Raw genomic sequence first — 112269 nt, 5'->3', positions numbered from 1 at the left:
AGAACCCCGAGGTGGACGCTCAGCTGGTGGCCCAGGCCGTCGCCGAGCAGCTGTCCTCCCGTGTCTCCTTCCGTCGCGCCATGCGTAAGAGCATGCAGTCGACGATGAAGGCCGGCGCCAAGGGCATCAAGATCCAGTGCGGTGGCCGTCTCGGCGGCGCCGAGATGTCCCGTTCGGAGTTCTACCGCGAGGGCCGTGTGCCCCTGCACACGCTCCGCGCGAACGTGGACTACGGCTTCTTCGAGGCCAAGACGACCTTCGGCCGTATCGGCGTGAAGGTCTGGATCTACAAGGGCAATGTCAAGAACATCGCCGAGGTCCGCGCCGAGAACGCTGCGGCCCGTGCCGGCAACCGTCCGGCCCGTGGCGGCGGCAACGACCGTCCGGCCGGCGGCCGCGGTGGTCGTGGTGGCGAGCGTGGCGGCCGCGGCCGCAAGCCGCAGCAGTCCGCACCGGCAGCCGAGGCCCCCAAGGCCGACGCTCCCGCAGCGGCTGCTCCGGCTGAGAGCACCGGAACGGAGGCCTGACCGACATGCTGATCCCTCGTAGGGTCAAGCACCGCAAGCAGCACCACCCCAAGCGCAGCGGTATGGCGAAGGGTGGCACTGAGGTCGCATTCGGTGAGTACGGCATCCAGGCTCTGACGCCGGCGTACGTGACGAACCGTCAGATCGAAGCTGCTCGTATCGCGATGACCCGCCACATCAAGCGTGGCGGCAAGGTCTGGATCAACATCTACCCGGACCGTCCGCTCACCAAGAAGCCTGCTGAGACCCGCATGGGTTCCGGTAAGGGTTCCCCCGAGTGGTGGATCGCGAACGTCAAGCCCGGTCGGGTGATGTTCGAGCTGTCCTACCCGAACGAGAAGGTCGCTAAGGAGGCGCTCACCCGCGCCGCCCACAAGCTTCCGATGAAGTGCCGCATTGTGCGGCGCGAGGCAGGTGAGTCGTGATGGCGGCCGGTACCAAGGCGACCGAGCTGCGTGAGCTGAACGACGAGGATCTCGTCGCGAAGCTCCGTGAGGCCAAGGAAGAGCTGTTCAACCTCCGCTTCCAGGCGGCGACCGGGCAGCTCGAGAATCACGGTCGGCTCAAGTCCGTCCGTAAGGACATCGCCCGGATCTACACCCTGATGCGTGAGCGCGAGCTGGGCATCGAGACGGTGGAGAGCGCCTGATGAGCGAGAAGAATGTGACTGAGACGACTGAGCAGCGCGGTTTCCGCAAGACCCGTGAGGGTCTCGTCGTCAGCGACAAGATGGACAAGACCGTCGTCGTCGCTGTCGAGGACCGCGTCAAGCACGCCCTGTACGGCAAGGTCATCCGCCGTACGAACAAGCTCAAGGCGCATGACGAGGCCAACGCCGCAGGCGTGGGCGACCGTGTTGTCATCATGGAGACGCGGCCGCTTTCCGCGACGAAGCGCTGGCGCATCGTCGAGATCCTCGAGAAGGCCAAGTAATAACCCCTGAGCTCATCGCTCAGGTCAGTTCCGCCAGGCTCGGTGGGGGCTCCGCTGGTAACAGCGGAGCCCCGGCCGGGAACCGGCAGACGATCAGGAGATAGACGTGATCCAGCAGGAGTCGCGACTTCGCGTCGCCGACAACACGGGTGCGAAGGAAATTCTCACCATTCGTGTTCTCGGTGGCTCGGGTCGCCGCTACGCGGGTATCGGTGATGTCATCGTCGCCACCGTCAAGGACGCGATCCCCGGCGGCAACGTGAAGAAGGGTGACGTCGTCAAGGCGGTCATCGTTCGCACCGTCAAGGAGCGTCGTCGTCAGGACGGCTCGTACATCCGCTTCGACGAGAACGCCGCCGTCATTCTGAAGAACGACGGCGACCCCCGCGGCACCCGTATCTTCGGCCCGGTGGGCCGTGAGCTGCGCGAGAAGAAGTTCATGAAGATCATCTCGCTCGCGCCGGAGGTGCTGTAAGCATGAAGATCAAGAAGGGCGACCTGGTTCAGGTCATCACCGGTAAGGACCGCGGCAAGCAGGGCAAGGTCATCGTTGCCTACCCCACGCAGAACCGTGTCCTCGTCGAGGGTGTCAACCGGGTCAAGAAGCACACCAAGGCCGGTCAGACCGCTCGCGGTTCGCAGACCGGTGGCATCGTGACGACCGAAGCCCCTGTCCACGTCAGCAACGTTCAGCTGGTTGTGGAGAAGGACGGCAAGAAGGTCGTCACCCGCGTCGGTTACCGCTTCGATGACGAGGGCAACAAGATCCGCGTTGCCAAGCGGACTGGTGAGGACATCTGATGACTGCCACCACTGCGCCGCGTCTCAAGACGCGCTACCGCGAGGAAATCGCCGGCAAGCTGCGTGAGGAGTTCTCCTACGAGAACGTCATGCAGATTCCCGGTCTCGTAAAGATCGTGGTCAACATGGGTGTGGGCGACGCCGCCCGCGACTCCAAGCTGATCGACGGTGCCATCAAGGACCTCACCACGATCACCGGCCAGAAGCCGGCCGTGACCAAGGCCCGCAAGTCGATCGCGCAGTTCAAGCTGCGCGAGGGGCAGCCGATCGGCTGCCACGTCACCCTCCGCGGTGACCGCATGTGGGAGTTCCTGGACCGTACGCTGTCGCTCGCGCTTCCGCGTATCCGTGACTTCCGTGGCCTGTCGCCGAAGCAGTTCGACGGCCGTGGCAACTACACCTTCGGTCTCACGGAGCAGGTCATGTTCCACGAGATCGACCAGGACAAGATCGACCGGGTCCGGGGCATGGACATCACCGTGGTCACCACGGCGACCAATGACGACGAGGGTCGTGCCCTCCTTCGTCACCTCGGCTTCCCGTTCAAGGAGAACTGACCGTGGCGAAGAAGTCTCTGATCGCTAAGGCCGCCCGTAAGCCGAAGTTCGGCGTCCGCGGGTACACCCGTTGCCAGCGCTGCGGCCGGCCCCACTCCGTCTACCGCAAGTTCGGCCTGTGCCGCGTGTGCCTTCGTGAGATGGCTCACCGTGGCGAGCTGCCGGGCGTGACCAAGAGCTCCTGGTAATTCCCTTCACCCGCAGGCCGTTGAGGCCCGCGGACCTGATCGGAACCAGCCAGGACTCTCGGTAAGTATCTGGTCGGCAGAGGCCCACCCCCGCATGCCGTAGGCTTGCAGGGTTGGGCGTCTGCCGCCCGAGACCGACTTACTACGCCGTAGGTCCCCGCACCGCACCCGTCCCGCCACTGAGTGGGGAGAGGGATGGCGCATACAGGAAACCCCGGCGAGAGAGGCCGAAGGCCAATTCATGACCATGACTGATCCCATCGCAGACATGCTCACGCGTCTGCGCAACGCAAACTCGGCGTACCACGACTCCGTCGTGATGCCGCACAGCAAGATCAAGTCGCACATCGCGGAGATCCTCCAGCAGGAGGGCTTCATCACCGGCTGGAAGACCGAGGACGCCGAGGTCGGCAAGAACCTCGTTCTCGAGCTGAAGTTCGGCCCGAACCGCGAGCGCTCGATCGCCGGCATCAAGCGGATCTCGAAGCCGGGTCTGCGTGTGTACGCGAAGTCCACCAGCCTGCCGAAGGTTCTCGGCGGCCTGGGCGTGGCGATCATCTCCACGTCCCACGGTCTCCTGACCGGCCAGCAGGCAAGCAAGAAGGGCGTAGGTGGGGAAGTCCTCGCCTACGTCTGGTAGTCGGGAACGGAGGAAAAGCTAATGTCGCGAATCGGCAAGCTCCCCATCCAGGTTCCCGCCGGTGTGGACGTCACCATCGACGGCCGCACGGTTGCGGTGAAGGGCCCCAAGGGTTCCCTCACGCACACCGTTGCCGCGCCGATCGAGGTCACCAAGGGCGAGGACGGCGTTCTGAACGTCGTGCGTCCGAACGACGAGCGTCAGAACAAGGCCCTTCACGGCCTGTCCCGCACGCTGGTGGCGAACATGATCACCGGCGTGACCACGGGTTACGTCAAGGCGCTCGAGATCAGCGGAGTCGGTTACCGCGTCCAGGCGAAGGGCTCCAACCTGGAGTTCGCCCTGGGCTACAGCCACCCGATCATCGTTGAGGCCCCCGAGGGCATCACCTTCAAGGTCGAGTCGCCCACGAAGCTCAGCGTCGAGGGCATCGACAAGCAGAAGGTCGGCGAGGTCGCCGCTAACATCCGCAAGCTGCGGAAGCCCGACCCGTACAAGGCCAAGGGCGTCAAGTACGCCGGCGAGGTTATCCGCCGCAAGGTCGGAAAGGCGGGTAAGTAAGCCATGGCATACGGTGTGAAGATCGCCAAGGGCGACGCGTACAAGCGCGCTGCCATCAAGCGCCGCCACGTCCGCGTCCGCAAGCACGTCTCCGGTACGCCGGAGCGTCCGCGCCTGGTCGTGACGCGTTCCAACCGCAACATCGTTGCGCAGGTCATCGACGACATCGCGGGCCACACGCTCGCTTCGGCGTCGACCCTGGACACCTCGATCCGTGGTGGCGAGGGCGACAAGAGCGCCCAGGCACAGCAGGTCGGCGCGCTCGTCGCAGAGCGCGCGAAGGCCGCGGGTGTCGAGGCTGTCGTGTTCGACCGTGGTGGCAACAGGTACGCCGGGCGCATTGCCGCTCTGGCTGACGCCGCCCGCGAAGCCGGGCTGAAGTTCTAGGCCCCGGTTCCGGGACTAACGGACGTAACAGAGAGAGGTAAATCCAATGGCTGGACCCCAGCGCCGCGGAAGCGGTGCCGGTGGCGGCGAGCGGCGGGACCGGAAGGGTCGCGACGGTGGCGCTGCCGCCGAGAAGACCGCTTACGTTGAGCGCGTAGTCGCGATCAACCGCGTTGCCAAGGTTGTCAAGGGTGGTCGTCGTTTCAGCTTCACCGCGCTGGTCGTGGTGGGCGACGGTGACGGCACCGTAGGTGTCGGATACGGCAAGGCCAAGGAAGTTCCCGCGGCCATCGCCAAGGGCGTTGAAGAGGCCAAGAAGAGCTTCTTCAAGGTTCCGCGTATCCAGGGCACGATTCCTCACCCGATCACGGGCGAGAAGGCTGCGGGCGTTGTCCTGCTCAAGCCTGCTTCCCCCGGTACCGGCGTTATCGCCGGTGGTCCGGTGCGTGCCGTGCTCGAGTGCGCCGGCGTCCACGACATTCTGTCGAAGTCGCTCGGCTCGTCGAACGCGATCAACATCGTGCACGCGACCGTGGCAGCCCTGCAGGGTCTGCAGCGCCCCGAGGAGATCGCGGCTCGCCGTGGTCTGCCCCTCGAGGACGTTGCTCCCGCGGCTCTGCTCCGTGCGCGTGCCGGGGCTGGTGCGTAATGGCACAGCTCAAGATCACGCAGACGAAGTCGTACATCGGTAGCAAGCAGAACCACCGCGACACCCTGCGTTCGCTCGGGCTCAAGCGCCTGCACGACGTGGTTGTCAAGGAGGACCGCCCCGAGTTCCGCGGAATGGTTCACACCGTCCGCCACCTCGTGACGGTTGAGGAGGTCGACTGACATGGCGGAGAACAACCCGCTGAAGGTCCACAACCTCCGGCCCGCCCCGGGCGCCAAGACCGCCAAGACCCGTGTGGGTCGTGGTGAGGCGTCCAAGGGTAAGACCGCAGGTCGTGGTACCAAGGGCACCAAGGCCCGTTACCAGGTTCCGCAGCGCTTCGAGGGTGGCCAGATGCCCCTCCACATGCGCCTGCCGAAGCTCAAGGGCTTCAAGAACCCGTTCCGCACCGAGTTCCAGGTCGTGAACCTGGACAAGCTCGCCGACCTCTACCCGCAGGGTGGAGAGGTCACGGTGGCCGATCTGGTCGCCAAGGGTGCGGTTCGCAAGAACAGCCTCGTCAAGGTCCTGGGCCAGGGCGAGATCTCGGTGGCGCTGACGGTTTCGGTTGACGCCGTCTCCGGCTCCGCCAAGGAGAAGATTGCCGCTGCCGGCGGCACCGTCACCGAGCTCGTCTGAGACGACTCGATGGCCTGAACACCCAACCGGGGATGTCCTTTTGAAAGGGCATCCCCGGTTGGTCGTTCCTAGGGGGGCAGGGTCGCCGGTATGGTGGCGTCCACTGTCTGTATCCGTGCGGCACAGCCGCACGGCTTTTGACTGATACGAATTCATCGATCCTCAAGACCGTCACCCTTGACGCAGACGCGCCGGGGTCGCAGGAGGCACCGTGCTCACCGCGTTCGCCCGAGCGTTCAAGACGCCCGACCTGCGCAAGAAGCTGCTGTTCACACTCGCCATCATCGTGATCTACCGGCTCGGGACGCATGTCCCGATCCCGGGCGTGGACTACACGAACGTCCAGACGTGTATGGACCAGACGAAGACCAACCAGGGTCTGTTCGGGCTGGTCAACATGTTCAGTGGTGGCGCACTGTTGCAGATCACCATCTTCGCGCTCGGCATCATGCCGTACATCACGGCGAGCATCATCCTGCAGCTGCTGACCGTGGTGATCCCACGGCTGGAAGCCCTGAAGAAGGAGGGGCAGTCGGGTACGGCGAAGGTGACGCAGTACACGCGTTACCTGACCGTGGCGCTCGCCATCCTTCAGGGCACCGGCCTGGTGGCGACCGCCCGTACCGGCGCGCTGTTCGGCAACTGCCCCGTAGCCAACCAGATCGTGCCGGACCAGTCGATCTTCATCACGGTCACCATGGTCATCTGCATGACCGCGGGCACCTGTGTGGTCATGTGGCTCGGTGAGCTCGTGACCGACCGCGGCATCGGCAACGGCATGTCGATCCTGATGTTCGTCTCGATCGCGGCCGGCTTCCCCGGCGCGCTGTGGGCCGTCAAGCAGCAGGGCAAGCTCGCCGGCGGCTGGATCGAGTTCGGCGCCGTGATCATCGTGGGTCTGGCCATGGTCGGCCTCGTCGTCTTCGTCGAGCAGGCCCAGCGCAGGATCCCCGTCCAGTACGCGAAGCGCATGATCGGCCGCCGGGCCTACGGGGGTACGTCCACGTACATCCCGCTCAAGGTCAACCAGGCGGGTGTGATCCCGGTCATCTTCGCGTCGTCGCTGCTCTACATCCCCGGTCTGATCGTCCAGTTCAGCGGTTCCACCGCCGGCTGGGCGACCTGGGTGAAGGACAATCTGGTCAAGGGTGACCACCCTGCTTACATCGTCACGTACTTCCTGTTGATCGTCTTCTTCGCCTTCTTCTATGTGGCGATCTCGTTCAACCCCGAGGAAGTCGCCGACAACATGAAGAAGTATGGTGGCTTCATCCCGGGCATCCGGGCTGGCCGACCGACCGCTGAGTACCTGAGCTACGTGCTCAATCGGATCACCTGGCCGGGGTCGCTGTATCTGGGTGTTATCGCTCTTGTCCCAACGATGGCGTTGGTGGGCTTCGGCGCGAACCAGAACTTCCCGTTCGGCGGGACGAGCATCCTGATCATCGTGGGTGTGGGTCTGGAGACCGTGAAGCAGATCGAGAGCCAGCTCCAGCAGCGTAATTACGAAGGGTTCCTCCGCTGATGCGTATCGTCCTCGTCGGACCGCCCGGGGCGGGCAAGGGCACGCAGGCTGCGTACCTTGCCAAGAACCTGGCGATCCCGCACATCTCCACGGGCGACCTCTTCCGTGCCAACATCAGTCAGGGCACGGAGCTGGGCAAGCAGGCCAAGGCGTTCATGGACGCCGGCAACCTGGTGCCCGACGAGGTCACCATCGGGATGGCGCAGGACCGCATGTCCCAGCCCGACGCCGAGGGGGGTTTCCTCCTCGACGGCTTTCCGCGGAACGTCCCGCAGGCCCAGGCGCTCGACGAGGCGCTGAAGGCCGACGGACAGAAGCTGGACGCGGTGCTGGACCTCGAGGTCCCCGAGGACGAGGTCGTGAAGCGGATCGCCGGCCGGCGGATCTGCCGCAACGACTCGAGCCACGTCTTCCACGTGGAGTACAGCGCGCCGAAGCAGCAGGGCGTCTGCGACACCTGTGGGGGCGAGCTCTACCAGCGCGGTGACGACACCGAGGAGACGGTCCGCCGCCGCCTGGAGGTCTACCACGCCGAGACCGAGCCGATCATCGACCACTACAAGGCCCAGGGCCTGGTGGTCACGATCTCCGCGCTCGGCAAGGTCACCGAGGTGACCGAGCGGGCCATGGAGGCCCTCAGGGCCGGACAGGCCTGACGCACAGTACGTATGCATACGGCCGCGGTGTCCCCAGGACGCCGCGGCCGTACTGTTGAGCACACAGAACCGGTTCGATGCGGAAGGCAATTTCGATGGTGGAGATCAAGACTCCCGAGCAGATCGCGAAGATGCGTGAGGCGGGACTGGTCGTCGCCGCGATCCACGCAGCGACCCGTGAGGCCGCTGTGCCCGGCGCCACCACGCACGATCTGGACCAGGTGGCACGCAAGGTGCTCGCCGACCACGGCGCCCAGCCGAACTTCCTCGGGTACGGCGGTTTCCCCGCCACCATCTGCACCTCGGTGAACGAGGTCGTGGTCCACGGCATCCCCGACGAGAAGACCGTCCTCAAGGACGGCGACATCATCTCGATCGACTGCGGAGCGATCATCGACGGCTGGCACGGCGACGCCGCCTACACCGCCTTCGTCGGCACCGGGCACGCACCGGAGCTGGTCGAGCTCTCCCGGGTGACCGAGGAGTCGATGTGGGCGGGTATCGCCGCGATGAAGAAGGGCGGCCGGCTCACCGAGGTCTCCAGGGCGATCGAGGGCTACATCCGGCGCCAGCCCCGCCCGGCCTCCGGCAAGTACGGGATCATCGAGGACTACGGCGGCCACGGCATCGGCTCCGAGATGCACATGGACCCGCATCTGCTGAACTACGTCGACAAGCGCCGCCTCGTCGGCCGGCACAATCCGAAGCTGGTGCCCGGCTTCTGCCTGGCCATCGAGCCGATGGTCTCGCTCGGCACGCCCCGCACCGAGGTGCTCGACGACGACTGGACCGTCATCACCACGGACGGGACCTGGTCCTCGCACTGGGAGCACTCGATCGCACTCACCGATGAGGGGCTGATCGTGCTCACCGCCCCGGACGGCGGCAAGGCGAAGCTGGCCGAGCTGGGAGTCACCACGGCCCCGGATCCCCTCGACACCCGTGCATAAAGATCTCCGCAGCCGGGCATTCTCCCTCGATTCGTCTTTCCGGATGCCCTGACGTAGACTGACTCGTCGGCTCCGGTGTACCCGCATGTCTGCATGCGTGCTGCACGGAGCTGATCAAGGTAGCCGATTCGAAGGGCGAAGCGTGGCCAAGAAGCAAGGTGCCATCGAAATCGAGGGCACCGTGATCGAGTCCCTCCCGAACGCCATGTTCAAGGTGGAACTTCAGAACGGTCACAAGGTCCTAGCGCACATCAGCGGCAAGATGCGTATGCACTACATCCGCATCCTCCCGGATGACCGGGTCGTCGTGGAGCTGTCTCCTTACGACCTGACGCGTGGTCGGATCGTCTACCGCTACAAGTAGATCTTGCCCGCATTCCGCTTCACGGCGGCGTGATGGCACCGACCCGGAGAACCTGACATCCCATGAAGGTCAAGCCGAGCGTCAAGAAGATCTGCGACAAGTGCAAGGTGATCCGCCGTCACGGTCGGGTCATGGTCATCTGCGACAACCTGCGCCACAAGCAGCGCCAGGGCTGAAGCACGACCTGCACCTCGCAGTTCTTCGCGCGACGCACGTAAATACGTACATACGCAGAGCCCGTCCAGCTGACACAGCGGGCGACACCTCCGGCGGGGGCCGGGGACCTGGAATCGTGCCTACGCACCTGTAGGCACTTTCGTCTGGGAAAGGCTTTGTGGAAGACCCCCGATATCAACAGGAGCCATTGAATGGCACGCGTTTCAGGTGTTGACATCCCGCGCGAAAAGCGCGTGGAGGTTGCCCTCACCTACGTCTTCGGCATCGGGCGCACCCGGTCCAAGGAGGCCCTGGCCGCCACCGGTGTTGACCCCAACACCCGCGTTCGTGACCTGGCCGAAGAGGACCTGGTCAAGATCCGCGAGTACGTGGACGCCAACCTCCGCACCGAGGGTGACCTCCGCCGCGAGATCCAGGCCGACATCCGCCGCAAGGTCGAGATCGGCTGCTACCAGGGTCTGCGTCACCGTCGTGGGCTCCCGGTCCACGGTCAGCGCACCAGCACGAACGCTCGTACCCGCAAGGGCCCGCGTCGCGCGATCGCCGGTAAGAAGAAGCCGGGCAAGAAGTAGTCCTCAGCTAGGGACGCTGTTCAGCGGTCTTCGCTGTGGGACCGATCACCTCCACTCCAACGGGAGTAAGACATGCCTCCTAAGGGCCGTCAGGGTGCCACCAAGAAGGTGCGCCGCAAGGAAAAGAAGAACGTCGCTCACGGGCACGCCCACATCAAGAGCACGTTCAACAACACCATCGTCTCGATCACGGACCCCTCGGGCAACGTGATCTCCTGGGCCTCCGCCGGCCACGTCGGCTTCAAGGGCTCGCGCAAGTCCACCCCCTTCGCCGCACAGATGGCCGCCGAGTCGGCCGCCCGTCGCGCGCAGGAGCACGGCATGCGCAAGGTCGACGTCTTCGTCAAGGGTCCCGGCTCCGGCCGCGAGACCGCGATCCGCTCCCTCCAGGCCACCGGCCTCGAGGTCGGCTCGATCCAGGACGTCACCCCCACCCCGCACAACGGCTGCCGCCCTCCGAAGCGCCGCCGCGTCTGACCCCTCGGGGCCGACATTGCTGGACTCCCGGGCGGTACGGTGCTTCGGCGCCGTACCGCCCGTACCCTTGTAGTACTTGGGGGCGTCAAATAGTGGGCGCCCACGACACTGAAGGATCACCATGCTTATCGCTCAGCGCCCTTCGCTGACCGAAGAGGTCGTCGATGAGTACCGCTCCCGGTTCGTCATCGAGCCGCTGGAGCCGGGCTTCGGCTACACCCTCGGCAACTCTCTTCGCCGCACGCTGCTCTCCTCCATCCCCGGTGCCGCTGTCACCAGCATCCGCATCGACGGTGTCCTGCACGAGTTCACCACCGTGCCGGGCGTCAAGGAGGACGTGACCGACCTCATCCTCAACATCAAGCAGCTGGTCGTCTCCTCGGAGCACGACGAGCCGGTCGTGATGTACCTGCGCAAGCAGGGTCCCGGCCTGGTGACCGCCGCCGACATCGCCCCGCCGGCCGGTGTCGAGGTGCACAACCCCGACCTGGTGCTCGCCACGCTGAACGGCAAGGGCAAGCTGGAGATGGAGCTGACCGTCGAGCGCGGTCGCGGCTACGTCTCCGCCGTGCAGAACAAGCAGCTGGGCCAGGAGATCGGCCGCATCCCGGTCGACTCGATCTACAGCCCGGTCCTCAAGGTCACCTACAAGGTCGAGGCGACCCGAGTCGAGCAGCGCACCGACTTCGACAAGCTGATCGTCGACGTCGAGACCAAGCAGGCCATGCGTCCCCGTGACGCCATGGCGTCGGCCGGAAAGACCCTGGTCGAGCTGTTCGGTCTGGCCCGCGAGCTCAACATCGACGCCGAGGGCATCGACATGGGCCCGTCCCCGACGGACGCCGCGCTCGCCGCCGATCTCGCCCTGCCGATCGAGGAGCTCGAGCTCACCGTTCGGTCGTACAACTGCCTCAAGCGTGAGGGCATCCACTCCGTGGGTGAGCTCGTGGCGCGTTCCGAGGCGGACCTGCTCGACATCCGCAACTTCGGTGCGAAGTCGATCGACGAGGTCAAGGCGAAGCTGGCCGGCATGGGCCTGGCCCTCAAGGACAGCCCGCCCGGATTCGACCCGACCGCCGCCGCCGACGCCTTCGGCGCCGACGACGACGCGGACGCCGGTTTCGTCGAGACCGAGCAGTACTGACACGCCTCCGGTCGGGGCGCCCGGGGATACCGGGGCGCCCCGACCGGGGTGAGGCTCCGGCCTCGACCGCGGGCCGGGAGCGATCCGGGCTGCTGCCTGATCGCGCGGCTCCGCGGCACATGACTTCCGATGGGCACTAACCCGTCGGTAACTGACACCGGTACCTGATACGGCCGGTGCAGATCACAAGGAGAAACACATGCCGAAGCCTGCCAAGGGTGCCCGTCTGGGCGGCAGCGCCGCGCACGAGCGTCTGCTTCTCGCGAACCTCGCGAAGTCGCTGTTCGAGCACGGCCGCATCACCACGACCGAGGCCAAGGCTCGCCGCCTGCGTCCGGTCGCGGAGCGTTACATCACCAAGGCGAAGAAGGGCGACATCCACAACCGTCGCCTCGTGCTGAAGTCGATCACGGACAAGGGCGTCGTCCACACGCTCTTCACCGAGATCGCCCCCCGGTACGAGAACCGCCCCGGTGGCTACACCCGTATCACCAAGATCGGCAACCGTCGTGGCGACAACGCCCCGATGGCTGTGATCGAGCTGGTCGAGGCGCTGACCGTGGCGCAGCAGGCCACCGGTGAGGCCGAGGCCGCCACCAAGCGTTCCGCCAAGGACGCGGCTGCCAAGACCGATGCTCCGGTCGAGGACGCCAAGACGGTCGAGGCCGGCGAAGAGTCCAAGGACGCCTGAACCCGGTTCTGAAGTCAGCTGGACGGGCTCGTATCTCCCCTCGGGGTGGTGCGGGCCCGTTCTGCTGTGTGGTGTGTGGCTGGCGCGGTGGAGAGGATGCTCGGGTGAGTGACGAGGTGGAGCCCGGTTTCGTCCGGGTGCGGCTGGACCTGTCGTACGACGGGAAGGACTTCTCGGGCTGGGCGAAGCAGACCGAGCGGCGCACCGTCCAGGGTGAGCTGGAGTCGGCGATCCGTACGGTGACCCGCTCGTCCCTGACGTACGACCTGACCGTCGCCGGGCGGACCGACGCCGGGGTGCACGCGCGGGGCCAGGTCGCCACGGTCGACCTGCCCCGTGAGGTGTGGGAGGAGCACCGGGAGAAGCTGCTGCGGCGGCTGGCGGGGCGGCTTCCCCGGGATGTGCGGGTGTGGCGGGCGGCCGAGGCACCCGCGGGGTTCAACGCCCGGTTCGCGGCGGTCTGGCGGCGGTACGCCTACCGGGTGACCGACACCCCGGGCGGAGCCGACCCGCTGCTGCGCGGTCATGTGCTGTGGCACGAACGGGAGTTGGACGCCGGGGCGATGAACGAGGCGGCACGGTCGCTGCTCGGCGAACACGACTTCGCCGCGTACTGCAAGAAGCGCGAGGGCGCGACCACCATTCGCACGCTCCAGCAGCTCAGCTGGGAGCGGGGTGCGGACGGCATCATCACCGGGACGGTCCGGGCCGACGCCTTCTGCCACAACATGGTGCGCTCGCTGGTCGGCGCGCTGCTGTTCGTCGGGGACGGGCGCAGGCCGGTGGAGTGGCCGGCTGAGGTGCTTGCCGCAGGCGTCCGCGATCCCGGGGTACATGTGGTGCGCCCGCACGGCCTGACACTGGAGGAAGTCGGCTATCCCGCCGACGAGTTGCTCGCCGAGCGGAGCCGGCAGGCGCGCCGGATCCGGACATTGCCGGGGGCGGGCTGCTGCTGAGAGGGGTGCCGGGGCCCGTCCCGGCCCCTCGCTCGCGCAGGACCCGGGCGCCGGGCCGGTGCCGCTGGGACTGCCCCTGCGGCACCGGGGCAGCTGCGGCGCCGGTGATGCGGAGTGTCAGCCGGCCGGCGCGGTGGCAGCGGCCGAAGCCTGCGCCTGGCCGCGTGCGACGATCTGCCGGAAAGTGAACTCGGCCACATCGTCGCCGGCCGTGAAGACGTTGGCGTCGGTCTTGGTGACGTTCTTCCCGCTGCTGAAGCCGCCGACGGTGAAGTAGGCGTAGCGGCCATAGGCGTTGGCGGTCCTGCGGCAGACCGAGGGCGCCCGGCAGAAGGTGGGGACGCCTCCGCCGTTGAGCGAGGTGATTCCGCCCGACGACTGCTTCATGGCCTTCTGCGCCTGCGCCTCGGTGCTGAACACCGCGACACCGACGGTGACGGCGACGCCGCTCCTGCTGTATGTGGCCCGGATGACCTGCGTGCAGCCGTTGTTCACCAGGACGGAGCCGAGGGCCCCCTGGGTGACGCCGGCGCAGGCCGTGGTGCGGGCAGTGGCGCCCTTCGCGTACGAACGGTTGGCCGCCGTCATCTTGGCGCCGGGGAACAGGGTGCCCGCGTTGAGCGGCGCCCTGTCCTTGTCGGCGCTGGATATGAAGTCCTTGGGGTTGGGCGGGGGCGCCGGGGCTTTCGTGCTGAAGGACGGAGCGGGCTCGGCGGACTTGCTGGGCAGCGCCTGCGGAGACGGCAGCTGCCCGGCGTTCTTGTCCGCGGAATCGGACCCCTGACCCGCCGACACGACGGCGGTCGCCACGATCGCGCCGACCGCGGCGGTCGCCAGCACACCGCCACCGATGAACATCAACTTCCTGCGCCGGCTGCGCGCGGCGCCCGCCTCGGCGAGCGCCGCCCAGTCCGGAGTGTGTGAATCGCCCGGCCCCCAGGAGGGCCCCCCTTGCCCAAAGCTCATGGCGCGCATCCTAATCGGGCCGCAGGTGGCCGGTGCCCGGGGGGAGCCGGAATTCGGTTGTCCCCGCACGGCGGGTGTGGGCGACAATCCGTCCCATGGGACATCTTGAGGCAGGACATCTTGAGTACTACTTGCCGGACGGGCGGGTGCTGCTCGGTGACGCCTCGTTCCGGGTGGGTGAGGGCGCCGTGGTGGCGCTGGTGGGCGCGAACGGCGCGGGCAAGACGACACTGCTGCGGCTGATCGCGGGGGAGCTTCAGCCGCACGGCGGGACCGTGTCGGTGAGCGGCGGGCTCGGCGTGATGCGGCAGTTCGTCGGCTCCGTGCGTGACGAACGAACGGTCAGGGACCTGCTGGTGTCGGTCGCCCAGCCGCGCATCCGGGAGGCGGCGGAGGCGGTGGACGCCGCCGAGAACCTGATCATGACAGTCGATGACGAGGCCGCGCAGATGCGGTACGCCCAGGCGCTCAGCGACTGGGCGGAGGCCCGTGGATACGAGGCCGAGACCGTCTGGGACATGTGCACCATGGCGGCGCTCGGGATCCCTTACGAGAAGGCCCAGTTCCGCGAGGTGCGGACGCTGTCGGGCGGCGAGCAGAAGCGCCTGGTCCTGGAGGCGCTGCTGCGCGGCCCCGACGAGGTGCTGCTGCTGGACGAGCCGGACAACTACCTCGATGTGCCGGGCAAGCGGTGGCTCGAGGACCGGCTGAGGGAGACGCGTAAGACCGTCCTCTTCGTCTCGCACGACCGCGAGCTGCTGTCCCGGGCGGCCGAGAAGATCGTCAGTGTGGAACCGAGCCCGGCCGGCTCGGACGTCTGGGTGCACGGCGGGGGCTTCGGCACCTATCACGCGGCCCGCAAGGAGCGCTTCGCCCGCTTCGAGGAGCTGAAGCGGCGCTGGGACGAGGAGCACGCCCGGCTGAAGGCGCTGGTGCTGCGGCTGCGGAACCAGGCGGCGAGCAGCCCCGACATGGCGTCCCGCTACCGGGCGATGCAGACCCGCTTCCAGAAGTTCGAGGACGCCGGACCGCCGCCCGAGCCGCCCCGTGAGCAGGAGATCACCATGCGGCTGCGCGGCGGACGCACCGGGGTGCGCGCGGTGACCTGCGAGAACCTTGAGCTGACCGGTCTGATGAAGCCGTTCTCGCTGGAGATCTTCTACGGCGAGCGGGTGGCGGTGCTGGGCTCCAACGGATCCGGCAAGTCTCACTTCCTGCGCCTGCTCGCCGACGGCCCGGTCTCGCACACCGGTCTGTGGAAGCTGGGTGCCCGGGTGGTCCCCGGGCACTTCGCCCAGACCCATGCGCACCCGGAGCTGCTGGGCCGGACCCTGGTGGACATCCTGTGGACCGAGCACGCCAAGGACCGGGGCGCCGCCATGTCCGTACTGCGCCGCTACGAGCTGGAGCGCCAGGGCGACCAGAACTTCGAGAAGCTCTCCGGTGGGCAGCAGGCCCGTTTCCAGATCCTTCTCCTGGAGCTGGCGGGCACCACGGCGCTGCTCCTGGACGAGCCGACGGACAACCTCGACCTGGAGTCCGCCGAGGCCCTCCAGGAGGGCCTGGAGGCCTATGAGGGCACGGTGATCGCGGTGACCCACGACCGCTGGTTCGCGAAGTCCTTCGACCGCTATCTGGTGTTCGGCTCGGACGGGGTCGTACGGGAGACGGCGGAGCCGGTGTGGGACGAGCGGAGGGTGGAGCGGGAGCGGTAGGCGGGGCGGATGGTGCGGTGGGTGTGACGGGTGCGGCGGCCGGGGCAGCAGGCCCGGTGCTGTGCCCTCGTCGGGCCCGGACGAGCTGTTTTGACCCATCCGGGGAGGGGCGGGTAGTCTTTGGTTTTGTTATACGTATTGGCTTCGTCGTTCTCACGCGAAGGGCCCTTACGTAGGTTCCCTGGAGCAGTTACCAGTGGCTCGCATACGGGCAGCGTCCCCGGCACTGTGAGCCCCAGCTGCATGATCGCTTCAGCGGTGCCATGTGTCTGGACCCCATCCACTGAAGAAGCGAAGGCTACGACGTGCGTACGTACAGCCCCAAGCCCGGCGATGTCACTCGCCAGTGGCACATCATCGACGCGCAGGACATCGTCCTGGGCCGTCTGGCGACGACTGCCGCCATCCTCCTGCGGGGCAAGCACAAGGCGACTTACGCCCCGCACATGGACATGGGCGACTTCGTCATCATCATCAACGCCGAGAAGGTTCACCTCTCCGGCAACAAGAAGACCCAGAAGATGGCGTACCGCCACTCCGGTTACCCGGGTGGTCTGCGTTCCGTCCGCTATGACGAGCTGCTCGCGAAGAACCCCGAGAAGGCCGTCGAGAAGGCCATCAAGGGCATGATCCCCAAGAACACGCTGGGTCGCCAGGTGCTCTCGAAGCTGAAGATCTACGCGGGAGACCAGCACCCGCACGCTGCTCAGCAGCCTGTCCCGTTCGAGATCACCCAGGTCGCGCAGTAGTTCCGGCCACCCCCTAAGACGTACAGAAAGATCTGAGGAGAATCGTGGCCGAGACCACTGCAGAGACGCCCACCGACGTGGCGGACACCGAGAGCGAAGAGACCTTCGCCGAGGTGACCACCTTCGAGTCCGAGGTCCCCGTCGAGGGCGAGTACACGAGCGAGTCGCTCGCGGGCCGCTTCGGCGACCCGCAGCCGGCGGCCGGCCTGGGCCGTCGCAAGAACGCCATCGCCCGCGTCCGGATCGTTCCGGGCACCGGCAAGTGGAAGATCAACGGTCGCACCCTTGAGGACTACTTCCCCAACAAGGTGCACCAGCAGGAAGTCAACGAGCCCTTCAAGGTGCTCGAGCTCGACAACCGCTACGACGTCATCGCCCGTATCTCGGGTGGCGGCGTCTCCGGCCAGGCCGGCGCCCTGCGCCTCGGTGTGGCCCGCTCGCTCAACGAGGCGGACGTGGACAACAACCGCGCCACGCTGAAGAAGGCCGGCTTCCTCTCCCGCGACGACCGTGCGGTCGAGCGCAAGAAGGCCGGTCTCAAGAAGGCCCGTAAGGCCCCGCAGTACAGCAAGCGCTAAACACGGCTTGCGGGTCTGCTTGCACGACCTGTTCGTACACGTTCGCCCCGGCGGCACCTTCAGTGCTGTCGGGGCGTTCGTTTATCAGGACCTGACGCGTATAACGGGATAAGACGATCACAGCGCTCAGAGGCCTGCATTTTCGGAGCTTTTTTCGGAGGACAGCAGTGGGACGACTCTTCGGCACGGACGGCGTGCGCGGTGTCGCCAACGTGGATCTGACGGCCGAGCTCGCGCTCGGCCTCTCGGTCGCGGCGGCGCACGTACTCGCAGAAGCGGGAACGTTCGAGGGACATCGGCCGAAGGCAGTGGTCGGGCGGGATCCGCGCGCATCGGGTGAGTTCCTGGAGGCCGCCGTGGTGGCCGGCCTCGCGAGCGCCGGTGTGGACGTCCTGCGCGTCGGTGTGCTGCCCACCCCCGCGGTGGCGTATCTCACCGGCGCCCTGGGCGCCGACTTCGGGGTGATGCTCTCCGCCAGCCACAACGCCATGCCGGACAACGGAATCAAGTTCTTCGCCCGCGGCGGTCACAAGCTCGCCGACGAGCTGGAGGACCGGGTGGAGACGGTGTACGACCAGCACCGCACCGGTGAGCCGTGGGACCGTCCGACCGGGGCGGGTGTCGGCCGGGTCCGCAGCTACGACCAGGGCTTCGACCAGTACGTCGCCCACCTCATCGCCGTACTGCCCAACCGGCTGGACGGTCTGACGGTCGTCCTCGACGAGGCGCACGGTGCCGCGTCCCGGGTCTCGCCCGAGGCGTTCACCCGGGCCGGGGCCGAGGTCATCACGCTCGGCGCCGAGCCGGACGGGCTGAACATCAACGACGGCTGCGGTTCCACCCACCTGGATCTGCTCAAGTCCGCGGTGGTCGAGCACGGAGCCGACTTCGGGATCGCGCACGACGGTGACGCCGACCGCTGCCTCGCCGTGGACGCATCCGGTGCGGAGGTCGACGGCGACCAGATTCTCGCGGTCCTGGCACTCGCGATGCGCGAGGCGGGCACGCTGCGGGGCAACACCGTGGTGGGCACCGTGATGTCCAACCTGGGCTTCAAGATCGCCATGGAGCGCGAAGGCATCGAGCTGATCCAGACCGCGGTCGGAGACCGCTATGTCCTGGAGTCGATGAAGGAGCACGGCTACGCCCTGGGCGGCGAGCAGTCCGGCCACGTGATCGTCCTCGACCACGCGACCACCGGCGACGGCACGCTGACCGGTCTGATGCTGGCGGCCCGAGTGGTGGCCACCGGCCGCACCCTGGCCGAACTGGCAGCTGTCATGGAGCGGCTGCCCCAGGTCCTCGTCAATGTGCCCGACGTGGACAGGTCGCGGGTCGACACATCCCCCGAACTGGTCGGCGCCGTTGCCGAGGCCGAGCATGAACTCGGCTCCACCGGCCGGGTCCTGCTGCGTCCCTCGGGTACTGAGCCGCTGGTGCGGGTCATGGTGGAGGCCGCCGACATCGAGCAGGCCAGATCGGTGGCCGGCCGGCTGGCCGATGTGGTCAAGTCCGCACTGGGGTGAACCTGTTCGGCGGGCGGGCGCTGCTCCGCCCGCCGAGTCCCCTGACGGGCAAGGCGGTTGGGCGGGCCGTGCGGCCTGCCGGACCCTGTGGTGGCCGCCGGACCACGGCGCTGCCGGTGATGCCCACGGCACGGTTCGCCGACACGCCCACCAAGGGCGAATCGGACCGAAGCGGGGTGTGGAGGGAGGATGGTGACATTCTGTCTCACTTCTCCCACTCCCCAGGGGGGCACCATGCGCTCTGACATCGGCACCGCACAGGACACCATGCCGGCAGTTGCCGGTTCCGGACCGAGGCCTTCGGCCGATGTGCGGGTGGAGGAACGGACGTTCACCTTCGAGGGGTTCGCGTACCACTGCCGCATCGTCCACCAGGACTGTCCGCAGTCCGAGCCCATGGTGTTGCTCGGCGGTTCCTCGCAGAACCGTCACGCGTGGCTGCGGCACGAGAAGTGGCTGGCGGAGTACTGCACCACGGTCACTGTTGATCTTCCCGGCTACGGTGCGGCGGACTTTCTTCCCGTCGGCCACGGCCTCGACTTCCTCGCCGCCAACGTCCGTCACATGCTGGCGGAGTTGGCCATGCCACGGGTCAATCTCATCGGCAGCTGCTTCGGCGGTGCGATCGCCCTGCGCTTCGCCCAGCACTACCCGGAACATCTGGCCAGGCTCGGTCTGGTCGGGATGACCAAGGTCATCCCGGACGACTACGCGGACGCGGTACCGCGCTGGACCCGGATGCTGGAGTGCGGCGACCGCGCCGGGATCGCCGCCGAACTCGTCGAGCGGTTCATGTCACCGGCCGGCACCGGTACGGTCCGCAAGCATCAGGTCGTCTCCCGGCTGCTCTACCGGCAGTTCGTGGCGCAGTCGGACAGCGAGATCAGGATGTCGGTGGAGCACAACGCGCGCCTGATGAGCCACGACTGGTACCGGGACGAGCCGGTGCCCGCTGTGCCGTCCCTGGTCTGCACCGGCGAGCACGACACGCTCTGCACGCCCGGGATGGGGCGGGAGGTGGCCGCCTCGCTGCCCTCGGCGGCCTTCACGACCATCAAGGAGGCGGACCATCTGGTCCCGGTGGAGCGGATGGAGGAGTTCTCCGACCTGCTCATCAGGTTCTGCACCGGCCGGCCGCTCGCCGGACTGCCGTACTGCAATCCGGTCGAGATGGTGGGAACCGCCGGGGGCCGGTCCACCGTTCCTGTTGCGGCCGGGATGAGCAAGGCGGCGCCGGCGCACCTGTGACGCCCCGGCGTCGCGCGGACAGGCAGATGGCCGGACCCGGGATGAACGGGTCCGGCCATCCGTCTGTCCGGTCTCGGCCCGGCGGCCGGACTCAGCGCGGGAAGCCGGGAAGGCTGACGTCCTTGGGCACCGGTGCGGTGCTGGAGCAGTTCACTTCGGAACCGGTCCGGGTCGTCCCGGGGTTGCCGACCGCGGTCACGGGCTGCCGGCCACGCTCCCCCGATTCCGACGTGCAGTCGAGGCTTTGCTGGACGTGGTACGTGCCGTCCTTGCTGGTGTAGGACGTCTCGCTCTTCTGGACGCAGGTGACGTTGCCCTGGGCGTCGCGCGTGCACTCGCGGGGCCCGTCGGCGTGGGCCTGGGAGGCGCCTGCGCAGGTCATGGCGATGCCGCCCACGAGCCACGAGACGGCTGCGAGTTTCTTCCGACTGAACATGTGCTGCGGATCCTTACGATCGGTTTCCGGAGACGTGCGCCGTGCGCAGCTCCGCGTCCGTGCTGATGAGGCAAGAAGGAACGGGCCCCGGCGCCGGGGCCGTGTGGCTCGGATACCGGGGCCCGCCCTCAGTCGCTTGTCCGGCTGTTACTTGCCGAAGGCGGTGTTGCTGCAGTTGACCGAGGAGCCCTGGTGCGTCGACTGGGCGCCGGGGGCGCCCTCGCCGCCGAGCGCGTTGCCGAGCAGGCCGTTGAGCAGGCCGACCTCGCCGAGGATGTCGACGTTCAGGTCGTGCGAGCGGCACTGGTTGGCCTGCTTCACGCCGATGTCGCCGTCGTCGTGGGCGGAGGCGGTGCCGGCACCGATGAAGCCGATGCTGCCGAGCATGGCGACCATGACGGCGGCCTTCTGGAGCTTGCGCATTTCATCTCCGTTTGTTGAGCCCGATACGGTCCGTTGTGAACCGACTGCGTACAGTTACCGGACCTTACTGCCGGAATGTTCTTCGTCGCTCAACGGCGCGCTGGGCAGGGAGAGATGGGGGGCGGCTATTCGGCCGAGCGCACGGCTTCACGCGCCGTGCGGGGCGGCGGGATTGTGGTCGGACGGGGTGGCGGCGCCCGGTTGGCGAACGACCCGTTCGGCGTACGGCACTTGAGCGGGCGGGCCGCGCCCGGGGGTGCGGGGTGTGACGGCGGGGACGCCTGGCAGGCGGACGGCGGGCCGCCCCCGAAGGGGCGGCCCGCCGCGTCTACCGATGGTCGTGCCGTCAGCCGCCGAAGGCGCCGTTGCTGCAGGAGACCGAGGAACCCTGGTGCGTCGACTGGGCACCCGCGTCACCCTCGCCGTTCAGCGCGTTGCCGAGGACGCCGTTGAGGATGCCGACCTCGCCGAGGACGTCGACGTTCAGGTCGTGCGAGCGGCACGCGTTGGCCTGCTTCACGTCGATGCTGCCGCCGTCGCCGGCGAACGCGGTGCCGGCACCGATGAAGCCGACGCTGCCGAGCATGGCGACCACGACGGCGGCCTTCTGGAACTTGCGCATTTCATCTCCGTTTGTCTAGTGAGATACGGTCCATTTTGAACCGTGTTCCTACAGTTACCGGATGTTAGTCCCGAAATGCGCTCTGACGCTCAACGGCGCGCTGAGCAGGGAGAGATGAGGGACGGCTATTCGGCCGAGCGCTTGGATTCACGCGCTCTGCGGACCGGCAGGACTGTGGCCCGACAGGGGGAGGGGCGGTAGGCGAACGACCCGTCGGGCCGTCACGTACGTCAGCGGGCGCGCCGGGGGCGGGAGGTGTGACCGGCCGAGGTCCTGGCGCGGGGACGGCGGGCCGCCTCCGAAGGGGCGGCCCGCCGCGTGTGTCGCTGGTCGTGCTGTCAGCCGCCGAAGGCGCTGTTGCTGCAGGAGACCGAGGAGCCCTGCTTGGTCGCCTGGGCGCCCGGGTCGCCCTCGCCGCCGAGCAGGTTGCCCGCGAGACCGTTGAGGACGCCGACCTCGCCGAGGACGTCGACGTTCAGGTCGTGCGAGCGGCACTGGTTGCCCTGCTGCAGGCCGATGTCGCCGCCGCCCGCGAAGGCCGTGCCGGCGCCCATGAAGCCAACGCTGCCGAGCATGGCGACCACGACGGCAGCCTTCTGGAACTTGCGCATTTCATCTCCGATTGCGTTGAGGAAGACGGTCCGTGACGAACCGAGTACTTACAGTTACGAGAGATTAAAGGGCAATGTCCCATTGCGCTCAACGGCGCGCGGGAGGTGGGGGCATGGCTGCGGCGGTTCCGCTCGGGGCGGAACCGCCGCAGCCATACAGGGCAAGGGTTGTGCAACTCCCGGGGGGCGAGGGCGCGCCACGGGAAATGACCCGTTCGGCGGCCCCTCGGAGGGTGGTGGCCCTCCTCCGGACATTGACGTCCGGTGAGTCCCCCGCGGGCGATGACCCGCGGTGTGCGGAATCAGTCCTTGAACGCGTTGTTGATCTGGGTGCAGTTCTCGCCCTGGGTCTTGGCGTCACCGAACAGGGCGACCGGGACGTTGGCCTGCACCACGGTCTGCGGGCTGCACTCCTGGTAGGGGTGGAAGATGTTGTTCTGCTCCTGCGGCGCCGAAGCGGACAGCGGGGCGGCCTGGGGAGCGGCCTGCGGGAGCGCCTGCGGAACGTTGGCGACCGGCGCCACGTCGGGCGAGATCTGCGGCGCCACCTGCGGGGCGATCTGAGTGCCCTCCGGGGTCTGCTGCGGAGCCTGCTGGAACTGCTGCGGCGCCTGCTGGATCTGCTGGGGGGCCTGCTGCGGGTCGGCCTGCGGGGCCTGCTGCGGGGCAACCTGCGGGGCCTGCTGCGGGGCAACCTGCGGGGCCTGCTGCGGGGCAACCTGCGGTGCCTGCTGCGGGAACTGCTGGGGCGCCTGCTGCATCTGCTGCGGAGCCTGCTGCGGGGCCTGCTGCGGGGCCTGCTGGGCGGCCTGCTGCATCTCCTGCGGGGCCTGCTGCGGTGCCTGCTGCATCTGCTGCGGGGCCTGCTGGGGCGCCTGCTGCATGTCCTGCGGGGCCTGCTGGGGCGCCTGCTGCATGTCCTGCGGGGCCTGCTGGGGCGCCTGCTGCATCTGCTGCGGGGCCTGCTGGGGCGCCTGCTGCGGTGCCTGCTGCATCTCCTGCGGTGCCTGCTGCGGGGCGTTCTGCTGGATCTGCTGCGGCGCGGCCTGCGGGTCGGCCTGCGGCGCCTGCTGCGGCGCCTGCTGCGGGTCGGCCTGCGGTGCCTGCTGCGGGTAGGTCTGCGGCGCCTGCTGCTGCGGCGCCACCTCCGGCTGCGAGACAGCCTGGCCCTGGGGGGCGGGGGCGGGAGCGTCGGCGAAGCCGACACCGGCGCCGAGGGCGGACAGGCTGCCGAGAGCGAGAGTGACGACTGCCACCTGCTGAAGCTTGCGCATGAAACGTTGGCCCTTCATTTTGTACACACGGGCTCCGGTCACCCGTTGTGAGTGCGTGAACGCTAGCAGTAGCGGGCAGAGGGTTCGGATCGCTGTTCGCCTCGTGTCGGGCCTCGTCAGCGGCGTTCGCCGGGCATCATGGAGCAGCCTCCGGCCGCACGGCCTGCGACGTCTCCGCGCCGCGTGAGCCGATCGGTCGTCGTGATCCGGTCAACCTGATGCCGCCAATACCCCACGCCTGGCCCAACGTCCGGACGTGGCCACCTTGACGCGACGGCTCACCGGCCTCCGGACGGGCGCCCCGGCCGCGGCTGCCGGTGCCCCGGCGGACGGACGCCGGCCGGCCGGGACGGCGTGCTCCAGAACCACACCAAGGGCCGCGCGCGGCGCCGGTCCGGCGTGCCGGCCGGGTGGTCAGAGTTTGCGCAGGGAGATGCGCTGCACCTTGTGGTCCGCACCCTTGCGCACGACCAGGGTGGCCCGGCTCCGCGTCGGCGCCACATTCTCCACCAAGTTGGGCTTGTTGATGGTCCGCCACATCGTGCGCGCGTAGTCCAGTGCCTCCTCCTCGGAGACCTGGGTGTACTTGGTGAAGTACGAGGAAGGGTCCTGGAACGCCGTCTCGCGCAGCCTCCGGAACCGGTTGAGGTACCAGCCCTCGATGTCGTCGGCGCGCGCGTCGACATACACCGAGAAGTCGAAGAAGTCGGCCAGGCCCACCCGGGTGCGTCCGTCGCTGCCGGGCAGAGTGGGCTGCAGGACGTTCAGCCCTTCGACGATCAGAATGTCCGGCCGGCGCACGGTCAGCCGCTCACCCGGCACCCTGTCGTAGATCAGGTGCGAATAGACCGGCGCGGTCACCTCGGCCTTCCCGGATTTCACATCCGCGACGAACCGGGTGAGCGCCCGACGGTCGTAGGACTCGGGGAATCCCTTGCGCGCCACGAGACCGCGGCGCTTGAGCTCCTCCATCGGATAGAGGAACCCGTCCGTGGTGACCAGCTCCACCCGCGGGTGTTCGGGCCAGCGGGCGAGCATCGCCCGCAGCAGCCGGGCCACGGTGGACTTGCCCACCGCGACGCTTCCCGCGACCCCTATGACGAACGGAGTGCCGTGCTGGGTGCCGTGGCCGTTGCCGGTGTCACCGAGGAAGGTGTTGAGTGCGCCGCGCAGCCCGTCCGATGCCTGCACGTACAGATTGAGCAGCCGTGACAGCGGCAGATAGATGTCCCGTACCTCGTCGAGGTCGATGACATCGCCGAGCCCGCGCAGCCGCTCGACCTCTTCCGCGGTGAGCGGCAACGGCGTCTTCTCGCGAAGAGCGCTCCATTCGGTGCGGGTGAGATCGACGTACGGAGTCGGCTCGGACCGGCGGTGGGCGGATCGCGGCGGTGAATGGATCACGTGGTCATTGTCGTGGCTGGAGGGCGCCTGTGGGGGGTGGGGTCGGTCACGTGCGGTGGGGCGGAAGATGCCGTTCCGGGGTGGTTCGGCTGGAGCGGGCAGCTCTCAGTACCCTCGCTGGACGTTGTCGGCCGCCGCGTCCTGCCGCCTCCGGGCCCGGCGCTGACGTTCTGCCGACAGTTCACTCAGCGCGTCGTTGAGGGCGTCGAGCACGGCCTCCACCCCGTCGCCTGCGGTGCCCGGGGATTCTCCCGCCTGCTGGTCACGGATCCCCACCGCCTCCCCGAGTGCGGCCAGCACGGGCTCATCCGCCGCCCAGCGGCTCGAAGCGACCCGGCGGGCGGGCGAATCGACCAGTTCGAACCCGTCGTCCCGCACGAGCAGCCAGTGCCGGCGCCGTCTGCGGGTGAGCAGGCCTTCCGCCTCCAAGGCGGTCAGATAGGTCTCGGACAGGCCTCGCCCTCTGCGCCACAGCCAGTCGCCGACCGACTCGTACGGTTCCGTGCGGGTGAGTGACGATACGGCCTCGTCCAGCAGGAGGTCTGCCATGGCCCGCTCCAGGCCCGGAACGATGCGGCCTTCGGTCAGCGCGATGTCGTCGCCACCGAGCAGATCGATGGTCTCGGCGGCCGCGAGAGCGAGGGAGAGGTCGCCTCGCTCGACAGGGCGACTTGACTCCATGTCCATGGCGATGATCAACAGATCCCGTGGTGTGGTCATGCTGGACTCCATGTCAGCACGAGGGGTTCGGCGAGGCCGCGGCTGCCGGCCGGCGTGATTGCCTCCGCTGCCCGGGTGAACCCTTCGTCACGGTGTGCGCATCGAGGATATTTCAGCGATTACCTCCCAGCATAGGTGCTTCCCCGCTGCCCGCCCGGAGTGGCAAGGCGGCACCCGGGGCGCAGGACCCGCTGTGGCCCTGCGGATCCGGCGGTCGGCTCCGCCCGGCGCGGGCGGGCGATGCGACGGTCCGGTGGAGGCGTGTGGCGTCCGACTGGTGTTCGGCCCGGTCCGCCGTAGGCTGCCGACATGTGCGGAATCGTGGGGTACGTCGGCGGGCAGTCGGCGCTTGATGTTGTCGTCGCGGGCCTGAAGCGGCTGGAGTACCGGGGTTACGACTCGGCCGGGGTGGCCGTGCTCGTGGACGGTGGGCTCGCGTCCGCCAAAAAGGCCGGGAAACTCGTCAATCTGGAGAAGGAGCTGGCCGATCGGCCACTGCCGGCCGGGACCACCGGGATCGGGCACACCCGGTGGGCCACCCACGGTGCGCCGACCGACGCCAATGCGCACCCGCATCTCGACAACGCGGGCCGGGTCTCCGTCGTCCACAACGGGATCATCGAGAACTTCGCCGCGCTGCGCGACGAACTGACCGGGCGTGGCCATGTGCTGGAGTCCGAGACGGACACCGAGACCGTGGCGCACCTGCTGGCCGAGGCCTACTCCTCGTGCGGGGATCCGGCTGAGGCGATGAGGCAGGTGTGCCGGCGTCTGGAGGGGGCGTTCACCCTGGTCGCGGTGCACGCGGACGAACCGGGTGTGGTGGTCGGCGCGCGGCGGAACTCGCCCCTGGTGATCGGGGTGGGGGAGGGCGAGGCCTTTCTCGCGTCGGACGTGTCCGCTTTCATCGCCCACACCCGCTCCGCCATCGAACTGGGGCAGGATCAGGTGGTGGAGCTGCGCAGGGATTCGGTGCTCGTCACCGACTTCGAAGGGGCGCCGGCGGAGGTCCGCCACTACCACGTGGACTGGGACGCGTCCGCCGCGGAGAAGGGCGGCCACGACTACTTCATGCTGAAGGAGATCGCCGAGCAGCCGAAGGCGGTCGCCGACACGCTGCTCGGACGGATCGACGCAGGCGGGCTGCTGACGCTGGACGAGGTGCGGATCCCCGCCGGCGTGCTGCGGGAGATCAACAAAGTGATCATCGTGGCCTGCGGGACCGCGTTCCACGCGGGGATGATCGCCAAGTACGCCATCGAGCACTGGACCAGGCTGCCCTGCGAGACCGAGCTGGCAAGCGAGTTCCGCTACCGGGACCCGATCCTGGACCAGCAGACGCTGGTGATCGCGATCTCCCAGTCGGGCGAGACCATGGACACCCTGATGGCGCTGCGCCATGCGCGTGAACAGGGCGCCAAGGTGCTGGCCATCTGCAACTCCAACGGGTCGACCATCCCCCGGGAATCGGACGCTGTCCTCTACACGCACGCGGGCCCCGAGGTCGCGGTCGCCTCGACCAAGGCGTTCCTGACCCAGCTGGTGGCCTGCTATCTGGTCGCGCTCTATCTGGGGCAGGTGCGCGGGACGAAGTGGGCCGACGAGATCCGGACCGTGGTCCGCGAGCTGTCCGACATCTCGCACCAGGTCGACCGGGTTCTCCAAACCATGGAACCGGTAAGGGAGTTGGCCCGGTCTCTGGCGGACAAGGACACCGTGCTCTTCCTCGGCAGGCACGTCGGCTATCCGGTGGCCCTGGAGGGCGCGCTCAAGCTCAAGGAGCTCGCCTACATGCACGCCGAGGGCTTCGCGGCGGGTGAACTCAAGCACGGCCCGATCGCGCTGATCGAGGATGATCTGCCGGTGGTCGTCGTCGTGCCGTCACCGAACGGACGGTCGCTGCTGCACGGCAAGATCGTGTCGAACATCCAGGAGATCCGGGCCCGTGGGGCGCGGACCATCGTCGTCGCGGAGGAGGGGGACGAGGCCGTGGTGCCGTACGCGGACCATCTGATCAGGATTCCGGCCACGCCCACCCTGCTGCAACCGCTGGTGGCCACGGTGCCCTTGCAGGTCTTCGCCTGCGAACTGGCGACCGCCCGCGGCAACGACGTAGACCAGCCGCGCAACCTCGCCAAGTCGGTGACGGTCGAGTGATTGTCGGAGTGGGCATCGATGTCGCCGAGATCGACCGGTTCGACGCGGCCCTGGAACGGACTCCGCAACTGGCCGAACGGCTGTTCCTGCCGTCCGAGTTGATACTCCCCGACGGTGAACGCCGGGGCATCTCCTCGCTCGCCGCTCGGTTCGCGGCCAAGGAGGCGCTGGCCAAGGCTCTCGGCGCGCCCGGCGGCCTGCGCTGGACGGACGCCGAGGTGTACGTGGAGGAGAGCGGCCGGCCCTTGCTGCGGGTAAGCGGCACGGTGGCGGCGCGCGCCGCCGAACTCGGGGTGCGGTCATGGCATGTCTCGCTCAGTCATGACGCGGGAGTGGCCTCGGCCGTCGTGATCGCGGAGGGTTGAGGCATGCGTACTGCTTACAGCGTGGAAACCGTGAGGACCGCCGAGCGTGAACTGATGGCGCGGCTGCCGGACGGCGCACTGATGCAGCGGGCCGCCGCCGGGCTCGCCGCTGCCTGCGCGGATCTGCTGGGCCGGGTGTACGGCGCCAGGGTCGTGCTGCTCATCGGCAGCGGGGCCAATGGGGGAGACGCCCTCTTTGCCGGGGCGAGACTCGCGCGGCGCGGGGCCGGGGTGAGCGCGGTGCTGCTCGACCCCGACCGGGCGCACGAAGCCGGACTGCGGGCGCTGCTCGCGGCCGGCGGGCGGGTCGACGACACCTCGGTGATCGTCCGGGCCGATCTGGTGGTCGACGGCATCACCGGCATCGGTGGTCGCGGCGGGCTGCGCCCGGACGCGGAAGCCGCGCTCTGGGCGGTGTCGGACGCGGTGCCGGTGGTCGCCGTCGATCTGCCGAGCGGGGTGTCGGCCGACACCGGCGAGGTCGTGGGCGAGGCCGTACGGGCCGATGCCACGGTCACCTTCGGCGCTTACAAGCCGGGGCTGCTCATCGACCCGGCCGCCGAGTACGCCGGCGCGGTGCGGCTGGTCGACATCGGGCTCGACCTGCCTGTCGTACCGGAACTCGAGGCGCTGCAGTACGCGGACGTGGCCGCGCTGCTGCCCAGGCCCTCGGCGGAGAGCGACAAGTACCGGCGGGGCGTGGTCGGTATCGCGGCGGGGTCGGCGCGTTACCCAGGAGCCGCGGTCCTCGCGGTGGCGGGCGCCCTGCACGGCGGGGCGGGCGCCGTGCGCTACACCGGGCCGGCCGCGGACGCGGTGATCGCCCGCTTCCCGGAGACCCTGGTGCACGCAGGTCCGCCCTCCAAGGCCGGGCGGGTGCAGGCCTGGGTGGTCGGGCCGGGTATCGGCGACGACGCGTCGGCGGTCGACGACGTACTGGCGACCGATGTACCGGTGCTGGTGGACGCCGACGGCCTGCGACTGCTGGACGCGGAGGCGGTACGGGCCAGGTCGGCGCCCACGCTGCTCACCCCGCACGCGGGTGAGGCGGCGGCGCTGCTCGACATCTCGCGGGAGGAGGTCGAGGGCGGACGGCTGTCGGCGGCACGCGGTCTCGCCACCCGGTACGGGGCGACGGTGCTGCTCAAGGGCTCGACCACGCTGGTCGCATCGCCGTCGGGCGACGTACCGGTCCGGGTGAATCCCACCGGCACCCCGTGGCTGGCGACGGCGGGCAGCGGCGATGTGCTGTCGGGTCTCGCGGGCTCCTTGCTCGCCGCGGGCCTGGAGGCGAGGGACGCCGGTTCCGTGGCGGCGTATCTGCACGGGCTCGCGGCGCGCCGCGCGTCCGGCGGGGCCGCCGTGGTGGCGCAGGATGTCGCGGAACACGTCGCCGGGGCCTGGCGGGACATCTGCCGGTGATCCGCCGTGCGTTCCCGCTGTCACCGCTCTGAGAGACTGGGCCGCGATGACTGAAACACCCATGCGAGCGCGCGCCGAGATCGATCTGGCGGCTCTGCGCGCCAATGTTCACGCTCTGCGCGCCCGCGCGCCCCGGGCCCGGCTGATGGCCGTGGTCAAGGCGGACGCGTACGGGCACGGCATGCTGCCCTGCGCCAGGGCCGCGCTGCGGGCCGGGGCGGACTGGCTCGGCACCGCCACCCCGCAGGAAGCCCTCGCGCTGCGCGCCGCGGGCATCGGGGCCCGGCTGCTGTGCTGGCTGTGGACACCGGGCGGGCCGTGGCGTGCGGCCATCGAAGCCGATATCGATGTGTCGGTGAGCGCCATCTGGGCGCTGGACGAGGTGTGCGCCGCCGCACAGCAGAGCGGCCGCACCGCCCGGGTCCAGCTGAAGGCCGACACCGGTCTGGGGCGCGGCGGCTGCCAGCCCGCCGACTGGCCGGAGCTGATCGGCGCGGCGCTCGCGGCGGAGGCCGGGGGCCTGGTGAAGGTCACCGGACTCTGGTCGCACTACGCGTGCGCCGACGAGCCCGGTCACCCCTCGATCGCCGCCCAGACGGCCCGTTTCGACGAGGCCATCGACTATGCGGAGAAGGCGGGGATCCAGCCGGAGGTCCGCCACATCGCCAACTCGCCCGCCGTGCTGACCCTGCCCGACGCGCAGTACGACCTGGTGCGCACCGGGGTCGCGCTCTACGGCATCTCGCCGGTCCCGCAGGTCGGCAGCGCCGCCGACTTCGGACTGCGTCCGGTGATGACGCTCAGCGCCGGCCTGAGTCTGGTCAAGCATGTCCCCGCCGGGCACGGCGTCAGTTACGGGCACAACTACGTCACTTCTGCCGAGACCACCCTGGGTCTGGTCCCGCTCGGATATGCGGACGGCATTCCCCGCCACGCTTCGGGTAGAGGTCCAGTGCTGGTCGACGGCGCGTGGCGGCGGGTGGCCGGCCGGGTGGCGATGGACCAGTTCGTGGTGGACCTGGGCGGGGACGAGCCGGCACCGGGAGCGCAGGCCGTGCTGTTCGGCCCGGGCGACCGGGGCGAGCCGACCGCCGAGGACTGGGCGGTGGCCGCGGACACCATCGCCTACGAGATCGTCACCCGTATCGGTGCGCGGGTGGACCGCGTGTATGTCCATGAGGACCTGGACGACCAGCCCGACGACCAGTAGGAGCGGCACGGTGAGCGAGAGCACCAGCGCGGAAGTGGTCGAGGCCGTCGTGGCGGGCGCCAACTGGCGCCGGGCCGGCGGCTTCGCCGGCGCCGCGATCGGCGTCCTCGCGGCCGGCGCGGCGGCGGGGGTGGCGGTCGAGCGGCTGACGGTCGGCCGGGGCATGCGCAAGAAGGCGCGCCTCGCACTGGACGCCTCAGGACCCTATGGCGCGCTGCGCGGTACACCCGGGCGGGCCCTCGCGGACGACGGAACCAAGATCTACTACGAGGTCGACGAGCTCGAACCCGAGGCGGCCGGTGCCCGGAAACGCAGACTCTTCGGCCGGCGGGCAGGCCCGCCGGTCACGGTGGTCTTCTCGCACGGCTACTGCCTCAGTCAGGACTCCTGGCACTTCCAGCGCGCGGCGCTGCGCGGCATCGTGCGCACGGTCCACTGGGACCAGCGCAGCCACGGCCGTTCGCAGCGCGGCCGGGCGCAGGGCGACGGGGTGCCGGTCACCATCGACCAGCTCGGCCGGGATCTGAAGGCGGTCATCGACGAGGTGGCGCCCGAGGGACCCCTGGTGCTGGTGGGCCACTCGATGGGCGGCATGACGATGATGGCGCTCGGCGACCAGTTTCCCGAGCTGGTACGCGACCGGGTCGTCGGCGCGGCGTTCATCGGCACGTCCTGCGGGCGGCTCGGCGAGGTGAGTTTCGGGCTTCCGGTGGCCGGGGTGAACGCGGTACGCAGGGTGCTCCCGGGTGTGCTCAGGGCACTGGGATCACAGACCGACCTGGTGGAGCGGGGGCGACGGGCCACCGCCGATCTGTTCGCCGGCCTGATCAAGCGCTACTCCTTCGGCTCGACGGACGTCGACCCGGCGGTCGCCCGGTTCGCCGAGCGGCTGATCGAGGGGACCCCGATCGATGTGGTCGCGGAGTTCTATCCGGCCTTCAGCGATCACGACAAGGCGGACGCCCTGGCAGCGGTGTTCGCCGAGGTGCCCGCGCTGGTGCTGACAGGGGACGGCGATCTGGTGACGCCGAGCGCGCACAGCGAGGTGATCGCGGCGCTGCTGCCCGAGGCGGAACTGGTCATCGTCCCCGACAGCGGGCATCTGGCGATGCTGGAACACCCGGAGGCTGTGACGGCCGCGCTGACGGGGCTCCTGGCCCGGGTGGGCGCGGTGCCGGCAGACGCTAACGTTGGCGCACATGGAACCACCGCACACCCCGGCGGCTGACACCGCGGCCGCCTTCGTCACCCGTCTGTCCGTCGAATCCCCCGACCGCATGCGGGACCTCGGCCGCCGTCTGGCAGCGTTGCTGCGCCCCGGCGATCTGGTGATGCTCTCGGGCGAACTCGGCGCGGGCAAGACCACTCTGACCCGCGGTCTCGGGGAGGGCCTCGGTGTCCGGGGCGCGGTCACCTCCCCGACCTTTGTGATCGCCCGCGTCCACCCGCCGCTCGGCGACGGCCCGCCCCTGGTCCACGTCGACGCGTACCGCCTGGGCGGCGGACTCGACGAGATGGAGGACCTCGATCTGGATGTCTCGCTGCCCGAATCGGTGGTCGTGGTCGAGTGGGGTGACGGCAAGGTCGAGGACCTGACGGAGGACCGGCTGCGGGTGGTCATCGAACGGGGGGTCGGCGACACGGCCGACGAGCGCCGCATGGTGACGGTGAGTGGCGTGGGGGAGCGCTGGCGGCGCGAAGCGCCGACGGGGCTCGGGGAGTAGCCGGCCGGCGGGTCGGGCAGCCGGTCCCGCCCGGTCCCCGGGCACGGCCGGCTGCCGCCCCGGGGCCCGGGCGGCCGGGCGGGTAGGAGACCCGTACTTTCCGACAAGCCGTCGGCAAGGTGTTGCACAGATCCCACGACGCGTGGTCACATGGGTAGCACCAGTTGGTTAGGTGTACCTAACCACGCATGGCCGAGGAGATCGAGGAGGCAGCCATGTCCGCATCGGACCCCGAAGCGCAGTCGCCGTCCCCCCTGAAGATGCGCGACCTGCTCGCCTCATGCGCGGCCGCCGACGCGGTGTCCACACCCCCGCGCGCCCCGGAACCGGAGCCCGTGGCGGTCTCGGCACCGGAGCCGCGGCGCAGCGCCGCGTAGCCCGTACGGGTGACGCTCCGCGCCTCACCCGGAAGGGCGCGGCGCCGTACCGCTCACGGCACCACGACGACCTTGGTCCCGACCGTCGCGAGGGGCCACATCACATCGCCGTCGGCGCGCTTCATCCGGATGCCGCCGGTCCTGACATCGGTATCCGGGCTCGCCATCGAGCCGTCGCGTGCCGCGCTGAAGCCGACCGTCACCCCATTGACGCTCGCGAACCTCACCACATGCTCGATCGGCACCCCGTCCGAACCGACGATGTTCCCGGAACGCGACCGCACCTGGTACGTGCCGGGCTCCGGGTTCACGGCGCTCGGCATGACCGTGAAGGTCCGGGCCTTCGCGCCGTTCACCACCCACACCCGCTTCAGCGCGAGCGAGTACACGACGCGCGTGCCGGTGCCGGACTGCGGGGGCAGCGCGGTGGGGCTCGTCCTGCCCGGCTTCTTCGCGGTGCCCGACGGATCGGCCGGGGAAGCCGCAGAGGCGGACGGCTTGGGTGCGGCAACAGTGTCGGGGGCGTTCGCCGATGCCTGGTAGGCGAGGAAACCGACGACGGCCATGGCCGCTGCGGTGAGCCCGGCTACGATTCCCGAGCTGCTCCTGGACACGTGACGCTCCCGATATCTCGTACGTACGAATTCTCGGTGACGTTAGCAGCAGACCGCTGACCGGATGGGGCGCCGTGCCCCCACCGCGGGAGCCGTAGGCTGTTTGTGTGCTCCTGCTTGCTGTTGATACCGCCACGCCCGCCGTCACGGCCGCCCTCCACGACGGCGCGTCCGTCGTGGCCGAGTCCAGCCGGACCGATGCCCGCCGGCACGGGGAACTGCTGCTGCCCGCCGTCGACCGGGTGCTCGCCGCAGCCGGGGTGAAACTCGACGCGGTCACGGGCATCGTGGTCGGCGTCGGCCCGGGGCCGTACACGGGGCTGCGGGTCGGGCTGGTGACGGCCGCCACCTTCGGCTCGGTGCTCGGAGTGCCCGTGTACGGGCTGTGCACGCTGGACGGTCTCGCCCACGCCTCCGGGATCGAGGGCCCCTTCGTCGTGGCGACCGACGCACGGCGCAAGGAGGTCTACTGGGCGCGGTACGACGGCGCCCGGACCCGAGTGACCGAGCCGGCCGTCGACCGGCCCGCGGAGATCGCCGAGCAGGTCGCGGGGTTCCCCGCGGTCGGCGCCGGGGCGCTGCTCTACCCCGGTACCTTCCCCGACGCCCGCGCCCCCGAGCACGTGTCGGCCGGTTCGCTCGCCGCGCTGGCAGCCGAGAAGCTGGCGAGGGGCGACGAGGACGGCTTCCTGCCGGTCACGCCGCTCTACCTGCGGCGCCCGGACGCCCAGGTGCCCAAGAACTACAAGGTGGTCACCCCGCAGTGACACCCGTGACACCCGGCACGCCCGTGACACCGAGGACCGTCGTGCTGCGCGAAATGCGCTGGTGGGACATTGCCCCGGTACTCGAACTCGAACACGAACTGTTCCCCGACGACGCCTGGTCCGATGCCATGTTCTGGTCGGAGCTCGCCCATGCGCGCGGGCCCGCGGCGACCAGGCGCTATGTGGTCGCCGAGGCCGGGAGGCGAATCGTCGGGTACGCCGGCCTCGCGGCGGTCGGCGGTGTCGGGGACGTACAGACGATCGCCGCGGCCCGCGACCAGTGGGGCAGCGGACTCGGCGCCGAACTGCTGACCGACCTGCTGAGGCAGGCGACCGCCTTCGAGTGCACCGAGGTTCTTCTCGAGGTGCGGGTCGACAACGTGCGCGCACAGAAGCTCTACCAGCGCTTCGGCTTCGAGCCCATCGGCTTCCGCAGGGGCTACTACCAGCCGGGCAACGTGGACGCCCTGGTGATGCGCCTCCCGCTGGACCAGGAAACCGAAACCGTCCAGGAAACCGGCCTCGTACAAGGAACTGAGATCCATGGCTGACGAACCTCTGGTGCTCGGCATCGAGACCTCCTGCGACGAGACGGGTGTCGGCATCGTGCGCGGTACCACCCTGCTCGCCGACTCCATCGCGTCGAGCGTGGACACCCATGCCCGCTTCGGCGGTGTGGTGCCCGAGATCGCGTCCCGCGCCCATCTGGAGGCCATGGTCCCGACCATCGAGCGTGCGCTGAAGGACGCCGGGGTCAGTGCGAAGGACCTCGACGGCATCGCGGTGACCGCGGGGCCCGGTCTGGCGGGGGCGCTGCTGGTCGGTGTGTCGGCCGCCAAGGCCTATGCGTACGCGTTGGGGAAGCCGCTCTACGGAGTGAACCATCTGGCCTCACATATCTGTGTGGACCAGCTGGAGCACGGCCCGCTGCCCGAGCCCACGATGGCGCTGCTGGTGTCGGGCGGACACTCGTCGCTGCTGCTGGCACCCGACATCACGGCGGATGTACGGCCGCTGGGAGCGACCATCGACGACGCCGCGGGCGAGGCCTTCGACAAGATCGCCCGGGTGATGAACCTGGGCTTCCCCGGCGGACCGGTCATCGACCGGCTGGCCAGGGAGGGTGACCCGGCGGCGATCGCCTTCCCGCGCGGGCTCACCGGTTCCCGCGACGCGGCGTACGACTTCTCCTTCTCCGGTCTGAAGACGTCCGTGGCGCGCTGGATCGAGGCCAAGCGTGCGGCGGGCGAGGAGGTGCCGGTGAGGGACGTCGCCGCGTCCTTCCAGGAGGCGGTCGTCGACGTCCTCACCCGCAAGGCCGTCCGGGCCTGCAAGGACGAGGGTGTCGGCCATCTCATGATCGGCGGCGGGGTCGCCGCCAACTCCAGGCTGCGGGCGCTGGCCCAGGAACGCTGTGAGCGGGCGGGTGTCCAGCTGCGGGTACCGCGTCCGGGTCTGTGCACGGACAACGGCGCGATGGTGGCGGCGCTCGGCGCCGAGATGGTGGCCAGGAACCGCGCGGCATCGGACTGGGACCTGTCGGCGGATTCGTCGCTGCCGGTGACGGAGCCCCATGTGCCGGGGCGGACGCACGACCACGGTCACACCCCTGCCCACCCGCACGGACACGACCATGTGCACGAGGTCAGCAAGGACAATCTCTACTCATGACCGTGGCGCTGATGTGGGAGGCCCGGGCCGCGGACGGCCGGGGCGCCGAACTCCTCGAGTGGGCGCGGGCCCAGGTCCTCGAACCGGCACCGTCGCGCTGTGAGTTCCTCACCGCGCCGCGGGACCGGGTGCTCGTGCTGACCTGGTGGGACGCGCCCTACGACGCGGACCTGCCGGAACTCCCCGAGCCGCGGTCCGAAATGATCACCCGTGCCGTGCACCGGTGGCGCTTCGAATCGGCCGGTACGCGCTGACGTCCTGAGGCCCGCCCGAAATGCGCTGGCCCGGCCGGGGGCGGGTGCGGCCGGACACACGGCGGCTCGGCAGTGACAGCACGGGCCGCGGACGTTCGGCCGCCGGCTGCGGGAAGCGGGCGGGAAAAGAAAAAGCTGGAGCGTGTCGATTCCGGCCCCTCCCGTTCGACGCCTTGAGTGAGAGGGCGGGGAAGCGCCCCGCCCCCGGACCGAGGAGACAGCAATGCCGCGCTTCGTGTCACTTATCCGCGTCGACGAGAACCAGCCCGAGGGAGAGCCCAGCCCCGAACTGATGGCGCGCATGGACGTGCTGATCAAGGAGATGACCGAAGCCGGAGCCATGCTCGACACCGGTGGACTCGCTCCGATGGCCGACTCCCGCAGGGTCCGGGGGAACGGCGGGACGGTGACCGTCCTCGACGGACCTTTCGCCGAGGCCAAGGAGGTCGTCGGCGGGTACATGCTGATCCAGGCCGCGGATCTGGCCGAGGCGGTCGAGTGGACCAGGCGGTTCGTCGAGATCCATGAGGACGAGTGGGACATCAGCTGCGAGGTCCGCCAGATCTTCGGGCCGTCCGACGCGGGCTGACCGCGGTTGCCCGGTGGCTGTGCGGCTGCTCTGATGGGTGGCCGTGACGACAGGCGCGGGTACGGACAGAGCGGTCGAGGCCGTGTTCAGGATCGAGGCCGCGCGGATCATCGCCGGCACGGCCCGGATCGTGCGGGATGTCGGCATCGCCGAGGAGCTCGCGCAGGACGCTCTGGTAGCGGCACTTGAGCAGTGGCCCGAGTCGGGCGTCCCGGATAACCCGGGTGCCTGGCTCATGGCCGTTGCCAGGCGGCGGGCCATCGACCTGGTACGGAGGCGGGAGTCGTACGCGCGCAAGCTTGCCGAGGTCGGGCGGGTGCTGGAGGAGCTGCCCCCTCCGGAGCCCACGGCCGACGCGGGGGACCCGGACCGTATCGACGACGACCTGCTCCGGCTGATCTTCACCGCCTGCCATCCGGTGCTCTCCACCGGCGCCAGGATCGCGCTCACCCTGCGGCTGCTGGGCGGGCTGACCACCGATGAGATCGCCCGCGCATTTCTGACACCTGAGCCGACCGTCGCCCAGCGGATCGTCCGCGCCAAACGGAAACTGGCGACCGCGGGTGTCCCGTTCGAAGTGCCGTACGGGCAGGAACGCGCCCAGCGGCTGACGTCCGTGCTCGAGGTGATCTACCTGATCTTCAACGAGGGGTACTCCGCCACCGCGGGAGACGACTGGCTGCGCCCGGCGCTCTGCGAGGACGCCCTGCGGCTCGGGCGGGTGCTGGCCGGTCTGATGCCGCGGGAGCCCGAGGTGCACGGGCTGGTCGCGCTGCTGGAGATCCAGGCTTCGCGCACGGAGGCCAGGACCGGCCCGTCCGGCGAGCCGGTGCTGCTCGCCGACCAGAACCGGGCGCACTGGAACCGCCTGCTCATCCGGCGCGGCTTCGCGGCCCTCGCCCGTGCGGGCGAACCGGGCGGCGTACCCGGCCCCTACGCACTCCAGGCCGCGATCGCGGCCTGTCACGCCCGGGCGCGTACCTGGGCCGAGACCGACTGGCAGCGGATCGCCCTGCTGTACTCCGCGCTGCCGCCTTCCCCGGTGGTCGAACTGAACCGGGCCGTCGCGGTCTCGATGGCCGAAGGGGCGGCCGCCGGGCTGGAGATCGTGGACGTCCTGGCGAAGGAGCCCGCGCTGGCCGCGTACCACCTGCTGCCCAGTGTCCGCGGTGATCTGCTGGAGCGGCTGGGCCGGACTGACGAGGCGCGCGCCGAGTTCCGCAGGGCGGCCGCCCTGACCCGTAACGAGGCCGAGCGGGCGCTGCTGCTGCGGCGGGCGGGGGCGTGACGGCGGGCGCACGGCGCTGCCCCGGGGCCGGCCGGGTTCAGGCCCGGCGCGTCAGCAGGCCCTCGATCACCGCGTCGAGCTGCTCGGTGATGTCGTAGGACTCGGTCATCTCGATCCAGCGGCCGGCGACCGCCGTGAGGTGCGGCAGGGCGACGGCGTCGTCGTCCGTCAGAAGTTCCGGGAAGTGCCGCCTGCGGTCCGGCTGTTCGGTGTTCCGCTTCGCCTGGGCGCTGCGGAAGACGAGATCGCCGTAGATGTAGTGCCAGATGGTCCGGTACGCGCGAACGGCTCCGGTCTCACTGAGCCCGCAGGCCATTGCCGCGCCGATGATCTCGTCGACCATCCACAGGGCCGCCTTGTCGGTGAGGTCGCCGAGCGCGAGGATCTCCACCACCCAGGGGATCTTGTCCAGGGTGCTGTGCATATGGACGGCGACGGCAAGGATCCTCGCCCGCGGTTCCTCCGGCAGTCCGGGTCGCGGGAAGCCCTCCGCGATGCCGGACAGGGTGAGCATCAGCAGCTCGTCCTTGTCGCGCACGTGGTGGTAGAGCGCCATCGGTGTGACGCCGATCTCTCTGGCGACGCGGCGCATGGACAGGGCGCCGATGCCCTCGTCCTCGATGACGCGGCGCGCGGTCGCGACGATCTTCTCCGGCTCGACGCGGCGGGGCCGTCCGACGGACCGCTTGCCTGCTGCGTTCTCTGCTGCTGCCACCCGGCCATTCTCCATCGCCTCCCCGTGGCTAATTTCTATACGCGTATAGTAACCTGCGAACCATGACGAACTCATCTGCACAGAAAGGCCGTTGGCTGCTGCCGGTGCTGCTCACCGTGCAGTTCGTGGTGTCGCTCGACATGTCGGTGGTGAACGTCGCGCTGCCGGACATCGGAAGGGACATCGGGCTGGCGCCGGACGCGCTGCCCTGGGTGATCAACGCCTATGCGCTCGCCTTCGGCGGGCTGCTGATGCTCGGCGGACGGCTCGCCGACGTGATCGGCGGACGGCGCACCCTGCTCGCCGGCTTCGCGCTGTTCGGCGCGGCGAGCCTGGCCGGGGGTCTGGCCGCGGGGCCCGGCTGGCTGATCGCGGCGCGCGCCCTGCAGGGCGCGGGAGCCGCGGCCCTCGCTCCGGTCGCCTTCACCCTGCTCACCGTCACCTACCCGCCGGGGGCGCCCCGGGCCCGCGCGCTCGGCCTGTGGGGGATGTCCGGAGCGGCGGGCGGTGCCGCCGGGATGCTCGTGGGCGGGCTGCTCACCAGTTGCGCCGGGTGGCGCTCGGTGATGCTGATCAACGTCCCGGTGGTGGTCCCGGCCCTGCTGGCCGCCCGGCGGGCGGTACCCGCCGAACGCCGTACGGGCCGGGCGCCGCGCCTGGACGTGGCGGGGGCGGTGCTGGTCACGGGCGGTACGTCCGCGCTCGTGCTCGGTCTCGTCCGCACCGGGACCTACGGCTGGACCTCCCGCACCACGCTCCTCGCCCTTGCCGTCTCCGTGGCCCTGCTGACCGCCTTCGCGGTGGTCGAACTCCGGGTGCGCGGCCCCCTGCTGCGGCTGGGCCTGCTCACGAACCCGTCGGTGCTCTCCGCGAATCTCTTCACGCTGCTGATGTCCTCCGGGCAGTTCGCGGCCTTCTACTTCACCTCTCTCTACATGCAGCAGGTGCTGGGCTACGGGCCGACCGCCACCGGGATCGCCTTCCTGCCCTTCTGCGCGGGTGTCGTGGCCGGATCTCTGCTGGCGCCCAGGGCGGTGGCGCGGTTCGGCCCCGGCACGGTCCTGGTCACCGGTGGGCTGCTCGGCGCGGCGGGTCTCGCCTGGTTCGCGCTGACGGTCGCCGTCGGATCCACCTTCGCCGTCTCGGTACTCGGCCCTTCGCTCGTCCTGAGCGTCGGTGTCGGCGTCTGCTTCGTCCCGCTGGGCGCGGAGGCCACCGCCGGTGTGATCCCGTCCGAGGTGGGCATGGCGGCGGGCGTGCTCAACAGCTCCCGTCAGATCGGTGGTTCGCTCGGTCTCTCGGTCCTCGCCACGGTCGCGGTGCACGTCTCGTCCCGCGCGCCGCACGGGGGCCGCGCGGCTCTGGCCGACGGGCAGTCGGCGGCCCTGTGGACCGCGGCCGCGCTGCTCGTGGCGGCGAGCCTGGCGGTGGCCCTGCTGCGGGGGCGGCGCAGGCGGGCCACCGCCCCCGCTGAGCCGGCTCCCGTGACGGCCGCCGTGTCCCGCTGAACCCCGGGTGGCAGCGGCGTCCACCCGCGGGGCGGGCGGGACGTCACAGACGCGGCCTAGGATGCGGCCATGTCATCAGCCATGGACCTGGCCCCGGCGATCCGGAACGCCCTGGCGCAGCGGCTGATCGACGCGCTCACCGCGCAGTGCCCCGGCTCACGGGCCGGGCTGCGGGGCTCGCTCGCCCGGGGGACGGCCGATGCCTACAGCGACATCGACCTCGCCTGGACGGTCCCCGACGCGGAATTCGACGCCTGTGCGGCGGGTGCCGGGGCGTGTCTGGCGCGGGTGCGGGAAGTGGCTTCGCTGCGCAGCGACCCGGACCTCCAGCGCTCCCGCGGACGACGGCTGCTCTTCGTCGCCTTCCGGGATCTGCCGCTCTTCTGGCGGCTGGACCTGGAGATCTCGGCGGAGTCGGCCGCCGGGGACCCGGATCACGACCGAGGAAACCCGCAGGCACGCGGCGACGACTGGTCGCCGGCCGCGAGCGCGCTCGCCAATGCGGTTGCCGCCGTCAAGGCGGTGCTGCGCCACCAGCCGGACACCGCGCGAGGGCTGCTGGAGCGCGGGCTCCGGCGGGTCGGCGCCCCCGGCGCCGTCAGCGGGCGATGGCCGGAGGACGTCGCGCGCCTCGCCCGCGCGGCTGCGGGGCTGGAACCCGAGCAGCGCCCCCTCGCCGACCGGGTCGTACGCCTCGCCGATGAGCTGCTGCCCCGCCACCCGGCCGGCTGACCGACCGGGCCGGCGGATTTCCGCGCCGTTGCGCGTAATCTGAGGGGAGGATCATGCGTGTCCAGGGGGAAGGGGCGGCAAGTGGACTGGTTCTGGTGGGTGTTCATCTTTTTCATGGTCGGCGGCTTCGGCTGGATCGCCGACACCGGCCGTACCGCGCTGCGCACGCGCCATGAGCGCAGGATGGAACGGCTGCAGACCGCGGAGCGGGAACGCCGGGAGGTCGAGGCGGCGCACAAGCCGCCCGAGCCGGTCTGCGGCTGTACGCACCATCTGGCCAAACACGACCGGCAGGGCAAATGCCATGAGACCGTCGAGGTGCCGACGGCCTGGGACGAGAACAAGAAGCCAGTGAGTTTCGAGCCAGGCGTCTGCAACTGCCAGCAGTACGTGGGCCCGCAGCCGCTGTCCCAGGTGTACGCGGAGGAGCTCACCGACCTGGGGTGACCGTGGCGTCCCCCGCGGGGCCGGGCGCCGGCCGGCCGATCAGCATCGACGGTGCGCCCGCCACCCGGGTCAGGAAGACGGTCGCCTCGTTGGGGCCCGCGGGCTTCACCCTGCGGCGCACCTCCTCCGGCTCCACCGCCGAGCCGCGCTTCTTGACGGTGAGCCGGCCGACCTCGCGCTCGCGGAGCAGCGCCTTCAGCTTCTTGAGGCCGAAGGGCAGTTCATCGGTGATCTCGTAGGCGGTCGCGTACGGGGTCCGGCGCAGTTCGTCCGCCGTGATGTAGGCGATCGTCTCGTCGATCAGCCCGCCGTCCAGGTCTTCGGCGACCTCGGCGACCAGATGGGCGCGGATGACGGCGCCGTCGGGCTCGTACAGATAGCGGCCGACCGGGCGCGGCGCGGGATCGGGCAGGCCGCGGCCGGTCAGGGTGGCTCCCGAGGGGAGCAGGGTCGCTCGGCGCGTGCCGGGGACGATGACGTGTCCGGCGCCGGCGTGGTGCCAGAGCACGGCCTCCTTCACGTCTCCCGTGTCCGAGATCCACTCGGCCTCGAAATCGTCCGGAACCAGCTCGTGCGGGATGCCCGGAGCGATCTTGATGGCGCCGCTGCCCGCCTCGCGTACCGCGTCGACGGCCCAGGACAGCGGCGGCGAGTAGGCCTCGGGATCGAAGATGCGGCCCCGGCCGCCGCGCCGTGCGGGGTCGATGAACAGGGCTTCGCTGCCGGATCCCCGCCAGTCGTACGCGGTGACGTCCTCGCAGGCGAAGGTGGCCCGGTGGTGCTGCCCCAGCATCTCGGCGTTGGTCCTGGCGACCAGGCAGGTCATCGGGTCACTGTCCACGGCGTGCACGGCGAAACCGGCCCGGGCCAGCGCGAGCGCGTCGCCGCCGATTCCGCAGCAGAGGTCGGCGACCGAGGCGGCACCGATGTCCCGGAAGCGTCCTGCCCGGTACTCGGCGACCGACTTCCGGGTGGACTGCTCGACGCCGTTCGGTGTGAAGAACATCCGGTACGCGTCCTCGGCGCCGAACTTCGCCACCGCCCGCTGCCTCAGCCGTGCCTGTCCGAGTGCCGCCGAGACGAGATCGGGGGAGTGGTCGCGGCGCAGATGCGTCGCGATGGACAGTTCCCGGGAGGGCTCGAAGTCTCTCAGTGAGTCGAGCAGGGCACGGCCCTGGCCGGTGAGCAGTGCACGGAAGGTGTCGAGGTCGGTCACCGGTCCATTGTGGGCCTTGCCAGGTACAGCGAACCGAGTGCGATGCCGACCGGGCAGAACCTCGCGGTTCCATGGCGCAGCGGTGGACGGAGCGCGGGCGGCCGGAGGACGCCACGGCCCATCGAACTGGCACTCCGCTTGACCGAGTGCTAATCGCCGTCCTAGTCTCAGTTCTGGCACTCCCCACGGGAGAGTGCCAAATCTGGCGACGGGCCGGTCCGGCACCCGCGACGACGGATCCATCCGGTCGCCACCTCAAACAGTTCACCCCGTGAGATCTCCGAAGGGGGAGACCGGATCGTGTCGACAACCAGCTCCAAGGTTGCCATTAAGCCGCTCGAGGACCGCATTGTGGTCCAGCCGCTCGACGCCGAGCAGACCACGGCCTCCGGCCTGGTCATTCCGGACACCGCCAAGGAGAAGCCCCAGGAGGGCGTCGTCCTGGCCGTGGGCCCGGGCCGCTTCGAGAACGGCGAGCGTCTTCCGCTCGACGTCAAGACCGGCGATGTCGTTCTGTACAGCAAGTACGGCGGCACTGAGGTGAAGTACAACAGCGAGGAGTACCTCGTTCTCTCGGCTCGCGACGTGCTCGCGATCATCGAGAAGTAATTCACCTGCGTATTTCCTGATCTGCGCCCCTGGCCCCGCATCTGCTGTGTTCGCACACCGAGTTGGCGGGCACCGGGGGCGCAGCTCTTTTTGAGAGGACTGAATCAGCTCCATGGCGAAGATCCTGAAGTTCGACGAGGACGCCCGTCGCGCCCTCGAGCGCGGCGTCAACAAGCTTGCCGACACGGTCAAGGTGACGATCGGCCCCAAGGGCCGCAACGTCGTCATCGACAAGAAGTTCGGTGCTCCCACCATCACCAACGACGGTGTCACGATCGCCCGCGAGGTCGAGCTCGACGACCCGTACGAGAACCTCGGCGCCCAGCTGGTGAAGGAGGTGGCCACCAAGACCAACGACATCGCTGGTGACGGCACCACCACCGCCACCGTGCTGGCCCAGGCGCTCGTCCGCGAGGGCCTGCGCAACGTCGCCGCCGGCGCCTCGCCCGCCTCCCTCAAGAAGGGCATCGACGCCGCGGTCAGGGCTGTGTCCGACGAGCTCCTCGCGACCGCCCGCCCCATCGACGACAAGTCCGACATCGCCGCCGTGGCCGCGCTCTCCGCGCAGGACAAGCAGGTCGGTGAGCTCATCGCCGAGGCGATGGACAAGGTCGGCAAGGACGGTGTCATCACCGTCGAGGAGTCCAACACCTTCGGTCTGGACCTGGAATTCACCGAGGGCATGGCCTTCGACAAGGGTTACCTCTCGCCGTACATGGTGACCGACCAGGAGCGTATGGAGGCCGTTCTCGACGACCCGTACATCCTGATCCACCAGGGCAAGATCGGCTCCATCCAGGACCTGCTTCCGCTCCTGGAGAAGGTCATCCAGGGCGGCAGCTCCAAGCCGTTGCTGATCATCGCCGAGGACGTCGAGGGCGAGGCCCTTTCGACCCTGGTCGTGAACAAGATCCGCGGCACCTTCAACGCGGTCGCGGTCAAGGCCCCCGGCTTCGGCGACCGCCGCAAGGCGATGCTCGGCGACATGGCCACCCTCACCGGTGCCACGGTCATCGCCGAGGAGGTCGGCCTCAAGCTCGACCAGGCCGGTCTTGACGTACTGGGCTCCGCCCGCCGCGTCACGATCACCAAGGACGACACGGTCATCGTCGACGGCGGTGGCAAGTCCGACGAGGTCCAGGGCCGCGTCAACCAGATCAAGGCCGAGATCGAGTCCACGGACTCCGACTGGGACCGCGAGAAGCTCCAGGAGCGCCTCGCGAAGCTGGCCGGCGGTGTGTGTGTGATCCGTGTCGGTGCCGCCACCGAGGTGGAGCTCAAGGAGAAGAAGCACCGTCTGGAGGACGCCATCTCCGCGACCCGCGCCGCGGTCGAGGAGGGCATCGTCTCCGGTGGTGGCTCCGCTCTGGTGCACGCCGCGAAGGTTCTCGAGGGATCCCTCGGCAAGACGGGTGACGAGGCCACCGGTGTCGCCGTCGTCCGCCGCGCCGCCGTCGAGCCGCTGCGCTGGATCGCGGAGAACGCCGGCCTCGAGGGCTACGTCATCACCGCGAAGGTTGCCGAACTCAGCAAGGGCGAGGGCTTCAACGCCGCGACCGGCGAGTACGGCGACCTGGTGAAGGCCGGCGTCATCGACCCGGTCAAGGTCACCCGTTCCGCGCTGGAGAACGCCGCGTCCATCGCTTCGCTGCTGCTCACGACCGAGACTCTGGTCGTCGAGAAGCCGGCGGAGGAGGAGCCCGAGGCGGGTCACGGTCACGGTCACTCGCACTGACGCGTAACCGCACGGCCAACAGCCGCAGAAGGCCCCTGTTCCCACCGCCCAGCGGTGGGGGCTCGGGCCTTCCGGCGTTCAGCCGACCGCGCCCGGGCCGTGGCTGAGAAGTCCCGGCTGCCCCGCCCTCCGGGCGGGGCGGACGCCGCTGTTTCTCACACACCGCCCAACTGGCGCATCAGCCCCATGATGTCCTCGTGCCACCAGCCTTCCTGAATCCTGCCGTCCTTGAACCGGAAGATCGTGGTGCCCGTCATGGCGCACTGCTTGCCCGTGGGCGCCATACCCATGAAGTCACCCTTGTGGGTGCCGTTCCAGGTCCACAGCGTCACGACGTCATCACCCTCGCAGATCTGCCTGTCCAGGCTGAAGGTGAAGTCGAAGGCGGCACGCCATCCGCTGACATCGCCCCGGATGCCGTCGGACCCGATCACGGTGTCCTCCCCCTTCGCGATGTCGTGGTCGGCGTAGTCGGCCGCGAACAGCTCGTCGATGGCGTCGAGGTTGCCTCCGACGGCCACCTCGTGGAAGAACCGGCGGGACATCTCCTGGTGCAACTGCTCGTCGCGGACCACATCGAGGTCGGTGAAGGTGGGCATCCCGTCGCAGAGCTCCACCATCTCCTGGAAGATCCGGTCGGTCTCCGGCAGCTTGGAGTTCGCCACCGCGTCCTCGTACGACGGGAATTCGACGATCTCGACGTAGTGCGCTCCGTCGGAACGGTCCTTGCCGATCAGGCTGTGGGTGGCGGTCCGTCTGCCCTTGGTCTGTTCGACCCACTGATCCATGAGGCGGTCCATGTCGTCGAACCGCTCAGTCTTGCAGTCGATCACCTGTATGAACTTCATGGTCTCTCCCGGCCTCGCGTTCTGGGTGGGATGGTCCCAGTTTAGTGAGGTATCCGGGAGAGATCAGCTCATGTGGGGCGTCACCCCGCACGCGCTACTGAGGCCCGTACTTGCGGCCTGTCCTGGAGCTGATCCCTCCGAGCAGCCCGCGAGGCGCCAGCTTCACCGCGCCCATCAGCGCCTTGTACCTGGGGTCCGGGATGGACAGCGACTTCCCCCGCGCCAGATCCCCCAGCGCCGCCGCCACCAGCTTGTCGGCGTCCAGCCACATCCAGCCGGGAATGTTGCCGGTGCCCATACCGGCCCGCTGGTGGAATTCCGTACGGACGAACCCGGGGCACAGCGCCATCATCCGCACCCCGGACCCCTGCAGATCCTTCGCCGCACCCTGGGTGAACTGCACGACCCATGCCTTCGAGGCCCCGTACGTGCCGCGTGGCAGGAACGCTGCCACCGATGCCACATTCACCACTCCGCCGCGCCCGCGCGAGCGCATTCCGGCGACCGCTGCCGCCGTCAGCCGCAGTACCGCCTCGCAGTGCACCCGGAGCATCTTCAGCTCGTCCGCCATCGGGACGTCCAGGAAGCGGCCCTTGTTGCCGAACCCGGCGTTGTTGATCAGCAGATCGACGACGTTCCTGGTGTCCGAGAGCCGCTTCTCGACGGCCGCGATCCCCTCATCGGTGGCCAGATCGGCGGTCAGCACCTCCGCCTCGATACCGTGCAGATCGTGCAGTTCGGTGGCCTGGCTCTGCAGTCGCTCCGTGTCCCGGGCCACCAGCACGAGGTTGTGCCCGTCCCTGGCCAGCCGCCGCGCGAAGGCGGCTCCGATTCCCGCTGTCGACCCCGTGATCAGTGCTGTCGTCATGGGCGGAACGTTAGTGCCCCCGGTGACCGCCCTGACGACCGCCCGCGTGGCCGGCGATGTGCCCGCCCCGCTGCCGCTCGCCGACCGCCGCGAACCGCCGCAAAGCACCTCGGCCCGGCGGGCGCCGCCCGCCGGTCTCAGTGGGACCCGGGCGCCGAAGGTCCGTACCTGTCGGTGTATTCGCGTGCCACGGCGAGCAGTCCGGGCTCCATCCACTCGGCTGCCACCATGGTGCGCGGCAGCAGTTCCCGCTCCACGGTCACCGCCCGGAACAGCAGCGCCACCGTGATGTCGTGGCCGGGCCGGTGCACGATCTCGATGGGGTCGCCGGCGGTGAACTCGCCGGGCTCGATCACCCGCAGCAGCGCACCGGGCGCCCCTGCCCGGGTGAAGCGCCTGACCCAGCCGCGTTCGCCGATGTGGCCCTGGAACGTGCGGCAGGGAACGCGGCCACCGGTGACCTCGAGCACCACATCGGAGCCGATCCGCCACCGCTCACCGATGAGAGCACCGCTCACATCGATGCCGCTGGTAGTGAGGTTCTCGGCGAACGAGCCTTCGGCCAGCGGGCGGCCGAGTTCCCGCTCCCAGCTGTCGAGGTCCTCGCGGGCGTAGGCGTAAACGGCCCGGGCGTCGCCGCCGTGGAACCGCAGGTCACAAACCGAGTCGCCCTCGACCCCACTGCCGCCCACCCCTTTGGGGCCCGGCGCGAACACCCGTACCGGTCCGGTGACCGGGCGCTTGTCCACACCGGTCAGACCGCCATCGGAATCCGTGTGATCCGAGCTCTTCGCCGGCCCCGTATTAACTGAGAGAAGCTTCATACAGGCAGGCTAAGGGTCCCTCACCCAAGCCTGCCGTCACTATCCGGCTCCTGCTCCAAGAATCGCTTATGATCACCGCATGATCGAGGCCCGCCATCTCCGTGTCCTGCGCGCCGTCGCCGCCGCCGGCTCCTTCTCCGCCGCGGCACGTGAGCTGGGCTGCACCCAGCCTGCGGTGAGCCAGCAGATGAAGGCCCTGGAGGCCTCCTGCGGCACCACCCTGCTGATCCGTACCGGCCGTGAGATGCGGCTCACCCAGGCGGGTGACGCCCTGGTGCGGCATGCAGCCGGCATCATCGCCGGGCTGACCGCCGCGGAGGAGGAGGTGGCCGCCATCGCGGGGCTGCGGGCCGGCCGGGTGCGTCTGGCGTCCTTCCCCAGCGGCAGCTCGACGCTGGTCCCCACCGCTCTGGCCGCCCTGCGGGCCGCGCATCCGGGCACCCGGGTCTCCCTCGTCGAGGCGGAACCGCCGCGGTCGGTCGGGATGCTGCGTGACGGCGAATGCGATGTGACACTCGCCTTCCGCTACGGGCCCGAGACCGGTGAGTGGGACGACCTGGTGGTTCGCCGGCTGCTCACCGACCGCATGGTCGGTCTGCTCCCCGAAGGGCACCGGCTGGCCGGAACGGCCGCCATAGGCGTCGGCGATCTGGCCGACGAGTCCTGGATCGCGGGCTGTCCGCGCTGCCGCCGCCAGCTGATCGATGTCTGCGCCGGCGAGGGGTTCGTGCCACGGATCGACTTCGCGACCGACGACTACCCGGCGGTGATCGGCCTGGTCGGTGCGGGGCTGGGGGTGGCGGTGCTGCCCGAGCTGGCGATCGAGTCGGTGCGCCGCAGGGGCACTGTGGTGGTGCCGGTCGAACCCGCGGTGCAGCGGGAGATCGTCGCACTGACGCTGCCCGATCTGGCACGCGTGCCCGCGGTCGCGGCGACGCTGGACCGGCTCGCTGTGGCGGCCACCCGCTGACCGCCGTTCGGCGGTGGGTAGCGCGGGCCGCGGGGTGCTGTCCGGCCGGGCCACGACGCGGCTCGCCGGAGCGCGCAGGCGTCTCGGGGCGCTGGGCGTCCTCCCGGCCTCGTCCTGGCGCCGGAGCGCCCGACCCGCCGTCCTGGCACCGGGCCACCTGACCTGCGGCCATGACCGGTCCCGGCTCGGTCTTCGGTACTCAGGGACTCACGCCGGGGGCCGTGCACGGCGGATCACGGCATGCGGGAACGTTTCTGCGGAGAGGGTCGGTCGTTGATCCACTAGCTGGGCCCCGACCCGTTGGGGGTCGCCGCGGTGATCAACCGGTTGCGCGCCCGTCCCATGAGTTCCTCGCGTTCGTCCTCGGTCAGTCCGCCCCACACGCCGTACGGTTCGCGCACGGCAAGGGCATGGGCGGCGCATTCGGCGCGGACCGGGCAGCGCATGCAGACCTCTTTCGCCGAGGTCTCGCGTGCGCTGCGCGCCGCGCCGCGTTCGCCTTCCGGGTGGAAGAAGAGTGAGCTGTCCACCCCGCGGCAGGCCGCGAGGAGCTGCCAGTCCCATAGGTCGGCGTTGGGTCCGGGAAGGCGGGAAAAATCTGCCATTGCTTGTCCCCTTGAAGCCGTTGTGAGGCGGGGGCGGTGACGTCGACCGCACCCGCGACCGTACATCCACGATGTAAGTAGATGTAAATATGACTCATTACGAATCTAGTCACAGACACTGGCAAAACGGAAGAAAAGCAGCTGAATGGGTCACGACTCGGCAATCCGGACATGCGGAGCGCGAAGCTCCCCTCTGCAACCGCTCCCTCACGTAGAGTGCTGAAGGCGGCCGTCCGGCCCGTAACTCTTTCGAGTGACCATCGTTGAGAGTGCGTGGGCGGTTGAAACAACAAGCGCTCGGGCACATGTCCGAGAGGCGTCGACCGCACAGGTGACGATTTGTACTCAGCCTGGAGGCTCAAGGTGACGCGCATCAGCTGCGGAGGGCGGTCATGACATCCGTCCTCGTCTGCGACGATTCCCCGCTTGCCCGAGAAGCGCTCCGTCGAGCGGTCGCGACCGTGCCCGGCGTCGAGCGTGTGACGACGGCGGCCAACGGCGAGGAAGTCCTCCGCCGCTGGGGTGCCGACCGTTCGGACCTGATTCTGATGGACGTACGCATGCCCGGTCTGGGCGGCGTCGAGACCGTGCGACGGCTGCTCTCGGCGGACCCCGGCGCCCGGATCATCATGCTGACGGTCGCGGAGGATCTGGACGGTGTCGCTCTCGCGGTCGCCGCCGGTGCCCGCGGCTATCTGCACAAGGACGCCTCGCGCGCCGAGTTGCGGGCGACGGTGACACAGGCGCTCGCCGACCCGACGTGGCGACTCGCCCCGCGGCGCCTTCGTTCGGCCGAGATGGGAGCGGCGCCCACGCTCACCGCACGCGAGATCCAGGTACTCGAAGGGATGAGTCACGGACGCTCGAACGCCGAGATCGGCCGTGAGCTCTTCCTCTCCGAGGACACGGTGAAGACGCACGCCAGAAGGCTGTTCAAGAAGCTCGGCGCCTCGGACCGCGCGCATGCGGTGGCGCTCGGTTTCCGATGGGGACTGGTTCGTTAGAGCATGGCCTGCAGGACCCCCGTCCGCTCGATCGCGGACGGGGTGGCGGACGCCCCACATCGGTTTCCCGCGCGATGCCGCATCCTTGAGGTGTGGAGTTCCTCGGGGACGAGTCGTTCGAGCGGGAGGGGAGGGCGCAGGAGATGAGTTCCGGCGCACCTGCTCATAACGCTTCAGTGCACAACTATGAGCGCAGTGGAGCGGATGGTCCGGGGGCGGGGCACCATGGACCGATGCGTGAGGACGAGGCTTCGAACGCCCATGGGGCCATCGGCGCACTCGTTCATCTCGCTGTCGACGGCGACCAGCAGGCGACGCACGATCTGCTGGCCCATGTGCACCCCCTGGCCCTGCGGTACTGCCGTACCCGGCTGAACCGGCTGCCCGGTGACGCCCGCCACTTCGTGGAGGACCTCGCGCAGGAGGTCTGTGTCGCCGTACTGATGGCGCTGCCCCGGTACAAGGACACCGGCAGGCCCTTCGAGGCCTTCGTCTTCGCCATCGCCACGCACAAGGTCGCCGATCTCCAGCGCGCCGCCATGCGGCATCCCGGGTCCACGGCCGTGCCGTCGGACGAGATGCCGGAGCGCCCCGACGATTCGCTGGGGCCCGAGGAGCGGGCACTGCTCAGCAGCGACGCCGCGTGGGCCAAAAAGCTGCTCGCCAATCTTCCGGAGAACCAGCGGGAGCTGCTGGTGCTGCGGGTCGCGGTGGGGCTGACCGCCGAGGAGACCGGCCAGATGCTGGGGATGTCGCCGGGCGCGGTGCGGGTGGCGCAGCACCGGGCGCTGAGTCGGCTGCGGGCGCTCGCCGAGCAGTAGGAAGCTCCAAGGATCGGCGATCATGCCGATCGTGGAATGAGACGCCTCCGCGGCCCGTTAGCATGGACATCCGCACCGATCAAGGCCATTTGGGGAAGGTGTCATGACTGCAAACGTCGACGGAGTGCCCGAGAAGTTCGCGACGCTCGGGCTGACGTACGACGATGTGCTGCTGTTGCCGGGCGCGTCGGACGTGCTTCCGAACGCGGTCGACACCTCGTCCCGCATCTCCCGGAACGTCACCGTGAACATCCCGCTGCTGTCCGCGGCGATGGACAAGGTCACCGAGGCGCGTATGGCCATCGCCATGGCGCGCCAGGGCGGCGTGGGTGTTCTGCACCGCAATCTGTCGATCGAGGACCAGGCCAACCAGGTCGATCTGGTCAAGCGCTCCGAGTCCGGGATGGTGACCGATCCGATCACGGTCCACCCCGACGCGACGCTGCGCGAGGCCGACGAGCTGTGCGCCAAGTTCCGCATCAGCGGTGTCCCGGTGACCGACCAGGCGGGCAAGCTGCTCGGCATCGTCACCAACCGTGACATGGCGTTCGAGTCCGACCGCAGCCGTCAGGTGCGCGAGGTCATGACGCCCATGCCGCTGGTCACGGGCAAGGTCGGCATCTCCGGCGCGGACGCCATGGAGCTGCTGCGCAGGCACAAGATCGAGAAGCTTCCGCTGGTCAACGACTCGGGCATCCTCAAGGGCCTGATCACGGTCAAGGACTTCGTCAAGGCCGAGAAGTACCCCGGTGCGGCCAAGGACTCCGAGGGCAGGCTGCTCGTCGGTGCGGCGGTCGGGGCGAGCCCTGAGGCGCTCGACCGGGCCCAGGCGCTTTCCGACGCCGGAGTCGACTTCCTGATCGTCGACACCTCGCACGGACACAACAGCAACGCCCTCAACTGGATGGCGAAGATCAAGTCGAGCGTCCCGGTGGACGTCATCGGCGGCAACGTCGCGACCCGCGACGGCGCCCAGGCCCTGATCGACGCGGGTGTGGACGGCGTCAAGGTCGGCGTCGGCCCCGGCTCGATCTGTACCACCCGGGTGGTCGCCGGAATCGGCGTCCCGCAGGTCACCGCTATCTACGAAGCGGCGCTCGCCGCGCGCGCGGCCGGCGTCCCGGTGATCGGTGACGGCGGCCTGCAGTATTCGGGCGACATCGGCAAGGCCCTGGCGGCAGGCGCGGACAGCGTGATGCTGGGGAGCCTGCTCGCCGGCTGCGAGGAGTCCCCGGGCGAGCTGCTCTTCATCAATGGCAAGCAGTTCAAGTCCTATCGCGGCATGGGTTCGCTCGGCGCGATGCAGACACGTGGGCAGGCCAGGTCGTACTCGAAGGACCGCTATTTCCAGGCCGACGTGGCGTCCGACGACAAGCTGGTGCCCGAAGGCATCGAGGGCCAGGTGCCCTACCGCGGTCCGCTGGCCAACGTGCTGCACCAGCTCGTCGGCGGTCTGCGCCAGACGATGGGCTATGTCGGCGCCGCCACCGTCGACCAGATGGAGAGCAAGGGCCGCTTCGTCCGGATCACATCGGCGGGGCTCAAGGAGAGCCACCCGCACGACATCCAGATGACGGTCGAGGCGCCGAACTACACCCGGCGCTGATCCACACATCACCGACAAGCCCGACCGGCCGATGGCCGGCCGGGCTTCGGTCTGCCTGTCGGGGATACTGGAACGGCAGACGTAGAGGGAAAGGCCACACAACGTGACTGAGATCGAGATCGGGCGCGGCAAGCGCGGCCGCAGGGCGTACGCGTTCGACGACATCGCCATCGTGCCGAGCCGGCGCACCCGGGACCCGAAGGAGGTCTCGATCGCCTGGCAGATCGACGCCTACCGGTTCGAGCTGCCGTTCCTGGCCGCGCCGATGGACTCGGTCGTCTCACCGCAGACCGCGATCCGCATCGGTGAGATGGGCGGCCTCGGTGTACTGAACCTCGAGGGCCTGTGGACGCGGTACGAGGACCCGCAGCCGCTGCTGGACGAGATCGCCGGCCTCGACGAGGACACGGCCACCCGCCGGCTCCAGGAGATCTACGCGGCCCCCATCCGTGAGGAGCTGATCGGGCAGCGCATCAAGGAGGTGCGCGACTCGGGTGTGGTCACCGCCGCCGCGCTCTCCCCGCAGCGCACCGCGCAGTTCTCCAAGGCCGTGGTGGACGCGGGTGTGGACATCTTCGTCATCCGCGGCACGACGGTCTCGGCCGAGCACGTCTCGGGCGCGGCCGAGCCGCTGAACCTCAAGCAGTTCATCTACGAGCTCGACGTGCCTGTCATCGTCGGTGGATGCGCGACCTACACCGCGGCCCTGCACCTGATGCGGACCGGCGCGGCAGGTGTGCTCGTCGGCTTCGGCGGCGGCGCCGCGCACACCACGCGCAACGTCCTCGGCATCCAGGTCCCGATGGCGACTGCGGTCGCCGATGTGGCCGCGGCCCGTCGCGACTACATGGACGAGTCCGGCGGCCGGTACGTCCATGTCATCGCGGACGGCGGTGTCGGCTGGTCGGGAGACCTGCCGAAGGCCATTGCCTGCGGCGCGGACTCGGTGATGATCGGTTCCCCGCTGGCGCGGGCCTCGGACGCACCGGGCAGGGGACACCACTGGGGCATGGAGGCCGTCCACGAGGACGTACCGCGCGGCAAGCTGGTGGACCTGGGCATCGTCGGTACCACCGAGGAGGTGCTGGCCGGCCCCTCGCACATCCCGGACGGTTCCATGAACTTCTTCGGGGCACTGCGCCGTTCGATGGCGACCACGGGCTACAGCGAGCTCAAGGAGTTCCAGCGCGTCGAGGTCACGGTGGCGGACGCACAGCACAAGCGCTGACCACTCGGCACGTCGCACACGGGCCCGGACCGCGGTACGCGGTCCGGGCCCGTGTCGTCGTCCGGGGCCGCCGTTGACGACGACACGGGCCTCCGAGGTCAGACGGCCCGCTTCATGCCCGCGAAGGACGCCCCCACCGCGATCGCGATGAACACGTAGCTCATGACGTCGGAGTCGGCCCGCCAGGCGTCGTTGAGCAGACCGAAGTGCTGGAAGAAGAGTTCCGACACGGAGACCGGCGCGTGCTTCGTGGCGATGATCGCCTCGCCGAGCAGCTGGCCGAAGTAGACGGAGGCCAGCGAGAACACCGCGCTGAAGACCGCAAGCCCCACGTGGTCGCCGCCCACCTTGCCCGCGGCGAAGCCGATGATGAACCCGACGGCGATGGCCGCGTAGCCGATCTCGTGCTTGGTGGCGCCCAGGATGCCCCCGTAAGCGGCCCCCACGGCGACGGCGGCGATGAAGGCGACCACGATCCCGCCGGCGATGTTGTTCCGTACCGGGGCGGGCGGCGGAGCCATCGGGTAGCCGAAGGTCTGCGGAGGCTGGGACGGGTCCGACGGATATGGCGGTGGTACGGACTGGCTCATGCTGGGGTCCCCCCTGGGACAGAAGCGCACTGTTGTGCGACAGGTGAACGCCGCAGGCTAGCAGTACGCCGCAGCGTTCAGAGGCGGTGGGCGGCTCCGACCGGGGTGGCTCCCCTGGTGTCCAGCAGCAGTTGCGCCTTCACCGAGAGGCCCTGGAGGTCGTACGTGCGGTGGTGCTGGAGCAGCAGGGTGAGATCCGCGGCGGCGGCGGCCTCGTAGAGGGAGTCGGCGCGGGGTACCGGCACGTCGCGGATGCGCCAGTCGGGGACGTACGGGTCGTGATAGCTGACCGATGCGCCGAGATCCATCAGCCGCCTGGCGATCTCGCCGGCCGGGGAGTTCTCCTGGTCGGCGAGATCCGGTCTGTACGTCACCCCGAGGAGCAGCACTCGGGCACCGCGCGCGGACTTGCCGTGCTCGTTGAGCAGGGTGGCGGACCGCTGGATGACGTACTGCGGCATGCGGTCGTTGACCTGCTGCGCGAGTTCGACCATGCGCAGTGGCCGGACCGTGTGCGGGGGCCCTGCGGTGTCCACCGGGACGCCGTGGCCACCGACGCCGGGGCCGGGGCGGAAGGGCTGGAAGCCGAAGGGCTTCGTCTCGGCGCAGCGGATGACGTCCCAGAGGTCGACACCCAGCTCATGGCAGAGCACGGCCATCTCGTTGACCAGCGCGATATTGACATGCCGGAAGTTGGTTTCGAGCACTTTCGTCATTTCGGCCTCGCGCGGACCTCGCGCCCGGACCACCTTGTCGCTGAGCCGTCCGAAGAAGGCGGCGGCCGACTCGGTGCAGGCTGGTGTGAGACCGCCGATCACCTTGGGGGTCGCGGCATACGAGTGACCGCGGCCGCCCGGGTCGAGCCGGCTGGGCGAGTAGGCGAGATGGAAGTCCCGCCCTGCCCGTAGCCCGGAGCCCTCTTCGAGCAGCGGACGGAGGATCTCCTCGGTGGTGCCCGGATAGACGGCCGATTCGATGATGACGGTGGTGTGTGGCCGGAGCCGGGCCGCGAGTGCGCGGGTCGCGTCGGTGACCGGAGTCAGATCGAGCGCCCGGGCTTCGCCCAGTGGAGTGGGCGCGCAGATGACGGCGGTACGGACCCGGCCCAGCTGGGCCGGGTCGGTGACGGTCCGGAAGCCTCCCGAGAGCATCCGGCGGATGTCTGCGGCGCTGAGCGAGCCGTCGACAGGGGGGTGCCCGGCCGCCAGTTGCCGCAGCCGGTGCGGGTCGGTGTCGTAACCGATGGTTTCGAGGCCGGTGGCCACAGCGGCCTGGGCGAGCGGCAGGCCGAGGTGGCCGAGGCCGATGACGGCGAGATCTGCGGGCATGGGGGTGGGTCCGTCCTTCCCAATAGCCGGAGGGGGACGAGTTCGCAAGTCCTGTTGGGCAATGCAATGTCAGGTTAGGAGTAAATATGACCGTTTTCTGGCATTGGGCGAGCCAAGGTGACCGAGTGTTGTCCACAGTCGGTGGCTGAAGTCGGTGAGGACGGACAGAATCGTGGGTGTACGCCCGACCGGATCTACGCGGGAGGCAACAGTGAGGACAGCGACACTGGGACCCGACGAGCGCTCCGATGCGCTCGCCGGGATGGCCGAGCGTGAACTGGATGTACTGGTGGTGGGCGCCGGGGTGGTCGGCGCGGGCACGGCGCTCGACGCCGCGACGCGCGGCCTCGCGACCGGCCTCGTCGAGGCGCGGGACTGGGCCTCGGGCACATCGAGCCGGTCGAGCAAGCTCATTCACGGCGGTCTGCGCTATCTCGAGATGCTCGACTTCGCCCTGGTCAGAGAAGCGCTCAAGGAGCGCGGCCTGCTTCTGGAGCGGTTGGCCCCACATCTCGTGAAGCCGGTGCCGTTTCTCTACCCGCTTCAGCACAAGGGCTGGGAGCGGCTCTACGCGGGCTCGGGTGTCGCGCTGTACGACGCGATGTCGATCTCCTCGGGGCACGGCCGCGGTCTGCCGTCCCACCGCCATCTGACCCGCAAACACGCCCTGCGGGTGGCACCGGCCCTGAAGAAGGACGCACTGGTCGGGGCTCTGCAGTACTACGACGCGCAGATGGACGACGCGCGCTATGTGACGACCCTGGTGCGGACGGCCGCGAGCTATGGAGCGCTGGTCGCCAACCGGGCCAAGGTCATCGCCTTTCTGCGGGAGGGTGAGCGGGTCGTCGGTGTACGGGTCAAGGACGTCGAGGGGGGCCGCGAGTACGCGATCCGCGCCAAGCAGGTGGTCAACGCCACCGGGGTGTGGACCGACGACACCCAGGCGCTGATCGGGGAACGCGGACAGTTCCATGTGCGGGCGTCGAAGGGCATTCATCTGGTCGTACCCAAGGACCGGATCCACTCCACGACAGGGCTGATCCTGCGGACAGAGAAGTCGGTGCTGTTCGTGATCCCCTGGGGGCGGCACTGGATCGTGGGGACGACCGACACGGACTGGGATCTCGACAAGGCCCATCCGGCCGCGTCCAGCGCCGATATCGACTATCTGCTGGAGCACGTCAACTCGGTGCTCGCGGTGCCGCTGACCCGGGACGACGTCGAGGGCGTGTACGCGGGCCTGCGGCCCCTGCTGGCCGGGGAGTCCGACGCGACCAGCAAGCTCTCGAGGGAGCACACGGTGGCGCATCCGGTGCCCGGTCTCGTGGTGGTGGCCGGCGGCAAGTACACGACGTACCGGGTGATGGCCAAGGACGCGGTCGACGCGGCGGTGCACGCCCTGGACCAGCGGGTCGCCGAGTGCGTCACGGAGAATGTGCCGCTGATCGGAGCCGAGGGCTACAACGCCCTGTGGAACGCCAGGGCGGGCATCGCGGCCAGGACCGGTCTGCATGTGGCCCGGGTGGAACACCTGCTCAACCGTTTCGGGGCGACGACCCAGGAGCTCCTGGACCTGATCGCGGCCGACTCCTCGCTCGGCAAGCCGCTGACCGGCGCCGACGACTATCTGCGGGCCGAGGTCGTGTACGCCGCGTCCCATGAGAGTGCACGGCATCTGGACGACGTACTGACCCGGCGCACCCGGATCTCGATCGAGACCTTCGACCGGGGGACCCGGTGCGCCAGGGAGGTCGCGGAACTGATGGCGCCGGTCCTCGGCTGGGACAAGGGCCAGATCGAGAAGGAGGTCGAGCACTACGAGAAGCGGGTGCAGGCCGAGCGGGAGTCGCAGCGGCAGCCGGACGACCTGACCGCGGACGCGGCCAGGCTGGGAGCGCCCGACATCGCGCCGCTGGGGTAGGCGGGTGCGACCGCCCGTCCGCACCGGTGTCCCTCGTCACGAGCGGCGCCGCGCGGGCGGGCACGGCGCCGCGCGGCGCCCGGTGTCACCGGCAGAATGCGGAGTTCAGTACGTCGCGTTCGAGGCCGGTGGCCATCGGATCATCCGTATTGACGCGAAACGTCACCGTACGGCCCCCGTGGGCCGTCGTGGCGGCGCGTACGTAACTCCCGGCTATCCGTCCGTTGTGTCCCCACACCACCACCCCGCAGGGCATCCGTTCCGGATAGATGCCCAGGCCGTACGCGCCCCCGGTGCCCCGGGTGTCCAGCAACTCGCGCCGCTGGACGGCCGGCAGCAGCCGGCCGCCGAGCAACGCCCGGTAGAAACGGTTCAGATCGGCGAGCGTCGATATCAGTTCGCCGGCCGCACCGGCGACGCGCGGGTCGAAGGCGGTGACATCACGGCCCGATGAGTAGCCGGGGCCGTGCGGCTCGGGCAGTGCGGTGGCCGCTCCGGGGAAGGAAGTGCCGCCGAGACGCAGCGGGGCGATGATGCGGCGCCTGGCCTCGGCGGCGTAGGAGTGGCCTGTGGTCTGCCGGATTATCAGGCCGAGCACGGAGTAGTCGGTGTTGGAGTACGCGAACCTGCCTCGCCGGACCGGCGGATGGGAGAGCGCGACGCGCACGGCGGAGAGGGCGGAGTGCGGCGGAGGGCCGGCATCGGCGGTGTAGTTGTAGAGGCCGCTGGTATGGGAGAGCAGGGCGCGCAGGGTGATACGGCGGCCGTCGTTCCCATCGCCCCGGATCAGCCGGGGCAGATGGTCGGCCACCGTGTCGGACAGGGCGAGCCGGTGCTCGGCGACGAGTTGGAGCACGACCGTGGCGACGAAGGTCTTGGTGATGCTGCCCACCCGGAATCGGTCCCGCCGGTGGAGTCCGTGGCCGGCGCTGCGGAAGCGGGCGCCGGTGGCGTTCTGCCCGAGGAGCGCCGCGCCGGGCGCCCCGCCGTCGGAGACCAGACGGGTCAGTGCACCGGGCACTGGCTTGACCCGGGGTTCTCCGGGCAGGGATGCGGTGGTCGCACCGAGCAGGGCCAGGGCCAGTGGGGCTGCGAGCAGCAGGCGGAGCTTGGGCATGGCGGGGAATCCTTCCTCCATGCCCCATGATGGTCACCTGCGGACCCCGCACCATCACCGGTCCCGGGGTGAGGGACAATGGTCGCTCTGCCAGGGCGGGTTGAATGCAGAGGGGACGCATGTCGGAGGCGGAGCAGGCGAAGGAACCCAAGGGGCGCCTCCTGGCTGGGCGGTACCGGCTTGGAGAGGTGCTCGGCAAGGGTGGCATGGGCACGGTCTGGCGGGCCGTGGACGAGACGCTCGGCCGCACTGTCGCCGTGAAGGAGCTGCGTTTCCCCTCGGCCATCGAGGAGGACGAGAAGCGAAGGCTTGTCACGCGCACACTGCGCGAGGCGAAGGCGATCGCCAGGATCCGTAACAACGGTGCGGTGACCGTCTACGACGTGGTGGACGAGGACGATCGTCCGTGGATCGTCATGGAACTCGTCGAAGGCTGCTCGCTGGCCGAGTTGGTCCGGGAGAAGGGCGTCCTCACTCCCCGGCGTGCGGCCGAGGTGGGTCTCGCGATCCTCGACGTGCTGCGGCTCGCACACCGTGAAGGCATCCTGCACCGCGATGTGAAGCCGTCGAACGTCCTGATCGCCGAGGACGGCCGGGTCGTGCTGACCGACTTCGGGATCGCCCAGGTCGAGGGCGACCCTTCGGTGACGTCGACCGGCATGCTCGTCGGCGCGCCCTCCTACATCTCGCCCGAGCGAGCCCGCGGCCACAAGCCGGGCCCGCCGGCCGACCTCTGGTCGCTGGGCGGACTGCTGTACGCCAGCGTCGAGGGATCGCCCCCGTACGACAAGGGGTCGGCCATCGCGACCCTCACCGCCGTGATGACCGAGCCGGTCGATCCGCCGAAGAACGCGGGCGCTCTGTCGGAGGTCATCTACGGGCTGCTCGCCAAGGACCCGGCGCAGCGTCTGGACGACGCCGGAGCCCGGAAGTTGCTCAACGCGGTGGTCGATGCCCCGGAGAAGCCGGAGAGCGAGGCCGGACCCGTGGCGTCGGACGCCACACGGGTGGTCCCGCTGCCGCCGGTGCCCGACGAGCCGAAGCCCAAGCCGCCGAAGAACAAGCCCAAGAACAAGCCGAAGGCCGGGACGAAGCCGAAGACCGGTCCCGCAGCCCCCGGCACGGCGGCCGGGGAGCCGGCCGCACCCCGCGAGTTCAAGGTCCCCAACGTGCTGGAGACGGCCGCGGCGGAACGGGTTCGCAGCGCGCTGAAGTCCGTTCGCAACGCCAGGCCCGGTGCCGCTCCGGCGGAGCCCGCCGACACGGCCGGCGGCCGGCCCGCACGGGTCAGGGCGCCGCTGACCGATGTCGTGCCACGCCGGACCCTGATCATCATCGCCGTTGTGGTGGTGCTCGCCCTGTTCGGGACGGTTCTCTCCTTCATGCTGGGCGGGGGCGACGACAAGGACACGGGCAGTCAGGGCAAGCCCAGGGCGGACAAGAGCTCGAGTGCGGCTGCCGCCGGGGACGACACCAAGGGCAAGGGCAAGAGCAGCGGCAGCAGCGGAGGGAAGACGGGCGAGCAGGGCGGCAAGGGCGACCAGGGCGCGAGCGACGACAGCGGCAAGGGGCAGAACGGCGGTGGCGAATCACCGGGCCCGGACGACCCGGCGTCCGCCGATCCGCCGGCCGGTGACTCACTGCCCAGCGGCTACAAGACCGTCACGGACACCCGGTTCCACTTCTCGATGGCGATGCCCGCCACCTTCAAGCGCTGGTCGATAGCGGGTCAGAACTCGGGCGGCATCTACAGCGCCCACCAGGACTTCCCGCGCGTCCAGATCGACTTCAACGGTTCTCCCACGGACGATGCCGCCGCAGCCTGGCAGGCCGCGGTGGGCGGTGCCCGGGCCAGCATGAGCGGCTACAAGCACCTCGGTATAGACAAGGTCTCGTACAACGGCTATCCGACCGTCGCCGACTGGAAGTTCGAACGGGACCAGCACGGCGAGCGCATCAGGGTGCTCAACCGCGGCTTCAAGGTGGACGCCCATGGCGGGTACTCCATCATGGTCAGCTGCAAGGCGAGCGAATGGGACGGCGACGAGTGCCGCACGCTGCGTGATACGGCGTTCAAGACGTTCAGCCCCAAGAAGTGACCGAGAACACGTATTGTGAGAGGAAGCGGACCGTACGCAGCCGCAATGGGCCCGTAATCGACCGCAATTGACGGATTGAACCGGTCCCTGAGACCAGGGAACAGCACGCTCCGGGGAGGCGTCGTGGACGAGTACGCGGGAAGGGTCCTGGCCGACCGCTACCGCCTTCCGCTGCCGCCTTCCGACGAGTTCGAACTCGCCGAGACCCGGGCCTTCGACACCTACAGCGGCCAGGAAGTCCTGGTCCGCCAGGTGCCGTTGCCCGAGGTGGTCGACGCGGAGATGCTCGACGAGGGCGACGGGGCCGGCCCCGGTCTGCCCTCGCCCCGGCGGGCCTCGGCCCGGACCACCCGGCGGCCGGCCGAGCCCGCCGTGCGGCGGGCCATGGAGGCGGCGCAGTCGGCCGCGCAGATACCCGACCACCCCCGCCTCGACCAGGTGTTCGACGTCTTCGCGGAGGGCGGGTCCCTCTGGGTGGTGAGCGAACTGGTGGCGGCGCGGCCACTGGCCGCGCTCCTCGCCGACCAGCCGCTGAACCCGTACCGCGCAGCGGAGATCGCGTCCGATGTGCTCACCGCCCTGCGCGTGCTGCACGCGCACGGCTGGACGCACCGGAACATCACCGCCCGTACGGTGCTGGTCTGTGAGGACGGCAGAGTGGTGCTGACCGGTCTGGCTTCGGGGGCCGCGGAGGAGGCGCTGTGCGGCTACGACCCGGTGCCGGCGCCGGATTTACCGCCCGATCAGGGCCGGCGGCAGGACCAGCCGCACGACGAGGGCCGGGTGCCCGACGGGGCCCACCACGAGGGGTTGCCGGCCCAGCGGCAGGCCCCCGGCGCGCAGGGCGCGCTGCCCGAGGTCAGGGAAACGGACGCGGGAGACGTTCGCGCGGCCCGTGCGGGTGCGATAGCCGCGTACCGTGCGGGCGCCCGCGCCGCCGCCAGGGTGAGCGAGGCCGAGCGGCACGGTGACAGCGGAAGGCCGCCGGCCCGGTACCCGGAGACCGGCGCCGGGCCACGGAGCCGGCAGTCACCTCCCGAGCGTCAGGAACTGGCCGGTTACTGGCACGGCGCCGAGCCCCGCTCCGGAGCGGGTGACGGTCTGCGCGCCGATGATCTGCGGGACAGCCGCCGGGCCGCGGCACTGCCGGGGGGTGGCTCTGCCGCCGCTGTCCCCGGGGACCGGGGCGGAGCGGATCCGGTCGCCCCTGCCCACCGTGGCCCCGCCACGCCACTCGACGCCGAGCGGGCCCGCCAGGCGCGGATCACTGTGGTCGGCCCGGTCACCGAACGCTGGGCGCCCGAACAGGCGGGGCCCGTCCAGGGGAACTGGCAGCTCGCCGCCCCGGTCGGGCCCGCCACCGATCTCTGGGCGCTGGGCGCGCTGCTCTTCCGGGCCGTCCAGGGGCACGCCCCCTATCCCGAGGAGAGCGCCGCCGAACTGGTCCAGCTGGTCTGTGCCGAGCCGCCCGCCTTCGCCGAGGAGTGCGGCCCACTGCGGCCCGTGGTCGAGTCCCTGCTGCGTCAGGACCCCACCGAGCGGCCCGACATGGAGGAGCTGCGCGGCTGGCTGCGCTCACTCGTGCGGTCGGCGCCCGAGCCGGATGCCGGGCAGGGGATCGTACCGGTCCCGGCAGCCGATGCCACCCGGCTGCCGATCGTCCGGCGCAGGGGTGAACTCGTCCGCAGGCGCCGCAACCGCGGTGCCGCGGCGGACGGCACCCATGGCAGGCACCGCCAGCAGAGGCGGGGTGGCAGACGCGGCGAGTCCGGGGCCATACCGGCCCCCCGGGCCATGGAGGCGGCACCGGCGAAGCGGACCGCGAAGCGGGCAGGGCAGCCCAGGTCGCTGGGCCGCACCCTGCTCATCGTCATCCTGGTGGTGCTCATAGCCGCGCTGGTCTACGCCCTGAAGTTCATGCCGAGGGCCGACGAGTCCCAGCAGCCCTCGCACAGCGGTGCCTCCGCACCCGCCCCGGCCGGCACGGCGACAGCGACCCGGGGCCCGTCCGCGCGGCCGTCGCCGTCACCGGGGACGCCGCAGGGCACCGAGCCCGACAGTGCGGGACCGGCCGCCGGGTACGCGGTCCGCAAGGATCCCGAGGGTTTCCGGGTCGCGGTCGACAAGGACTGGGACCGGCGTCCGGTCAACGACGCCGGACAAATCCGTTTTCTCGGCGGGGACTTCGAACTCGTCGTGGTGCCGGGCCGGGACAGCGTGAAGGACGACGGTGCCGACCCGATGGCGTATCAGCGCAACAAGGAGCGTGAGCTCAAGCCGTTCCGCGACTCCACCTGGTCCTCCGCCGCCGGGCTGCGGCGGATCGACGTCGGCAACCAGGCGATGGCTGAAGGCCAGTTCACCTGGCAGGACAGCAGCGGACGCGAGGTGTTCGTCCGCAACGTGGCGATGATCATCCGCGGTCGCTATCACATCGTGCAGGTCATCGGCCCCGAATCGCAGCGCGACAAGGTCACCGAGATCTATGAGCAGGCCGTCGCCAGCTACCGCACCGACAAGTGACGGCGGACGGCCTTATCCTGAGTCCCGTTCAGCCGGTCCCTCCCCGTCACAGTGCGGTATCACGGTCCGCCCCGAGGTTCCACGACCGAACCTCCGTCCGTAACCTGTCAGTCGAGGGAACGGACAGGGGCACGTGGAACATACTCACAACGCGGACTTGGTGCTCGCCGACCGCTACCGGCTGGGCGAACTCATCGGCCGTGGCGGTATGGGCAAGGTCTGGCGTGCCCACGATGAAGTGCTGCACCGGACGGTGGCTGTCAAGGAACTGACGGCGGGTCTGTACGTCGCCGAGGCGGACCGGGTCGTCCTGCACGCCAGGACCCAGAAGGAAGCGCGGGCAGCGGCACGGATCAACCACCCCGGGGTGGTCACCGTGCACGATGTGATCGAGTACGACGACCGTCCGTGGATCGTCATGGAGTTCGTCGACGGACCGTCGCTGGCCGACGAGATCAAGGAATCGGGCACGCTCGACCCCCGTGAGGCCGCCAGGGTCGGCCTCCATGTGCTGGGCGCACTGCGCGCCGCGCACGCCGCCGGGGTGCTGCACCGCGACGTGAAACCGGCCAACGTGCTGCTCGCCCGTGACGGCCGGGTACTCATCACCGACTTCGGGATCGCCGCCATAGAGGGCGACTCGGAGATCACCAGGACCGGCGAGATCGTCGGTTCCATCGACTATCTGGCCCCCGAACGGGTCTACGGCGAGGCGCCGGGCCCGGCGTCCGACCTGTGGTCGCTCGGCGCCACGCTGTACACGGCCGTCGAGGAGCGCTCGCCCTTCCGCCGCACCTCGCCGATCTCCACCCTCCAGGCGGTGGTCAACGACGAGCTGCCGCCGCTCACCCAGGCCGGTCCGCTCGAACCCGTCATCAGGGCACTGCTGCGCAAGGACCCCGCAGACCGGCCCGATCCGGCCGGGGCCGAGCGGATGCTGCTCGAGGCGATGGAGGGGCGCCGGCCCAAGCAGGCCCAAGCGTTCGTCCCGACGCAGTCGGTTCCGGAGGGAATGCTCCAGGACGCGATCCCGACGAGCCGGCTGGTGAAGCCGGCGCCCGCTGTCGTTCCCGAGGCGAAGGACGGACACGGCAGGCTGCGCACCATCGCCCTGGTGCTGGTGCTGGCCGTGCTCATCGGCGGTGTGGTCGGCTTCGGCGCCATGAAGTACCGCAGCGCGCACAGCGGTTCGGGCGACGACGCGTCGAAGCAGTCGCCCCCGCCGTCGTCGGCGAGCCCGGGTCCGTCGAAGCGGCACGGGGGCATACCCGACGGCTGGCACCGGGTGCACGACCCGGAAGGGTTCAGCATGGCCGTGCCCGACGGCTGGGAGCGTCAGGCGGACGGCTCGGGGGAGATCGACTACACGCCCGACGACGGTAACCACTTCATCCGGATCAGTGTCGACAACGACCCGGACTACGAGACGCCCTATCTGCACCAGCTGGCCATCGAACCCCAGCTCAAGCGGCTGCCGCACTACAAGCGGCTGACCCTGCACGTCAACAGCTTCCGGGACGAGGACGCCTCGCTCTGGGAGTTCACCTGGACCGAGACCAAGGGGCACCCGGGCCTGCGTCGCGCCATCGACCAGATGTACAACGTGGACCACGGCCGGGCGGAGTACGCGATCTACATGGGTGGTCCTGCGGGTGACTGGAACCGTCAGCGGTTCGACACGGTCCTTCGCTATTGGCAGCCGCCGAGCTGACTCGCGCGGGGCACGTAGGGGGAGCACGAGTGTCACACGACGCACCGTCACATGATTCACCGTCGCACGGCGCACGCGACAGCCGGCTGATCGCCGGGCGTTATCTGCTCGGCGACCGGATCGGCAGGGGCGGCATGGGGACCGTCTGGCGGGCCGCTGACCAGCTGCTCGGCCGTGAGGTGGCGGTCAAGGAACTCAACCCGGAGACCGGTACGGCCACCGCTTCGGCGCTGCGCGAGGCACGGGCGGTCGCCCAGATCAAACATCCGCACGTGATCGTTGTGCACGATGTGGTCGTCGAGGACGACGAACGGCCCTACATCGTCATGGAACTGGTGGTCGGTGGCTCGCTCGCCGACCGGCTCAGGGAAGGGGGGCCGGTCGGCGCGCCGGAGGCGGCCCGGATCGGCATCGCGCTGCTCGGCGCTCTCCGGGCGGCCCACGCGCGAGGGGTCCTGCACCGGGACATCAAGCCGGCGAACGTCCTGGTCGAGGACGGCGGACGGGTCGTGGTGACCGACTTCGGCATCGCGCAGCTCGCCGGGGCGACGACGATCAGCGAGACCGGGTCCTTCATCGGCTCGCCCGAATACACCTCGCCCGAGCGGATGTCCGGCGAGGACGCGGGGCCCGAATCCGATCTGTGGTCGCTCGGTGTGCTGCTGTGCGCGGCGCTGAGCGGTGAATCGCCCTTCCACCGTGACTCGCTGGGCGGTGTGCTGCACGCTGTCGTCACCGACGAGATCCGCCCGCCTGCCGCCGCCGCACCACTGCTCCCGGTGGTGCGGGGGCTGCTGGAGCGGGATCCGGTGCGCAGGATGGGCGCGGATGAGGCCGAGCGGCTGTTGACCGCCTACCTCACCACGGGGGCCACCCCGGTGCTGTCCGCGTATTCGCCGACGCAGTCCGCCCCCCTCACCCCCGCGCCGGTGGCCCCTGCGGCGCCGGACACCTCGCCCGGGACGCCGGACACCTCGCCCGGGACGCCCGGCGCCGCCGCGAAGCCCCGCAGGACGTTCGCCGGCCGCAGTGCCCTGGTCGTGGCGGTGCTGGTGGCCGCGGTGGCCGGTGCCGGGATCGCGCTGGCCGTCATCAGGGGTGGAACGGCCGGCGGCGGGGGCGAGGCGGCCGGCCGGAGCCACAGTGCGCCGGCCCGCACGCCCACCTCTTCGGCGGCGTCCCGCCGGTCCCCAGGACCGACCGTCACGGTGACCCGGGAGCCCGCCGTACGGCCCGGCACGGACGCCACCGCACCTGGCGTCTCCGCGTCCGGCAGCTCCGCCACCACATCCGTGCCGGCCGGCTACCGCAGGGCCGAAGACCCGGCCGGCTTCTCGCTCACCGTTCCGGGCGACGCGACCCGTTCCACCGACGGTGAGCGGATCTACTACATGACGCCGGGCAAGATCTTCCGTATCGGCGTCCGCATCCACAGCACCCCGGGCGACGGCCCGGTCGCCACGCAGCACGCCTCCGACGCGGCGGGTCCTGCCACCAACCCCGGCTATCACGACGGCCGGGTCACCGCGACCACCCACAACGGGCACGAAGCGGCCCTGTGGGAGTTCACCTGGAACGGCTTCTCGAAGGCCGAGGGCGAACGTCATACCCACGACCTCTGCTGGGAGCAGGACGGCCGTCTCTACGACGTGTGGGTCTCGGCCCCTGCCGGCAGCTCCGCGACCGCTGAGCGGCACTTCGACACGGCAGTGGACTCGTTCACGGTCGCCGGCTGAGTTGTCACGGGTGTGCATCCGCTCTCCGGCGACGGTGGTGTCCGGCCGCGCGGTTCGCCAGGATGGATCCCATGAAGAACGACGGGGGACGGGCGAACGAGCCCACGAGTTACGGTCTGCGGCCACCGGCACCGAACGGTGCGCAGCTGCCCCAGCAGCACGATCCGGCCACCGGCGGTACGGCAGCCGCCCATACGGGGCAGGGGGACCCGGCGCAGGAGCCGGCGGACCACGCGCCGACTCAGGTGGCGCCGGCGCAGCCGCCCGAGGACATCGGCGCGGGGCGGATCCTGGGCGGTCGCTACCGTCTGGTCGGCCGCCTCGGCCACGGTGGGATGGGCACGGTCTGGCGTGCCCACGACGAGATCGTCGACCGCGACGTCGCGGTCAAGGAGCCGCGGGTTCCCGACCATGTGCCCGCCCGTGAGCGGGACACCGTCTATCTGCGGATGCAGCGGGAGGCACGTGCCGCGGCCCGGATCGACCACCCCTCCGTGGTCACCATGCACGACGTGGTCGTCGAGGGCTCCGCGCCCGGGGGCCCGGCGGAGCGTGCGGGCCGAGCGGAGCGCGGCGGCAAGCCGTGGATCGTCATGGAGCTGGTGCACGGGCACTCGCTGCGCGACCGGCTCGCGGAGGGCACCCTCGACGTCCGGGAGGCCGCGCGTATCGGTCTCGCGATCCTCGGAGCGCTGAGCGCCGCCCATGAGGCGGGCGTGCTGCACCGCGACGTCAAACCGGACAACGTGCTGCTGGGCCGTGGCGGGCGCGTCGTGCTCACCGACTTCGGTATCGCCCAGGTCGAGGGGGAGCAGGGGCTCACCGAGACCGGCGCGTTCGTCGGTTCGCCCGAATTCATCTCGCCCGAGCGGGTGCTGGGGCAGCGTCCCGGGCCGGAGTCCGATCTCTGGTCGCTGGGTGTGGTGCTGTACGCGGCGGTCGAAGGGATGTCGCCGTTCCGCCGGTCCAACACCCCCGCCACGCTGCAGGCCGTGATGAGCGCCGAGCCGCAGATGCCGGCCCGCGGCTCGGGTGCGTTCGGCACGCTGGTGATGCAACTGCTCCGGAAGAACCCGGCGGACCGGCCGGACACGGCCGAGATCCGCCAGGTCCTGGAGTCGGTCGCCCGGCCGGCGCCCAAGGCTGTCCCGCAGCTCACCGCCCCGGGCCCGGCCGGTGCGCCGACGGCCACGAACATCTGGGTTCCGCCGGTACTGCACCGCAACCGCAGAGCCCAGTACGGCCTCGGCGCCGGGGTGCTGGCCGTGGCGGTCGCGCTGGTGCTGATCTTCGCCCAGCCCTTCGGCGGCGGCGGTTTGCCGGACGGGTGGCTGGTGCGCCCGGAATCCGAGGTGCTCAAGGCGGATGTGGCGGTGCCGAAGGACTACCGGCGTGTGCAGGGCGACAGCGACGAGGCCAGCGTCACCTACTGGGACCCCAGCGGGGTCTTCTCCGTCTTCGTCGACCGGGTCGACACCGCCGCCGCGGATCCGGGTGTCAAGGTGATCGGATCTGATCCGGCCGAATGGAAGAAGCACTATCTGAGCGGCGGGGACAACGGCTCGGAGATCGTCAAGGCCAAGGTCACCGTCAAGACCACGAGCCATCAGGGGCAGCAGGCGTCGGAGATCGTCACCGACTACGTGGACCCGGCCGACAGCAGTGAGAGCCCCGTCGTCCACCGCTTCCACGAACTGCTGGTCCCGCAGGACGGCGGCAAGGCGAAGAGCACCGTCTACTGGCGAATGCGGGTGCAGGGCCCGGCGCGGGGCTGGGCCGCCAAGACCGGGGACACACTGTTCTCCGATGTTGCGGCGCACCTGAGGATCGACGGGTTCTGAGCGGCTGCGCCGTGTGATCGCCCGGCATGAGCCCCCTGATCAGGGCTTATGCCGCCAGCGATCACTGGCGTTGTATGAGGGTCCGGTGAAAAGGTGTTACCCATGGGTACCGAAAGTGTCCGCCGAGGCATAGCCTCCCCTCATGACGGACTCGCAGGCTCCCACCGCCACGGCCTCCCAGGGCACGAACCCGATCGCACCCGCGCCCGCCGGGGTACGTACCGCAGCCGATGTGGTCACCCCCGACGTGGTCGTCCGGCTGACGCGCGGAGTGGTCGGTTCCGGTCGCACGGCCAACCACACCCCCTTCACCGGGGAGAAGCTGGCCGACCTGCCCGAGTCCACTCCGGAGGACGTGGCCACCGCTTTCGACCGGGCCCGCGCGGCGCAGCCGGCCTGGGCCGCGACCCCGGTCCGTGCCCGGGCCGCCGTACTCCTGCGCTTCCATGACCTGGTCCTCTCCCGGCAGGCCGAGGTTCTCGACCTCATCCAGCTGGAGACGGGCAAGGCCAGGCTGCACGCCCACGAAGAGGTGCTGGCCGTCTCGGTCGCCGCACGCCACTACGGGCGCAGGGCTGCCGCGTATCTGAAGCCCAAGGGCCACACCGGCGCCATCCCCACCCTGACCAAGGTGACCGAGCTGCGCCAGCCGCGGGGTGTGGTCGGCCAGATCGCACCGTGGAACTACCCGTTCGAGCTGTCCGTCGGCGATGCGCTGCCGGCCTTCGTCTCCGGTAACGCCGTGGTGATGAAGCCGGACACCGAAACCGCGCTGACCGCCCTGTGGGCCCGCGATCTGCTGATCGAGGCGGGGCTGCCGCCCGAGGTCTTCCAGGTGGTCATCGGCGAGGGCCCGGTCGTCGGCCCCGAGGTGGTCAAGCACGCCGACTACGTCTCCTTCACCGGCTCCACCCGCACCGGCCGCGAGGTCGCCCAGAGCGCGGCGGCCCGGCTCGTCGGTGTCTCCCTCGAACTCGGCGGCAAGAACGCCATGCTGGTGCTGCATGACGCCGATGTGGAGAAGGCCGCCGCCGGAGCGGTGCGTGCCTGCTTCTCGTCGGCGGGTCAGCTGTGCATCTCCATCGAGCGGCTGTATGTCCATGCGTCGGTCGCCGACGACTTCATCGAGCGCTTCGCGGCCCGTACCCGGGCGATGCGCCTCGGCAACTCCCTCGCCTACGGCGCGGACATGGGCTCACTGGTGGGCGAGCGTCAGCTGGAGACCGTACGCAGGCATGTCGACGAGGCCGTGGCGAAGGGCGCCAAGCTGGTGGCGGGCGGGGTGCACCGTCCCGACATCGGCCCGCTCTTCTACGAGCCGACCATCCTCGACGGCGTCGAGGCGCCGATGGCCGTCTGCTCCGAGGAGACCTTCGGCCCGGTCGTCTCCATCTACCGTTTCGAGGATGAGGACGAGGCCATCGCGATCGCCAACTCCACCCCCTACGGGCTCAATTCGAGCGTCTGGACCAAGGATGGCAGGCGCGGCCACTCGGTCGCCGCACGGCTGCGGACCGGCACGGTCAACATCAATGAGGGATACGCCCCGGCGTACGGCAGTGTGCAGTCCCCGATGGGCGGCATGAAGGAGTCGGGTCTTGGCCGCAGGCACGGCTCCGAGGGCATCCTGAAGTACACCGAGGCGCAGACCGTCGCTCACCAGCGGATCATGCCGATGGCTCCGTCCTTCGGTATGAGCGACGAGAAGTACGCCGCGTTCATGAGCCGCAGTCTCAAAGCGATGAAGGCCCTCCGCCTCCGCTAGATCTCTATGAGGAGAGTCAATGTCAGAGGAGAACTCCGTCCGCAGCCGGGACGGTGACGCGGGGTACGACTACGACGTGCTGGTGGTCGGTTCCGGTTTCGGCGGCTCGGTCACCGCACTGCGGCTGACCGAGAAGGGCTACCGGGTCGGGGTACTCGAAGCGGGCCGCCGCTTCACTCCCGCGACCCTGCCCAAGAACTCCTGGGACATCAAGAACTACCTCTGGGCCCCGGCGCTCGGTCTCTACGGCATCCAGCGCGTCCATCTGCTCGGCAATGTGATGGTGCTCGCGGGAGCGGGTGTCGGAGGTGGTTCCCTCAACTACGCCAACACGCTCTACGTTCCCCCCGCGCCGTTCTTCGAGGACCGCCAGTGGGCGTCCATCACCGACTGGCAGGCCGAACTCGCGCCCTACTACGACCAGGCCAAGCGCATGCTGGGAGTACGGCTCAACCCGACCATGACGCCTTCGGACGTCCATCTGAAGGCGTCGGCGGAGGCGATGGGCGTCGGCGAGAGCTTCCATCTGGCGCCGGTAGGAGTCTTCTTCGGCGACGGCAAGGACTCCGACGGCGCGTCGAAGGCCGGGCCGGGCACCGCGGTCGACGACCCGTATTTCGGCGGTGTGGGCCCCTCCCGCAAGGCGTGCACCGAGTGCGGCGAGTGCATGACCGGCTGCCGGCACGGAGCGAAGAACACCCTCACGGAGAACTACCTCTACCTCGCGGAGAAGGCCGGTGCGGTCATCCACCCGCTGACCTCGGTGACGGCGATCGCCGAACACGGCGACGGCGGCTACCAGGTCAGCACCGTCCCCACGGACCGCCGCACCTCGCCACCGAAGGTGCTCCGCGCCCACCGGGTGGTGGTCGCCGCGGGGACATACGGCACCCAGACCCTGCTGCACACCATGAAGGACCAGGGGCTGCTGCCACGGCTCTCACCGAAGCTCGGCGAGCTCACCCGGACCAACTCCGAGGCCCTGGTGGGTTCGCAGACGTCCGACCGCCGCTACCGCAAGAAGCACGGCACCCGCCGGGCCGACTTCACCCAGGGGGTCGCGATCACCTCGTCGATCCACCCGGACGGCGACACACACATCGAACCGGTCCGGTACGGCAAGGGGTCCAACGCGATGGGCGCGATGTCCATCCTCCAGGTCCCCTACGGATCCCGGCGGGTCCTCGGCTGGCTGGGCAACGTGGCCAGGCACCCCTGGCTGGCGGCCCGTTCGCTCTCCAACCGGCACTGGTCGGAGCGGACCATCATCGCCCTGGTGATGCAGTCGCTGGACAACTCCCTGACGACGTACCGCAAGCCGAGCGGTATCGGAAAGGGGCTGCTCACCGCGCGTCAGGGGCACGGTGCGCCCAACCCGACGCAGATCGCCGAGGGCACTCGCGCCGCGACTCTGATAGCCGAGGAGATCAACGGCTTCGCCGGGTCCAACGTGGGTGAGCTGATGGGCACACCGCTGACGGCGCACTTCCTCGGCGGCTGCCCGATCGGTGCGTCGGCGGACGAGGGCGTGATCGATCCGTACCACCGGCTGTACGGCCACCCGGGCATCTCGGTGGTCGACGGATCCGCGGTCTCGGCGAACTTGGGCGTCAACCCCTCCCTGACCATCACCGCGCAGGCGGAACGCGCCATGTCCTACTGGCCCAACAAGGGCGAGGAGGACCCGCGTCCCGAGCAGGGGCAGGAGTACCGCCGCCTCGCCGCGGTGGAACCGAAGTCGCCCGTGGTGCCGGCGGAGGCGTTCGGCGCGCTGAAGCTGCCGTTCCTCGGCATGCCGGCGGTTCCGCCCAAGAAGTGACACCGGGTCCCGTGCTGCCGCCCCCACCGGGCATCGCGGGCCCGGTCGCCCCGCTGCCTCCCCGGTGGCAGCGCGCCGGACATGCGGGAGGGCTGCACCCCCCTCCGAGTGCAGCCCTCCCGAGTCGGTGTCCGGCTCTAACCGGCGCCGCCGGCTGCCCGCCGGCGGACGGTGAACCGGGTGCCCGCGCCGACCGGAAGTCCGTCCGCGTGCGCGGCAGCCGATGCCGTCAGCAGAGCGACCGGCGCCGTGACGGCGGTCGCGGCTGTGGCAGCCGTGGTGCGGCGGAGCTTCATGCGGACCTCGTTGGTGCGGTGCGAGGGGCCTCCCGTGGTGCGTGTGCATACGGGTGGGGCCTTTGTTGGTTCCGCATGGATGACCTGTGAACCCGGTGAATGGTTGCTTCCGGATTCACGGAATGTTTATGTGACCTGCGTCACGCCACTGAGGGGGCGGGCCGGAGCGGGCACGGCGAGGCCCCGTGGAGTGCACTCCACGGGGCTCTGTCCAAGCCGGCCGGCACATCGCGGATGGCGTTGATCCGCGGGCCGGGAATCCGCGGACCCGGCCGCCGGCCCCGGGCGTCCCCGGGAACCGACCGCCCACGAGATGACCGGGCCGCTGTCCCCTGCCGTCCGGTCACGCACGCCGAAGTGTGGTCCCACGACATACCTGCGGTACGTCACACACCGCGGCGGAGCCACGCGTGGATTCTTCTTTCCGAGGGGCCGCCCCTGGCTGGTGCGGACGCATGGACCAACGAAGGGCCGCCGGGCCCGGTCACGCGCCGTACGGGTGAGAGCGGGCCCGAACTCAGATGCGGAACCTGCCGTCCTCCTGCCCCGCGCTCAGATCCGCCCCCGGCACAGTTCGAGCATCGTCATCGCCAGACCGGTTCCCGGCCGGCCCAGCGCCCCGCTGTAGTGGGCCAGCACCTCCATCTCGCGGGAGAGGTTCACCCGGCGGCCGCCGGAGGTCATCCGGGCGTCCTGGATGACTGCCGATACGGCCATCCGTTCCTGGATCAGGCCGATGATCCGGTCGTCCAGACAGTCGATGCGCTCGCGGGCGCCGGTGATCAGCTCGGCCGCATCGGCGCTGTGCGCGCCGGTCTTCCCGGTGCCGGTGGACCGGCCGGCGGCCGTCCGGCGGGTGGCGGTCGTCCGGTCGGTGGTGGCGGAGGTGCTCATGTCCGTTACTCCTCGGGGGGTGAGGCCCCCGGGACCGCGCGGTCCGGAATGCACAGGCGCCCCGGACCTTGTCGGCCCGGGGCGCCTGGGGAAGTGCTTGTCAGCGGATCAAGCAGCACGACCATGGCAGCCGGACGGGCCGGTGCCATAGGTAAAGACGAAGGTCAGCTGCTGATGCATGGCGCCAGTATGGAGGGCGCCGGGAGGCAGAGACAAGTCCCTTCCGCCGGCCCCGTTAGAATCGGAGTATCCAGACACTCCCCATGCCCCGCCGGAAGGCCGCTCCCCGTGCCAGCAGCACCCCCCGCCGCCCCCGACGTCGTACTCGTCGTCGACTTCGGCGCCCAGTACGCCCAGCTCATCGCCCGTCGCGTCCGTGAGGCGCGGGTCTACAGCGAGATCGTTCCTTCCACCATGCCGGTGGCGGAGATGCTGGCGAAGAACCCCAGGGCGATCATCCTGTCCGGTGGCCCTTCATCGGTGTACGCCCCGGGTGCGCCCAGCGTGGACCGTGCGCTCTTCGAGGCCGGGGTCCCGGTTTTCGGCATGTGCTACGGCTTCCAGCTGATGGCCACCACCCTCGGCGGCACGGTCGACGACAACGGCGCCCGTGAGTACGGCCGGACCCCGCTTGCCGTCTCCAAGCCCGGTTCGACGCTCTTCGAGGGCACCCCGGCCGAACAGCCGGTGTGGATGTCGCACGGCGACGCCTGCTCCGCCGCCCCCGAGGGATTCACCGTCACCGCGTCCACGGACGTCGTGCCGGTCGCGGCCTTCGAGAACGACGAGAAGAAGCTGTACGGCGTGCAGTACCACCCCGAGGTGATGCACTCCACGCACGGCCAGCAGGTTCTTGAGCACTTCCTCTACCGGGGCGCCGGCATCGAGCCGACCTGGACCACGACCAATGTCGTCGACGAGCAGGTCGCCCTGATCCGTGAGCAGGTCGGATCCAAGCGGGCCATCTGCGGGCTCTCCGGCGGTGTGGACTCCGCGGTGGCGGCCGCGCTGGTGCAGAAGGCCATCGGTTCACAGCTGACCTGCGTGTACGTCGACCACGGACTGATGCGCAAGGGCGAGACCGAGCAGGTCGAGAAGGACTTCGTCGCGGCTACCGGCGTTCAGCTGAAGGTCGTCGACGCCCAGGACCGTTTCCTGAACGCGCTGAAGGGTGTCTCCGACCCCGAGCAGAAGCGGAAGATCATCGGGCGGGAGTTCATCAGGGTCTTCGAGCAGGCCCAGGTCGAGATCATCGCCGACGCCGGCGAGGACGTCGCCTTCCTGGTCCAGGGCACCCTGTACCCGGACGTCGTCGAGTCCGGCGGCGGCACCGGCACCGCCAACATCAAGTCGCACCACAACGTCGGCGGGCTCCCCGACGACATCGAGTTCGAGCTCGTCGAGCCGCTGCGTCAGCTGTTCAAGGACGAGGTCCGGATGGTCGGCCAGGAGCTCGGCCTGCCGGACGAGATCGTCCACCGCCAGCCGTTCCCGGGCCCCGGTCTCGGCATCCGTATCGTCGGTGAGGTGACCAGGGACCGCCTCGATCTGCTCCGCGAGGCCGATGCCATCGCCCGCGAGGAGCTCACGCTGGCCGGCCTGGACCGCGAGATCTGGCAGTGCCCGGTCGTCCTGCTGGCGGATGTGCGATCGGTCGGCGTCCAGGGTGACGGGCGGACCTACGGTCACCCGATCGTGCTGCGCCCGGTCTCGTCCGAGGACGCCATGACGGCGGACTGGACCCGGATGCCGTACGACGTGCTCGGCAAGATCTCGACACGCATCACCAATGAGGTCGCGGATGTGAACCGGGTCGTGCTCGACGTCACGAGCAAGCCGCCGGGGACCATTGAGTGGGAGTGACGTCCCCAGCAGTTCCGGCCAGCGCCGCCGTACCGGGCATCCGGACGGCGGCGCTGCCGTTTTCCTGCCGCCCAACACTGTTCACCTGCGGTAACGCAAGGTAGCTTCCGGCCATGACTGAAACGCCAGCCCCCATCCCGGTGGAACAACTTCAGTTCGCCATGCCGCCCGTCCACGAATCCCTCGCCGAGGAACGCCACTACCGCAAGACGCGGCTTGCCGGGGCGCTGCGGCTGTTCGCCCACCACGGCTACGAGGACGGCGTCTCGGGTCACATCACCGCCCGGGACCCCGGCTACGCCGACTGCTACTGGGTGAACCCCTTCGGGATGCCCCTCGCGGACATCACACCGAACGATCTCATTCTGGCCAGTGGAGACGGGCAGGTCGTGCAGGGCCGGCACCACGTCAACCAGGCCGCCTTCGCCGTCCACGCCCAGATCCACCGGGCCAGGCCCGGGATCGTCGCTGTCGCCCACAGCCACTCGGTGCACGGGCGGGCGCTTTCCGCGCTGGGTGAGCCGCTGGATCCGATCACCCAGGAGTCCTGCGCCTTCTACGAGGACCACGCGCTCTACGACGCGTACAGCGGCGTCGTCGTGGACGAGGAGGAGGGCCGGCGGATCGCCGCCACGCTGGGCGCCCGCAAGGCCGTCATCCTGCGCAACCACGGACTGCTGACCGTCGGCGACTCGGTGGACGCGGCGGCCTGGTGGTTCTTCACCATGGAGCGCTGCTGCCAGGTCCAGCTCGCAGCGCGGGCGGCCGGGAAACCGGTGCTGATCGACCACCACAACGCGGTGGCCGCCAGGGAGCAGCTCGGCAGCGACCTGGTGGCGTGGATCAACTATCAGCCCCTGTGGCGGCGGATCAGCCGCTCGCTGCCGGACACGCCGTCAACGTGACGGTTTGTCAATCACCCGCGCTGACCTGACCTGCTGCGTGCACGCCTCCGTCCGTACGGCACAATTCCCTTGCATTACAAGGAAGTTCAAGGGTGCGAAAGGGCGGCGTTTTTTCGTGGCGGTGCAGGAGACAAGGCAGGACGACGGCGCGTACGCCGGAACGCACGCCGGTGCGCACGGCAGTGGCTGCACCTGCGCCGCATGCCCGCACGGCGCACGCGAGGGGCACCGGCGGGCCGTCGCCGCATTCCTGGCCAAGCGGGACGAACTCGCGGCCGGACAGGGGCTGCCCGGAGCCGTCGCGCACTCGACAGGCGCGTCCCGGCAGTGGGTGTCCGACGAGCTGACACAGTCGGCGCGCGCGGTGTCGGACCGCAGCCGGGAGGCCGGTGAGGCCTGGTTCCACCAGGTGTGGCAGCGCACCCTGCTGGTGGTGTGGGGGAGTGCGGTGGTGCTCGCCCTCGCGGAAGCGGCGACCGCGATCGGTGCGGGCTGGAGCACGGCCCGCACCGCCGGCCTGCTCGCCGCACTGATCACCGCCGGACTGCTGACCGGCGCGGCCGGAATTCACCGGCTGCGCGGTGGGCTGCTGGCCCCGCTGATCGGCGAGGACAACCGTCTCTCCACCTCACGGGCGGTCGCCGCGGTGTGGGTGCTGCTCGTCGTCTTCGCGGTGCTTGTCCTTTCGCTCCAGCTCGCCGGCGCGTCCGGCCATGCCGAGCGGAACGCCCTCATCGAAGGTCTCGATCTGGCGGGCGGCGCAGGCCTGGTGACGGTACTCGCACTGGTCTGTGCGATCGCCGTCGTGGTGCGCCGGGTGGTGGCTCTCCGGGTGCTGGCCCAGAAACTGCAGAAGGTGCGCGCCGACCGCCCGCGCACCGCCGACCTGCTGACCGACGACTCCGGCCGCGGGAGCTTCGCCGACGCGCAGTACGTGCTGGTGAGTACGGTCGCGGTGCTCTTCGCGGCAGTACGCCTGGCGCGCCGCCCCGACCAGCTCCCCGACCTGCCGTGGGGCCTGGCCCTGCTGGTGGCCGTGTCCGCGGTGACCTATTTCGCCGGGAAATACGCGGAGGGCGGCCGTCCCGTGGTCCTCTCGGTCGTCCGCGCCAGGGAGGCCGGAGACCTCGACGCACCGATCCGCACCGGCGACGACATCGAGATCCGCGGTGCGGGATTCGTCCCACCGGGCGCGCGGACACCCGACCGGCTGGCCCGGATGATGGTCCGGATCGGGACCGTCCATGTGCATGTGCCGCTGGTCCCGGTGGAGGGGGGCTTCGCCAATCCGACGGACACGGTGCTGGTGGTGCCGGTACCGGTGGAGGTGGAACCCGGGCGGGTGGAGGTGCGAGTGATCACCGCGGCCGGAGTGGAGACAGCGGCGTGCGAGATCGATGTGACGGACTGAACGAGTGGCGGACCGAACGGTGTGACCGACCGAACGGGGTGACGGACCGAACGGGGTGACCGACCGAACGGGGTGACGCGACCGGCCGAGTGCCGAGTCACGTACCGAACGGGGTGACGTACCGAGCCGAGTGACGTGCCGATCGACGACACGAACCGGGGGACAGCCCGCCAGCGGTGCCGGGCGCCCCGGCCCGCAGGATTCGCCGCCCGCCGATTGAGCCTGAACGCCACCGCATCCGTATCTCCTACCAAGGCGGCGAAGGAGAATCGTCCCCGCGCCCGTCAGATCACGGCGCGACACGGCGCAAGCGGAGAGGCAGGACCAGCCATGGTTCACGGATACCGGACAGAAACACCTACCGGACTCGGCGGCGTCAACCCCGTGCGGAACGGCGGCTGGAGGGACCGTGCGCGGACATACGCGCTGCTCCCCCTCCGTGTCTTCCTCGGGATCACCTTCGTCTACGCAGGGCTCGACAAGCTCACCGACTCCGCCTTCCTCCACGCGTCCGGAGCCGGATCCATCGGCGAACTGATGCACTCGGTACGCGACTCGGCCGCTATCCCGGCCCTGGTGGACCTCGCTCTGAAGAACCCCTCAGGTTTCGGGTACGCCATCGCCCTGGGGGAGCTCGCCGTGGGCATCGGCACCCTGCTGGGTCTCTTCGGGCGCCTTGCCGCGCTCGGCGGCGCACTGATCTCGCTCAGCCTCTGGCTGACCGTGAGCTGGCAGACCACCCCCTACTACTACGGCAACGACCTCGCCTACCTCATGGCCTGGCTGCCCCTGGTGCTCGCCGGGTCGTCCGTGTTCTCCGCGGACGCCCTGCTGGCCCGCCGCCGGCGCACCCTGTAGCCGATCCTGCTGGTCACCCCGGCCAGCAGGAAACCCAGCACCAGCATCGGCGCCAGCGCGCCCGGCGGGGTCTGCCAGAGGCCTCCGGCGTCACCCAGGTAGACGGCGGCGATCCCGAGCAGTACGAGACCCGCGACCGCCTTTCCCGGCCGGAACTCGTGCCGGTACTCCCTCCTGGGCCGCCGGGCGGACCCGGCCGGCCCCCGGCTGTCGCGGGTGGCCCCGGTGCGGCCGTCCCTGCGCTCATATCCCGGCCGGTCACCGTGCACGGGTCACCTCCGCCTGTCCCACGCCGACCTCCAGATGCAGGTCGAGTGTCCCTGCCGCCTCCCCGCCGGGTGGCGGGTGGAGCGTCACCGTCCTGTCCTGGTCGGGCCGGACGTCGACGTCCTTGCTGTCGTCGCCGGGCAACTGCACGTCGCCGATGCCCACCTCCGCCCTGAGCCGCACCGTCACGTTCTTCGGCACCATGACCACCAGCCGTCCGGCGCCGACCTCCACATGGGTACCTGCCGACGTGCCCCGGGGGATGGCCACATCGCGCAGGTCGAGGGTGCCGACCCCGGAGCCGACCTGGTACCCGGACCGCATCGCGGCGACCGAGGGGGGATGCCAGTCCGTGCGGATCCAGTCGGATGTGACGCTCTTCGGCAAGGAGGCGGACACCGCGAGAAGACCTGCGGTGAGCACCGCCAGGGTGATCGTGCCGACTCCGGTGCGCCCGACGAACGCGCTGAGCAGCATGCCCAGACCGAAGACGGCGAGCGCGCAGCCCAGCCCGGTCTGCACACTGGTGCCCACCGGGTGCCCCTGCCACGCGAGACCGGTGCCGAGCCCGGCGGCGATCAGCGCCAGCAGGAAGAGCCGGCCACCGATGCCGCGCGGTCCACGATTCGCCGCGGGTGTCCAGGCCGGGCCGCGGAACGGCGAGGGCGGGGGCGACTCCACCGCGGCGTCCGCCGGCCCCCACAGGTAGCCCGAGCCCACCGGCCCCGTCGTGCCGTCCTTGACGATGGGGTCCCGCCACCAGGACGGGCTGCCGGGCGTGGGCGGCGCTTTGGTCTCGGGCGGCGCGTCGGCGACCTTCTGCGCGGCGGTCTTCGGGCCGCCCGCCGACTGTGCCCCCACCGGGTCCGCGGTCTCACGGGGCGCCAGCCGCCGCCGCTGGGACCAGACCGCCGATCCCCCGGCGGCCAGTGCGAGCAGCGCGGAGAAGACCAGTACGGACACGTAGTGCAGCATGGAGAGGAACAGCCCGCACCCCACCAGGGCGGCGAGCACGGCCGTCATCGACGCGCCCTCGACCCGCCCGGTCAGCAGCCGGTGCCCCTCGGTCTCCTCATCGCCGTCCAGTGGGACCAGCAGCCAGGCGAAGCCGTAGAAGATCAGCCCGATGCCGCCGGTCACCGCGAGCACTCCGAGCACCACCCGGAAGATCACCGGGTCCAGGTCGTAGTGCCGGCCCAGCCCGCCGCACACCCCGGCGACCACCTTGTTCTTCCGGTGGCGCCGCAACTGCGGCCCTGGCTCGTGCTGCGGCGGCGGGGATGTCATACGCCCATGGTGACGGCCCCGGGGCGGCGGTGGGAGCCCTCGCGACCCTGGACGGTCCCTGATTTCGTTCCGTGGAACCAGGGGGTTATCCCTGATGCCTGCGTGCGGCTCTCCATGTGACGATCGAACCATGCCAGTCGTCCCGCCCCGTGCCGCAGGGTCCGCGGCCTCCGAAGCGCCGGAAGAGCCACCGCTGCGCAAGCTGTACCGCAGCGCCGAAGGGCGCACGCTGGGCGGCGTCGCACGCGGGCTCGCCGGACATCTCGGGGTCCCCGTCTCCTGGGTCCGGGCCGCTTTCATCGTGCTCTTCACGCTGGAGGGGCTCGGCGCGCTGGTGTATGTGGCGTTCTGGTTCGTCGTCCCGCTGGGCGCCGGTGGCGTCGACGCCAACCGTTCGGCCTTCGAGGAGTCTCCTGACGGCCGCGCCCGGCTTCTGCGCAAACCGGACCGGGGCCAGATCGTCGCGCTGATCGCGCTGATCGTCGGGGTGGCGATCTTCGCCGGAAACGTCGACATCGGTGGCTCCGCGAGCCCGTACATCTGGCCCATCCTGCTGATCGGGGCCGGAGTCGTCCTGGTCTGGCGCCAGGCGGACAACTCGCGCCGTGCCCACTGGTCCGAGGTCGGCCGCCGCAGCAGGCTGCTGCCGCTGGCCCGCGCACTTGCCGGTGTCGCTCTCGTGGGCACCGGTCTTGCCGCGTTCATCGTCATCCGCGGTTCGGCCGCCCAGCTGGGCAACGTCCTGACCGCCACCCTCGCGGTGGTCGCCGGGATCGCCCTGCTCGCCGGCCCCTGGCTGATCCGGATGACCCAGGACCTCTCGCAGGAACGGCTGATGCGCATCCGCGCCCAGGAGCGTGCGGAGGTCGCCGCCCATGTGCACGACTCGGTGCTGCACACCCTCACGCTGATCCAGCGCAACGCGGACGACGGCGGTGAGGTGCGACGCCTCGCGCGCGCACAGGAACGCGAACTGCGCGCCTGGCTCCACAAGCCCGAGGGAAACGGCAAGGACAAGGACGACGAGCCCGAGACCCTCGCCGAAGCGGTCAAGAGCGCCGCCGCCGAGGTGGAGGACAAACACGGCGTCCCGCTGGAGGTCGTGGTCGTCGGTGACTGCCCCCTCGACGAGAAGCTGTCCGCGCAGATGCAGGCCGCACGCGAGGCAATGGTGAACGCGGCCAAGTACGGTGGCGAGGGCGGGGCGGTGCAGGTCTACGCGGAAGTCGAGGGCCGTACGGTCTTCGTGTCCGTACGGGACCGGGGCCCCGGCTTCGACCTGGACGCGGTGCCCGGCGACCGGATGGGCGTCAGGGAATCGATCATCGGCCGTATGCAGCGCAACGGCGGTACGGCGAACCTGCGTTCCGCACCAGAGGGCGGCACCGTAGTGGAACTGGAGATGGAGCGAGCATGACCGAGACCGAGACCGAGCAGACCGCAGAGAGCCGCAGGGTCCGGGTCGTGCTCGTCGACGACCACCGGATGTTCCGCACCGGCGTGCAGGCCGAGATCGGTCACACCGAGACCACGGGCGTCGAGGTGGTCGGCGAGGCGGCCGACGTCGATCAGGCGGTCACCGTCATCAAGGCGACGCGCCCCGAGGTGGTCCTGCTCGACGTCCATCTCCCGGGCGGCGGCGGTGTCGAGGTGCTGCGCCGCTCGGCCGCGCTGATGTCCGACGCGGAGAACCCGGTCCGCTTCCTCGCGCTGTCCGTCTCGGACGCGGCGGAGGACGTCATCGGCGTCATCCGGGGCGGGGCACGCGGCTATGTCACCAAGACGATCACCGGCACCGACCTGGTCAGCTCCATCTTCCGCATCCAGGACGGCGACGCGGTCTTCTCCCCGCGCCTGGCCGGCTTCGTCCTGGACGCCTTCGCGTCGACGGACGCCCCGCCGGTCGACGAGGACATGGACCGCCTCACCCAGCGCGAGCGCGAGGTGCTGCGGCTGATCGCCCGCGGCTACGCCTACAAGGAGATCGCCAAGCAGCTCTTCATCTCGGTGAAGACGGTCGAGTCGCATGTCTCGGCGGTGCTCAGGAAACTCCAGCTCTCCAACCGTCATGAGCTCACCCGGTGGGCGACGGCGCGGCGGCTGGTCTGACCTCCGGGTTCACCCGGGCCCCTGGCCGGTGGCCAGTTCGAACCACACCGCCTTTCCGATGCCGTACGCGCGCGGCTGCGCGCCCCACGCGTCGGCGAGTGCGGTGACCAGGACGAGTCCCCGCCCCGACTCGTCATCGGTGCGGGGGTGTTGGGCTTTCGGCAGGGCGCGGCAAGCGTCCGCCACCTCGAGACGCAAGGTGCCGCAGTCCCGCAGGACGCAGCGTGCCCAGACCTCCCGGCCCGCGGGTACGGAAGCGTGCCGTACCGCGTTGGTCATCAGCTCGCTCAGCAGCAGTACCGCCGTGGCGGACACCTCGTCCGGCACCTTCCAGGCGCGAGCCTGCTCGGCGAGCAGCGCTCGGGCCCGGCCCACGCTGCGGGGACGGCGCGGGAGCCGCCACTCGATGTCCTTCGGCATTGTGCTGTCCATGGCTCAGAGCCTGGCGGTGGGGGAATAGCGTAGGAAGTGACGGCTCGTGTACGCGGTGTAGCTGTACACGCGGTGCCCCGGGGAGGTGTGCGCATGTCGGAGGCGTGGCGGTACTGCGGCAACCAGGTGAAGTTGTGGCGTACGAAGGCGGGTGTTTCCCGGGAGCAGTTGGCGCAGGAGGCGGGCTATACGTACGACTACCTGCGGTCGATGGAGGTGGGCCGCCGACGGCCCACCCAGCGATTGCTCGAGGTTGCGGATGAGATGTGCCGGGCCGAGGGATTGCTGCGGGCAGCGCAAGAGTTCCTGAAGCCGGAGAAGTTCCCGTCGTATTCGCAGGAGTATGCGGAGGCCGAGGCCAGGGCCGTGGTGCTGCACTTCTACCAGACGCTGTTCGTTCCCGGTCTCCTGCAGTTGGAGGCGTATGCACGGGCGTTGCTCAATGCGAACTGTCCGCCGCTTGACGACGAGACGATTGAAGCCCGCGTCGCCGCCCGACTTGAGCGGCAGAACCGTCTCGTCCGTCATCCAACCGTGCTGTTCGGCTTCGTGATCTATGAGGCCGCACTGCGCGAGACAGTGGGCGGCCCAGGTGCTATGAAGGCCCAATTGCACCATCTGCTGGAGGTTGGCAGTCTGCGCAATGTATCTATCCAGGTGCTCCCGGTAGGTCTGGGCGCGCACACTGGGCTCAATGGGCCGTTGGTGCTGCTCGAGTCACCCGAGCACGAGCACTGTGCCTATGAGGAAGGGCAGTCGACAGGGGTGCTTCACGCCAGCCCCGAGAAGGTCAGTCTGCTCACGCAACGGCATGGCATGATCCGCATGCAGGCCCTGGGCATTGAGCGGTCAGCCCAGCTCATCGAGAAGTTGGCAGGGGAGCTATGAGCGAAGAGCTGACGTGGATCAAGTCCAGTTACAGCAACACGGAGGGCGGCGAGTGCGTTGAGGTCGCCGCCACACCCGCCGCCGTCCATGTCCGCGACTCCAAGTCGCCCGAGGGGCCGGACCTCGCCCTTCCCGCCCCCGTCTGGGCCGCCTTCGTCGCCTACGCGATCGCGGGCTGAGCACCCGGGACGCCTGGCGGCGAGAGCCCGGCGGCGTTCCGAAGTGACGCTCGGCGGGCTGCCCGCGGCGCACGGCGTGGCCCGCTAGGGCTTTCCCGGACCGTGCCCCGGCCCCGGCGGCCGGCCGCGGCGGGGCAGGGCGCCGGCGTCGCGCGGCAGCCGTCCCGCGTCGGCCAGGGCCCGGCGGAGCAGGAACTCGATCTGGGCGTTCGCGCTGCGCAGTTCGTCCGCCGCCCACCGGGCGAGGGCGTCGTGCACGGAGGGGTCCAGCCGCAGCAGTACCTGCTTGCGCTGCCGCGCGGGGCGCGGTGCGGCGGGGTCCGGCGGGTCGGGGGCGCCGGCTTCCTCCTCGTTCACTGGTAGAGCGAACCGGTGTTCAGGACGGGCTGGACCGCCCGGTCGCCGCACAGGACCACCATCAGATTGCTCACCATGGCGGCCTTCCGTTCCTCGTCCAGTTCGACGATGCCCTGCTCACTGATCCGGATCAGGGCCTGCTCGACCATACCGACCGCGCCTTCGACGATCTGCTGGCGGGCGGCGACAACGGCCCCGGCCTGCTGGCGCTGGAGCATCGCCGATGCGATCTCCGGTGCGTAGGCCAGGTGACTGAACCGGGACTCGATGATGCGTACGCCCGCCGCCTCGACCCGGGCGGTCAGTTCGAGCGACAGCTTCTCGGTGATCTCCTCGGCGTTGCCGCGCAGCGACAGCGCACTCTCGTCGTGGGCGTCATAGGGGTACTCGATGGCGATGTGCCGGACCGCGGACTCCGTCTGGGTGGCCACGAACTTGCGGTAGTCGTCGACCTCGAACAGCGCCTGCGCGGTGTCCTCGACCTTCCACACCACGACGGCCGCGAGCTCGATCGGGTTGCCGTAGGCGTCATTGACCTTGAGGACGGACGTCTCGTTGTTCCGTACCCGGGTGGAGATCTTCCGTGAGCTGGTCAGCGGGTTGACCCAGCGGAGACCGTCCTGCCGGATGGTGCCGACGTAGCGCCCGAAGAGCTGGATGACGCGGGCCTCACCCGGCGCGACCATCTTCACGCCGGTCATGCAGAACAGCGAGCCGACCAGCACCACGATGCCCACGATGATCAGACCGGCCTTGGCCCCGCCGCCTGTGGAGACTCCGCCGGCGATGAGCAGCGCGAGCCCCGCGGCCGCGCCGAGCACGGTGAGCAGCAGCGCCAGCCCGCCGGCGATGCCGTGCGCCGTCCTCTCCCGCACCTGCGGGGCAGGCATCTGCGGGGTGTCGGCGGCCAGCCCGGCGGTGGTCGCCGTGGTGGTCGGCGCGGGGTGCCCGCCGGGGCCGTGGTCGGGTGTTCCGGTCATGAAGTGCTCCGTCTCCTGACTCCGGGTGCGCCGGAGTCACCTGCTCACCTGAAGAAATCAAAGTGATATCTCATTAATACATGGAGTCGTACCGTCCGACAACCGGTGTGCGACCGGTTCCTCCTGACCCGGGGCCGACCGATGAGTTCCGCTTCCGCACGGGGTCATCACCCTGCAACCCGCATACGCAGGAGGAGGCACAACCTCATGGCATCCCAGGACAACATCACCGGACTCGGTGTGATTCTCGGCAGCACGGAGCCCGAGCGGCTCATCGAGTGGTACCGAGCCGCGCTGGAGCCGCTGGGCGCCCGCTGGGAGGGACACATGCTCTTCGTCGGGCACCACTCGGTCATCGGGTTCGACCGGCGCGACGATGTGGCGGATACGGCGGCGGAGCCGGGGAGGCACCTGCTGAACATCACCGTGCGGGACATCCGCGCCGCCGAGCAGCACCTGAACACCCTCGGAGTGAAGTGGGTGCGGCCCGTCGAGGAAGCGGGTGGCGGCTGGATCTTCTCCACGGTGCTCGACCCGGTCGGCAATTACCTGCAGATCCTCCAGGGTCCCGCGGCCCCCTGAGCGGCCGGTGTGCCGGGGCACGGCGTCCGTGCCCCGGCACACCGGTGGGGCGTGTGGTGTGGACGGGACATCAGTGCATTGGGGGACGGGCGATGTAAAAAGGGCGCAAAACAGGTAACCGCAGTCTCCGACGGGGCATCTCTCTTCGAGTGATGAGCCTGACGGGGACCCCGTTCTTCCTGACCGCGATCGCCGCGACGGTCGTCGCCGTGATACTGCCACTGCTGCTGTGGGGACGGGTCGCCGGACCTGCGCCGCTGCGGGGCGCGGCCCGGCTCTGCATGGTGCTGACGGCGCAGGCGACGGCGGTGCTGACGGTCTTCGTCGCCGTCAACAACAGCAACGGCCTCTACGACAGCTGGTCCGATCTGCTGGGCAGGGGCCACCATGTCGTCGCGGCCCCCGACCTCGGGCCCGACGGTCTGGGTGGCCGCCGGTGGGACGGCGGACCACGTCGCCCGGCGGACTTCGCCCCGGCCCGCGACCGGCGGATGGGGCACGGGGTGATCGGCACGCAGCTGACCGGGCGGGTGTCCGGGGTGCGCGGCGAGGTGTACGTGTGGCTGCCGCCGCAGTACGACGAACCCGCGTACCGCGGACGGCACTTCCCGGTGGTGGAGCTGCTGTCCGGTTTCCCGGGCACGGCGAAGGCCTGGTTCGGCAGTCTCGATGTGCAGACGCAGCTGGCGCCGTTGATGGCGAGCGGAGAGGTCGCGCCGTTCATCCTGGTGTCTCCGAGGACGTCGCTGCTCGGCAACCGTGACACCGGCTGCGCCAATGTGGCCGGTGTGGTGAACGCCGACACCTGGCTGAGCGTCGACGTGCCGAAGATGGTGACCGACACCTTCAGGGCGCAGCACGGGCCCGCCGGGTGGGCGGTGGCGGGTTACTCGGCGGGGGCGCACTGCGCCGTGAAGCTGGCGCTCGAGCACCCCGACCGCTACCGGGCCGCCGCCGGGCTCTCCGGGTACAACGATCCGGCCGCGGAACACGCGTCCATCACCGCGAAGGACCCGATGCTGCGCCGCGTCAACAACCCGCTGTGGATTCTGCGGCATGCCGGAAGCCCGCCCCGTACGGCGCTGTTCCTCTCGGGGGCACCGCGCGACGGGTACCGGGACGGCCTGGCACTGCGCGATGCGGCCAGGGCGCCGACGACGGTGCAGGTCGTCCCGGTGACGGGCGGGCACAGCCGGGCGGTCTGGCGCAAGCAGGTGCCCGACGTCTTCACCTGGCTGACCGCGCAGTTCGCCTCGTCGGCGCCCTACGCGGGCCGGACCGCGCCCGCGAAGGGCATCTGATCGATGGGCGCGATCCGTACCGGGGCACCGGGGTGCGGGGCGTGGATCATCTCGCCGTTGCCGATGTAGATGCCCACATGGCTGATGCCGGAGAAGAAGAACACCAGATCGCCCGGGGCCAGCTCCGAACGGTCCACCCGCTGTCCGGAATTGATCTGGGTGTAGGTGGTCCGGGGGAGCGAGAGGCCCGCCGAGCGGTACGCGGCCTGGGTCAGCCCGGAGCAGTCGAAGGACGCGGGGCCCGTCGCACCCCAGACGTAGGGCCTGCCGAGCGCGCTGTAGGCGAAGGCGACAGCCTCGGCGGCGCGTGAGTTGGGGGCGATCACCGAGCCACGGGCGGCGGAGCGGTCGGCGTGCGGCGCGGCCGTTCCGGCGTCCTGGGCGTCGTAGCGGGCGCGCTCCGGTGCGGGCAGCCGGGAGAGCATGGCCTGCGCCGTGCGGATCTTTTCCTGCACGGTGGTCTTCTGCTTCTTGAGATCGGCCTGCTGGGCGTGGAGATCGCCGACTTCGCGGTTGGCCTCCGCGCGCAGCTGGGCGAGCCTGCCGAGCTGCTTGCGCACCCGGGTCACCTTGTCGGCCTGCCGGGCGTCTGCGCGTTCCACATAGGCGGCGCGGTCGAGGTACTGCTCGGGGCCGGACGACAGGAACACCTGGAGCGAAGGGTCGATCGCGCCGTTGCGGTACTGCGCCGCGGCGGCCGAACCGAGCGCGGAGCGGGCGGTGTTGAGCTGCTCGGTCTTCCGGGCTGCCTCGTCGCGCAGGGTCCGCAGCGACCGCTCGGTCGACTTGGCCTTCTCCTTCGTCCCGTCGTACTTCTCGGTGGCGGTCTCCGCCTGCTGGTACAGCTGGTCGACCTTGGCCTTGACCTGCGCCGGGGAGAGCTGGGGCTCGGCATGGCCGACGCCTTCGAAGGCGGTCGCCGAGGCGGCTCCGGCGAGAGCGAGGGTGGCGGCTGTCCGGGCCGCGGGGCCGGTGAGCGGGCGTTGTCTGGGTTTTCGGTGAGCGGCCACGAGGGCGTCCACGTCCTTCCGTACGTCCTTGCCGTACCCGCCTGTGGGGCGTGGGGCGGATACGTGTCCGGCGGCGGCCCGCACAGGGGGAGCGGGCCGCCGCCGGATCTTTCGGCGGTGATGACCGACGGCCGCCCGGTTCCGGACGGCGGTGGGGAGTCGGCCACCTGACCAAGAACGCTAAACCTGAGGTTATGGGAACGAGATGTGATGAAAGGTAGTGGCCGTATCTGGTCGATGGCTGATCGCCGGGGATCAATGCGTTATCGGGGCGGCGATCGGTTGCGTAACCCTCTGACCGAAGCCGAGGCCGGGATCGCTAAGGTCGAATCCCATGGACGAACTGATCAATGCCGTCGTGGGCCTGCACATCATCGGCATCGCCGCGCTGCTCGGCGGTTTTCTGACGCAGCTGGGCGCGATGCGCTCGGACACGGCCCGCTTCGGGCCCCCGATGCTCTACGGCGCACTGACGATGCTGGTCACCGGGGTGGCGCTGATCGGTCTCAGCCAGGCCGACGGGTACACCATCAGCACCGTCAAGTACGGGATCAAGCTCGCGGTACTGATCGTGATCCTCGGACTCGTCTACGTGAAGCGTGACGACGAGAGGATCGACAAGCGTCTCTTCGGCGTGGTCGGCGGTCTGACCATCGTCAACATCTTCATCGCGCTGCTCTGGACCTGACCCACCCGGGGCGCTGCACCGGGCCGGCCCTGAACGCATCTGCGCCGTCCGCCGATGCGCACGCCGGGGCGCCGGGGCGCCGGCGGTGGTCGTGACCGCCGGCGCATCGGCGTGGGGACTCCAGCAGTGGCTAGCCGGGGCGCACGCTGCCGTAGATCGGCATGTAGTAGATCGACTCCTCGCGCACATACGCACCCGGTTTGGGAGCGTGGATCATCATGCCGTTGCCGATGTACATGCCGACATGGCTGATGTCGTCGTAGAAGAAGACCAGGTCACCGGGGCGCAGATCCTTGGTCACGACCCTGGTGCCGACCTTGACCTGGTCCCAGGTGGTCCTGGGGAGAGTCACGCCTGCCGCCTTCCAGGCGGCCTGGGTGAGACCTGAGCAGTCGTAGGAACCGGGGCCCGTCGCGCCCCACACATACGGCTTGCCGACCTGGGCCCGGGCAAAGGCGAGGGCCTTCGCCGCCTTGCCGGTGGACGTGCCGGTGTCGGTGGATGTGCCGGTGCCGGTGCCGCCGGAGGCCGAGCCGCTGCCCTCCTTCGCCTTCTCCGCGGCCTGCCGCTTCTTCGCCTCCGCCGCCTGCTCGCGGGCCAGCTTCTCGGCTTTCTCCTTGGCCTCGGCCCGCTTCTTCGACTCCAGCGCCGCGAGCCGCGCCTTCTCCTCGGCCGTCAGCCTGGACAGCAGCCGGCGCGCCTCGGTGAGCTTCGACTGCACCGTCTCCTTGCTGGCCCTCAGCGCGGCCTGGGTGCCGGTCAGCGTCTCGAGCCCGCGCGTCGCCTCGCCGCGCTTCTCCGCCGCCGCCTTCTGCTGCGTCCGGTAGTCATCGACGGCCTTGCCCTCACGGCCGGCCAGCGTGTCCATCAGATGACTCTGGTCGAAGTACGACTGCGGGTCGTCGGCCAGCAGCAGCGTGGCGGTGGGGGAGAGCACGCCGCCCCGGTACTGTGCGGCCGCGTAACTGCCGAGCGTACGGCGGGCGTCGTTCACCTTCTCCGTGCGTGCGGCCACCTGGTCGAGCAGGCCGTCGATCCGCTTGCGCTGAGCCGCGGTGTCCTCTTTCGCCTTGTCGTACTTCTCGGTGGCCGACCCGGCCTGGCGGTACAGGTCGTCCACCTTCTTCTGCACCTCTTCGACGCTCGGCTTCGCCCTGGTGGCGGGGGCCGGTGCGGCACCGGCACTCTGGGTGAGCAGCGAGACAGAGGCGAGCGCGGCAGATGTGATGCCGATGGCCGGGGCGGTACTGCGTATACGGTTGCGCGGTTTTCGGTGCGATGCCAAGACAGGCATTTCCTTCCGTGGACCGCCTACCGGGTGAGCGGTGGGGGCCCCGCCCAGGCCGTTCAGGCTCTGGGAGAGGGTTCGGGCACGTTCGGAAGGCCGCCCTACGGTCCATGGTGGTGCGGTGGCGCTGGGTGGTGCGGACCGATTCACCCCGGTGGTGCTTGTGGGTCCCCGGCTCCTTCTGCCGTGCGGCACATGTCACAGGTCATGCGTGACGCGGCGAACGGCAGAGCGGACTCGGCGCGGGCCGCCCGCTTCGGCGTGGTTCGCCGACGGGTGTACGGGTGGCCCTGAGCGAGCAAGATAGCCAACTCCTGTCACAGCTGGGAAGCCTGATGTTCGATATGCCCGATACATTTTCGTGACCTTCTCCGCGACCCCTGGCCCGGGGCGCCCACCGGCGGTCCCGTCCGGCCCCGCCCGGCCCAGGAGGCCGTAAGGCTCCGGACTGTCACTGGCTCGGCCTAGACTCGGTAGACGATGAGCAGCCTCTTTGACGACAGTTTCCTGGCGAACCTCCAGCCTTCGGAGGAAGAGCCCCCGCCGCCCACCGAGGACTCCGCCGGCGGAGCGGGCGCCTCGGAAGAGGTCCCCCACGACCTCTTCGGCGGCGTATTCGACGGGCCCCCGCCGCAGCGCGAGGCGTACTACCGCGACGGCGCCCCGCGCCCCGCCGTGGACCCCGCCGCACTGCTGGACGGGCTGAACACCGAGCAGCGCGCCGCCGTCGTGCACTCCGGTTCCCCGCTGCTCATCGTCGCAGGCGCCGGTTCCGGCAAGACGCGGGTGCTCACCCACCGGATCGGTCATCTGCTGGGCTCCCGCGGGGTGCACCCGGGACAGATCCTCGCGATCACCTTCACCAACAAGGCCGCGGGCGAGATGAAGGAGCGGGTGGCCGAGCTGGTCGGCCCGCGCGCCCAGGCCATGTGGGTCATGACCTTCCACAGCGCCTGCGTACGGATCCTGCGCCGCGAGTCCAAGAAGCTCGGTTTCACCTCGTCGTTCTCGATCTACGACGCGGCCGACTCCAAGCGGCTGATGGCGCTGGTCTGCCGCGATCTGGATCTCGACCCGAAGCGCTTCCCGCCGAAGTCCTTCAGCGCCAAGATCTCGAACCTGAAGAACGAGCTGATCGACGAGGAGGCCTTCGCGGGGCAGGCCGTCGACGGATTCGAGAAGACGCTCGCCGAGGCCTACGCGCTGTACCAGGCGCGGCTGCGCGAGGCCAACGCCCTGGACTTCGACGACATCATCATGACCACGGTGCATCTGCTCCAGGCGTTCCCGGACGTCGCCGAGCACTACCGGATGCGCTTCCGGCACGTCCTGGTCGACGAGTACCAGGACACCAACCACGCGCAGTACACGCTCGTCCGTGAACTGGTGGGCCCCTCGGGAGAGGGCAGGGCGCCCGGCGAGCTCTGTGTGGTGGGTGACGCGGACCAGTCGATCTATGCCTTCCGTGGCGCGACCATCCGCAACATCCTCCAGTTCGAGGAGGACTACCCGGACGCGACCACGATCCTGCTCGAGCAGAACTACCGCTCCACACAGACGATCCTCTCCGCGGCCAACGCGGTGATCGAACGCAACGAGAACCGCCGCGCCAAGAACCTCTGGACGGAGGCGGGCGAGGGCGCGAAGATCACCGGCTATGTCGCGGACACCGAGCACGACGAGGCGCAGTTCGTCGCCGACGAGATCGACCGGCTGACCGACTCCGGCGACGCGAAAGCCGGCGAGGTAGCCGTCTTCTACCGTACGAACGCCCAGTCGCGTGTCTTCGAGGAGATCTTCATCCGGGTCGGGCTGCCGTACAAGGTGGTCGGCGGGGTCAGGTTCTACGAGCGCAAGGAGGTCCGCGACGTGCTGGCCTATCTGCGCGTCCTGGCCAATCCCGAGGACACCGTCCCGCTGCGACGCATCCTGAACGTGCCCAAGCGCGGCATCGGCGACCGCGCCGAAGCCATGATCGACGCGCTCTCCCAGCGCGAGCGGATCAGCTTCCCGCAGGCCCTGCGGCGCGTCGACGAGGCGTACGGCATGGCGGCCCGCTCGTCGAACGCCGTCAGGCGCTTCAACGTCCTGATGGAGGAACTGCGTACCGTCGTCGAGTCCGGCGCCGGACCCGCGGTCGTCCTCGAAGCTGTCCTCGAACGGACGGGCTATCTCGCTGAGCTGCAGGCCTCCACCGACCCGCAGGACGAGACCCGGATCGAGAACCTTCAGGAACTCGCGGCCGTGGCGCTGGAGTTCGAGCAGGAGCGCGCTGAGGAAGAGGGCGCGGGAACACTGGCCGAATTCCTCGAGAAGGTCGCCCTGGTCGCCGATTCGGACCAGATCCCGGACGAGGACGAGGACGGCTCGGGGGTCATAACGCTGATGACCCTCCACACGGCGAAGGGCCTGGAATTCCCCGTGGTGTTCCTGACCGGCATGGAGGACGGGGTCTTCCCGCACATGCGGGCGCTGGGGCAGGTCAAGGAGCTCGAGGAGGAGCGGCGGCTGGCCTACGTGGGGATCACCCGCGCCCGGGAGCGGCTGTATCTGACGCGCTCGACGCTTCGCAGCGCCTGGGGTCAGCCTTCGTACAACCCGGCATCGCGATTCCTGGAGGAGATCCCCGCGCAGCACCTGGAGTGGAAGCGCACCGGTGCCATGGCGGCCCCGGCGGGGCCGACTTCGGGGATCGCTTCCTCGCTCACCTCGTCGCTCTCGTCGTCGCGTTCGCGCTCGGGTTCCGGTGGGGCCTCCGGCTTCGCGACGCGACGGACCAGCGACAAGCCGGTGATCACGCTTCAGGTGGGGGACCGGGTCACTCACGACCAGTTCGGCCTGGGAACCGTGATGCAGGTGACCGGTTCGGGCGCGGATGCCCAGGTGACGGTGGACTTCGGGGACGAACGCCCGAAGAAGCTGCTGCTGCGGTACGCACCCGTCGAGAAGCTCTAGCGGGGCCGCCGGGCCGGTGCTGAGGTACCGGCCCGGTATCGCGGTGCCGGGCTGACGCCGCGGTGTCGGGCGGGTGCTGCGAACGCCGGTCCGGTATGGCGGTGTCGGTCCGGTCGGAGGGGTGGCCCGAAGTTACTCGGGGTTGAGGCCGTGGCTGCGGAGCCAGGGCAGCGGGTCAACGGCCGCCCCGCCGGCCGGATGCACCTCGAAGTGCATGTGCGGGCCGGTGGAGTTCCCCGAGTTGCCGGAGTACGCGATGACGTCGCCGGCTTTGACGGTGCCCGAGCGGATTTTGGTGCTGCTGAGGTGGCAGTACCAGGTCTCGGTGCCGTCCGGCGCGGTCACCATCGCCATGTTGCCGTAGGCGCTGTTCCACTGGGTGCGGACCGTGCCGTCGGTGGCCGCCATCACCGGAGTCCCGTACGAGACGGGGAAGTCGATACCGGTATGTACCGACATCCAGTTGACGCCCGCCTGGCCGAAGTAGGCGCTGAGCCCCTTCTGCGTCACGGGCAGCAGGAACTTGGGCCGGGCGGCTTCCTTGCGCGCGGCCGCCTCGTCGGCTTTCTTCTTGGCGGCCGCCTGGCGCTGCTTGAGGTCGATGCGTTCCTGCGTACGGCTGGCGCGGTCGGCGAAGTCGTCGGCCTCATGGCTGAGGTTGGCCAGTTGGGTGTCCAGCTTGCTGTTCGCTGCTACTTGCCTGACGGACGCGGGGTCGGCTGCGGCTTGCGTCGTCGTGGCGTCGCCGCGGTCGCTGTCGCCGAGGCCGCCGACGGTCGCGGCGGCGACACCTGCCACGCCCATCACACACACCGAGGGGACGGCGACGGTCAGCAGCGCGGAGCGCTTCACGGGGGTGCGGCGGCGGCCCCGGTTCCCGGAGGCGGAGCGGCCCCGGTGCGGCGCCTCGCGCGCCACACGCGTCAGCGGGCCGTCCAGCACATCGGGCACCGCGGAGTGCGTGGGCTCCGTCGCGTCGTCGGCGTCGTGGATCCCGTCCGCGGTCTCCGGGCCTGCGAATTCGGCGGAGTTGTCCGAGGAGTCCGCGTCGCCCGTGCTGCCCGCGTCCGCGGAGTCGTCAGCGATGGCGGTCGGGTCCGGGAGGCCGACGACGGTGAACTGACCGGTCTCATGGCCCGTCGGGTCCTCGGCGCGGGCGGCGTCGGTGGGCACCGGCGCCCCGGCCTCGGACGCGCCGGCGGAGTTCCAGGCGGTCGCGTCCCAGGCGCTGGTGTCATAACTGCCGGTGCCGTAGGCGTCGCCGGCAAAGGCGCCTGCCGCGAATGTACCCGTCGCGTAGCTGGTCGCGTATGTCCCGGTCGCGTAGGTCCCGGTGGTATCGGTATCTGTCGCTACGGCACCGGTGTCGTAGGTGCCCGGGGCGTAGGTACCCGAGTCGTAGGTGCTGGTGTCGAAGACGTCCGTGTGGAAGGCGCCGGTGTGGACGGTGCCGGTGTCGGTGGGGACGCTGTCGTGGCCGGGCTCCGGGCCGTAACCCTGAGCGGTCCACTGCGCGGTGCCATCGGCGTCCGCCCCCAACTGCCCAGTGCCGTTCCAGGAGTTCACATTCCACTGGCCGGTGGTGTGGTAGTCGGGCGCGTCCTGGCCGGTTGTCGCCTGACCGGGCGTGGCGTAGCCGTATGCCTGGTCAGGGGCGGCGTAGTCCTGCACCTGCGGTTGAAATGCGGTCGCGTCCTGGGGATGACCCTGCGGGCTGTCCTGCGGATGGATGGTCCACTGGCCGCTGGTCTCATAGGTGACTCCGCGGCCCTGGGTGTCCCCTTGGGGGAGGTAGGCCGCGTCATAACCGGCGGTCTGCTGCGCTCCGGTGTCCCACTGGGTGGTGTCGTAGTGTCCGCTGTGCCCTGCTCCGTGACCGCCGGGAAGGTCCCCGAAGAGCGGATCGGTGGCGAAGGTCTCCGTGGAGTAACTGTCCGTGGGATAACTGCCGCTGGAGTGAGTGTCGTATCCGACATACCCGGCGTGGGTTTGCTGGTCGTTCACCAACGTCTCTCTCGCCTCGGCAGTAGGACCCTGCCTCTGGGGTCACCCCGGTCGAAAGCAGTGGCGCGACTGTACCCGGCGGTACGTGGCGGCGACAATCTTCAGCGGCTATTGGACGCGGGGGAAACGGGCATTCGGCCGACTTTCGGGGGACTACGGGCACACTCTTGGTGCGGCGTTCGGGAGATGTTCGAGCAATCGGCTGGATTTTCAGTCGTTTTCAGGCCCCTTCACGTCACATCAGGCGACGGAGACCGTGCCTCCGGTCTCGGCCCCTCCCTGTCCGGTGGGTGTCTGCTCCCCGTCGAGCGCCTGAAGGATGCCGTTCGCGACGGTGGGATGTACCGGCAGGGCGAGGTGGCCGATGCCGGTGACCCGGATGTTGGTCGCTCTCAGGTCGGGGTGGTCGATACGGGCTGCCTCCACCGGGGCCATCAGATGATCGAGATCGCTCCAGAAACTCACGAAACGGGTACGGCAGCCTGCTGCGGGGCTGCGCAGTTCCTCGATCACGTCGGAGTGCGGAAGCATCTGGCGAACCAGGGGGTGGGCGCTCAGCAGCTGGGCGACCTGGGTGCCGGCGTGCGGCGTTCCGAGGGTGACCAGGGTCCGTACCCGGATGTCGCCGCCGAGGCGTTGCACGTAGTACCGGGCGATCAGCCCGCCCAGGCTGTGTCCGACGATGTCGACCTCGTGATGTCCGGTGCGGGCGCAGATCTCCTCGACATGACGTCCCAGCAGTTCGGCGGCGGCCCGGATGTCGCAGGTGAGCAGTGAGTAATTGAGCGACTCCGGATGGTGTCGGCCATGGCGGGCCAGCGAGCGTCGCAGCAGGACGAAGACAGAGCGGTTGTCGACGAAGCCGTGCAGCAGCACTACGGGCGGTTGGGCCCGGCCCGGCGGAGGGAAGGTGGTCTCCAGGGGCTCGTCGATCGTGACGACGGCTCGTCGCTCGTCCGACAACCCGGAAGGGTAGAGAAGCAGATGTCCGGCGAGGATCGCGATGTCGAGAGCTGTGGCGCGCAGAAGTACGGCGGAGAACCGCAGCTGTTGCAGCAGGCGCTGCGGGTAGAGGGCGAAGGGCAGGACCTTCATTGGCCGACCTCCCGAACGGCATACGGAGGGCGACACCGTCCCCCGTATGCACTCATGGGGGCCACTCAGGTGAGATCGGCCGGATCTGAAGGCGCTCTCGGTGCGGCTCCCGCCACGCCGACCCCTGCGCGGCTCTTTGTGCCGGCCGGTACGGGGTGCGACGCGTAACGAATGTGTCCCATGTGTGATTTCCCCCTCCCCGGCCACCGCGAAACAGCTGGTTGCGGGATGCTGTACTTAACGTTCGTTCACATCGTGCATGGAGGCAGTGATGGGTGTGGTCGGTCCGATCCGCGTAGTGGTCGCCAAGCCGGGGCTCGACGGGCACGATCGCGGCGCCAAGGTGATCGCCCGTGCGCTGCGGGATGCCGGTATGGAGGTCATCTACACCGGCCTCCACCAGACGCCGGAACAGATCGTGGACACCGCGATCCAGGAGGACGCGGACGCGATCGGGCTCTCCATCCTTTCCGGGGCGCACAACACGCTCTTCGCGAAGGTGCTCGAGCTGTTGCGGGAGCGTGAGGCCGAGGACATCAAGGTGTTCGGCGGGGGCATCATCCCGGAGGCGGACATCGCGCCGCTGAAGGAACAGGGGGTGGCGGAGATCTTCACCCCCGGTGCGACCACGGCTTCCATCGTGGACTGGGTCCACGCGAACGTGCGCCAGCCGGCCGAGGCCTGAGGGACAGCCTTCAGGTTCCCGTTCCCGGGCTCCGGGCCGCCCCGGAGCCGCCCGGCCGGCCGATACCGGGCTGCTCGGCCGCACCTGGCTGCCGCCGGGACAGGCCCGGGGGGCGCCGTCGGGCGCGGGGACGCGGTCCCCGGGCCCCGTAGCGGGGCACCGCGCTGCCCGGCTCGTGGCTCCTTCCCCCTGCTGCTGCCCACGCGTAGCCTCCCGACTCGTGATCCTGCCCCCTGGTCCGCGCCGTAGCCGCAGGCTCGTGCTCCTGCCCCCGTCCGTGCCGCCGCTCCCGGCTCAGGTCGCTGCCGCCCGTCCGCGCTGCGCTGCCGGCGTCGCCGCGCCTCGCCCTATGGCCCCGTCTGCGCCGCCCCCGCCAGCTCCTCCCGCATCGCCGCCCGCAGCCGCAACGTGGACACCAGCCGCTGAAACGCCTCCGACCAGTAACCGCCGGCTCCGGGGGCCCCTCCTTCCGCCTCGTCCGGTATCGCCGTGAGGACCTCGAGCCGCCGTGCCTCCGCCGGATCCAGACAGCGTTCGGCCAGCCCCATCACCCCGCTGAAGCTCCAGGGGTAGCTTCCGGCGTCCCGGGCTATCTCGAGGGCGTCCACCACCGCCCGGCCCAGCGGTTCGGCCCAGGGGACCTCACAGACGGACAGCAGCTGGAACGCCTCGGACAAGCCGTGACCTGCGACGAAGACGGCCACCGAGCCTGCCCGCTCGCCGTCCGGCAGCGTTGCCAGCAGTCGCGCGCGTTCGGCGAGCGAGGTAGTACCCGGGCCCGCCAGCAGCGCGCGGGACCAGGCGGCGTCGCCCTGCCGCACCGCGGCCCGGCACCACGCGGCGTGCAGCTCCTCCTCCCAGCCGTCGGTCACCGGAAGTCCGACGATCTGCTGCGGCGTACGGCCACCCAGCACGCCGGACCACACGGTGAGCGGCGCGGCCTCCACCACGTGTCCCAGCCACCAGGAACGCTCACCGCGGCCCGCCGGCGGAACCGGCGGAACGCCGTCGCGTTGCATCGCCGCGTCGCATTCGTGCGGTGCCTCGACCGTGATCCGGGCACGGTGATCGGTGCGGTCGAGGCCGACGCAGGTCATCGCCCGAACCGCCATCCGGCCCGCGAGGGCTGACCGGGGCAGCGCGGAGAGCAGTTCCGCGGCCGTGGCGCGGACATTGCGGCTGCGGTCGGCCAGGGCCTGTTCCAGGAACGGCTCGTCCGCGTCCGTGAGTCCGGTGCGCAGGGAGTCCAGGAACATCAACCGGTCCTCGGCCCGCTCGGCCTGCCAGGTCGTGGCGAGCAGATCGAGCCCGGCGCCCGGCAGCTCGGACCGCAGTGCGCCGAGCAGAGCGACCCGCTCGGCGAACAAGCCCTCCTCCCAGAGCCGGCGGACGGCTCCGGCATCCGCGGTCGAAGGCAGCACGGCTGCGCCCGCCGTACCGCGCAGCGCGAACTTCCACTCCGGGTTCAGTCCGGCCAGCCAGAGCCCCCGGGGACCGGCGAAGGCGAGAGCCTGCGACCGCAGATCCGTGCGCGCCCGCGCCGCGTCCAGCAGCGCGTCGAGGAGTGAGGCGGGTGCCCGGTAACCGAGCTGCCCCGCTGTGGTGAGCCACTGGGGCAACAGTTCCGTGAGATCGGGCGTGGCACCCCGGCGCCCGCCGGAGCCGGCGGGCCCTGCCCGGTCGGCGAGCAGCTGGGCCAGCCGGCGCCGGGCGGCCGCCGGCGGCTCGGGCCGGTGGTCGTGCGGAGCGGCGGCGGGCCGTGCGGCGGCCGGCGCGGGCAGCAGGCCCGCTCTGCGCCGCACGGTGTGCAGCGCGGCGGAGTCCAGCAGCGCCGGTGTGCCGTACCGCGGTGGGCGGCGGTCGGTGCCGAGCAGAGCCGATGTGACGAGTTCTTCCCAGGCGGTGGTGGCGCTCATCGGTCCCTCCATGGACGGTTGTGTGCGGTGGCGGTTCAGCTGAGCGGTACGGCGTCGCGGTCGCCGGGCGCCCATGCCGTCAGCGGGACGAAGCCGCGGTGTCCGCACTCGCCGAAGACCGTGACCGGCCCCCCGCCGGAGAGCGCGGTGAGCCTCCACAGCCCGGACTTCGCCGCCGCGCCCGACGTCACCGGCAGCGCGCACTGTCCCTCGGCATCAGCCAGTTGCCAGCCGGTACCGTCCGCCGTACCGGGGACCGGTATGACAGAACCCAGGGTCACCGGCCAGGTGTTCAGCCAGGGATCGTCCCGCAGGGCGCGGCCGTACAGGGAGAGGGCGGCGGCGGTGGTCACGCCCCGCGGCGGGCTGTCCGGTGCTGCCGGAACGCCGAACTGCTCGCCCAGCGCGGCCCGCAGCTGACCCGCGCCCGGATAGGGCATGAGCTCGGCGTCCAGCGTCCGCCCGACCGGCAGAGCGACCTGTGGTGCCCGTCCTGCCGCACCGAAGTCCAGCAGCTGCGCGGTGTGTCGCGACCTGCGGCCCTGGAGCCAGATGCGCCGGGTGGTGAGCCTGCCGTCGGAGGTGTCGTACTGGGAGAGCACCAGCCAGTGGTCGCGGATGGCCGGTCCCCCGGGCGGAGCCGGCAGCCCGACGCGCATGCGGACCGTCGCGGCCAGTGGCTCCGGCAGCAACTCACGCTCCAGCCAGGCCCGGTCGAGCAGGTGCAGCATCGCGCACTCTTCCAGCAGCCGTCCCGGCCAGCCGCTTCCCGATGCCGGAATAGCGGCCAACTCCCGCACTCTGGCGGCGAGTCCGGGCGCCTGCGCATCGACCATCCGGGCCGCCGTCTCCTCCCACAGCCCGTATCCCGCCTGCCCGGCCGCGGACAGACCGCCCCGCAGCAGATCATCGAGCCGCTGCTCGAGCTCCGCCGCCCCCGCGGTGACCCGCTCCGCTCTGCGCTCCGCTCTGCGCCGGGCCGCCCGCGGATCCGCCGGTGCGGAATCGGGCCCGGACCGCCCTTCCGGCGGCTGCCCCTGCCGGGTCCACCGTGCCTCGATCCACTCGCCGGCCCACTCAGGCGGTGACTCGGCCTCCTTTACCCCGTCCGCCGCCCAGAGCAGCAGCAGTCCCAGCGCGTGCTTGCACGGAAACTTCCGGCTGGGGCAACTGCACCGGTACGCCACGCCGGTTGTGTCCACGACGGTCTGATACGGCCTGCTGCCGCTTCCCCTGCACATTCCCCAGACGGCCCCCGAGCCGCGCCCATACCCCGTTTCGGACCACGGCCCGGACATCCCGAGCCTGCTTCCTGCCTTGCGTGAGGCTGCGTCAGAAGCCAGTGCCAGCACCTGATCCGCAGTCCAGCGCGCCCCCTGCCCCCGGGCCGCCGGGAGGTGTTCCCCGCTGTTTCGCAGCATGGCCACCAAGCTAGGCGCCACCACTGACAATCGGCTCCCACCTGCGGAAACAGTCGATTGTCAGTGCCATGGTGCACGGTGGAACCACATCGGGTCGAACGATCTGGAGGGGGATCCATGACCGCGTCCCAAACCGCCGAATCCGAGGTGCTGCGCCCGCATGCCGAAGACGCTTTCGCCCACGAGCTGAAGGCACTCGCGGCCGCCGACGACCGTCCGCGCCCCGAGCGCTGGAAGCTATCGCCCTGGGCCGTGGCCGTCTATCTGCAGGGCGGCACGCTGCCGGACGGCACAGTGATCACCCCCAAGTACGTCGGTCCGCGCCGCATCGTCGAGGTCGCCGTCACCACGCTCGCCACCGATCGCGCGCTGCTGCTGCTGGGAGTCCCCGGCACCGCGAAGACCTGGGTGTCGGAACACCTGGCCGCCGCAGTGAGCGGGGACTCGACCCTGCTGGTCCAGGGCACCGCGGGCACCCCGGAGGAGGCGATCAGATACGGCTGGAACTACGCCAGGTTGCTCGCTCATGGACCGAGCAGGGACGCCCTGGTGGCCGGCCCCGTCATGCGGGCCATGGCGGGCGGTATGACCGCACGGGTCGAGGAGCTGACCCGTATCCCGGCCGATGTGCAGGACACCCTGATCACGATCCTGTCGGAGAAGACCCTGCCGGTTCCGGAGCTGGGCGAGGAGGTCCAGGCCGTGCGGGGATTCAATCTCATCGCCACCGCCAATGACCGCGACCGCGGGGTCAACGAGCTCTCCAGCGCACTGCGCCGCCGGTTCAACACGGTCGTTCTGCCGCTGCCCGCTTCGGCCGAAGCGGAGGTGGACATCGTCTCCCGGCGAGTCGACCAGATAGGGCGCTCGCTCGAAATCCCGGCCGCTCCCGAAGGCATGGACGAGATCCGCCGGGTGGTCACCGTCTTCCGGGAGTTGCGCGGCGGTGTCACCGGTGACGGGCGTACCAAGGTCAAGTCCCCTTCGGGGACGCTGTCCACGGCCGAGGCCATTTCCGTGGTCACCAACGGCCTCGCTCTCGCCGCCCACTTCGGGGACGGTGTGCTCAGGCCGGCCGATGTCGCAGCGGGGCTGCTCGGTGCGGTCGTACGCGATCCGGCGGCCGACCGGGTGATCTGGCAGGAATACCTGGAGACAGTGGTCCGGGAGCGCGAGGGCTGGAAGGACTTCTACCGCGCCTGCCGGGAGGTCTCGGTATGACAGTGCCCGCAGCACCGGAGGCACTCCTGGCACCGGAAGCAGTCGCGGCACCGGCAGCCGCAGTGCCTCCTTCGCGCCCGGCTCCGCTGCTGCTCGGCGTGCGCCACCACGGGCCGGGTTCCGCCCGTGCCGTGCTGGCCGCGCTGGACGCAGCGAGACCGCGGGCCGTGCTGATCGAGGGGCCGCCCGAGGGTGACGCGCTGCTCCCCCTGGCCGCGGACCCGGCGATGTGTCCGCCGGTCGCGCTGCTCGCCCATGTCGTGGACGACCCGGGCAGAGCGGCGTTCTGGCCGTTCGCCGAGTTCTCACCGGAGTGGGTGGCGATCCGCTGGGCGCAGCAGCACGAAGTGCCGGTCCGCTTCATCGATCTGCCGGCGGCGCACTCGCTGGCGACGGCCGTGGAGGAAGCAGAGGGAAAAGCGACGGAGGAGAAGAGGACTGAGAGGGCTGAGGGGAGCGGGGCGGAGGAAGACGGGCCGCCGGAGGGGGAGGGCGCGGAACGGGCGGCCCCGCCGGCCGTCGCCGTGCGGCTCGACCCGATCGCCGTGCTCGCCGAGACCGCAGGTTACGACGACGCCGAGCGCTGGTGGGAGGACGTCGTCGAGCATCGTGGTCCCGGAAACGGAAACGGAACCGGAGGCGGAGGCGGGTGCGGGGGCGCATTCGCGCCGTTCGCGGCACTCGCCGAAGCCATGGGCGCGCTGCGGGAGACCTACGGTGACGGCGGATTCCCCCGCGACCTGGTGCGCGAGGCACATATGCGACTCCAACTGCAGTCCGCACGGAAGGAGTTCGGGGACGAGGTGGCTGTGGTCTGCGGCGCCTGGCATGTTCCCGCGCTCACTGTGAAGACCACCCTTTCCGCTGACCGTGCCCTGCTGAAGGGTCTGCCGAGAGTCAGGGCCGAGATGACCTGGGTGCCCTGGACCCAGCGCAGGCTCGCCCGGCACAGCGGTTACGGCGCGGGGATCGACTCACCGGGCTGGTACGGGCATCTGTTCGGCGCCGCCGACCGCCCCGTCGAACGCTGGATGACCAAGGTCGCCCGGCTGCTGCGGGACGAGGACCGGATGGTCTCGTCGGCCCATGTCATCGAAGCCGTCAGGCTGGCCGGGACCCTCGCCGCGATGCGGGGGCGTCCGCTGCCGGGCCTGACCGAGACCACCGACGCGATACGGGCCGTGATGTGCGACGGCTCCGATGTGCCGCTGGCGCTGGTCCGGGAGAAGCTCGTGGTGGGTGATGTGCTCGGGGAGGTCCCCGACACCGCTCCGGCCGTACCGCTCCAGCGCGACCTGACCCGGGCGCAGCGCACCCTTCGGCTCAAACCGGAGGCGCTGGAGAAGGAGTTGGACCTCGATCTGCGCAAGGAGACAGACGCCGCACGGTCGCGGCTGCTGCACCGGCTGCGGCTGCTAGGGGTCGGCTGGGGGGAGCGGGCCGCCGGGCGGGGAAGCCTGGGCACCTTCCGGGAGAGCTGGCGGCTGCGCTGGGAGCCCGAGCTCTCGGTGCGGGTGGCGGAGGCCGGCGTGTGGGGAACGACCGTGCTCTCCGCGACCACCGCAAAGGCCGCGGCCGGGGCCGTGTCGGCCACGGCCCTCACGGCGGTCACCGCTCTCGCCGAGGAATGTCTGCTGGCCGGCCTGCCCGACGCGCTCCCGGTGGTGATGCGCGCCCTCGCCGACCGTGCGGCACTCGACACCGACGTGGGCCACCTCGCCCAGGCACTTCCGGCGCTGGCCCGTTCACTGCGGTACGGAGACGTGCGGTCCACGGACACAGCCGCACTGGCCGAGGTGGCAGCCGGTCTGGCCGAGCGGATCTGCGTCGGTCTGCCCGCTGCCTGCACCGGCCTCGACGCGGACGGCGCGACCGAGATGCGGGCCCGTCTGGATGGCGTCCACGGCGCCGTCGCCCTGCTGCCCGGCACCGGCGGCCTGCGGGACCGATGGGCCGAGGTGCTGCACAGACTGGCCCGCCAGGACACCGTCGCCGGAGTGATCAGAGGACGGGCCGTACGGCTGCTGCTCGACGACGGCCGGCTGGCGCAGGAGGAGGCCGCACTGCTCATGGGGCTCGCCCTGTCGGCGGGTGCACTGCCGGCCGACGCGGCCGCCTGGATCGAGGGCTTCGTCGGCGGAGCCTCCGGAGGAGGCATGCTGCTGGTCCACGACGAGCGGCTGCTGGGGCTGATCGACGGCTGGCTGGCCGGTGTGCCCGCCGACGCGTTCACCGGCGTACTGCCACTGCTGCGCCGCACCTTCTCGTCGTACGAACCGGGGGTGCGGCGCACGCTCGGCGAGCTGGCCGGGCGGGGCCCGGCAGGCGCGAGGCAGGCCGGTGGGCCGGAGCCATTGGCTCCGGGGTTCGGCGCCGGGCTCGACGAGGAACGCGCGGACGCGGTGCTTCCGGTGCTGCGACTGCTGCTCGGCGGCGGTACCTGCAGCCCGGACGGCGGCGGCTGTGACAACAACGGCCAGGTGGGGGTGGGCGGATGAACGCGATGGATGAACGGCTGCGGCGCTGGCGGCTCGTGCTCGGCGGTGGAGCCGCGGAAGGCACCGGTGTATCGCTGGGCGGGAAGGACGCCGCGATGGACCATGCGCTGGACGGGCTCTACGGGAACGGTCGCAGACCGGCCGGCCGCGGCGGCGACCGATCGGCCGGGCTGGGTGCGTCCGCACCCTCCGTGGCGCGCTGGCTCGGCGACATCCGTACCTACTTCCCCAGCTCCGTCGTCCAGGTGATGCAGCGCGATGCCATCGAACGGCTGGGTCTGTCGGCGCTGCTGCTGGAACCGGAGATGCTGGAGGCCGTCGAGGCGGACGTGCACCTGGTCGGCACACTCCTCTCACTCAACAAGGCGATGCCGGAGACGACCAGGGAGACCGCCCGCGCCGTGGTCCGCAAGGTGGTCGAGGACCTGGAGAAGCGGCTGGCGGCACGTACCAGGGCCACCCTCACCGGTGCGCTGGACCGGTCGGCCAGAATCAGCAGACCGCGCCACCGGGACATCGACTGGGACCGCACCATCCGCGCCAACCTGAAGAACTACCTCCCCCAGTACCGAACCGTCGTCCCGGAACGGCTCATCGGATACGGCCGCGCATCGCAGTCGGTGAGGAAGGACGTCATCCTCTGTATCGATCAGTCGGGCTCGATGGCGTCCTCGGTCGTGTACGCCTCCGTCTTCGGTGCGGTGCTTGCCTCGATGCGTTCCATCACCACCCGCCTGGTCGTCTTCGACACAGCGGTCGTCGACCTGACCGAACAGCTCGACGACCCGGTCGATGTCCTCTTCGGCACCCAGCTGGGCGGCGGCACCGACATCAACCGGGCCCTCGCGTACTGCCAGTCGCAGATATCCCGCCCCGCCGACACCGTGGTCGTGCTGATCAGCGACCTCTACGAGGGAGGCATACGGGACGAGATGCTCAAGCGGGTGGCGGCGATGAAGGCGTCGGGTGTGCAGTTCGTTGCCCTGCTGGCGCTCTCCGACGAGGGGGCGCCCTCCTACGATCACGAACACGCGGCGGCGCTCGCCGACCTGGGCGCACCGGCCTTCGCCTGCACGCCGGACCTGTTCCCCGAGGTGATGGCGGCGGCGATCGAGAAACGGCCGCTTGTGTCGTCGGTCACCCCGGGCGACCTGCCGGACACGCTCCCGGCCCGCCCCTAGAGCGTCCACCGACCGGTCACAGACCGCATCGTCGCAGCTCACCGGGGGGTTCCTGGTCGCGCGGGTGCTGCCGGGCCCGGGCGGGTGACCTGTGACCGTAATCACCGCGCAGGTGTGATCTGCGATTTAGGGACCTAGCTCCCACGGGGATAACCTGCGAGACGGACATGCCGCGTACCCGGACACCGTGTACGCCTCCCTTGTGACAGCGCAGTCACGTTGCCCATCGCGGCACGCCCACGCAGATAACGAACCGCGATCACTACTGCGACGATTTAAAGCAAAGGGACGGACGCGCGTGGACCTGTTCGAGTACCAGGCGAGGGACCTCTTCGCCAAGCACGGTGTACCGGTGCTGGCCGGTGAAGTCATCGACACGCCTGAGGCGGCGCGCGAGGTGACCGAGCGTCTGGGCGGCAAGGCCGTCGTCAAGGCGCAGGTCAAGGTCGGCGGCCGCGGCAAGGCCGGCGGCGTGAAGCTGGCCTCCGACCCCGCCGACGCTGTTGCGAAGGCCGACGCCATTCTGGGCATGGACATCAAGGGCCACACGGTCCAGAAGGTCATGCTCGCCCAGACCGCGGACATCGCGGAGGAGTACTACGTCTCCTTCCTCCTTGACCGCACCAACCGCACGTTCCTCGCCATGGCGTCCGTCGAGGGCGGCGTCGAGATCGAGGTCGTCGCCGAGGAGAACCCCGACGCGCTGGCGAAGATCCCGGTCGACGCCAACGAGGGCTGCACGCCCGAGAAGGCCGCCGAGATCGTCGCTGCCGCGAAGTTCCCGGCCGAGATCGCCGGTCAGGTGGCCGACGTTCTGCAGAAGCTGTGGACCGTCTTCATCAAGGAGGACGCCCTCCTCGTCGAGGTCAACCCGCTGATCAAGTCCGGCGACGGCAAGATCATCGCCCTTGACGGCAAGGTCTCGCTGGACGAGAACGCCGACTTCCGCCAGCCCGAGCACGAGGCTCTCGAGGACAAGGCAGCGGCCAACCCGCTCGAGGCCGCCGCCAAGGCCAAGAACCTCAACTACGTCAAGCTCGACGGTGAGGTCGGCATCATCGGCAACGGCGCGGGGCTCGTGATGAGCACCCTCGACGTCGTCGCCTACGCCGGTGAGAACCACAACAACGTCAAGCCCGCCAACTTCCTCGACATCGGTGGCGGCGCCTCCGCCGAGGTCATGGCGAACGGCCTGGAGATCATCCTCGGCGACCCGGACGTCAAGTCCGTGTTCGTCAACGTCTTCGGTGGCATCACCGCGTGCGACGAGGTCGCCAACGGCATCGTCCAGGCGCTTGAGCTTCTCAAGTCCAAGGGTGAAGCGGTCACCAAGCCGCTCGTCGTGCGCCTCGACGGCAACAACGCGGAGCTGGGTCGCAAGATCCTGTCGGACGCCAACCACCCGCTCGTTCAGCGTGTGGACACCATGGACGGCGCGGCCGACAAGGCCGCCGAGCTCGCGGCTGCGAAGTAAGGGAACAGGTCACCAACACCATGGCTATTTTCCTGACCAAGGAAAGCAAGGTCATCGTCCAGGGGATGACCGGTGCCACCGGCATGAAGCACACCAGGCTCATGCTCGCTGACGGCACCGACATCGTCGGCGGCGTGAACCCGCGCAAGGCCGGCACCTCCGTCGACTTCGACGGCAGCGCCGTGCCCGTCTTCGGTTCCGTGGCGGACGCGATGGCGAAGACCGGAGCCGACGTCTCCGTCGTCTTCGTGCCGCCGGCCTTCGCCAAGGCCGCCGTCATCGAGGCGATCGACGCCGAGATCGGCCTCGTGGTCGTCATCACCGAGGGCATCGCGGTGCACGACTCGGCCGCCTTCTGGGCGTACGCGAGCGCGAAGGGCAACAAGACCCGGATCATCGGTCCGAACTGCCCCGGCCTGATCACCCCCGGTCAGTCCAACGCCGGCATCATCCCGGGTGACATCACCAAGCCCGGCCGCATCGGTCTGGTGTCGAAGTCCGGCACCCTGACCTACCAGATGATGTACGAGCTCCGTGACATCGGCTTCTCCTCGGCCGTCGGCATCGGTGGCGACCCGGTCATCGGTACGACGCACATCGACGCCCTGGCGGCGTTCGAGGCGGACCCCGAGACCGACCTGATCGTGATGATCGGCGAGATCGGTGGCGACGCCGAGGAGCGCGCGGCCGACTACATCGCGAAGAACGTGTCGAAGCCGGTCGTCGGTTACGTCGCGGGCTTCACCGCTCCCGAGGGCAAGACGATGGGCCACGCTGGCGCCATCGTCTCCGGTTCCTCCGGCACGGCGCAGGCGAAGAAGGAAGCGCTCGAGGCTGCGGGCGTCAAGGTCGGCAAGACGCCGACCGAGACGGCCAAGCTGGCCCGGGCGATCCTGGCCGGCGCGTAGTCGTTGTACGTGTGACCCGGGCCCGTACCCCTGCGAGGGGGTACGGGTCCGGTCGCATGTCCGGGGACACCGGGCCGGGCGTCCCGGCCGGACGCGCCGGTCAGCCGGTCAGCCGGTCAGCCGGGCGATCGTGCAGCGATCGCGGCCGGTCAGAGGGGCCGGGGGACCAGCGGTCCCGGACCGTTCGGCTGCGTGCTGCGGAGTTTCTTCCACAGCTTCTTGTCCGCGCGGGTCAGCTGCTGCGGTCCGCCCCGCGGGGGAACACCCCCGACACGCTGGGGCGGGCCGGTGGGGCGCGCGTAGTGCGTCGGCGCGGTGGCCAGAGTGAAGAGCGTCGCCACGGTCAGCAGGACCACGCAGCTGATGGTCAGTCTGGTCCAGAACTGAGCCCGGCGTTCGCTTCCCGTGCGCACCTCGGCCGCTGCGGGCAGTCCTGTCCCGGTGCCGGCCAGGGCGAGCGCGCCCAGTCGCTCCTGGAGCCGCTCGGGTGTCTCCAGTTCCGGTACCCGCTCCGCGACCGCGGCCCTGGCATGCAGAAGCCGGTTCGCGGTCGCCGGCGTACTCGCCTCGGTCTCGGCCGCGGTTTCCGGGAGGTCGAGTCCGAGGCCGTCGTAGAGCAGCAGAGTGCGCCGGTAGCAGGGAGGCAGGGTGAGCAGAGCCTTGCGCAGTGGGGCCTGTTCCGGATCGGTGGGCCGCGGGTCGGCCTGCTTGTTGACGCGGCGCAGCCGGTGCCAGGGCGACATCGCGTACTCGTATGCTGCCGCGCGCACCCAGCCGGCCGGATCCCGGTCCGTGGCGACCTCGGGCCAGCGTTCCCAGGCCAGATGGAAAGCCCGCTCGACGGACTCCTCGGCGAGCCGGCGCCGGCCTGTGAGGAGATGCGTCTGGTGCACCAGGGTGGTCGCGGCCCGCGCATAGAGCAGGTCGAAGGCTTCGGCGGGGGTGGCCTTCCCGGGCTCCGGGGCAGCGGGCTCATCGGCCGAAGCCGGCTCACTGCCGGGATCCGGCAACAGCAGCGGCTGGGTGTCCGGTTCGGGCGCGCTCGGCCCGCTCGCCGTGGCGGGCGGTGCGGACACGAGGGGTTCGGTTCTCATGTCCCTCGCGCCGCTCGTGTCCGTGGCCGCGCCGGCCCCGGCGTCCACCTTCGCGGTCACCGTCGCCCGGCCTGCCGAAGGGGGCTGGGGGTGGCGCACGGCTGTGGTCGCTGTCGGCCGCGGGGCGCGCTTCGATGCGGACCTCGGCCGGGTCCGTGCCGCGGATGCCCGGGACGGCGCCGAGGGGTCGGGCCGTGGTGAGGAGGCCGCGTCCCCGGCCCGCTCCTGCCCGCTGGTCCTCGTGCCCGGCTCGGCGGCCGTACGGCCGGGGCCGCTTCCGGGATCGGAGGCAGCGCCCGGACCGGAGAACTCCGCTGCGATGGCCGACAGCACCCGGGCGTAAGCCTCGCAACGGCGCCCCTGCGGATTCGTGCGGCCGGCTTCCCAGGCCCGTACGGTCGCGGCGGTGACACCGATCAGAGCGCCGAGCTCCTTCTCGGTCAGCGACTTGGCCTCGCGGAGCCGGCGCCGGTCCTTCGGCGACGGCAGGTTCGTCATGAGGTGCCCCCTGCGATGCCCATGGCAATGCGCCAGTCCGAAAAGTACATAAACATATATTGAGTGACACGACCGGCCTTTGCCTGTTACGCCGGTAAAGCGCGTGTCGTTGGCAGCATGGCCGGGTGACTCAGACGACCGAGTACCGCCCGCTGCTGCCACCCCTGCGGAGCCGGACGACCGCGTTGGTCCACTGCGTGTTGCGGGGCGCTGTCGCGGCGGGGCTCGGTCTCGGCTCGCTGGCCGTCCTGGTGATGCTGCTGTGGATCAGTTCCCCCTATCCCGACAGCGGCCCCGGAGGGGCGCTGCATGTCACCGCCGCGCTGTGGCTGCTCGCCCATGGCGTCGAGCTGACCAGGCACAACACGCTGTCCGGCAGCCCGGCTCCGCTCGGTGTGTCACCGATGATGCTGATGGTGCTGCCGATGTGGCTGCTCTACCGGGCCGCGCGCGACGCGCTGGATCCCGAGGAACGGCGCCCCATCGCGACCATGCGGGGTGCCTTCTTCTCGGTGTTCTGCGGCTACCTCCTGGTCACCGCGGCTGTGCTGATGTATGCGGAACGGGGGCCCATGCCCGCCGAGCCGCTGAGCGTCCTGATCCATCTGCCGCTCGCTGTCGGAGCAGCGGCCGGGATCGGGGTCTGGAGGGGCTGCGGATGCCCTCGGGGGCCGCTTCCCCGCTGGGTCCGCGCCGGGGTGTCCAGCGGCGTGCGGACTTCCCTCCGGCGTCCCTGGGCGGTCGCCGCCCTGCGGTCGGGGGCCGCCGGCACGTCTGTGCTCGTGGGCGGTGGCGCGCTGCTGGTCGGCGGTTCGCTGGTGTGGCACGCAGCGGCGGCCCGGACATCGTTGATGCAGCTCACCGGGGTGTGGCCGGGCCGGTTCGCGGTGCTGCTGCTGGCTGTCGCGCTGGTGCCCAACGCGGCGGTCTGGGCCGCGTCGTACGCCCTTGGCCCCGGCTTCGCGCTCGGCACCGGGGCGACGGTGACGCCGCTCGCGATGGCGGGGAACCCCGCACTGCCGTACTTTCCGCTGCTGGCCGCGCTGCCGTCGGAGGGGCGCGGCACCCCGCTCACCTGGTCGGTCGCGGCCGTGCCGGTGGTTGCGGGAGCCGTGACGGGTTGCTTCGCGACCCGGGTTCGCCACGACACCGGAGGCCCCCATGCGCTCCGCTCCACCGTGCAGACGGCCGCGGTGGGGGCCGTGTGGTGCGCCGTGATGACGGCGGCACTGGCGGCCCTGGCCGGCGGCCCACTGGGCACCGGCACGCTGGCTTCCTTCGGCCCGGTGGCCTGGCGCACGGGTGTGGCGGCCCTGCTGTGGATGCTGGTCACCGCGCTGCCGGTCGCACTGGCCAGGTACGGCTGGACGGCATGGCGCAGCCGGCCCGTGAAGGTCCGCGTGAAGGACACGGCGAAGGCAGCGGCGAAGGCAGCGGCGAAGGACGCGGCGAAGGATGCGAAGGCAGCGGCGAAGACAGCGAAAGCGCCATCGGCACGAAGACGGCGCTGGACATGGCGGAGCAGCGCGGCACCAGCCGCTCGGGATGCCTCCCCGGCCGCATCGCCGCAGACCGCCGCGGAGACCACGCGGGCCCGGGGTGCGGCGGAGCCACCACCGGAGGGTGCGCCCGCCGACGAGAAGGCCACCGGGCAAGAGCCGGATGCAGCGGCGGGCCGCGACGGAGCGGCGGGGGACGGCGAGACCTGCGACGACGCGGCCGGGGACGACGCGGTCAGGGAGCCTCCTGGGCACGTTCACGACGAGTCTCCCGGGCACGACCCCGACGGGCCTCCCGGCGAACGTCCCGAGGCCGCTTCCGCCACCGCACCGGCCGGAACCGTCGAGTCGCCGGCCGCTGCCGGGCCGGGCCCCGCCACGGACTCTGCGGCCGGAGCCGCCGCATCCGGCGTGCCCGCGGCGGGCGGCGGCACCGGCCCGGCGGACGTGGGAACCGGGGACGCCGACGGCCGGGCGCCGGAGGGCACACCGGCCCCGGACCCGGCGGCCGCGGGACACACCACGGAACGCGCTCCGGAGGAGCGGACGGAAGGGGCCCCGGCGCGGATCCGCCCCGAGGAGGACTGAGCGGCGGGAAGGGCTACTTCTTGGTGCCGAGGACCGGTACCAGAGAGTCCGGAAGCAGCTTGTTGCAGTCGAGCTGACCCTGCTTGGTGAGCGAGTCGTCGACGCAGCTGTAGTAGTCCCGGTACACCAGCTGTGACGCGAAGGTCAGGGCCACGATCAGCAGCGCGAGTCCCGCCGCCACCAGACCGCTCACGGCCGCCGTCGTACGGGGCCTCGCCGAACCGGAGTGCGGCCCCGGGGCCGGCGGTGCGCTCGGCGGGGCAGGCGGCCCGGCAGCCGGGGCGGCCGGAGGATTCACGGCCGGGTGGTCGCCGGTCCGCTGCTGCGGCTTCGCCCGCAGCGAGCTGATGCCCCAGTACAGAGCGAGCGCGCCGAGGAGCAGCGCGACCTGCGGCAGATTGAAGAGAGCGAAGAAGAACGCCCACATCCCCGCGAGCAGGGCATAGCGCGCCCTGCGCTGGACCGGGTCCTTCGGGTCCCAGCGCATGCCGGGTCCCGGGCCGCCCTTGCCGCCGCCGGGCTCGTTCGGGCCGTCGCCCTGCCGCTGGGGGTTGCTGCCGAACCCACCGTCCTGGCGCCCGGGCTGCACAGGGCTCCACTGGCTGCCGCGGCCGGGGGGCGAGGATGGATCGGATGACGAGGAGTCGTCGTCGCCGTTCGCCGGGCGCCGCGGCTGCCACGGCTGATCGGGCCTGTTCTCCGGCGGCGGCGCGAACGGGTTGTCGTCGGGCTCCGTCGAAGAGGGCCGGCGTTCCCGCAGCAGCAGGGAGCTCTGCCCCTGCTGTGGTGTGCGGAGAGTCGCGCGGTGGCGTCGGTCCTGCATCTGGTGAACGTCTTCCCCTCGTTCGGTTCCCGTCCGGAAGACGGATCCTGTCCCCAGACGCTACCTCCCGGCCGTGGCCCCGTCCCGTGGGGGCCGTTCGGTGTGCCGGTATCGTTGCCGACGGTCGGCGCATTCGTAGACTTCCCCGTATCGGGGGATGCGATTCATTCGTACGACCGCACAAGTCGTATCCAGAAAGGGCCCCGCCGTGGCCTCCCCGTCCTCTCCCGCCCGCCTGGTCGTACTGGTCTCCGGTTCCGGAACCAATCTGCAGGCCCTGCTCGATGCCATCGGTGACGATCCGGCCGCCTACGGCGCCGAAGTCGTCGCGGTCGGAGCCGACCGCGACAACATCGCCGGTCTCGAGCGTGCCCACAGCGCCGGGCTTCCGACCTTCGTCTGCAAGGTGAAGGAGTACACGGACCGTGACGCCTGGGACACGGCGCTGACCGAGGCCACTGCCGCCTACCGGCCGGACCTGGTCGTCTCGGCCGGTTTCATGAAGATCGTGGGGAAGGAATTCC

Annotated in this window: 113 protein-coding genes (2 of these 113 running past the window's edge); 80 read left to right on the top strand and 33 right to left on the bottom strand. The window is 70.1% G+C overall.

What is annotated here, in order from left to right; genetic code table 11:
* From rpsC to truA, 24 genes are all read left to right on the top strand, one after another.
* A protein-coding gene (gene rpsC / locus OHS16_RS12225; protein ID WP_328537216.1) for a 30S ribosomal protein S3 crosses the window boundary here: on the top strand, positions 1 to 527 show its 3' portion. Its footprint begins 316 nt before the window's first position; the window shows 527 of its 843 coding nt (coding positions 317-843); its start codon lies beyond the left edge, outside the window; its stop codon occupies positions 525 to 527.
* Between the two features lie 5 nt (positions 528 to 532).
* Positions 533 to 952: a 50S ribosomal protein L16 gene (gene rplP / locus OHS16_RS12220; RefSeq protein ID WP_164264448.1), complete on the top strand. Its 420-nt coding sequence runs from the start codon at positions 533 to 535 to the stop codon at positions 950 to 952.
* Positions 952 to 1176 carry a 50S ribosomal protein L29 gene (gene rpmC, locus OHS16_RS12215; protein WP_028812369.1) on the top strand — a complete coding sequence of 75 codons (225 nt, stop codon included), beginning with the start codon at positions 952 to 954 and terminating at the stop codon, positions 1174 to 1176. Before rplP ends, rpmC begins: the two co-directional genes overlap by 1 nt.
* Entirely contained in the window at positions 1176 to 1460 is a 285-nt protein-coding gene (gene rpsQ / locus OHS16_RS12210) for a 30S ribosomal protein S17 (RefSeq protein WP_250299290.1), read from the top strand. The genes rpmC and rpsQ overlap by 1 nt, the downstream gene beginning before the upstream one ends.
* Positions 1461 to 1566: 106 nt before the next feature.
* Positions 1567 to 1935: a 50S ribosomal protein L14 gene (gene rplN, locus OHS16_RS12205; protein WP_003966950.1), complete on the top strand. Its 369-nt coding sequence runs from the start codon at positions 1567 to 1569 to the stop codon at positions 1933 to 1935.
* A 2-nt stretch (positions 1936 to 1937) separates the two neighbouring features.
* Complete coding sequence (gene rplX, locus OHS16_RS12200) at positions 1938 to 2261, top strand: 50S ribosomal protein L24 (protein WP_164264450.1); 324 nt, start codon at positions 1938 to 1940, stop codon at positions 2259 to 2261.
* Positions 2261 to 2818: a 50S ribosomal protein L5 gene (gene rplE, locus OHS16_RS12195; protein WP_164264451.1), complete on the top strand. Its 558-nt coding sequence runs from the start codon at positions 2261 to 2263 to the stop codon at positions 2816 to 2818. Before rplX ends, rplE begins: the two co-directional genes overlap by 1 nt.
* Before the next feature lie 2 nt (positions 2819 to 2820).
* Positions 2821 to 3006: a type Z 30S ribosomal protein S14 gene (locus tag OHS16_RS12190; RefSeq protein ID WP_024491590.1), complete on the top strand. Its 186-nt coding sequence runs from the start codon at positions 2821 to 2823 to the stop codon at positions 3004 to 3006.
* A gap of 241 nt (positions 3007 to 3247) precedes the next feature.
* The gene (gene rpsH / locus OHS16_RS12185) at positions 3248 to 3646 is read left to right on the top strand and encodes a 30S ribosomal protein S8 (protein WP_328537215.1); all 399 of its coding nucleotides are present in this window, start codon (positions 3248 to 3250) and stop codon (positions 3644 to 3646) included.
* 21 nt (positions 3647 to 3667) lie between these two features.
* The gene (gene rplF, locus OHS16_RS12180; protein WP_328537214.1) at positions 3668 to 4207 is read left to right on the top strand and encodes a 50S ribosomal protein L6; all 540 of its coding nucleotides are present in this window, start codon (positions 3668 to 3670) and stop codon (positions 4205 to 4207) included.
* A 3-nt stretch (positions 4208 to 4210) separates the two neighbouring features.
* The gene (gene rplR / locus OHS16_RS12175) at positions 4211 to 4594 is read left to right on the top strand and encodes a 50S ribosomal protein L18 (protein WP_164264454.1); all 384 of its coding nucleotides are present in this window, start codon (positions 4211 to 4213) and stop codon (positions 4592 to 4594) included.
* Between the two features lie 46 nt (positions 4595 to 4640).
* On the top strand, positions 4641 to 5243 hold the full coding sequence (gene rpsE / locus OHS16_RS12170) for a 30S ribosomal protein S5 (RefSeq protein WP_097866720.1): 603 nt from the start codon (positions 4641 to 4643) through the stop codon (positions 5241 to 5243).
* A complete protein-coding gene (gene rpmD / locus OHS16_RS12165) occupies positions 5243 to 5425 on the top strand; it encodes a 50S ribosomal protein L30 (protein WP_328537213.1) in 183 nt (60 codons plus the stop codon). Before rpsE ends, rpmD begins: the two co-directional genes overlap by 1 nt.
* 1 nt (position 5426) lies before the next feature.
* Positions 5427 to 5882: a 50S ribosomal protein L15 gene (rplO, locus tag OHS16_RS12160; RefSeq protein WP_328537212.1), complete on the top strand. Its 456-nt coding sequence runs from the start codon at positions 5427 to 5429 to the stop codon at positions 5880 to 5882.
* Between the two features lie 211 nt (positions 5883 to 6093).
* Positions 6094 to 7407 carry a preprotein translocase subunit SecY gene (gene secY / locus OHS16_RS12155; RefSeq protein ID WP_328537211.1) on the top strand — a complete coding sequence of 438 codons (1314 nt, stop codon included), beginning with the start codon at positions 6094 to 6096 and terminating at the stop codon, positions 7405 to 7407.
* The gene (locus OHS16_RS12150; protein WP_328537210.1) at positions 7407 to 8063 is read left to right on the top strand and encodes an adenylate kinase; all 657 of its coding nucleotides are present in this window, start codon (positions 7407 to 7409) and stop codon (positions 8061 to 8063) included. Before secY ends, OHS16_RS12150 begins: the two co-directional genes overlap by 1 nt.
* Before the next feature lie 95 nt (positions 8064 to 8158).
* Positions 8159 to 9013 (top strand): type I methionyl aminopeptidase, encoded by an 855-nt coding sequence (gene map / locus OHS16_RS12145; protein WP_328540815.1) that lies wholly within the window; start codon positions 8159 to 8161, stop codon positions 9011 to 9013.
* Between the two features lie 142 nt (positions 9014 to 9155).
* Entirely contained in the window at positions 9156 to 9377 is a 222-nt protein-coding gene (gene infA / locus OHS16_RS12140) for a translation initiation factor IF-1 (RefSeq protein ID WP_003956442.1), read from the top strand.
* Between the two features lie 62 nt (positions 9378 to 9439).
* A complete protein-coding gene (gene rpmJ / locus OHS16_RS12135; protein ID WP_003956441.1) occupies positions 9440 to 9553 on the top strand; it encodes a 50S ribosomal protein L36 in 114 nt (37 codons plus the stop codon).
* A 192-nt stretch (positions 9554 to 9745) separates the two neighbouring features.
* Positions 9746 to 10126 carry a 30S ribosomal protein S13 gene (gene rpsM, locus OHS16_RS12130; protein ID WP_164264459.1) on the top strand — a complete coding sequence of 127 codons (381 nt, stop codon included), beginning with the start codon at positions 9746 to 9748 and terminating at the stop codon, positions 10124 to 10126.
* A gap of 72 nt (positions 10127 to 10198) precedes the next feature.
* Positions 10199 to 10603 carry a 30S ribosomal protein S11 gene (gene rpsK / locus OHS16_RS12125; protein WP_125496499.1) on the top strand — a complete coding sequence of 135 codons (405 nt, stop codon included), beginning with the start codon at positions 10199 to 10201 and terminating at the stop codon, positions 10601 to 10603.
* Between the two features lie 121 nt (positions 10604 to 10724).
* Entirely contained in the window at positions 10725 to 11747 is a 1023-nt protein-coding gene (locus tag OHS16_RS12120; RefSeq protein ID WP_010473911.1) for a DNA-directed RNA polymerase subunit alpha, read from the top strand.
* 199 nt (positions 11748 to 11946) lie between these two features.
* A complete protein-coding gene (gene rplQ / locus OHS16_RS12115) occupies positions 11947 to 12438 on the top strand; it encodes a 50S ribosomal protein L17 (protein WP_328537209.1) in 492 nt (163 codons plus the stop codon).
* A 104-nt stretch (positions 12439 to 12542) separates the two neighbouring features.
* The gene (gene truA, locus OHS16_RS12110; RefSeq protein WP_328537208.1) at positions 12543 to 13394 is read left to right on the top strand and encodes a tRNA pseudouridine(38-40) synthase TruA; all 852 of its coding nucleotides are present in this window, start codon (positions 12543 to 12545) and stop codon (positions 13392 to 13394) included.
* Between the two features lie 117 nt (positions 13395 to 13511).
* On the opposite strand, the gene OHS16_RS12105 is transcribed toward truA, so the two are convergent.
* Positions 13512 to 14360 carry a hypothetical protein gene (locus OHS16_RS12105; protein ID WP_328537207.1) on the bottom strand — a complete coding sequence of 283 codons (849 nt, stop codon included), beginning with the start codon at positions 14358 to 14360 and terminating at the stop codon, positions 13512 to 13514.
* 95 nt (positions 14361 to 14455) lie between these two features.
* Between OHS16_RS12105 and OHS16_RS12100 the strand changes: the two genes are divergently transcribed.
* From OHS16_RS12100 to OHS16_RS12080, 5 genes are all read left to right on the top strand, one after another.
* Positions 14456 to 16075: an ABC-F family ATP-binding cassette domain-containing protein gene (locus OHS16_RS12100; RefSeq protein ID WP_328537206.1), complete on the top strand. Its 1620-nt coding sequence runs from the start codon at positions 14456 to 14458 to the stop codon at positions 16073 to 16075.
* Between the two features lie 305 nt (positions 16076 to 16380).
* Positions 16381 to 16824 (top strand): 50S ribosomal protein L13, encoded by a 444-nt coding sequence (rplM, locus tag OHS16_RS12095; RefSeq protein WP_328537205.1) that lies wholly within the window; start codon positions 16381 to 16383, stop codon positions 16822 to 16824.
* Between the two features lie 44 nt (positions 16825 to 16868).
* A complete protein-coding gene (gene rpsI / locus OHS16_RS12090) occupies positions 16869 to 17402 on the top strand; it encodes a 30S ribosomal protein S9 (RefSeq protein ID WP_443042601.1) in 534 nt (177 codons plus the stop codon).
* 167 nt (positions 17403 to 17569) lie between these two features.
* Positions 17570 to 18928, top strand: a complete 1359-nt coding sequence (gene glmM / locus OHS16_RS12085; RefSeq protein ID WP_328537204.1) for a phosphoglucosamine mutase — start codon at positions 17570 to 17572, stop codon at positions 18926 to 18928.
* 234 nt (positions 18929 to 19162) lie between these two features.
* Positions 19163 to 20176 carry an alpha/beta fold hydrolase gene (locus OHS16_RS12080; RefSeq protein WP_328537203.1) on the top strand — a complete coding sequence of 338 codons (1014 nt, stop codon included), beginning with the start codon at positions 19163 to 19165 and terminating at the stop codon, positions 20174 to 20176.
* 91 nt (positions 20177 to 20267) lie between these two features.
* Here OHS16_RS12080 and OHS16_RS12075 read toward each other — a convergent pair whose 3' ends face one another.
* The 7 genes from OHS16_RS12075 to OHS16_RS12045 all read right to left on the bottom strand — a co-directional run bounded on the left by OHS16_RS12075 (position 20268) and on the right by OHS16_RS12045 (position 25666).
* The gene (locus tag OHS16_RS12075; protein WP_328537202.1) at positions 20268 to 20612 is read right to left on the bottom strand and encodes a hypothetical protein; all 345 of its coding nucleotides are present in this window, start codon (positions 20610 to 20612) and stop codon (positions 20268 to 20270) included.
* A 147-nt stretch (positions 20613 to 20759) separates the two neighbouring features.
* On the bottom strand, positions 20760 to 21035 hold the full coding sequence (locus OHS16_RS12070) for a hypothetical protein (RefSeq protein WP_328537201.1): 276 nt from the start codon (positions 21033 to 21035) through the stop codon (positions 20760 to 20762).
* A 346-nt stretch (positions 21036 to 21381) separates the two neighbouring features.
* Entirely contained in the window at positions 21382 to 21657 is a 276-nt protein-coding gene (locus OHS16_RS12065; protein ID WP_328537200.1) for a hypothetical protein, read from the bottom strand.
* 338 nt (positions 21658 to 21995) lie between these two features.
* Complete coding sequence (locus OHS16_RS12060) at positions 21996 to 22268, bottom strand: hypothetical protein (RefSeq protein WP_328537199.1); 273 nt, start codon at positions 22266 to 22268, stop codon at positions 21996 to 21998.
* A gap of 302 nt (positions 22269 to 22570) precedes the next feature.
* Positions 22571 to 23542: a hypothetical protein gene (locus tag OHS16_RS12055; RefSeq protein WP_328537198.1), complete on the bottom strand. Its 972-nt coding sequence runs from the start codon at positions 23540 to 23542 to the stop codon at positions 22571 to 22573.
* Positions 23543 to 23956: 414 nt separating this feature from the next.
* Positions 23957 to 24946, bottom strand: a complete 990-nt coding sequence (gene coaA, locus OHS16_RS12050; RefSeq protein ID WP_328537197.1) for a type I pantothenate kinase — start codon at positions 24944 to 24946, stop codon at positions 23957 to 23959.
* A gap of 105 nt (positions 24947 to 25051) precedes the next feature.
* On the bottom strand, positions 25052 to 25666 hold the full coding sequence (locus OHS16_RS12045) for a GOLPH3/VPS74 family protein (RefSeq protein WP_328537196.1): 615 nt from the start codon (positions 25664 to 25666) through the stop codon (positions 25052 to 25054).
* A 309-nt stretch (positions 25667 to 25975) separates the two neighbouring features.
* Here OHS16_RS12045 and glmS point away from each other — a divergent pair, with 309 nt between their 5' ends.
* From glmS to OHS16_RS12010, 7 genes are all read left to right on the top strand, one after another.
* Positions 25976 to 27823 (top strand): glutamine--fructose-6-phosphate transaminase (isomerizing), encoded by a 1848-nt coding sequence (gene glmS / locus OHS16_RS12040; protein ID WP_328537195.1) that lies wholly within the window; start codon positions 25976 to 25978, stop codon positions 27821 to 27823.
* Entirely contained in the window at positions 27820 to 28188 is a 369-nt protein-coding gene (locus OHS16_RS12035; RefSeq protein WP_328537194.1) for a holo-ACP synthase, read from the top strand. The genes glmS and OHS16_RS12035 overlap by 4 nt, the downstream gene beginning before the upstream one ends.
* 3 nt (positions 28189 to 28191) lie before the next feature.
* Positions 28192 to 29610 (top strand): NAD(P)H-hydrate dehydratase, encoded by a 1419-nt coding sequence (locus OHS16_RS12030; protein ID WP_328537193.1) that lies wholly within the window; start codon positions 28192 to 28194, stop codon positions 29608 to 29610.
* Between the two features lie 46 nt (positions 29611 to 29656).
* Positions 29657 to 30820 (top strand): alanine racemase, encoded by a 1164-nt coding sequence (gene alr / locus OHS16_RS12025; protein WP_328537192.1) that lies wholly within the window; start codon positions 29657 to 29659, stop codon positions 30818 to 30820.
* 10 nt (positions 30821 to 30830) lie between these two features.
* Positions 30831 to 32048, top strand: coding sequence for an alpha/beta fold hydrolase (locus tag OHS16_RS12020; protein WP_328537191.1), 1218 nt, complete (start codon positions 30831 to 30833; stop codon positions 32046 to 32048).
* Entirely contained in the window at positions 32020 to 32544 is a 525-nt protein-coding gene (gene tsaE, locus OHS16_RS12015; RefSeq protein ID WP_328537190.1) for a tRNA (adenosine(37)-N6)-threonylcarbamoyltransferase complex ATPase subunit type 1 TsaE, read from the top strand. Before OHS16_RS12020 ends, tsaE begins: the two co-directional genes overlap by 29 nt.
* 188 nt (positions 32545 to 32732) lie before the next feature.
* On the top strand, positions 32733 to 32921 hold the full coding sequence (locus OHS16_RS12010; RefSeq protein ID WP_328537189.1) for a hypothetical protein: 189 nt from the start codon (positions 32733 to 32735) through the stop codon (positions 32919 to 32921).
* Positions 32922 to 32974: 53 nt separating this feature from the next.
* On the opposite strand, the gene OHS16_RS12005 is transcribed toward OHS16_RS12010, so the two are convergent.
* The gene (locus OHS16_RS12005; protein ID WP_328537188.1) at positions 32975 to 33535 is read right to left on the bottom strand and encodes a hypothetical protein; all 561 of its coding nucleotides are present in this window, start codon (positions 33533 to 33535) and stop codon (positions 32975 to 32977) included.
* Between the two features lie 107 nt (positions 33536 to 33642).
* On the opposite strand from OHS16_RS12005, the gene tsaB reads away from it, so the two are divergent.
* The 6 genes from tsaB to OHS16_RS11975 all read left to right on the top strand — a co-directional run bounded on the left by tsaB (position 33643) and on the right by OHS16_RS11975 (position 38104).
* Entirely contained in the window at positions 33643 to 34302 is a 660-nt protein-coding gene (gene tsaB, locus OHS16_RS12000) for a tRNA (adenosine(37)-N6)-threonylcarbamoyltransferase complex dimerization subunit type 1 TsaB (RefSeq protein WP_328537187.1), read from the top strand.
* 53 nt (positions 34303 to 34355) lie between these two features.
* Entirely contained in the window at positions 34356 to 34853 is a 498-nt protein-coding gene (gene rimI, locus OHS16_RS11995) for a ribosomal protein S18-alanine N-acetyltransferase (protein ID WP_328540813.1), read from the top strand.
* Positions 34846 to 35973 (top strand): tRNA (adenosine(37)-N6)-threonylcarbamoyltransferase complex transferase subunit TsaD, encoded by a 1128-nt coding sequence (tsaD, locus tag OHS16_RS11990; RefSeq protein WP_328537186.1) that lies wholly within the window; start codon positions 34846 to 34848, stop codon positions 35971 to 35973. Before rimI ends, tsaD begins: the two co-directional genes overlap by 8 nt.
* Entirely contained in the window at positions 35970 to 36227 is a 258-nt protein-coding gene (locus OHS16_RS11985) for a hypothetical protein (protein ID WP_328537185.1), read from the top strand. The genes tsaD and OHS16_RS11985 overlap by 4 nt, the downstream gene beginning before the upstream one ends.
* 223 nt (positions 36228 to 36450) lie before the next feature.
* Positions 36451 to 36816 (top strand): YciI family protein, encoded by a 366-nt coding sequence (locus OHS16_RS11980; protein ID WP_328537184.1) that lies wholly within the window; start codon positions 36451 to 36453, stop codon positions 36814 to 36816.
* A 43-nt stretch (positions 36817 to 36859) separates the two neighbouring features.
* Positions 36860 to 38104, top strand: coding sequence for an RNA polymerase sigma factor (locus tag OHS16_RS11975; protein ID WP_443042600.1), 1245 nt, complete (start codon positions 36860 to 36862; stop codon positions 38102 to 38104).
* A 37-nt stretch (positions 38105 to 38141) separates the two neighbouring features.
* On the opposite strand, the gene OHS16_RS11970 is transcribed toward OHS16_RS11975, so the two are convergent.
* Entirely contained in the window at positions 38142 to 38819 is a 678-nt protein-coding gene (locus OHS16_RS11970; RefSeq protein ID WP_443042599.1) for a TetR/AcrR family transcriptional regulator, read from the bottom strand.
* A 62-nt stretch (positions 38820 to 38881) separates the two neighbouring features.
* On the opposite strand from OHS16_RS11970, the gene OHS16_RS11965 reads away from it, so the two are divergent.
* The 3 genes from OHS16_RS11965 to OHS16_RS11955 all read left to right on the top strand — a co-directional run bounded on the left by OHS16_RS11965 (position 38882) and on the right by OHS16_RS11955 (position 41506).
* Positions 38882 to 40327: an MFS transporter gene (locus OHS16_RS11965; RefSeq protein ID WP_328537181.1), complete on the top strand. Its 1446-nt coding sequence runs from the start codon at positions 38882 to 38884 to the stop codon at positions 40325 to 40327.
* A 69-nt stretch (positions 40328 to 40396) separates the two neighbouring features.
* Positions 40397 to 41059: a nucleotidyltransferase domain-containing protein gene (locus tag OHS16_RS11960; RefSeq protein WP_328537180.1), complete on the top strand. Its 663-nt coding sequence runs from the start codon at positions 40397 to 40399 to the stop codon at positions 41057 to 41059.
* An 81-nt stretch (positions 41060 to 41140) separates the two neighbouring features.
* Positions 41141 to 41506, top strand: a complete 366-nt coding sequence (locus OHS16_RS11955) for a hypothetical protein (protein ID WP_328537179.1) — start codon at positions 41141 to 41143, stop codon at positions 41504 to 41506.
* Here the strand turns inward: OHS16_RS11955 and OHS16_RS11950 are convergent.
* Entirely contained in the window at positions 41490 to 42722 is a 1233-nt protein-coding gene (locus tag OHS16_RS11950) for a THUMP-like domain-containing protein (protein ID WP_328537178.1), read from the bottom strand. The genes OHS16_RS11955 and OHS16_RS11950 overlap by 17 nt on opposite strands.
* 300 nt (positions 42723 to 43022) lie before the next feature.
* On the opposite strand from OHS16_RS11950, the gene groES reads away from it, so the two are divergent.
* Entirely contained in the window at positions 43023 to 43331 is a 309-nt protein-coding gene (gene groES / locus OHS16_RS11945; RefSeq protein ID WP_328537177.1) for a co-chaperone GroES, read from the top strand.
* A gap of 112 nt (positions 43332 to 43443) precedes the next feature.
* Entirely contained in the window at positions 43444 to 45066 is a 1623-nt protein-coding gene (gene groL, locus OHS16_RS11940) for a chaperonin GroEL (RefSeq protein WP_328537176.1), read from the top strand.
* Between the two features lie 155 nt (positions 45067 to 45221).
* Here groL and OHS16_RS11935 read toward each other — a convergent pair whose 3' ends face one another.
* The 3 genes from OHS16_RS11935 to OHS16_RS11925 form a co-directional block, all read right to left on the bottom strand.
* Positions 45222 to 45914: an ester cyclase gene (locus tag OHS16_RS11935; RefSeq protein ID WP_328537175.1), complete on the bottom strand. Its 693-nt coding sequence runs from the start codon at positions 45912 to 45914 to the stop codon at positions 45222 to 45224.
* 94 nt (positions 45915 to 46008) lie between these two features.
* Complete coding sequence (locus OHS16_RS11930) at positions 46009 to 46782, bottom strand: SDR family NAD(P)-dependent oxidoreductase (protein ID WP_328537174.1); 774 nt, start codon at positions 46780 to 46782, stop codon at positions 46009 to 46011.
* Positions 46783 to 46919: 137 nt separating this feature from the next.
* Positions 46920 to 47606: an MOSC domain-containing protein gene (locus OHS16_RS11925; protein ID WP_328537173.1), complete on the bottom strand. Its 687-nt coding sequence runs from the start codon at positions 47604 to 47606 to the stop codon at positions 46920 to 46922.
* A gap of 79 nt (positions 47607 to 47685) precedes the next feature.
* On the opposite strand from OHS16_RS11925, the gene OHS16_RS11920 reads away from it, so the two are divergent.
* On the top strand, positions 47686 to 48576 hold the full coding sequence (locus OHS16_RS11920; protein WP_328537172.1) for a LysR family transcriptional regulator: 891 nt from the start codon (positions 47686 to 47688) through the stop codon (positions 48574 to 48576).
* A gap of 281 nt (positions 48577 to 48857) precedes the next feature.
* Here OHS16_RS11920 and OHS16_RS11915 read toward each other — a convergent pair whose 3' ends face one another.
* Positions 48858 to 49181 (bottom strand): WhiB family transcriptional regulator, encoded by a 324-nt coding sequence (locus tag OHS16_RS11915; protein WP_328537171.1) that lies wholly within the window; start codon positions 49179 to 49181, stop codon positions 48858 to 48860.
* Between the two features lie 392 nt (positions 49182 to 49573).
* On the opposite strand from OHS16_RS11915, the gene OHS16_RS11910 reads away from it, so the two are divergent.
* The 4 genes from OHS16_RS11910 (at position 49574) to OHS16_RS11895 (ending at position 53840) form a co-directional block, all read left to right on the top strand.
* The gene (locus tag OHS16_RS11910; RefSeq protein ID WP_003948568.1) at positions 49574 to 50185 is read left to right on the top strand and encodes a response regulator transcription factor; all 612 of its coding nucleotides are present in this window, start codon (positions 49574 to 49576) and stop codon (positions 50183 to 50185) included.
* Positions 50186 to 50418: 233 nt separating this feature from the next.
* Positions 50419 to 51006, top strand: coding sequence for a sigma-70 family RNA polymerase sigma factor (locus OHS16_RS11905; protein WP_328537170.1), 588 nt, complete (start codon positions 50419 to 50421; stop codon positions 51004 to 51006).
* A gap of 103 nt (positions 51007 to 51109) precedes the next feature.
* Positions 51110 to 52612 (top strand): IMP dehydrogenase, encoded by a 1503-nt coding sequence (gene guaB, locus OHS16_RS11900; RefSeq protein ID WP_328537169.1) that lies wholly within the window; start codon positions 51110 to 51112, stop codon positions 52610 to 52612.
* Positions 52613 to 52715: 103 nt separating this feature from the next.
* A complete protein-coding gene (locus tag OHS16_RS11895; RefSeq protein WP_328537168.1) occupies positions 52716 to 53840 on the top strand; it encodes a GuaB3 family IMP dehydrogenase-related protein in 1125 nt (374 codons plus the stop codon).
* Positions 53841 to 53938: 98 nt separating this feature from the next.
* Here OHS16_RS11895 and OHS16_RS11890 read toward each other — a convergent pair whose 3' ends face one another.
* Positions 53939 to 54430: a hypothetical protein gene (locus tag OHS16_RS11890; protein WP_328537167.1), complete on the bottom strand. Its 492-nt coding sequence runs from the start codon at positions 54428 to 54430 to the stop codon at positions 53939 to 53941.
* A gap of 77 nt (positions 54431 to 54507) precedes the next feature.
* On the bottom strand, positions 54508 to 55758 hold the full coding sequence (locus tag OHS16_RS11885; RefSeq protein WP_328537166.1) for a nucleotide sugar dehydrogenase: 1251 nt from the start codon (positions 55756 to 55758) through the stop codon (positions 54508 to 54510).
* Positions 55759 to 55969: 211 nt separating this feature from the next.
* Here OHS16_RS11885 and OHS16_RS11880 point away from each other — a divergent pair, with 211 nt between their 5' ends.
* Complete coding sequence (locus OHS16_RS11880; RefSeq protein WP_328537165.1) at positions 55970 to 57679, top strand: glycerol-3-phosphate dehydrogenase/oxidase; 1710 nt, start codon at positions 55970 to 55972, stop codon at positions 57677 to 57679.
* An 85-nt stretch (positions 57680 to 57764) separates the two neighbouring features.
* On the opposite strand, the gene OHS16_RS11875 is transcribed toward OHS16_RS11880, so the two are convergent.
* Positions 57765 to 58796: a serine hydrolase domain-containing protein gene (locus OHS16_RS11875; RefSeq protein WP_328537164.1), complete on the bottom strand. Its 1032-nt coding sequence runs from the start codon at positions 58794 to 58796 to the stop codon at positions 57765 to 57767.
* Positions 58797 to 58915: 119 nt separating this feature from the next.
* Here OHS16_RS11875 and OHS16_RS11870 point away from each other — a divergent pair, with 119 nt between their 5' ends.
* From OHS16_RS11870 to OHS16_RS11840, 7 genes are all read left to right on the top strand, one after another.
* The gene (locus OHS16_RS11870; RefSeq protein ID WP_328537163.1) at positions 58916 to 60895 is read left to right on the top strand and encodes a serine/threonine-protein kinase; all 1980 of its coding nucleotides are present in this window, start codon (positions 58916 to 58918) and stop codon (positions 60893 to 60895) included.
* Positions 60896 to 61018: 123 nt separating this feature from the next.
* Positions 61019 to 63418, top strand: a complete 2400-nt coding sequence (locus OHS16_RS11865; RefSeq protein ID WP_328537162.1) for a protein kinase — start codon at positions 61019 to 61021, stop codon at positions 63416 to 63418.
* A 160-nt stretch (positions 63419 to 63578) separates the two neighbouring features.
* Positions 63579 to 65129: a serine/threonine-protein kinase gene (locus OHS16_RS11860; RefSeq protein WP_443042761.1), complete on the top strand. Its 1551-nt coding sequence runs from the start codon at positions 63579 to 63581 to the stop codon at positions 65127 to 65129.
* A gap of 29 nt (positions 65130 to 65158) precedes the next feature.
* On the top strand, positions 65159 to 66865 hold the full coding sequence (locus OHS16_RS11855) for a serine/threonine-protein kinase (protein ID WP_328537161.1): 1707 nt from the start codon (positions 65159 to 65161) through the stop codon (positions 66863 to 66865).
* Positions 66866 to 66936: 71 nt separating this feature from the next.
* Positions 66937 to 68706, top strand: coding sequence for a serine/threonine-protein kinase (locus tag OHS16_RS11850; protein WP_328537160.1), 1770 nt, complete (start codon positions 66937 to 66939; stop codon positions 68704 to 68706).
* 142 nt (positions 68707 to 68848) lie between these two features.
* Entirely contained in the window at positions 68849 to 70471 is a 1623-nt protein-coding gene (locus OHS16_RS11845; RefSeq protein ID WP_328537159.1) for a succinic semialdehyde dehydrogenase, read from the top strand.
* Between the two features lie 19 nt (positions 70472 to 70490).
* Positions 70491 to 72290 carry a GMC family oxidoreductase gene (locus tag OHS16_RS11840; protein ID WP_328537158.1) on the top strand — a complete coding sequence of 600 codons (1800 nt, stop codon included), beginning with the start codon at positions 70491 to 70493 and terminating at the stop codon, positions 72288 to 72290.
* Positions 72291 to 72427: 137 nt separating this feature from the next.
* On the opposite strand, the gene OHS16_RS11835 is transcribed toward OHS16_RS11840, so the two are convergent.
* Together OHS16_RS11835 and OHS16_RS11830 are read right to left on the bottom strand one after the other, a co-directional pair.
* Positions 72428 to 72586 (bottom strand): hypothetical protein, encoded by a 159-nt coding sequence (locus tag OHS16_RS11835; RefSeq protein WP_328537157.1) that lies wholly within the window; start codon positions 72584 to 72586, stop codon positions 72428 to 72430.
* Positions 72587 to 73138: 552 nt separating this feature from the next.
* On the bottom strand, positions 73139 to 73480 hold the full coding sequence (locus OHS16_RS11830; RefSeq protein WP_328537156.1) for a chorismate mutase: 342 nt from the start codon (positions 73478 to 73480) through the stop codon (positions 73139 to 73141).
* Between the two features lie 288 nt (positions 73481 to 73768).
* On the opposite strand from OHS16_RS11830, the gene guaA reads away from it, so the two are divergent.
* The 4 genes from guaA to OHS16_RS11810 all read left to right on the top strand — a co-directional run bounded on the left by guaA (position 73769) and on the right by OHS16_RS11810 (position 78517).
* A complete protein-coding gene (gene guaA / locus OHS16_RS11825; RefSeq protein WP_328537155.1) occupies positions 73769 to 75343 on the top strand; it encodes a glutamine-hydrolyzing GMP synthase in 1575 nt (524 codons plus the stop codon).
* Between the two features lie 113 nt (positions 75344 to 75456).
* Positions 75457 to 76248, top strand: coding sequence for a class II aldolase/adducin family protein (locus tag OHS16_RS11820; protein WP_328537154.1), 792 nt, complete (start codon positions 75457 to 75459; stop codon positions 76246 to 76248).
* Between the two features lie 115 nt (positions 76249 to 76363).
* Complete coding sequence (locus OHS16_RS11815; RefSeq protein WP_328537153.1) at positions 76364 to 77659, top strand: hypothetical protein; 1296 nt, start codon at positions 76364 to 76366, stop codon at positions 77657 to 77659.
* A 330-nt stretch (positions 77660 to 77989) separates the two neighbouring features.
* Entirely contained in the window at positions 77990 to 78517 is a 528-nt protein-coding gene (locus tag OHS16_RS11810; RefSeq protein WP_328537152.1) for a DoxX family protein, read from the top strand.
* Here the strand turns inward: OHS16_RS11810 and OHS16_RS11805 are convergent.
* Entirely contained in the window at positions 78427 to 78786 is a 360-nt protein-coding gene (locus OHS16_RS11805; protein ID WP_328537151.1) for a hypothetical protein, read from the bottom strand. The genes OHS16_RS11810 and OHS16_RS11805 overlap by 91 nt on opposite strands.
* The gene (locus OHS16_RS11800; RefSeq protein ID WP_328537150.1) at positions 78776 to 80071 is read right to left on the bottom strand and encodes a PspC domain-containing protein; all 1296 of its coding nucleotides are present in this window, start codon (positions 80069 to 80071) and stop codon (positions 78776 to 78778) included. Before OHS16_RS11800 ends, OHS16_RS11805 begins: the two co-directional genes overlap by 11 nt.
* Positions 80072 to 80201: 130 nt before the next feature.
* Here OHS16_RS11800 and OHS16_RS11795 point away from each other — a divergent pair, with 130 nt between their 5' ends.
* Together OHS16_RS11795 and OHS16_RS11790 are read left to right on the top strand one after the other, a co-directional pair.
* Complete coding sequence (locus OHS16_RS11795; protein ID WP_328537149.1) at positions 80202 to 81488, top strand: PspC domain-containing protein; 1287 nt, start codon at positions 80202 to 80204, stop codon at positions 81486 to 81488.
* Positions 81485 to 82180 carry a response regulator transcription factor gene (locus OHS16_RS11790; RefSeq protein WP_328537148.1) on the top strand — a complete coding sequence of 232 codons (696 nt, stop codon included), beginning with the start codon at positions 81485 to 81487 and terminating at the stop codon, positions 82178 to 82180. Before OHS16_RS11795 ends, OHS16_RS11790 begins: the two co-directional genes overlap by 4 nt.
* A 9-nt stretch (positions 82181 to 82189) precedes the next feature.
* Here OHS16_RS11790 and OHS16_RS11785 read toward each other — a convergent pair whose 3' ends face one another.
* Positions 82190 to 82612: an ATP-binding protein gene (locus tag OHS16_RS11785; RefSeq protein ID WP_328537147.1), complete on the bottom strand. Its 423-nt coding sequence runs from the start codon at positions 82610 to 82612 to the stop codon at positions 82190 to 82192.
* A 93-nt stretch (positions 82613 to 82705) separates the two neighbouring features.
* Here OHS16_RS11785 and OHS16_RS11780 point away from each other — a divergent pair, with 93 nt between their 5' ends.
* Both OHS16_RS11780 and OHS16_RS11775 read left to right on the top strand, forming a co-directional pair.
* Positions 82706 to 83500: a helix-turn-helix domain-containing protein gene (locus OHS16_RS11780; protein ID WP_328537146.1), complete on the top strand. Its 795-nt coding sequence runs from the start codon at positions 82706 to 82708 to the stop codon at positions 83498 to 83500.
* Complete coding sequence (locus OHS16_RS11775; protein ID WP_328537145.1) at positions 83497 to 83679, top strand: DUF397 domain-containing protein; 183 nt, start codon at positions 83497 to 83499, stop codon at positions 83677 to 83679. The genes OHS16_RS11780 and OHS16_RS11775 overlap by 4 nt, the downstream gene beginning before the upstream one ends.
* An 84-nt stretch (positions 83680 to 83763) precedes the next feature.
* On the opposite strand, the gene OHS16_RS11770 is transcribed toward OHS16_RS11775, so the two are convergent.
* Positions 83764 to 84036, bottom strand: coding sequence for a hypothetical protein (locus OHS16_RS11770; RefSeq protein ID WP_328537144.1), 273 nt, complete (start codon positions 84034 to 84036; stop codon positions 83764 to 83766).
* A complete protein-coding gene (locus OHS16_RS11765) occupies positions 84033 to 85016 on the bottom strand; it encodes an SPFH domain-containing protein (protein WP_328537143.1) in 984 nt (327 codons plus the stop codon). Before OHS16_RS11765 ends, OHS16_RS11770 begins: the two co-directional genes overlap by 4 nt.
* A gap of 207 nt (positions 85017 to 85223) precedes the next feature.
* On the opposite strand from OHS16_RS11765, the gene OHS16_RS11760 reads away from it, so the two are divergent.
* Both OHS16_RS11760 and OHS16_RS11755 read left to right on the top strand, forming a co-directional pair.
* The gene (locus OHS16_RS11760) at positions 85224 to 85598 is read left to right on the top strand and encodes a VOC family protein (RefSeq protein WP_328537142.1); all 375 of its coding nucleotides are present in this window, start codon (positions 85224 to 85226) and stop codon (positions 85596 to 85598) included.
* 152 nt (positions 85599 to 85750) lie between these two features.
* Positions 85751 to 86899, top strand: a complete 1149-nt coding sequence (locus OHS16_RS11755) for an alpha/beta hydrolase (protein ID WP_328537141.1) — start codon at positions 85751 to 85753, stop codon at positions 86897 to 86899.
* Here the strand turns inward: OHS16_RS11755 and OHS16_RS11750 are convergent.
* Positions 86863 to 87909, bottom strand: coding sequence for a C40 family peptidase (locus tag OHS16_RS11750; RefSeq protein ID WP_328540811.1), 1047 nt, complete (start codon positions 87907 to 87909; stop codon positions 86863 to 86865). The two genes, OHS16_RS11755 and OHS16_RS11750, sit on opposite strands and share 37 nt — an antisense overlap.
* 334 nt (positions 87910 to 88243) lie before the next feature.
* Between OHS16_RS11750 and OHS16_RS11745 the strand changes: the two genes are divergently transcribed.
* Positions 88244 to 88597, top strand: a complete 354-nt coding sequence (locus OHS16_RS11745) for a hypothetical protein (RefSeq protein ID WP_328537140.1) — start codon at positions 88244 to 88246, stop codon at positions 88595 to 88597.
* Between the two features lie 130 nt (positions 88598 to 88727).
* On the opposite strand, the gene OHS16_RS11740 is transcribed toward OHS16_RS11745, so the two are convergent.
* Positions 88728 to 89891, bottom strand: a complete 1164-nt coding sequence (locus tag OHS16_RS11740) for a C40 family peptidase (protein ID WP_328537139.1) — start codon at positions 89889 to 89891, stop codon at positions 88728 to 88730.
* 474 nt (positions 89892 to 90365) lie between these two features.
* Here OHS16_RS11740 and pcrA point away from each other — a divergent pair, with 474 nt between their 5' ends.
* Positions 90366 to 92840: a DNA helicase PcrA gene (pcrA, locus tag OHS16_RS11735; protein WP_328537138.1), complete on the top strand. Its 2475-nt coding sequence runs from the start codon at positions 90366 to 90368 to the stop codon at positions 92838 to 92840.
* A 132-nt stretch (positions 92841 to 92972) separates the two neighbouring features.
* Here pcrA and OHS16_RS11730 read toward each other — a convergent pair whose 3' ends face one another.
* The gene (locus tag OHS16_RS11730; protein ID WP_328537137.1) at positions 92973 to 94844 is read right to left on the bottom strand and encodes a M23 family metallopeptidase; all 1872 of its coding nucleotides are present in this window, start codon (positions 94842 to 94844) and stop codon (positions 92973 to 92975) included.
* Positions 94845 to 95084: 240 nt separating this feature from the next.
* Entirely contained in the window at positions 95085 to 95939 is an 855-nt protein-coding gene (locus OHS16_RS11725) for an esterase/lipase family protein (RefSeq protein WP_328537136.1), read from the bottom strand.
* Positions 95940 to 96210: 271 nt separating this feature from the next.
* Here OHS16_RS11725 and OHS16_RS11720 point away from each other — a divergent pair, with 271 nt between their 5' ends.
* On the top strand, positions 96211 to 96624 hold the full coding sequence (locus OHS16_RS11720; protein ID WP_328540810.1) for a cobalamin B12-binding domain-containing protein: 414 nt from the start codon (positions 96211 to 96213) through the stop codon (positions 96622 to 96624).
* A gap of 347 nt (positions 96625 to 96971) precedes the next feature.
* Here OHS16_RS11720 and OHS16_RS11715 read toward each other — a convergent pair whose 3' ends face one another.
* Both OHS16_RS11715 and OHS16_RS11710 read right to left on the bottom strand, forming a co-directional pair.
* Positions 96972 to 98540, bottom strand: coding sequence for a DUF5691 domain-containing protein (locus OHS16_RS11715; protein ID WP_328537135.1), 1569 nt, complete (start codon positions 98538 to 98540; stop codon positions 96972 to 96974).
* A gap of 35 nt (positions 98541 to 98575) precedes the next feature.
* Positions 98576 to 99961 (bottom strand): SWIM zinc finger family protein, encoded by a 1386-nt coding sequence (locus OHS16_RS11710; protein ID WP_328537134.1) that lies wholly within the window; start codon positions 99959 to 99961, stop codon positions 98576 to 98578.
* Between the two features lie 117 nt (positions 99962 to 100078).
* Here OHS16_RS11710 and OHS16_RS11705 point away from each other — a divergent pair, with 117 nt between their 5' ends.
* The 5 genes from OHS16_RS11705 to sucD all read left to right on the top strand — a co-directional run bounded on the left by OHS16_RS11705 (position 100079) and on the right by sucD (position 107243).
* The gene (locus OHS16_RS11705; RefSeq protein WP_328537133.1) at positions 100079 to 101182 is read left to right on the top strand and encodes an ATP-binding protein; all 1104 of its coding nucleotides are present in this window, start codon (positions 100079 to 100081) and stop codon (positions 101180 to 101182) included.
* Positions 101179 to 103680, top strand: a complete 2502-nt coding sequence (locus tag OHS16_RS11700; RefSeq protein WP_328537132.1) for a DUF5682 family protein — start codon at positions 101179 to 101181, stop codon at positions 103678 to 103680. The genes OHS16_RS11705 and OHS16_RS11700 overlap by 4 nt, the downstream gene beginning before the upstream one ends.
* The gene (locus tag OHS16_RS11695) at positions 103677 to 104861 is read left to right on the top strand and encodes a VWA domain-containing protein (protein WP_328537131.1); all 1185 of its coding nucleotides are present in this window, start codon (positions 103677 to 103679) and stop codon (positions 104859 to 104861) included. Before OHS16_RS11700 ends, OHS16_RS11695 begins: the two co-directional genes overlap by 4 nt.
* Positions 104862 to 105126: 265 nt before the next feature.
* Positions 105127 to 106335 carry an ADP-forming succinate--CoA ligase subunit beta gene (sucC, locus tag OHS16_RS11690; protein ID WP_328540809.1) on the top strand — a complete coding sequence of 403 codons (1209 nt, stop codon included), beginning with the start codon at positions 105127 to 105129 and terminating at the stop codon, positions 106333 to 106335.
* Positions 106336 to 106355: 20 nt separating this feature from the next.
* Positions 106356 to 107243 carry a succinate--CoA ligase subunit alpha gene (gene sucD / locus OHS16_RS11685; RefSeq protein WP_328537130.1) on the top strand — a complete coding sequence of 296 codons (888 nt, stop codon included), beginning with the start codon at positions 106356 to 106358 and terminating at the stop codon, positions 107241 to 107243.
* Between the two features lie 149 nt (positions 107244 to 107392).
* On the opposite strand, the gene OHS16_RS11680 is transcribed toward sucD, so the two are convergent.
* Entirely contained in the window at positions 107393 to 108835 is a 1443-nt protein-coding gene (locus OHS16_RS11680; protein WP_328537129.1) for a transcriptional regulator, read from the bottom strand.
* Positions 108836 to 108960: 125 nt separating this feature from the next.
* Between OHS16_RS11680 and OHS16_RS11675 the strand changes: the two genes are divergently transcribed.
* Positions 108961 to 110922 (top strand): cell division protein PerM, encoded by a 1962-nt coding sequence (locus OHS16_RS11675; RefSeq protein WP_328537128.1) that lies wholly within the window; start codon positions 108961 to 108963, stop codon positions 110920 to 110922.
* Between the two features lie 13 nt (positions 110923 to 110935).
* On the opposite strand, the gene OHS16_RS11670 is transcribed toward OHS16_RS11675, so the two are convergent.
* Positions 110936 to 111745, bottom strand: a complete 810-nt coding sequence (locus OHS16_RS11670; RefSeq protein ID WP_328537127.1) for a hypothetical protein — start codon at positions 111743 to 111745, stop codon at positions 110936 to 110938.
* Between the two features lie 157 nt (positions 111746 to 111902).
* Between OHS16_RS11670 and purN the strand changes: the two genes are divergently transcribed.
* Positions 111903 to 112269 carry the 5' portion of a phosphoribosylglycinamide formyltransferase gene (gene purN / locus OHS16_RS11665; RefSeq protein ID WP_328537126.1) on the top strand. Its footprint extends 335 nt past the window's final position, so 367 of the gene's 702 nt are visible here — the first part of the coding sequence; it begins with the start codon at positions 111903 to 111905; its stop codon lies off the right edge, out of view.

Origin of the sequence: Streptomyces sp. NBC_00344, assembly GCF_036088315.1 — a bacterium.
Classification (GTDB): Bacteria; Actinomycetota; Actinomycetes; order Streptomycetales; family Streptomycetaceae; genus Streptomyces.
The sequence above is the reverse complement of the archived record's forward strand: the minus strand, read 5'-3'. Positions and strand labels throughout refer to the sequence as shown.

Coding starts and splice junctions, on each gene's coding strand:
- guaB (WP_328537169.1), top strand. CDS start 51,110: ATGACTGCAAACGTCGACGGAGTGCCCGAGAAGTTCGCGACGCTCGGG.
- rplO (WP_328537212.1), top strand. CDS start 5,427: ATGGCGGAGAACAACCCGCTGAAGGTCCACAACCTCCGGCCCGCCCCG.
- OHS16_RS11935 (WP_328537175.1), bottom strand. CDS start 45,914: ATGAAGTTCATACAGGTGATCGACTGCAAGACTGAGCGGTTCGACGAC.
- OHS16_RS11985 (WP_328537185.1), top strand. CDS start 35,970: ATGACCGTGGCGCTGATGTGGGAGGCCCGGGCCGCGGACGGCCGGGGC.
- rpsK (WP_125496499.1), top strand. CDS start 10,199: ATGCCTCCTAAGGGCCGTCAGGGTGCCACCAAGAAGGTGCGCCGCAAG.
- OHS16_RS11840 (WP_328537158.1), top strand. CDS start 70,491: ATGTCAGAGGAGAACTCCGTCCGCAGCCGGGACGGTGACGCGGGGTAC.
- map (WP_328540815.1), top strand. CDS start 8,159: ATGGTGGAGATCAAGACTCCCGAGCAGATCGCGAAGATGCGTGAGGCG.
- OHS16_RS11980 (WP_328537184.1), top strand. CDS start 36,451: ATGCCGCGCTTCGTGTCACTTATCCGCGTCGACGAGAACCAGCCCGAG.
- OHS16_RS11725 (WP_328537136.1), bottom strand. CDS start 95,939: ATGAAGGTCCTGCCCTTCGCCCTCTACCCGCAGCGCCTGCTGCAACAG.
- OHS16_RS11745 (WP_328537140.1), top strand. CDS start 88,244: ATGGACGAACTGATCAATGCCGTCGTGGGCCTGCACATCATCGGCATC.
- OHS16_RS12065 (WP_328537200.1), bottom strand. CDS start 21,657: ATGCGCAAGTTCCAGAAGGCCGCCGTCGTGGTCGCCATGCTCGGCAGC.
- groL (WP_328537176.1), top strand. CDS start 43,444: ATGGCGAAGATCCTGAAGTTCGACGAGGACGCCCGTCGCGCCCTCGAG.
- rplR (WP_164264454.1), top strand. CDS start 4,211: ATGGCATACGGTGTGAAGATCGCCAAGGGCGACGCGTACAAGCGCGCT.
- OHS16_RS11670 (WP_328537127.1), bottom strand. CDS start 111,745: ATGCAGGACCGACGCCACCGCGCGACTCTCCGCACACCACAGCAGGGG.
- OHS16_RS11700 (WP_328537132.1), top strand. CDS start 101,179: ATGACAGTGCCCGCAGCACCGGAGGCACTCCTGGCACCGGAAGCAGTC.
- rpsE (WP_097866720.1), top strand. CDS start 4,641: ATGGCTGGACCCCAGCGCCGCGGAAGCGGTGCCGGTGGCGGCGAGCGG.
- OHS16_RS12055 (WP_328537198.1), bottom strand. CDS start 23,542: ATGCGCAAGCTTCAGCAGGTGGCAGTCGTCACTCTCGCTCTCGGCAGC.
- OHS16_RS11875 (WP_328537164.1), bottom strand. CDS start 58,796: ATGCCCAAGCTCCGCCTGCTGCTCGCAGCCCCACTGGCCCTGGCCCTG.
- rplQ (WP_328537209.1), top strand. CDS start 11,947: ATGCCGAAGCCTGCCAAGGGTGCCCGTCTGGGCGGCAGCGCCGCGCAC.
- rplF (WP_328537214.1), top strand. CDS start 3,668: ATGTCGCGAATCGGCAAGCTCCCCATCCAGGTTCCCGCCGGTGTGGAC.
- OHS16_RS12030 (WP_328537193.1), top strand. CDS start 28,192: ATGCGTACTGCTTACAGCGTGGAAACCGTGAGGACCGCCGAGCGTGAA.
- OHS16_RS11890 (WP_328537167.1), bottom strand. CDS start 54,430: ATGAGCCAGTCCGTACCACCGCCATATCCGTCGGACCCGTCCCAGCCT.
- OHS16_RS12105 (WP_328537207.1), bottom strand. CDS start 14,360: ATGAGCTTTGGGCAAGGGGGGCCCTCCTGGGGGCCGGGCGATTCACAC.
- rplX (WP_164264450.1), top strand. CDS start 1,938: ATGAAGATCAAGAAGGGCGACCTGGTTCAGGTCATCACCGGTAAGGAC.
- OHS16_RS11810 (WP_328537152.1), top strand. CDS start 77,990: ATGGTTCACGGATACCGGACAGAAACACCTACCGGACTCGGCGGCGTC.
- rpmD (WP_328537213.1), top strand. CDS start 5,243: ATGGCACAGCTCAAGATCACGCAGACGAAGTCGTACATCGGTAGCAAG.
- rpsM (WP_164264459.1), top strand. CDS start 9,746: ATGGCACGCGTTTCAGGTGTTGACATCCCGCGCGAAAAGCGCGTGGAG.
- sucD (WP_328537130.1), top strand. CDS start 106,356: ATGGCTATTTTCCTGACCAAGGAAAGCAAGGTCATCGTCCAGGGGATG.
- OHS16_RS11785 (WP_328537147.1), bottom strand. CDS start 82,612: ATGGACAGCACAATGCCGAAGGACATCGAGTGGCGGCTCCCGCGCCGT.
- OHS16_RS11755 (WP_328537141.1), top strand. CDS start 85,751: ATGAGCCTGACGGGGACCCCGTTCTTCCTGACCGCGATCGCCGCGACG.
- rplP (WP_164264448.1), top strand. CDS start 533: ATGCTGATCCCTCGTAGGGTCAAGCACCGCAAGCAGCACCACCCCAAG.
- OHS16_RS11965 (WP_328537181.1), top strand. CDS start 38,882: ATGACGAACTCATCTGCACAGAAAGGCCGTTGGCTGCTGCCGGTGCTG.
- pcrA (WP_328537138.1), top strand. CDS start 90,366: ATGAGCAGCCTCTTTGACGACAGTTTCCTGGCGAACCTCCAGCCTTCG.
- OHS16_RS12100 (WP_328537206.1), top strand. CDS start 14,456: ATGGGACATCTTGAGGCAGGACATCTTGAGTACTACTTGCCGGACGGG.
- OHS16_RS11680 (WP_328537129.1), bottom strand. CDS start 108,835: ATGACGAACCTGCCGTCGCCGAAGGACCGGCGCCGGCTCCGCGAGGCC.
- OHS16_RS11710 (WP_328537134.1), bottom strand. CDS start 99,961: ATGCTGCGAAACAGCGGGGAACACCTCCCGGCGGCCCGGGGGCAGGGG.
- OHS16_RS11845 (WP_328537159.1), top strand. CDS start 68,849: ATGACGGACTCGCAGGCTCCCACCGCCACGGCCTCCCAGGGCACGAAC.
- OHS16_RS11705 (WP_328537133.1), top strand. CDS start 100,079: ATGACCGCGTCCCAAACCGCCGAATCCGAGGTGCTGCGCCCGCATGCC.
- rpsQ (WP_250299290.1), top strand. CDS start 1,176: ATGAGCGAGAAGAATGTGACTGAGACGACTGAGCAGCGCGGTTTCCGC.
- OHS16_RS12045 (WP_328537196.1), bottom strand. CDS start 25,666: ATGACCACACCACGGGATCTGTTGATCATCGCCATGGACATGGAGTCA.
- OHS16_RS11905 (WP_328537170.1), top strand. CDS start 50,419: ATGCGTGAGGACGAGGCTTCGAACGCCCATGGGGCCATCGGCGCACTC.
- OHS16_RS11850 (WP_328537160.1), top strand. CDS start 66,937: ATGAAGAACGACGGGGGACGGGCGAACGAGCCCACGAGTTACGGTCTG.
- OHS16_RS11830 (WP_328537156.1), bottom strand. CDS start 73,480: ATGAGCACCTCCGCCACCACCGACCGGACGACCGCCACCCGCCGGACG.
- OHS16_RS11760 (WP_328537142.1), top strand. CDS start 85,224: ATGGCATCCCAGGACAACATCACCGGACTCGGTGTGATTCTCGGCAGC.
- OHS16_RS12075 (WP_328537202.1), bottom strand. CDS start 20,612: ATGTTCAGTCGGAAGAAACTCGCAGCCGTCTCGTGGCTCGTGGGCGGC.
- rplE (WP_164264451.1), top strand. CDS start 2,261: ATGACTGCCACCACTGCGCCGCGTCTCAAGACGCGCTACCGCGAGGAA.
- OHS16_RS11910 (WP_003948568.1), top strand. CDS start 49,574: ATGACATCCGTCCTCGTCTGCGACGATTCCCCGCTTGCCCGAGAAGCG.
- OHS16_RS11835 (WP_328537157.1), bottom strand. CDS start 72,586: ATGAAGCTCCGCCGCACCACGGCTGCCACAGCCGCGACCGCCGTCACG.
- tsaE (WP_328537190.1), top strand. CDS start 32,020: ATGGAACCACCGCACACCCCGGCGGCTGACACCGCGGCCGCCTTCGTC.
- OHS16_RS11925 (WP_328537173.1), bottom strand. CDS start 47,606: ATGAAGCTTCTCTCAGTTAATACGGGGCCGGCGAAGAGCTCGGATCAC.
- rpsH (WP_328537215.1), top strand. CDS start 3,248: ATGACCATGACTGATCCCATCGCAGACATGCTCACGCGTCTGCGCAAC.
- OHS16_RS11930 (WP_328537174.1), bottom strand. CDS start 46,782: ATGACGACAGCACTGATCACGGGGTCGACAGCGGGAATCGGAGCCGCC.
- OHS16_RS11795 (WP_328537149.1), top strand. CDS start 80,202: ATGCCAGTCGTCCCGCCCCGTGCCGCAGGGTCCGCGGCCTCCGAAGCG.
- OHS16_RS11790 (WP_328537148.1), top strand. CDS start 81,485: ATGACCGAGACCGAGACCGAGCAGACCGCAGAGAGCCGCAGGGTCCGG.
- tsaD (WP_328537186.1), top strand. CDS start 34,846: ATGGCTGACGAACCTCTGGTGCTCGGCATCGAGACCTCCTGCGACGAG.
- glmS (WP_328537195.1), top strand. CDS start 25,976: ATGTGCGGAATCGTGGGGTACGTCGGCGGGCAGTCGGCGCTTGATGTT.
- OHS16_RS12070 (WP_328537201.1), bottom strand. CDS start 21,035: ATGCGCAAGCTCCAGAAGGCCGCCGTCATGGTCGCCATGCTCGGCAGC.
- OHS16_RS11800 (WP_328537150.1), bottom strand. CDS start 80,071: ATGACATCCCCGCCGCCGCAGCACGAGCCAGGGCCGCAGTTGCGGCGC.
- OHS16_RS11740 (WP_328537139.1), bottom strand. CDS start 89,891: ATGCCTGTCTTGGCATCGCACCGAAAACCGCGCAACCGTATACGCAGT.
- OHS16_RS12120 (WP_010473911.1), top strand. CDS start 10,725: ATGCTTATCGCTCAGCGCCCTTCGCTGACCGAAGAGGTCGTCGATGAG.
- OHS16_RS11915 (WP_328537171.1), bottom strand. CDS start 49,181: ATGGCAGATTTTTCCCGCCTTCCCGGACCCAACGCCGACCTATGGGAC.
- OHS16_RS11885 (WP_328537166.1), bottom strand. CDS start 55,758: ATGCCCGCAGATCTCGCCGTCATCGGCCTCGGCCACCTCGGCCTGCCG.
- OHS16_RS11960 (WP_328537180.1), top strand. CDS start 40,397: ATGTCATCAGCCATGGACCTGGCCCCGGCGATCCGGAACGCCCTGGCG.
- OHS16_RS12060 (WP_328537199.1), bottom strand. CDS start 22,268: ATGCGCAAGTTCCAGAAGGCTGCCGTCGTGGTCGCCATGCTCGGCAGC.
- OHS16_RS12010 (WP_328537189.1), top strand. CDS start 32,733: ATGGCCGAGGAGATCGAGGAGGCAGCCATGTCCGCATCGGACCCCGAA.
- OHS16_RS11920 (WP_328537172.1), top strand. CDS start 47,686: ATGATCGAGGCCCGCCATCTCCGTGTCCTGCGCGCCGTCGCCGCCGCC.
- OHS16_RS11780 (WP_328537146.1), top strand. CDS start 82,706: ATGTCGGAGGCGTGGCGGTACTGCGGCAACCAGGTGAAGTTGTGGCGT.
- rimI (WP_328540813.1), top strand. CDS start 34,356: ATGCGCTGGTGGGACATTGCCCCGGTACTCGAACTCGAACACGAACTG.
- OHS16_RS11775 (WP_328537145.1), top strand. CDS start 83,497: ATGAGCGAAGAGCTGACGTGGATCAAGTCCAGTTACAGCAACACGGAG.
- rpmC (WP_028812369.1), top strand. CDS start 952: ATGGCGGCCGGTACCAAGGCGACCGAGCTGCGTGAGCTGAACGACGAG.
- OHS16_RS12150 (WP_328537210.1), top strand. CDS start 7,407: ATGCGTATCGTCCTCGTCGGACCGCCCGGGGCGGGCAAGGGCACGCAG.
- OHS16_RS12080 (WP_328537203.1), top strand. CDS start 19,163: ATGCGCTCTGACATCGGCACCGCACAGGACACCATGCCGGCAGTTGCC.
- OHS16_RS11870 (WP_328537163.1), top strand. CDS start 58,916: ATGTCGGAGGCGGAGCAGGCGAAGGAACCCAAGGGGCGCCTCCTGGCT.
- alr (WP_328537192.1), top strand. CDS start 29,657: ATGACTGAAACACCCATGCGAGCGCGCGCCGAGATCGATCTGGCGGCT.
- OHS16_RS11715 (WP_328537135.1), bottom strand. CDS start 98,540: ATGAGCGCCACCACCGCCTGGGAAGAACTCGTCACATCGGCTCTGCTC.
- OHS16_RS11765 (WP_328537143.1), bottom strand. CDS start 85,016: ATGACCGGAACACCCGACCACGGCCCCGGCGGGCACCCCGCGCCGACC.
- rpmJ (WP_003956441.1), top strand. CDS start 9,440: ATGAAGGTCAAGCCGAGCGTCAAGAAGATCTGCGACAAGTGCAAGGTG.
- OHS16_RS11695 (WP_328537131.1), top strand. CDS start 103,677: ATGAACGCGATGGATGAACGGCTGCGGCGCTGGCGGCTCGTGCTCGGC.
- OHS16_RS11820 (WP_328537154.1), top strand. CDS start 75,457: ATGACTGAAACGCCAGCCCCCATCCCGGTGGAACAACTTCAGTTCGCC.
- OHS16_RS11720 (WP_328540810.1), top strand. CDS start 96,211: ATGGGTGTGGTCGGTCCGATCCGCGTAGTGGTCGCCAAGCCGGGGCTC.